The organism is Clostridium sp. NSJ-145 (assembly GCF_021044725.1).
Classification (GTDB): Bacteria; Bacillota; Clostridia; order Clostridiales; family Clostridiaceae; genus Clostridium; species Clostridium disporicum_B.
This window is the reverse complement of sequence record NZ_JAJNOS010000004.1, coordinates 57,672-173,014: the sequence shown is the minus strand read 5'-3', so window position 1 is coordinate 173,014 and position 115,343 is coordinate 57,672. Positions and strand designations below refer to the sequence as shown.

The following is a 115,343-nucleotide window of genomic DNA, read 5'->3' as shown; positions in this document are numbered from 1 at the left end:
ATTCTTTAACACAATCCGGATTAATATCAGGATTACCGTTAAAAAACCTATCTGGGAAAATCTGATATACTACAGATTCTTGTAGCCATTTCTCTTCTTCATACAAATCATCTTCTGATATATACGGAAATTGAAATGCTGCTACATTTATATTTGCATAATCTACATCAACTAAGCCTCTTTCAGTATATATAAGTACATTATTAGCTTTGTCCATTAATTCAAAATAGTATCTGTACCTATTTCTATATATAGATAATTCCACCTCATAGTAAGTAAATAATTCAGTTTCAGCTACTATTTTCATCTTCTTTCTCTTATATTCATTCTCCCAATCATACCTACATCTATATAAAACTGAACATTCCTTTATATCATCTCTAGCAACTCTTAATCTCAATACTAGAGTATCTCTATCTTTACCATATGCATATGGTACATCTAAAACATGATATACTGCATGTTTATTCATAAAAATCACCTCATAAATATTTCTTTTAATTCATCATATATTAATATATATTGCAAACGATTGTACATTTTAAATATAATATATATATAATTAATACAATTTATGGGAGGATATTATGTACGAAAGCTTCATATCTGATATAAGTATATTTAGTAATGATTTTGATTCATTTATAGATACTAGAAATAGACCTGCTATACTTTATAACATAAGTCAAAAGCATATCGGTGAACTTAGGGATGCTGTACCTTGTGACTTAAAAAGGGATGATTTACTTATTTGGAATGCTGTATTTGCAAGAGAAATAATAAGACGTGGTGTTGCAAAAAAATATCTTCATCCTGTTTATAATAAATATTATGAAAAGATTATAAAAACTTCTGAATTATCTAAACTTCAAGATATTGAGCTAGATATGGCCAACACATATTTAGAACTATTAATAAGTGATGTTGAAGTTAAAGATAACTTTATAGTAAATAAAATACTACAGTATCTTCATATGAATATTGAAAGCCACGTTTCACTAGAAGATATTGCTACTCATCTTAACATAACTCCTCAATATGCCGTATCATGTTTTAAAAAGCATATGGGAATTTCATTAATGAAATATTCAAAAAAAATAAGAGTAGATAGAGCTAAAGTATTGCTTATGACAACAACAAAAAGTATTCTAGATATATCATTAGTTTTAGGCTTCTATGACCAAAGTCACTTTACTAAAACTTTTAAATCCTTTGAAGGAGTTTCTCCTTCAGAATTTAGAAATACACACTATAAATAAAGTATGAATCACTTTGATGAAAAGTTTGACTTCGTCAAAATAGAAAAAGCCACTGACGTGACAGAGAAAATATTGCCTTTAGCACTAGTGAAAAGTATCTATATTAGTACCTTTCACGTTAACTTAATCTAAATTTTCTCCCCTACGCTAGTAGCATTTTCACTGCGACAAAGTCAACTTTTCATCTGTAAACTTTTTTCGTACTTTTTCTTTATTTTTAGGCAATACTAATTATTTTCTCGCTCTTTCAATCTTAAGCTTTTTGCCTTTTATTGTTCCATTTCTAAGGCCATCTATAACCTTATTACCTTTTCCATTTAATATATCTACATAAGATACTGTATCTTGAACATCTATTATTCCTATATCCTCTGCTGTTATACCTTCAATCCTTGAAATAGCTCCAACTATATCTCCTGGTCTTATCTTCTTCTTCTTACCACCATTAAGATATATCTTAGTAATATCTTTGCTTACAGCTTTGGCTTTTTGTTTCTTAACTGTTGGATTTGACTTTAATATTTTTACTCCTTCCATTTCCTTTGCTTTTACCTCATCTTCACTTGGTAAATCTTTTAAAGGAATTTCAAATCCTATATATTCTTGAATTAGATTTAATAGTCTATCTTCATATTGATTTACTAAACTCAATGCCTTTCCTTTTGCTCCGGCTCTTCCTGTTCTACCTATACGATGTACATATGCTTCCTTTTCCACTGGTAAGTCATAATTTATAACATGAGTTATTCCTTCAACATCAATTCCTCTAGCGGCAACATCTGTAGCAATAAGAATTCTAAAATTTCCTTTTTTAAATCTATCCATCTGATCCATTCTTTCTTTTTGTAGCATACCACCATGGATTTTACCTATAGAATATCTTTTTCTACCTAGAGCTTCGAAGACCTTATCAACATTTTCTTTTGTTTTACAGAATATAACTGCAGTTTTAGGTGCTTCACTTATTAAAAGCTTATTTAATTCTTCCATCTTATATTGTTCATTAACTCTATAAAGTTCATGATTAATATTATCTGTTATTAACTTTTGAGCTTTAATTTCTATACTTATAGGATTATTCATATATTCATTACATAAGTTTAGAATCTCTTCTGATATAGTTGCTGATAAAAGAATACTTTGTCTATTTTTATTTAATCCTCTAAGTATCTCTCTAACTTGATCAATAAATCCCATATTAAGCATTTCATCAGCTTCATCTATTATTAAATATTTAATATTTGATGTATTTAAAGAACCTCTATCTATGTGATCCATTACTCTACCTGGAGTTCCTACTACAATATGAGTCCTTTGTTTTAATTCTCTTGCTTGATCCGAAAAAGGTTGTTTACCAAATACAGCAACAGGTCGTATTCTCTTAAATCTACCTATGCTCATTATTTCTTCTTTAACTTGTATAGCAAGTTCTCTTGTTGGAGTTAAAACTAAGGCTTGAGGTTTTTGTTCATCCCAATTCAACTTTTCACATAAAGGTATACCAAAAGCTGCAGTCTTACCACTTCCTGTCTGTGATTTAACTATTACATCTTTACCTTGCAATATTTCTGGTATAACCCTCTGTTGAACATCTGATGGTTTATTATATCCTAAAGCATCTAAAGCTTTTAGTATTTCATTGCTTATTTTATAATCATTAAATTTATTCAATAGTTTCCCTCATTTCTTGTTTTAAGTTAAAAGTAAATAGTTAGATTAGAAGTAAAGTCTTATCCAAGATAACTTTAAACAACTATAATTTTAGAAACCTCACAGCAGTTTCATACTTAACTTTTCATTTTCAATTCTTAACTTTAAACTAAATTCTTTTGCACTTTATTAATATTATCTTCTATCTTCTATTGTGTAAACATATTTATTATTCTTTCCAAAAGAAAAGACTCTATTTCATCTCTCTGAAATAAAGTCTTAAAGCTAATAAAATCGTTTTGACTATTAAATTTTCTCTAAAAAATATTTAAAATACAAGTTTTTAATTAGGGTATTTAGGCAACTTCATTCCCTCTTCCCATATTAAAAGTTTATCATCATCATTTCTTCCGATATAATAAATTTTACTATCAGAATTAACTATATCAATATTGCCTTTTTCAGTTGTTTTATTTTCAGCATAATTAATTATTTCCTCTGCAGTTATATTATCATTTGCCCTTATGAAGCTGCCTACGTCAATTAGCTTTTTATTTTCTATATCTATTACAAAGCCTGCTCCTAAATTCAATTCTTTTTCTTCTTCTGATAGTTTAGATAATTTTTTCCCAATTACAGGCCTTAAAAAATGTATTTCCGTACCAACATAGCCCTTATCTATTTTTCCAGGCCCGAAGGTCATAGCACTGATTAGATATTCACTTTTACTTCTAAGATTAAAATAAACATAGTTATCATTCAATTGATAAAGCTCTGTAACTTCTACATTTTCACTTGGTTCATTATAATTACATATATTAACTAAATTATCGTATAATAAATAACTTCCACCTAAAACTAAAGATGCAAAAATTACTCCTAAAAATAAATTTCTTAATCTAACCTTTTTCATGTAATACTTTAATTCTTTTGCTTCATAAATATTTTTCTTTTGCAAACTTTCGTCTTCCGTGCCATTCACACTTAATAACTCATATGCTTCTTTACAACTTTCACATGTTTCAAAATGCCTCTTCATTGCTTCATTAGTATATTCACTAGTCAATCCTTCAATATAATTTGGCAATAAATCTTTTACAATTTCACAATTCAAATCTTCTCTCATTAACTCTATACCTCCAATAATTTTTGCTTTGCACGATAAAATGAAACTCTGGCCCAGTTTTCACTTTTATTAAATATGTCACCAATCTCCCTAAAACTTAACTCACCACTTATCCTTAGAAAAATAATTTCCTTACTTTGCGAATCAAGCAAATGAATCTTTTTAAACAATTCCATCTTATCCTCATTTTTAAGTAAATCTAACTCTAAATTTTGGTATCCTACAATTTCAAATGATATATCTTCGTAAGAATCACAATTATATTTTTTATTTTTTTCCAAATGCTTGTACCAAGAATACTTTGAAATTTGACATAACCACACCGATACTTTACATTCACCTTTAAAATTTTTAATAGTTTTCGAGGCTTGATAAAATGTTTCTTGTGTTAAGTCTTCTGCTATATTTACATCATTAGTCAAACATATTAAATATTTATGAACTGTCTTTGCATAGTTAAGGTACAGTTCCTCCATCTGTTTCATTTACTCACCTCCATTACATATGTACGTATTTTTTTACTTTCGTTACAAACTTTATATAAACTTTTTTAATTTCTTTTACCTTTAAATATAATTTTACTTACTGTTATTATAATATAACCTTTAACAAAACAAAAAATATCACTAGAAAAGTTCAAACTTTCAGTGATATTTTCATTTTCTTATTTAATTATTATTAGCTTATGCCTAACTTAGCTTTAAATTCATCTAATCCAACTCTATCTATATAATCTCCTAATCTCTCTTTTCCTAATGCATTATCTCCATATACATTTATTATTTTCTCCACAACTCCAAATATATCATCATTAGATACATTAATTAATATTCTATCTCCAAGTCGTGGTTTAACGCCACCTTTTCCTCCAACTAATACCATCCATCCTTTAGCTGTTCCAATTAGACCAATATCTCTAGTATGACTATCAGAACAACTATTAACACAGCCACTAACACCTATTTTAAGTTTATTAGGTAGATTTCTACCATGATAAGCTCCATCAAGCTTTGCCCCTATTGCTACTGAATCCTGCATTCCTTTTTTACAAAATGTAGTTCCTGGACATATTTTAACGCTTCTTACACACAACCCTATAGCAGCTCCTGGTTTCATACCCAAATCATTCCAAGCTTTATCTATATCTTCTTCCTTAATTCCTACTATTGCAATTCTTTGCGCTCCTGTTACTTTTAATGCTGCTGCATTATATTTTTCTGCAACATCAGCAATCTTTCTTAATTGTTCTGGTGTTACTAATCCTCCTGTTAAATGAGGCGCTATTGCATAGCTTTCCTTATCTCTCTGAATAACAGCACCTTTATCTAGTAAATCCTTCATAAGTGGTATAACCTCCATAAAAATTAAATTCATCATAAAACATAAAAATAGTTTTTGTATTTTACGCGGATTTAATACTTAGTTTACTTATTATGAAGTACCATATGCTATTAATGCATCAAATCTAAATCTTCACCTATTTTATTTAATCCTCTTTCTACTCTAAATTTATTTATAACTGGAAATGTTAAATATAAAAACTGACTAAATGACACTATAACATCCCCAACATTAGCATTCCTTAAAGCATATAAAATAGCCTCTTCCTCTTCTAATATTACTTTAATATTTTCGCTATTATATTTATTATTTAAAGCTCCTTCTTTTAATAGTTCAGCAGTTTCTCCTTTTTTTCTTCCTCTCAAATCCGGTTGTTCTTTAATTATTATTTTATCGCAAAACTCAGCTGCTATCTCTCCTAGCTCCTTAATATAAATATCTTCTCTATCACCAGCAGCGGTTATTACACCAATTATTCTATTATTTTTCATACTCCTAGCAATAGAAAAAACCTCTTTAAATGCTTCGCTATTATGTCCATAATCAATTATCATTTTAAAATCATTAAAATCTAAAATATTTTGTCTTCCTAAATTATTATAAATATCACACTCTATTTTTTTTACTATATCAATAATGCTATTCATATTTTTACATATATGTTCAGTAGCTATCATTGCTACCATAACATTTCTTATATTACTTTTAGAAATACCATTAAACGCAAATGGTATTTCCTTTATAGAAATTACTTTTTCCTCAATTCCTCCACTATTTTTAACTATATAATCTTCTTTGACATAGTAAGCTATATTTCCTCTTTTAGTATGGTCCTTTATTAATTTATCTTCAAAATAATTAAATAAAATCACATTATTCCTATCTTTAAATCGCTCTACTAATGTTGGTATAGCTTTAATAATTAATATTCCATCCTTATCTAATTCTTCTGTTATAACTGATTTTATATTTATTAAATCATCTACAGACTTTATATTCTCCATTCCTATATGGTCTTCACTTAATGAAGTTATTATAGCAACTTTAGAGTTCTTATATCCTAATCCTTTTTTTAAAATGCCACCTCTTGCAGTTTCAAGAACAGCAACATTAACATCCTTATTTTTCAACACTTCTCTAGCGCTATAAAATCCTGTTGTATCACCATACTTTATCAATTTACTTCCTATATATATTCCTCCAGTTGAAGCCAACCCACTCTTATATCCTAAATCGAGTAATATCTTGTGGATTAACCTCACTGTTGTAGTCTTACCATTAGTTCCCGTAACTGATATTATTGGTATTTCTCCAACATTTCCATCGATATAATTAAAGATTTTAGAATAATCTTCATCATATTTGCTTATATAATCATTTCTATCTATTTTAAAAGAATTTTCCCCATACCCTAAAATCACTTCATTTTCATTTATTCTAGTATAAGGAATATTCTTACTAACAGCTATCTCTTTTAACTTTTCACTCCACTCATTATCCCCATTACTTTTTAATTCATTTAATATCGTTTCTTCACTAGAGTTACTCATTAAAGATTTAATTATATTATTAGATAAATAAATATTATTACTACTTATTAAAACTTCTATAATATCATTTTTTTCAACTATATCAATATAACTATTTAGTTTTAGCTTTTCACCAATATTCATATAGTCATAAACAACTTTTAAAAGTTCACCTCTATAACACTCACCATCCCCCTTCAAATAGATAAGATTATCTTTACTATATAAATTTGTACCTTCTAAAAACCTTAACTTTATATTACTCATAATAATCACTCTATCCCTCATTTGTATTTTTTCTCCATATAATTTTCCAAATTAACATAATATTTATACCAAATATTGTAGATTATTTATGGTTTTTTATTTATCCTTTAAGAATTTATTTTACTATATATACAAATACTAAATATTAGTATTACCGGAGGTTTTATTATGTCATATATAAAGTCATTAATTAAGTTGTTCTCGCTAATATTTATAGCCTTTATTTTTATAGGATACAAAAATAACACCTATGCTTTTAATACCGAAAAAGCTTTTAATGTTTTAATTTTAAATTCATATAATACTGATAACCAATGGGAATCACTAGTTTACAATGGATTAAAAAAGAAACTATCTACTACCCCTAATATAAATTTAACCCTAGAATTTCTAGATAGCAAAACACTATTTACTGATGAATATAAAAGTAGTTTCATGGAACTTTTAAATATGAAGTATAAAGATTACCCTATAGATGCAATTTTAACTATAGATGATGAAGCTTTATCTTTTCTTAGAGAAAATTTATTTATAGAAAGTTCTATTTTCTATAAAAAACCAACCATATTTATAGGTTCAAATAATCTAATTACACTTTCTACTGAAGAAAAACAATATATGTCTGGTGTTATAGATAGAGAGGATAACCTTCGCTTTTTAAATTTACTTATCACTTTAGAAAAAGATTTAACAGATGTAATTGTTTTATTAGATAATTCAACTTTTTCTAACGTAGTAAAGGAAAACATAATCAATATGCAACCTTTAGCTAGTAAGTCTCTAAATATTACATTTATTGTTGAGGAGTACTTAGATAATATTATTCCTGAACTTTCAAAAAGCGATCCTAAATCTTCTGCTTTAGTAATAGTTGGAGAATATAAAGATAAAGTTACTAATGCATATTTAGATTTAAATGATACTATACAAATAATAAAAAATAATACCAATACACCTATTTATACCAAAGTTCAACCTTATATTACTGCTGGTGCAATAGGTGGAATAGTTGATCCAAGTGATAATTATGGAGCTATAGCTGGTGACTTATTACTTAAAATACTTTCTGGAACTTCTATTAGCGAAATACCTTTACTTTATAACAGCTTAGACTTAACAATTTTCAACTATGACTCACTTAATTATTATCATATAAATCCACTACTATTGCCTAAAGAAAGTATAGTTTTAAATAAGGGTGTTTTTGATTTTTTATTGCCTCCATACTTAAAAATATTATTGTGGATTTTTATAATATCTCTCTTTATTTTTTTAATTTACATAATAATATTTTCTATAAATCAAAAAAAATCTATAGCAATAAAGGATGCTGTTTATAAAAAGGCTCTCGAAACAGAAAAACTAAAATCAATTTTTATCACTACAATATCTCATGAGTTTAGAACACCTATAAATATAATTCTATCTACCGCTCATCTACTTTCAATTAAAGCAAATGAGCCTTCATTAGATAAGGATTATTTCTTAAATAAGCTAAATTATATAACCCAAAACGGTAATAGTTTGTTAAAACTTGTAAATAACATTATCGATGTTACTAGATTAGAATCAGGCTTTATCACTGCTAACTTTTCCTATAAAAATATAGTTCAAGTAATAGAAGATACCGTTATGTCAACAGTTGATTTAGCTAAAACATTTAATATAGAAATTATATTCGATACAGAACAAGAGGAAATAAATACTTATATTGATACGAATAAGATAGAACGCTGTATACTAAATCTATTATCAAATAGTATAAAATTCACACCTGATGGAGGTAGAATATATGTAAGTATAAATGCAAATAATAATGAAGTAATTATTAAGGTAAAAGACACCGGTACGGGTATACCAGAAGATAAACTTAAAAATATTTTTAATAGATTTTATCAAGCCGATTCTTCTTTACATCGAAATACAGAAGGAAGTGGGCTAGGTTTATACATAGTAAAAGGGTTAATAGAACTTCATAAAGGCACTATATCTGTAGAAAGCCAATATGGTGAAGGTACTACATTTACAATAGCATTACCTATAATATTAACAGTTAAAGATGATGCTAAAGCTAATTATTCTGCTGATGACTTATCTAACCTTGTTAGGATTGAGTTGTCTGATATTATTGAAAAGTATTAACTGAATGGCAGGTGATAATATGAAAAATAGATTTATTACAATAGTTGTACTAATTGTTTTAATCTTAAATGTCTCTCAAATCTCTATGGCATCCACTTCAGCTTGTACAGATGGTAATAAATATATAATTTTAATAGATTTGTATGCTCGAACTTTAACTTTAGTAGACAAAAAAACACAAGAAGAAGTTAAAGTATATCCCATAGCAATTGGGAAAAAATCTACTCCATCGCCAATAGGTACATGGCAAATTAAAAGTAAAGCCTTAATGAAAGGCCCTTTTGGTGGATATTGGCTAGGATTAAATGCACCATGGGATACTTTTGGAATTCATGGAACAAGTAACCCTAGTAGTATAGGAAGTATGGCTTCTAATGGTTGTATTCGTATGTATAATCATAATATAAAAGAACTATTTAATTTAGTTGATTATGATACATCAGTTGTTATTTCTGGTGGCCCTAATTGGAGATTCTCTCCTTACGATCGTGTTATAACTCCAAATTGTAAGGGAGCTGACGTATATCATGTACAAAGGATTCTAAATGCACTAGGATATTATGATCATCCTGCTGACGGTATTTACGGTTATTCTTTAGAATTAGCTGTACAGAAATATAAATCTGATCATAACCTACAACCTATAGATAGTTATATAGATAATAATTTCTTAAAAAGTATAGGTTGTGAACGATTTGAATAAAATTTTAAGGAGCTAAAATTAGCTCCTTTTATGTTTCCATTATTATTGGAATTATAGTTGGTTTTCTCTTTGTTTTTTCATAAATATAATTTTCAACTGCTTTTTTAACTGAAGATTTTAACAAATACCATTCCACTATTCCTTTTTCTAAACATTTGTCTAATTCTGCTGAAGCAATATCCTTTACTTCTTTTATTAGCTCTTCTGATTCTTTAACATAAACAAATCCTCTAGTTATTATATCTGGCCCTGAAAGAATACTTAAGCTATTCCTTTCTATAACAACTACTATTGTAAGCATTCCATCTTGAGCTAAATGCCTTCTATCTCTAAGAACTATATTGCCAACGTCTCCAATACCTAATCCATCTACAAATATTGATCCAGCTTTTACTTTACCTTCCTTCTTACATTCATCTTTTGATATCTCTAGTATTTCCCCAGTATCTAAAGTAAATATATTTTCTTTTGGTGTTCCTAATTTTTCTGCTAAATCAGCATGATGTTTCAAATGTCTAAATTCCCCATGAACAGGTAGAAAATATTTAGGCTTAACTAAAGTATGAATTAACTTTAACTCTTCTTGGTACGCATGGCCTGATACATGTACATCTTCTAAATCTTCGTATATAACATTGGCACCTCTTTTAAATAATTGGTTAATCACCTTTGATATAAGCTTATCATTACCTGGAATAGGTGATGCTGAAATTATAAATGTATCATTTGCTTCTATAGATATTTTTCTATGATTTGAAAAAGCTATCCTCGCTAAAGATGCCATAGGCTCTCCTTGACTTCCTGTGGTTAAGATTGTTACTTTTTCATTTGGATAACTAGATATATCATCTACATCAATTATATCTGTATCAGGCACATGAAGATACCCAAGTTCTCTAGCTACCTTAGATACATTCTCCATACTTCTTCCATTAAAAACAATTTTTCTTCCATAAATCATAGATGCATCTACTACTTGTTGCATCCTATGAATATTAGATGCAAATGTAGCAACTATAACACGACCTTTGGCTGTAGAAAAAATTCTTTTTAACGTCTGTCCTATGGTACTCTCTGACAAAGAATGACCTGTTCTTTCTACATTTGTACTATCTGCCATAAGAAGTAAAACCCCTTCTCTTCCTATAGTTGATATACGTTGTAAATCCATAAGCTTTCCATCAATTGGAGTATAATCTATTTTAAAATCTCCTGTATGTAATATTGTTCCTAGCGGTGTATAAACAGCTAAACTACAAGAATCAGCTATACTATGTGTAGCTCTTATAAATTCTACTTTAAAACATCCAAGCTCTATTACATCTCCCATTTCTACACTCTCTGTTTTCGTCTCATTTAACAATTTATGTTCTTCAAGCTTAGTCTTTACTAATCCTATAGTTAATTTTGTTCCATAAATAGGCATTTGTAACTGTTTTAAAATATACGGTATTGCACCAATATGGTCTTCATGCCCATGGGTTAAAACAAGGCCTTTTACTTTATCTTTATTATTTATAAGATATGATATATCTGGGATAATTAGGTCTACACCATACATCTCTTCATCAGGAAATGCTAATCCACAATCTATAACAATAATATCATCATTATACTCTATAGTAGTTATATTCTTTCCTATCTCACCCATACCACCCAGTGGTATAATTCTTAATTTTTCTTTCATCAAACTACCTCCATATAAAAACTCATTATTTATATTTTGTACATAATACCATATTTAATTCTTCAAATATTTTTATAATAAAAAAGCCTTTAGTAAATATATTTAAATATCTACTAAAGGCTATATATCTTTGAATTAACTTTTCATAATTTAGTTAGTATAGTATAAACTTTCTGATGGATAAACAGCATCACAAGTTATATCTATTCCTAATTTTCTAAATGTTTGCTCATCACTAGTTGGTAATATTGTTGTTGAGTGTGCTTGGCAATTTTTAAGCATTGGTAGCTTTTCCATAGCTACTTGAGCTGTTGGATTAGTCGCAGCACAAATACTTAATGCAATAAGTACCTCTTCACAATTTAATGATACATTCTTATTTGCTAATGTTTGTGATTTTAACTTTATAATTGGTTCTAATATCACTGGTGATATTAAGTGAATATCATCAGATATATTTGCTAAATGTTTTATAGCATTTAATAAAACTGCTGCTGCATCATCTAAAACTTCTGTATTTCTTCCAGTTATTATAGTTCCATCTTGAAGTTCTAGCGCGATAACTGGACATATTTCATTTTTATTTGACTTTTCTTTTAATTCCTCAGCACGCTTTCTTGCAGGAGCTACAACATTTCTATCTTCTTCCTTCAAATTAACTTGCTCCATTATAAGTTTAGCAGCTTCAAATGTTTCTTTGTCCACATACCCTTTTTTATATTCGCATCCAGTTTTGAAATATCTTCTAATTATTTCTTGTTTTGATGCTTCTCTAACAACTTCATCATCAACTATTCCAAATCCAACTCTATTTACACCCATATCTGTTGGTGATTTATAAACTGATTCTTTTCCAGTAATCTTTTCTATTATTCTTCTTAATACTGGGAAACTTTCAAGGTCTCTATTATAATTTACTGCAGTTTCTCCATAAGCTTCTAAGTGGAAGTAATCTATCATATTTACATCCTTAAGATCTACAGTTGCAGCTTCATAAGCTATATTTAAAGGATGTTTTAGTGGTACATTCCAAACTGGGAATGTTTCAAATTTAGAATATCCAGCTGAATTTCCTCTTTTATATTCATGATATAGTTGGCTTAAGCAAGTAGCAAGCTTACCGCTTCCTGGTCCTGGTGCTGTAACAACAACTATCGGTTTACTTGTTTCTATATAAGGATTCTTTCCGTAACCTTCATCACTAACTATAGTATCAACATCTGTTGGATACCCTTTAGTAGCTCTATGTTTATAAACCTTTATTCCTCTTCTCTCAAGCTTGTTTATAAATACAGTTGCTGATGGTTGGTCGTTATATCTTGTAATTACCACTGAATTTACTTCTAAGTCATAAGATCTTAGATCATCGATAAGTCTCATTACATCCATATCATAAGTAATTCCAAAATCTCCTCTGATTTTGTTTCTTTCGATATCTCCAGCATAAACGCAAATAACTACTTCAACATTTTCTCTTAGCTTATGTAATAACTTTATTTTTGCATTCTCATCAAAACCTGGTAATACTCTTTTGGCATGAAGGTCAAATAACAATTTTCCTCCAAACTCTAAGTATAACTTATCATAGTTATTAACTCTTTCTAAGATAAATTTTGATTGCTCCTCTAAGTACTTTTCGTGATCAAATCCTATTTTCATATGTACACTCCTAATTTTATAGTTTTTTTTTAGTATAAATAATTTTTATACTAAAAATTACTTATACTTAAGTTCGATTAAACAAATTATATTCACTTTTAATCTCCCTTATGTAACTATTAATAGAAAATCTCAATTTAATCTATTAATTAGGCACAAAATCTATACTATTATTACATAAATTTTAAGCTATGTAAATTAAAAAAACGAAAATTTTTAATTTCTATTTAATATTAATTCGTAAAAATTTCGTGCTTCACTTGTATTTATATATTAATTTTTCTTATATAAATACTACCTATAAAAAATTAAGAGTTAATATATTACGATATTTAAATCTAAATTTGCAAATTAAATATCCTATAATTTTTAACTCTTAATTGTTAATTATTAATTATTTAGATACATTTCCTGCTACATTTAAAACATCCCATGTTCTTGCAAATGGTGGTGCATAACAAAGGTCTAGCATTCCTAATTGTTCAGTAGTCATCTTTCCGAAAATACATGCAGCTAAAACATTACATCTTTGAACCGCATCTTTATATCCAGCAACCTGACCACCTAGTATTACTTTACTATGTGCATCATAAATAAGTTTAACATATATTTTTTGTCTACCTGGATAGTAGCTTGTTTGATTCATATCGGAAATAAACTTAGTCTTATAATCAAATCCTAACTCTTTAACTTCTTTTTCTGAAAGTCCTGTTCTTGCAGCTTCCATATTCATAACCTTAATACAACTTGATGCTAAAGAACCTTGGAAGCAATTATTTTGCCCTGCTAAGTTCTCACCTACTATTCTTCCTAGCTTATTTGCCCCTGTGGCTAATGGAACATACGCTTCTTTTTCACTTACGTAATTATTTATTGTTGCGCAATCTCCAGCTGCGTAAACATCTTCTATTGATGTTCTTCCAAATTTATCTACAACTATAGCACCATTTCTTAACTTTTCTATTCTTTGGTCTGTTATAAACTCAGTATTTGGTCTTACTCCTGTTGCAAGTATAACTAAATCTGTCTCAAATTCACCTTTATTAGTTATTACTTTGTTAACTTTTGTATCTCCACCTAATTCTAAAACAGTTTCATTTAATAAAAGATTAACTTCATGACTTCTAATTTCTTCTTCTAATAAATCAGTTATCTCCTTATCAAAAACTTCTGCTAAAACTCTATCTTGAAGTTGAACAACAGTTACTTCCTTACCTTTTTGCTTAGCAGCTTCCACTGCTTCAAGTCCAATAAATCCAGCGCCTATAATAGTTACCTTCTTTAATTCTGGATTTGAAAGCAATGCTTTTATTCTATTACCATCTTCCATAGATTTTAATGTTAATACATTTTCTAAATTAACATTTTTTATTGGTGGAATTATAGCTCTTGCTCCTGTAGCTATCATTAGCTTATCATATGAATCAGTAAATTCTTCATTATCTCTTATGTTTTTAACTTTTAGGGTCTTAGAATCAAAATCTATACCTAATACTTCATGTTTAGTAAATATATCTACTCCTGATTCTCTGAACTTTTCTGGAGTTCTTGCTATCATTTCATTTGAATCTTCAAAGAATCCTCCAACATAGTAAGGAAGTCCACAAGCTCCGAAAGAAACTATATCTCCTTTTTCATAAACTATAACTTCATCATTAGGACAAAGTCTTTTAAATTTTGCAGCCGCACTCATACCTGCTGCTATTCCACCTATAATTACTACTTTCATAAACACCATCCTTTGCTTTTTATATTACATTATAAACATATTAACTTATCGTTTTTTATGTTCAGTATTTTTATATATTATATACTAAGTTAATAAAATAATGAAATAATTTCTTCATCACTTATTTTTAATATTGTGTTATCTAACTCGGCACCTTTTCCTACTATTTTATCTATAAGCGCTTTTTTCTCATCTTGAAGACTTATTATTTTTTCTTCAATTGTATCTTGAGCTACTATCTTAATTACTTCCACTATATTATTTTGCCCAATTCTATGCGCTCTATCAGTAGCTTGATCTTCTACCGCTGGATTCCACCATGGATTCAAATGAATAACTATATCTGCACTAGTTAAGTTTAATCCTGTACCTCCAGCCTTAAGAGAGATTAAAAATACAGATGTATCGTCATTATTAAATTCATCAACGAGCTTTGCTCTTTCTTTAGAAGGTGTTGATCCGTCTAAATATTTATAAGTAATATAATTGCTATCAAATATATTTTTCACATTTTTTAATACTGTAGTAAATTGAGAGAACACTAGTATTTTATGTCCTTGCTCTATACATCCTATAACTGTCTCTGTTAATGCATTTAACTTACTACTTCCTCCAATATAGTTTTCCATTATAACCGATGGGTCCAAGCATATTTGCCTTAACTTTGTTATATAAGAAAGTATTTCTATCTTACTCTTTGTAAATTCATCATTTTTAACTTTTTTATCTATAAGCTCTTGAACATAATTTGCATAAGTCCCATACACTTTCTTTTGCTCTTCTTCAAGTGGTACTATAAGTTTCTTTTCGATTTTTTCTGGTAATTCTTTTATGACATCGCTCTTAAATCTTCTTAAAATAAATGGTCTTATAAGCTTATTAACTTCATCAATAATAACTTTATCTTCTTCAAGTCTTCTATGATATCTAGTTAAAAATCTCTTTTCATCGTATAAATATCCAGGCATTATAAAATCAAATATAGACCAAATCTCCATAAGAGAATTTTCTATTGGTGTACCTGTTAAAGCAAATTTTCTCTTTGCATTTATACTCTTTGTTGCCATAGCATTTTGCGATGATGAATTTTTTATATTTTGTGCTTCATCTAAAATACAATAATCGAACTCTTTATCTTGATAAAATTCTAAATCTCTTCTTAACAAATTATAAGTTGTTATTAAAACATCATACTCTTTATATCTCTCTATTAATTCTTTTCTCTCTTTAACAACACCATTAACTATTCCAACCTTTATATCTGGTGAAAATTTCGAAAACTCACCTTTCCAATTATAAACAAGTGAAGTAGGCGCTACTATTAAACTCTTTTTACCTTCATTTGATGCTATGAAAGTTATAGTTTGCAAAGTTTTACCTAATCCCATCTCATCACCTAATATACCGCCAAACCCTAAATAATCTAATGTTTTAAGCCACTTATAGCCTTCAACTTGATATTCTCTTAAAGTTGCATTTATATTATTAGGAATAGTGTATTCTTTATCTCTATACGATACTAAAGAATCTTTTATCTCTTTTATAATTTTACGTCCTCTTATTCCTTTTATTCCTGAGTCATTTATGTAATCTTCTATTACCCCTGCTTTATTCTTATTAAAAATTGCCTTATTATCATTCTCAATAAGCTCCATTGAATCTAAAAGTGCTAAAATTTTATTTAACTCTAAGTCATTAAGGTCTAAAAATTCTCCACTCTCTAATCTATAATACTTTTTATTATCTCTAAAAGCTCTTAATATATTAACTATTTCTCTATCTTGAATATTTCCTAAGGTAAATTTAAGCTCAAAATAATCAAACTTTCCTTTTCTTATTTCTCCCTTAAAAGCTCCAGAACCTATTGATTTTATACCAGTAAAATTCTCTGAATAATATACTTCTCCTATATCTTGAAGTTCTACTATATCACGCTTAAAAAATCTAAATAAATCATCTTCACTTTTAAAGAATACAAACTTATCATCTATTTTTTCAAAACCTAACTCTTTTAGTTTTTGTACTACTTCATCTTCCTTAGCCTTATCTCTATAGATAATTTTCTCTTCAAAGTTATGTTCGATATTAAACTCATATTGTCCATAACATACTTTAAGGATTAAATATGTTTCATCTTCTTTATCAAAGTAGAATTTAAAGCTAACTGGTGAAATAATGATTTTATCTCTAAGACTTTTAGATAATCTTATATTTTTACTTACATCTTGCATTGAAGGTATTAATTCTCTTAAAATTCTTTCCTCTTCTTCTTTAGCAAAAAATATAGTTTTACCATGACTAAAAGACTCTACATAAGGATTCAAAACATCTATTTGTTCTTCTGGTGGTAAATAAATATTAGAATTATACAAATATACATCCTTAGTTGATGTTAAGCTTTCTGGAATACCATTTTCAGCTTCAAGCTTTATTACCTTCCCCCCATCTTCTAGCGACATCGGTAAATCAATTTTTTCTTCTAATACATCTACTTCTATTTGCCTTGAATAAAACCCGCTTCCTAAGTAGACCCTATTATTTTTTATTACATTTAAAAATTCTCTGACAAGATAATCTGGAATTATAACTTGCTTTCCTGAAATAAATTTTCTATCTATATCTCTTATAAGATTTATAAGTTTAATAAGTCTTTTATCACTATTAGATAACTTCTGTTCATTTATATCAAAAGTAAAATCTTTTCCATATGCTAAAGGAACTTTATTATATAAAGATATTAAAAAGCTTCCTATATCCTTTAAAATATATAACTTATTTGAACTCATCCCTTTTAGCCCAACTCTAAACTCTGCTGCAATTTTTCCATACCAATTTACCCTGTTTATTACAACCTCAAGCTTTATTTCTTTTTTAATTTTTTTCTCACCAAGTAATAAATCTAATACAGAATCTGTAGTTGACTTAATAAGCTCCTTTGAAGCTTCTCCAATACCTAATTCATCCTGAATTGAACTATCTTGCTCTATATCATCTAAAAATCTATAAAACGTAGCAATTAAATGCTTACAACAATATGTAATTCTCTTTTTACCATTTTTCTCATAATCACTACAACTACACTTAGTTAAAACTATTTCTTTAGTCTTTTTATCCATATCTAATCTGCAATTATACTGACTATATAAACTTTCAGATATAACTAAACTATTAATAAAAATTTCATTATCGTCAGCTTCATATTTTATATCTGCAATTAAATCATTATTTAATACTCGTCTTCCATCTCTCTCATTTTTACCATAAGTACTTTTCTCAAATGCTTTTAATAAAACCTGTTTTATCATAAATTCACCTACGTTACATATAATGGATACATTATACCATAAATTATTTAACTAGAATTAATTGAAATGTAAGTTTCCACATTAGCTTATAATAAACAAAAGCCTTATGAAATAAATTAACTATTTCATAAGGCTTTTTTAAATTTATACTATAATTTTACTATTCATTTTTGATATACTTCCACTTAACTTCTTCTCATAAAAAATTATAAACGTAATAATAGTTGCTAAAGTTGCCCCTATATCTGATATAGGCTCCACTACTAAAACTATTAGTATATAATATATCAATTTTAAAAAATTTTAAAGGTACCTAATATTTTTACACTATGTTGATAATTTAATTCTACTTATTGAAACGTTCTTCTAAAAATCTTGCAACACCATCTTCATCACAACTTCCTATAACAGCTGTTGCCAGTTCCTTTAATTCATCCACAGCATTAGCAGTTGCATAAGCTTCATTTGAAAGTTCAAACATTGGTATATCATTTAAATTATCACCAAAACAAACTAAATTATCATGTTCAATATATCTTTCTAAAAACTTAATTCCATTAGCTTTTGAAGCTTCACTGCTATATGCTTCTAAGAAATAGCAATCTTCTTCATAAATATCTTCATAATAATTAACTGTTAACCCTTCAATTTTAGTTAATTCATCATTTATTTTTTTAATATTTTCATATTTATCAAATACAATGAAGTTAATTACTTTAGAATCTTTAATTGCTTCTTTATAATCAGTTACTTCCACAAAAGTTTTTAACTTTTTATCAGCTCTTTCTTTATAGAAATTATATTCCCAAGCATATTGGAACTCTTTATAATAAACCCATAAATGATTATCTTTAATTCCATACACTAATACATTTTTATCTAACTCTTCAAATATCTCTAAGCACTTTTTAACAGTGTCTTTTTCTATTTCTTTTATATCTATATACTTTTGTTCTTTAATATCATAAATTAAAACCCCATTCATAAGTGCTACTGGAAGCTTTAAATTAATTTCTTCTAATAATTCTACTACTGTAGCTGGTGTTCTCGCTGTGGCTACTGTAAAGTTAACACCGTCATCTATTAATTTATTTAAAGTATCGCATGAATACTTAGATACTTCTTTTTTACTATTTAATAATGTTCCATCTAAATCTGTAACAAATAATTCCATAATTTATCCTCTTCTTCTCTAGTTAGTTTTAATTTTTACTCTCTTAACTTATAATTATCTAAAATTTATCTTTGTATGTATAACTAAATACTGTTTATTATATTACTCTATCTATTTTTCATAATTAAATTACACATCTTGTACAAACTTATTAATCTTTTTATATAACATCGGATGAATAGTATACCTTATCTTAATTAAAATTTCTATACCTTTTTTTAAATATATCTATTATATATATTTCTTAAAATATATTTTTACTTTCTTTAATATAATATATACAAAAATAAGGAGCCACATTTAGTAGCCCCTTCCTAACTATCCATCAATTTAAAGTGATGTTTCCTTCTTTATTTCATTTATCATATCTTCTTCTGAAAAGGTCTTATCATCATATGTATTATATATATCATTTAATGATACAGTGTAATAAACATTTTTACTTTTCTTTTTCTTCTTTTCCTTTTCAGGCTTATTTTCCCCTTTACTCTGCATGGTTCTTTTTACAAAAACTCCTGCTGCAACAGAAGCTGCAACCGCTGATAATGCGCCTAAAACTAATTTTTTACTACTCTTATTCACCATACTGTTCACCTCACTATTATTAAAGATTATAAACATTAAAAAATAGTAAGTCAACTTACAATTTTTATTTACTCTTTAATTATCTATAACACTATTAATCTTTTCAATTAAAACTTCTGTATTTTCATCTATGGTACAACCTTCATACCATTCGCTATTTTCTGCATTATTACACTCACCAAAATATTTTGCTTTTAATATTATTTCTGGCCTATACTCAAAATGTAATATATCAAAATGTGACCACTTTCCTCCCCAAACAAAGCCACATTCTTCAAAAGTCTTAACTATTTCCTCAGGATAAATTGAAATTCTATTTCCACCTTTTTCTCTATTACACCATTTCCAATAATCCGCAGGATCACTCTTTAAATCTATTGCAATAGCAAAAGCATGTGGACTAAGTTGTCCTGTATCTTGTATAACTCTATAATTAAATGTTCCGCTTGTTGGTGATACAAAATTATATATCTTAGGATTTTCCTTTGCAAGCTCACTTATAATATTTAGTGCCTTCTCAAGATTATCCGCTGCACCATTTACTTTATTAAACATCATTGAACCATAATAAGTACTTTTATTAGTTATATTTTTCTGTACAGCTTCTTTACTATTACCATACATATTACTTAAAAAAGAATAACATCTAATTCTTCCTGGGTCTTGCCCTTCTTCCATAACATTATTTATCATATCCAAAGGATAAATTTGTTCTAAAGTATCCTGTAAGTCAGAATTATAAAACTTCTGTTCATGACTTTTCTCTTTTTTATCATCATAAAGAACTTTATTATTATTTTGCATTACAAGATAAACAAATCCCTTTTCATCTTTTTCTATATCTTTAATACATTGAGGATACGTTAACATTAAAACTAATAAATCTCTTTTTGTATTCCATATATAATCCATCTCTTTGTTTTCTTCCGAAGCAAAGGTAGTACTCTCAACAGATATAATAAATAACATACACGTCAATAAAAATTTAATTACTTTATTCATGCTTAACCTCCACTATAAATATAGCCTTGCTTCTAATTTTCTATCATAATCAGTCCAACCACCATCTGGATACTTTTCTTTAATCTTTTCTATCTTATTCATTGTTGCATCTACATAATCGGCATAATGCACAATATAAGACTCTTCCATATTCATATCCTTAGGGGACCCAAACTCTGGTTTTCCATGATGTTGAACAATACATCCTTTTATTCTTGCTTTAAATTCATCCGAATAAAGATTAGGCTCTGACTCAAAAGCTTTATCAAGCATTTGAATTCCTATAACTATATGACCTTCCATCTCACCTTGAAGTGTATATTTAAAAGGTCCATCGTAGCTCATCTCATATATTTTACCTATATCATGAAGTTTTGCAGCTAATATGGCAATCTCCTTGTTTTTACAATTATATCTTTCAGAAAATACTATACTTAAATACATAACCCCTAATGTATGTTCTGCGAGACCACCTATATAATTATGATGCATAGATACTCCACCAATTGCCTTTTTAAACTTCTCTAAAAATTCTTCATTCTTAAAAAAATAATTATTTAAGGCCTTTCCTTCCCTTGAAAGTATATATTCATCAGTATATAGTTCTAACTCTTCCATAATATCTTCTACTGGTCTTTTTACTGTTGGAAGATAATCTTCAATTTCATATTCATCAATAAATTCATATTTCTTAACATCAAAATTGCTATCTTTTTTACCTTCAACAGATATAACCCTACCTTCTACTATATCTCCTTTTTTAGAAGGTATAGTAGCTTTTATATCTCCACTTTTATCTGCTAATATAGCAACAACTTTGCTAGTATCTTTAAACATTATTCTCATAACCATCAAAGAAATTTTTATATTTTCTCCGCTTTTTACATCATTTAAAAATATGTCTTTATTACTCATATGTTTGCCTCCACTTTTCTCACTCTCTAAAATAGTATGTGCAATGAAAATTAAAATATTTTATTTAAAAAATGAAAAAAGCCAGAATATTTATAATCCATGGCTTTTTAATCTATTTGCAAATTTTTTAATAAACATTATTTTTTTATATGTTCAAATTATCAATCAAACTATTTCATCCCTAATAAAACATCCATAAATTTAATTCTTCTACATATCTCATAGGCTATAAATGTAAGACCAAAAGATAAGCTAATTATTAACACTATAGAAACCCATGCAGGTAAAGTTAATGGTAATATATAAAATGCTAATACTAACAAGATTGTTTGATGTAATATATATACTGGAAAAGATGCTTTGTTTAAATAAGCTAATAATTTATTGCTTTTATTTAAGTATCTAATTCCATAAGATACTATAGTTATTCCCATAATTAATGATATCGTACTCTTTAGTGTACTATCTAATATATAAACTATAGATTCTGTTTGTGTATTCCTTATTAAGAAAAAGTACAGTGCACCTAACATAACAGTTCCAATTGTTAAGGCTAAAAATAACCTTCTTTTATTAGATAATCTTTCTATAACTTCATTATCACTATAGGCTACATATCCTAGAATGAATAATAGTAAATTCGTTAATACACCTTTCCCTCCTATTGTAGGAATCATCTCTAAAGTTATTAACGCTATTAATACCCACAATAAAGACCTTTTTCCCAAAACTATAGGCTTAATTGAATCACTTATAAATTTTCCTGGCTTAGTTTTCAGCCACTTTATTATAAGAACCCCTACAATTGATATTGCAAAAAGGAATATAATAAACCAAAGATGAGCGGGACTAAAATTACCATCAAAACCCATAAAGTCACTTACATTTGTAAAAAACATTTTTAAATGACTAAAATAATTTATATTTTTTTCTCCTCTCCATAATCTAGCTAAATATGTTTGAGGTGGTACGACAACTAAAATTCCAAATATAAATGGTATAAGTAATCTTTTGACTCTTTCTTTAATATACTGACCACCACTTCTTTTTTTCAATGCAAAATAAGTTGATGCTCCTGCTAAGAAAAATAAAAGTGGCATATACCAAGAAAATGTTAATAAAATAAATATGTTAGAAAATAAATTACTATTTTCAGCTTTAACATAAAAATCTCCAAAATCAGTAAATAATGCTGCTGTATGATAAACAAATAACATCAATATACAAATATTTCTTATCCAATCAATTTCATTTCTTCTCATAAAATCCCCCACACTTTTGTTAACAATTTATTTACATTTTTATTTTATCATAGCTTAACTTCAAATAAAATAAAAAAATATATGCCTATAATAATTTATATACTTAAATATATTATAGACATATATTATATTAAATCTAATTACTATTTTATATTTACTAATTAATAGCTTCTTTATTCACCAATTCCACTCTTTTTAAAGTTTTCAACAAAACCTTCTGAAAGCTTATTTATAGGCTTCTTTAAAAGTAAAGCTACTAATAATGCTACTACTATATAAATTAGAGAAACAATAATATCTTTAGTTAATACTGACTGTACAACTCCACCAATAGCTTCTCTTGCAAAAGATATTGAATATGTAAATGGTAAGAATGGATTTATTACTTGGAAGAATCTTGGAGTTAGTTGAATTGGGAATGTTCCTCCTGATCCTGCTACTTGTAAAACAAGTAATACTATTGCTAAAACCTTACCTACATTTCCAAATACAGAAACTAAAGAATACACTATGAATGTAAATGTTATAGATGTAAATACTATTCCTGCAACAAACAATGCCGGATTAACACAATATATCTTTAGAATATATAAATCTCCTAATGCCACTATTAATGCTTGAATAATAGCAATTGTTAAATATAATAATAACTTTCCAAAATAAACTTGTGTTGGAGTATATTCTCCATGTTTTTCTACTGATAACATTGAACTTAAAAGAGTTAATCCAACCCATAGTGATAAAACTGTATAGAATGGAGTCATTGCTGTTCCATAATTACCCATTGGATATAAGTTATTCTCTACTATATTTACTGGATTGGCTAAGAAATCACTTCTCTTTGCAACATCAGCCTTCAATAAATTAACTACATCTCTCAATTCCTGTTCATTACTAATACCAGCCATCTTATCTACTAAATCATTTATCATTGCTTCAGCTTGAGGTAGAGCCTCTTTAACAAAAGCTATTCCTTCTTCACCTTTTTGAGCTCCTGCATATGCTGTATTTAGTATATCTTGTACTTGAGGTAGCTTAGCCTCTGCTCCTTTAAGTATGTCTAATGCTCCTCCTGCAACATTATAAGCTTGATTTAAGGTATCATTTAAAGCAGGTATTATTGTTGAATCATAATTTGCATATATTCCATCAGTAATATTAGCTATATCATTAGCAGCTGTAACGATATTATCTAATAGAGATAAATCTATTACTACTCCACTATCTACTTTAGTTTTAATATCGTTTAGAGTTCCTAAAGCTGTAGAAAGAGTATTGCTGATATTAGTCAAACTATCTATTGCATTACTTAAAGATCCTCCTGAGAACTTATTCAATGTATTTAAAATATTAAGTACTGAATCAGCTGTTGCTTTTAATCCATTAACCTTACTTATTAAGTTATCTACCATTGCCGGTGCATTATCAGCTCCTGAGTTAATTGCATTTTTTACCCCTTCAGTATATGTTGCAATATCCTTTGAAACTTCATTAACTATCTTAATATCTTGCTTAATAGTTGGTGATAACTTTTCTACTGCACCTTGAGAAGATGTAATGAAATTTTGTACTTCACTACTTAAATTTTGAGCATTAGTTAAAGTATCTTGAATCTTAGGAATATCATTTTGAATCTCTGTAATTAAAGTTTGAATCTTTTCTGCTCCATCTGCAGCTTTATCTACAGTATTATTTATATCACCAAAACTTCCTTGAATCTTTACTAACGAATTATATATTGTTGTTATTTTAGGAATTTGCTCTTCTAGTTGTATTCCTACCTCATTGGCAACTCCAAATATAGCATTACTAACTGTTTCAACTATTGATTTAGTTACTTGTTCCTGAAGTGCTGTTGCACCTTTGACAGTAATCTTAGGTGCTATTGCATTAACTTTCTCATTAACAGTATAAATAATTTCTCCCTTTGTAACATTGTCACTTAATATGGATGTTAAATTCTTTGAAAAATTTTCTGGGATTGTTATGCTTGCATAATAATTTCCATTTTCAACATTTCTTTCAGCTTCTTCTTCTGATACAAATTGCCACCCAAGCTGCTTATTGTCTTTAAGTTGACCTATAACTTCATCACCTATATTAATATCCTTACCACTAAAATTAGCTCCCTTATCAAGATTAACAACCCCAACTTTTATTCCACTGGTTGCGTCCTGTGAATACGGATCCCATGATGCCTTAATATTAAACCAAGCATATAAAGATGGTATTATACATAAGGCAGCTAGAACAATAATAGCTGCATAATTCTTAAATATGCTTCTAATATCATCCTTATAAATTTCAAATATCTTTTTCATCTTTTGTATCTCCTTATTACTATTAAATTAGTTCTCTTAGTATTATTTGTATATATTGTGACAAATATTACTTTACTTTTTTCATTTGCATTTTAAATAAAACCACTCAAGCAACAATTGTAATCATATCCACATATAACTGTACTTCTATTAACTCCCCCATTCTCTCGAATTTATCTGTATATTATCATACTCATTATTATTTATAAGTCAAAATTCAAATTCTTTTATTTTCCCATCAATTTAGTTGTATTTTCATAATTAATTGTGATTAGCTTTTATTTTCTCAAAAATAGTTATACTTTAATAATCAATTTTTAGTTCTCTATATTTTTATTTTGTAAATATAATAAAAGGAGCTGTTTATAAAAACAACTCCTTAAATATAAAATATTTTTTTAACTAAAAGGTTTATAGACACTACTATCTAAATATACTTCTGATACACATTCTCCAGCTGAATTATATCCATATAAATAAGTATCAGCAGATAATGCTCCTGTTTGATAAGCTTTTGGCTCATAAGTTATTCCACCAGTAGCTTGGCTATTAGACCAAAACTCAGCAGTTATTGAACCACCACTAGAATATACATTAACAACAATTGGATAATCATAAGGATTTGTAAACACTAAATCTGGCCATTCATCACCTATAGTAGCATCTAAGCCTTGTGGAACATAACCAACAGTCATTTCATGATATGTTCTAAAATCAGGAATTATTCCTGCTCTAAGCTCAGCATTATATATAGTACTAGAAATCTGACATACTCCTCCACCATATCCTGGAACTACTTTCCCATTAAGATAAGTATTAGCAGCAACAAAACCATTTTCTGCTGTAGTAGGTCCTATAGCTTCTACAGTTGAAAAAGAATCTCCAGGCATAAGTAAAACATTACCTATCATACTAGCTCCTCTTTGAATGTTTGTCCCACTTGGTCCTGCTGAAAAATAAGTTGTATATGAAGATATTTTTGTATCTACTGTTTGTAACGCTGCAGTTGTTATTTCTGGATCTACCTCTTCAAGATTTCCTTCAATCGAAACAAGGTCATCACCATTAACATCTTCTAATGCTGTTTTTATATTTGTAAATAACTCTTCTTTATTTAATCCATAACCAACTTGTCCATCTGTTACACTTATAGTATCCCAACTTATACTTATACTTGCATTTACTGCATCAACCTTAACTTGTTCAGCTATTGTATCTATGAATTCAGCAATTTTATCTTCATTATAAAGTATTTCAAACTCATAACTTCTACTTTCCGGTTCTTTTATAAGAGAAAGTTTTTCTTTAAAATTCTTATCTTTTCCAAAGTTCAAAAGTTCATTTTCAAAAGTCTCATAATCTATAGTTGTATCTAGATTTAAGTAACTTTTATCAAAATTAGAATCGCCAACAGCAACATTTATTTTTCTTGAAGAAATTTCATTAACCATTTCCTCTAAAACATTATGCAATTGACTCTTAGTAAATCCTGATACATCAGTATCTAATACAAAAGTTCCTGGATATACCTTATCTTCATAACTATTAACAAGTTTCTTATTTTCTGAATTAGTATAAGCTGCAGTAAATCCAACTAACACAAGCACTGCTAATACTGCAAAAAATAATATTTTCTTTCGTTTACTGGTAGGCTTTACTACTACTTCATTCGTTTGTGGTGCAATATTATTATCCATACACTTCTCCCCTATAACATAAAAGTATTATTCCATTTAATAATTCAATAGTTATATTATATAACTTTTAGTATTTTTTTACAATTAACATTCCTTTATCTTTTTCCGATAAAGTTAGATATAAGTCTACATAAAAATTTATTTTATTGTATACTAATATAGATAATAATAAACTTAAGGAGAAAAAAATGATTAAAACATTTAATGAACTTGACTTAAATTTAAATATAATAGAAGGTCTTAAAAAGCAAAACATTACAGAACCTACATTAATTCAACAATTAAGTATTCCAAAAGCATTGGAAAACAAAGATATTATTGGTGAAGCTCATACTGGTAGTGGAAAAACTTTAGCTTATCTTATTCCTTTATTCCACAAAATAAACACAGAAAAAAGAGAAATGCAAGCTATTATACTTGCTCCAACTCACGAACTTGTTATGCAAATAGAATCTCAAATAAAATTACTTAATACAAACTCTGAAACAAACGTAACTTCATTAACTATAATGGGTGAGTCAAATATTGAAAAGCAAATAAAAAAATTAAAAGATATTAAACCTCATATAATAGTTGGTTCTCCAGGTAGAATATTAGATTTAATAAGAAAGAAAAAGATAACTGCTCATACTATAAAAACTATAGTAATAGATGAAGCTGACTCATTACTTCGTAACAATAGAACTAGCGTTATAAAAGATATTATAAAAACAACTATGAGAGATAGACAGCTAATGTTCTTCTCAGCTAGTATAAGTGCAGAAGCTTTAAAGGAAGCTAAGTCATTAGTTAAAGAAGATGTTGAAATAATTAAAACTGAAAGTAAAACATCTCTAAATCCTAACATAGAACATATATGTATTTTGGGTGATAATCGAGATAGATTCGAAAATTTAAGAAAGCTACTTGCTGCTGAAAGACCTAAAAGAGCTATAGTTTTCGTTAACAATAATACAGAAATGGATGTACTTACTAATAAGCTTGCACATCATAAAGTTAATGCAATCTATATAAGTGGTAAATCTTCTAAGGAAGATAGAAAAAAAGCTATAGATGCATTTAGAAGTGGAAAATGTAACGTTTTAGTTTCTTCAGATTTATCTGCAAGAGGTTTAGATATTCCTGATGTTACTCACATAATAAACCTTGACTTCCCTGGAAGCTCAAATGAATATCTTCATAGAGCCGGAAGAACTGCTCGTGGCTTAGGTTCAGGAAAAGCTATATCTCTAATAACAACAAAAGAAATCAAGTGGATAAATTCATACGAAAAAGAATTTAAAATTAAATTTATTCCTGCAAGACTATATATGGGTAAATTAGAAAGACTTGATTAATGCCTAAAAGTAAGTGAAAGGTTGCTTCGCAAGATCAAAGTTTTGACTTCGTCAAAGATTAAAATCTTCTTCGCAGAGTGGAAAGTTGACTTATAAGTAGAAAGAGCTTGATTTATTCAAAAATTTCTACTTTAGCTGCTTTTCCCTTTTTGCGTAAGCAAAACCTTTCCCTTCACCATAGGTGACTTTTTACTTTGCCGTTAGGAAACTACTTTGCGTAGCACTCTACTATTTCTCCATAGTAGATATAATGATAGTCATCTTTAGGATAATTCTTCTTTAATTCCTCCGGAAAGCTATCTTTGTGAATTCTATCCACATAAGTGATTTTACACTCATAGTACATATTGCAATTATCTACTACTGGCGTTTCTGTAAGCTTCGCTGGTACAAATTTTATATTTGCTTCCTTTTCTTTATCTATATCTCTTCCTGATTTTGTTCCACAAATAGTAAGAGCTTTTTTCATTTCATCACTATATGGAATACTTATAGTATAATCCTTAGCAGTTTGTATAAATTCATAAGTATATCTTTGAGGTCTTACCATAGCTACAAAAAAGGGTTTATTCCAGCTATATCCTACATACCCCCAGGAAATAGTCATAGTGTTTACCTTACCATTTTCTTTTACTGTTAAAAAAGCACCTCTTTTAGTTAGGTTCTCCATTGCCTCTGATAAATTTTCATAAAATTTCACTTTAACACCTCCAATATTTTCTATTATATCATATATGTCGTATATGCTAAAAATGAACCGATTCCAATTCCCTCTCAAAATAAAATATAAATAATACTACTTCTTAAAACCTAATATAAAGTAACTTCTTGCCAGCTCTAATATTTATCTAATATTTTAACATAGTTTTTATAACTACATATTGCACTGTTAATATTTATGTGTTATTATTTTTACAAAGCAAATATTAAGATAATCAAAGTATTTTTTTATAAAAGGAGGCCCTTATGAATAAAATTGCGTTAATCACAGATAGCACTTGTGGATTACCAAAGAAATATATAGATAAATATAATGTACACATTGTAAATTTAAAAATAATATATAAAAGTGGTGAATTTATAGATGGAATTAATATCACCGCTGATGAAGTCTACTCTAGAATTGAAGAAGAATTACCAACTACATCAATGCCTTCTGTACAAGATGCATGTGATTTATATGATAAACTTATCAGCGAGGGATATACCCATGCTATTATTCTTCCAATCTCTTCTGGTTTATCAGGAACTATAAACAGCTTTAGATTAGCTAGTGAACAATATGATGATAAAATAACTTCATTTATCTTTGACACAAAAATTCTCTCTATGGCCGTTGGATTAATAGTAATAGAAGTTGGAAAAATGATTAACAATGGAGAAAGTTTCGATACAATCTGTAAGACTATCCCTACCCTTAGAGAAAAAGTTAATATGTACTTTACTGTGGATACCCTAGAGTATTTAATTAAAGGTGGGCGAATAGGAAAAGTAACCGGTGGTATTGGAGAAATGCTTAACTTAAAGCCTATAATAACTATGGCCGATGACGGTAGCTATACTAATTTTGCAAAAGTTAGGGGATCAAAGCAAGCATTTAATAAACTAGTGAAACTTGCAACAGAAATCCTTGACCGTGGCAAGGGAAGAGTAATAATTATGACTGGTACAATGCATAAAGAGGCCGAAGAGTTAAAATCTATACTTGAAAAACATCCAAACACAACATTTATGCACTGTGGAACCATAACTCCTGCAGTAGGCATACACTCTGGTCCTAGACTTCTAGCCGTTGCTGTTATGGAAGAATAGAAATAAATTGTTCGCTAAGCTCACAGGTGAAAGGTCGACTGCATAGAGTCCAAAAGTGCCTACGGCAGTCCAAAGGATTTACTTCGTAAATGTCCAAAAGCTTTTTTAACTCTAAGTTATTACTCTTGGTTATTGTAAATCTTTTGGCCGTCACAAAGTGACCTTTTGGACTTTGACGAAGTCAAACTTTTGCCCAAAGTGCTTCGCACTTTATTTCTATTACTCCCATTCATTCCATACTTCTGGTTTATATCCTACTGTTGCTTGTTTTCCATTTCTAACTATAGGAGTGACATATACTGAAGGATTTTTAAATAATATTTCTTCTCTCATATCTGCAGTTCTTATTTTATCTAAATTTAACTTTTTATAATCTTTTGCTGATTTATTTATTAAATTTTCTAGTCCAACAGAATTTTTAACACTAGATAATTCACCTTTACTTAATGATTTTTCTTTTAAATCTATAAACTGAAAATTAATTCTTCGTTCTTTAAAATATCTTTCTGCTTTTTTAGTATCAAAGCATTTCTTAGTTCCAAATATCTGTATATTCATTTTTACACCTACCTATCTTTTTATAAGGAAACTCACTACTCATATACATTCGTAGGAGTAAGTTCATTTTAGTAAATCAAAGATTTAGAAATTCACTTACAGTATATCTTAAATTGATTTATTATCCAATTATTTTTTACTAATAATAATATTTATTATGGAAAAAATATATTATATATTTATATGATAGGTTGTGATAATTATGAAGATATTAAAATTTATGTTAATTTTCATACCAATTAGTATAGTTGGTAAGTTTATGAATTTTTCTCCATCTATTATGTTTATTTTAGCTGCATTATCAATAATTCCTTTAGCAGGACTTATGGGTGAAGGCACTGAAGAAATATCCTTTTACTCTGGCCCTAAAATTGGTGGATTCTTAAATGCTACCTTTGGTAACGCAACAGAGCTTATAATATCTTTTTTTGCCCTTAAAGAAGGTTTATTTGAAGTTGTTAAATCTTCAATATCTGGAGCTATAATAGGAAATATTCTTCTTGTTCTTGGTGCTAGTATGTTTGCTGGTGGCTTAAAGCATAAGGTTCAAAAATTTAATATAAATGTTGTAGAAACTACTTCTAGTATGCTACTTTTTGCTGTAATAGGTTTATGTATACCAGCTGTTTTTACTCATACTTTAAATCAATCATTATTAAATACTCGTTATGAAGGTCTAACTTTAGTAGTTGCAATAATTATGTTCATATTGTATCTATGCAGTTTATTCTTTTCTTTTTTTACTCATAAGGATTTATATTCCGTGACATACGAAGAAGAAGGAAAAGCTAAATGGTCATTAAAAAAAGCTATTATCGTGTTAGTAGTAGCTACTATATTAATTGCCATTGAAAGTGAATTTTTAGTAAGTGGAGTTGAAGATATTACATCCAAATTAGGTTTAAGTGAATTTTTTGTAGGTATAATATTAATCCCTATTATAGGTAATGCTGCTGAGCATACTACAGCTATTACAATGGCATTAAAAGATAAGATGGATGTGGCTCTTGAAATAGCTCTAGGTTCTAGTTTACAAGTTATACTATTCGTTGCTCCTATACTTATATTTTTAAGTCTATTATTCACACCAATGAGCATAATTTTTAACCAATTTGAACTTGTTGCTTTGATAGTATCAGTTCTTATTGCAAACAAAGTTGCAGGAGATGGTCAATCAAATTGGCTTGAAGGTGCACAATTAATGGCTGTATACCTTATAATTGCTGCAGGTTTCTTTATTATATAATTAAAAACTGCAATAAAATTGGCATATTAAATAGCTTTTTTAGCTTATTTAATATGCCATCATTTTTTAATAATTATTTTTTTCTTCTGAATTAAAAACTTTGGATAGGTCTATACCTAACTCTCTACAAGCTTCTTCTAGGCTACAACCCATTTCATCTACATATTTAGCTACATACGAATTCAAATCAATTTGTGCATATGTGCATTCCATCCCTATTCCTCCTAACCTTTAATTATTATTACTTATATAAAACTATTATTAAACTATTTTATGTATGTCTTACAAATTTTTACACCGGTATAACTTGTCCTATTATTATATATTATTTTTTCTTAAAATTCTATATTTTTTAATTTTTCTGTCAATTTATTTATATAAAAAAACAAGAAGCTAAAAATTAGCTTCTTGTTTTTAACTATGTAAATTTTACTCTTGAACTTGTTTCTTTTGCTGCAATTCCAACTAATATTCCTGTTGGAATAGCAGTTATAAATAATATTGGTAATATTGCAGCTAGTGCAACATTATTATATAAGAACGTAATAACTATTATTTGTCCTATATTATGAAATACAGCACTTATAATAGAAATTCCTATCATCGATTGCTTTGTGAACTTCTTCATAAAGATAATCGCTAAACTACTTAATAGTACTCCACCACTTGATATCCAAAAAGTACTTGTTAAGAATGTTCCTCTTAATAGAGATCCCAATAATACTCTCATAGAGTTAACTAAAATAAGTTCTTTTACATCAAAAAGTTCCATAGTTACTAAAGCAATAATATTTGCAAGTCCTAGCTTTGCTCCATATGGCAATGGTACTGCTATCATACTTTCAAATACCTGTAGCGCTATAGCCATAGATGTAAGCAATGCTAAGTAAATAAGTCGCTTAGTCTTACTCATCAAACTGGCCTTCCATTCCAACCATTACTTCATTAGGTAAGCATAGTATCGGTAAATATCCGTCACTGTCTACCCAGCCCATAGCTGAACAAACATGGTTTGGACACTCTTCATCGGTAATTCTAAACTTACCATCCTTAACCTCTACTACAAGCTCTCCATAACTACCTTGAATAGTATATCTTCCATCCACTTTAGGATCTAGTCTTTCAACAACTGTATTGCCGTGTATAACTTCTATAGAAGGTCCTTTAGGTCTCATAAGTGTATATCCTATCCAAATTATAAGACTTATTCCTATGATTATAGTAATTAACTTTATGTCTTTTTTACTTAGCATAAACTTCACCCTTTGTTTTTTATTATACTATTTAGATTCTAAAGCAGATTTTACAGCATCAATAATTGCAGTTGATGTTACTGTAGCACCTGAAACTACTTCAACATCAGCTGAGTTAGCTTCTACTATTTTACCTGGAAGCTCTTCTATAGCTTTTGATCCGATTCCTTGAGTTTCGCTATCTCCTGTTGCAGTAACAGCTGTGATTTTATCTCCATCAACTGTAACTTCTACAGTAACTTCTCCACCGAAACCTTCAGCTTTTCCAGTTAACTTTTCTCCTGATTCTTTGCTTCCGCATCCTACTAATAATGTTGCTGCTAATAATGTAGCTGCTATAACTCTTAATTTCATAATCGAGTCCATCCCTTCCACTTATATTTACATTAATATTATTAATGTAAAGTTAATTTATTGTCAATGCTTTTTAATTAAAGAAAATTATGAATTTATTTTTAAATAAAATTCATAATCAACGCAGACAAGCTATAGCCTTATTTCCATTGTAAATCTCCACAAACCATTTAGCTATTTCTTACATTTATAGAATTAAATTAATAAATTTCACAAAAATCAGTAATTCAAATCGACATTATACAATAATTTTTTTACACGTATTACTTTAACATATTTTAATTTAACTTTCAAATATGTGTATAATTTGTTAATATTAATTTAAAACTGATAAAAGAGCTAACGTTTTCGCTAGCTCTTTTCTAATTAAACTAATGCTTTTCTAATAAAACTATTCTTTTCTAACTCAAATGGAACTTTAACTTTACATATCATTCCTGGATGTGGACATCCATCTATTTCCTCTCCAGCTTCATTAAACAATACATCAACTGTAAAAGATTCACCAGTAATTTCTGGTGATAATATTTCTACAATGTCACCTTTTACAAATTTATTTCTTTGTCTACACGTAGCTAATCCAGTTTCTTTATCATAGTCTAATACAAGCGCTACTACATCATACTCTCTTACGTGATTGTTTGTATCAAATATAAGCCCTTCTTCCATAGGTTCATTAAAGAAAAATCCAGTATGGTATCTTCTATGAGCTACCTTATACATTTCATCTAATAAATACTTTGGTAATTTATAGTTTTCAGGATCTTCAAAATATAAATCTATAGCTTTTCTATACGCATTTACAACTATAGCTACATAATATTCACTCTTATTTCTTCCTTCTATCTTTAATGATGATATCCCTGCCTTCATAAGCTCTGGAATATGCTCTATCATGCATAAATCCTTAGAGTTCATTATATATGTTCCATATTGATCCTCTTCTATAGGGAAGTATTCATTTGGTCTTTTTTCTTCAACTAATGAATATTTCCATCTACAGCTTTGTGCACATGCTCCTCTATTTGAATCTCTTCCAGCCATATAGCTTGAAAGTAAGCATCTTCCTGAATAAGAAATGCACATTGCCCCATGAACAAATACTTCTAGTTCTAAATCTTCAGGAATATTTTCACGTACTTCAATTATATCTTTTAAAGAGCATTCTCTTCCTAAAACTACTCTCTCTGCTCCCATCTTATGCCACATATTACATGCTTCATAATTTACAGTATTAGCTTGTGTACTTATATGTATAGGTAATTTAGTATATTTTTGAACAAGAGAGAATACTCCTAGGTCTGATACTAAAACTGCATCTATCCCTACTTCCTCTAGCTTCTTTAAATGCTCTGCAAGTTTTTCTAAATCTGAATTTCTTGGCATTATGTTAACAGTACAGTACATCTTCTTTCCATACTCTCTAGCTATCTTCACACCTTCTGCCATTTCCTCATAAGAGAAGTTTTGTGCAGCAGCTCTTAGTGAAAAAGATTGCCCTCCAAAATAAACTGCATCAGCACCATATTGAAATGCTATCTTTAATTTTTCTAAACTCCCAGCAGGAGCTAATAATTCAGGTTTCTTATACTTAGTCATCTTCTATCTTCCTCTGTTTTTAATATTTATGAATTTATTATTACTCATTTATTAATATTAAACAATAGTTTTTTAACCCTAAGTAAATTCTTTTCACCTTTGCGAAATAAATATTTCACTTAACACAGTTACTTTTCCTTATTCACATAGTGAATCTTTTCACCTAACATCTGGTTACTCTTCCCATTAACTCCAGCTAACTATTAACTATCTCTCCTCCGTTTACGTGAATAGTTTGACCTGTAATATATGATGCATTATCAGAAGCTAAAAATACATACGCCCCTGCACACTCTACTGGCTGACCAGCTCTTCCCATTGCTACATTTTGACCAAAGGATGCTACTTCCGTCTTAGTAAATGATGCTGGTATAAGAGGAGTCCATATTGGTCCTGGTGCAACTTCATTTACTCTTATATTTTTCTTTGCTTTTGCTAGTTCTGTGGCAAGTGATCTTGTAAGTGCAGTAATAGCTCCTTTTGTCATGGAATAATCAACAAGCTTTTCATTTCCCTTAAATGCTACCACTGAAGCTGTATTAATTATGCAAGATCCTGAAGTCATATGTTTTAATGACTCTCTTGTCATATAAAAAGTTCCATATATATTAGTTTTCATAGTTTTATCAAACTGCTCATCTGTTATATCTTTAAAATCTTTATCTTCATATTGAACCGCTGCGTTATTAACTAATATATCAATTTTTCCATACTCTTTAATTGTTGTTTCTACAACATTTTTACAAAACTCTACATCACTAATATCTCCAGAAATTATTGTACATCTCCTACCATTTTCCTCAACTAATTTCTTAGTTTCTTCAGCATCTCTATGCTCATTGAAATATACAATAACTATATCTGCACCTTGTTTTGCATAAGCTATTGAAACAGCTCTCCCTATTCCACTATCTCCACCTGTAATTATTGCTACTTTACCATTTAAAGTATCACCTTTTTTATTATAGCTAGGATGGTCAAATATAGGTCTTGGGTTCATTTCACACTCAAATCCTGGTTGATGTTTTTGCTCTTGCATAGGAAAAGATTTTGGAAATTCCATATCTATGCCTCCTTAATTTATTAATTGTCATAGATTAGTATTCCCAAAATCTTTATTGTAATTTATATTCACTTTTTAAGATGATGAACTCGCTGCAGCTGCTGATGCTGCTGCAGCTGAAGAAATTAAAACTGCTGTTTGCATAGCTATAGCCACAGTTAATGCAATATTATTAGTATTAATTATAATATTTTCTTTTATGTTATTATCTAAAGTATCTAGATAATCAATTGAAACTAATGTTGCAGAAATCATATTTCTAAAATTACTTCCTAAAGCAAAGTTCCCAAATCCTTTTTCTTTCTTTAAATTCATACTTACATCTGCAATATTCATAGCAAAATCTTCTTTATTATCAGCTAAAAAAGTTATTATTCCAAGCATTGGTATAAAGTAATCTTTTAAAGGAACCTTCTTCTCTTTCATAATTGAGTTCATTGCTAATACTTCGTCACACTTTTGTATTGAAGGTAAATTTATTAAAGACAAAATATGTGATAAGGATTGAATATTATTACTATAAGAAATCCTATTGTCCTTTAAATACTGATAGATTTCTTCTATCTCATTAAAGGTTTCTTCTAAATTAGCTGAAGTTGTAGCTATTATTGCTGCATTTGCAATATCTTCTTGACCAGTTAAAAATCTATGATGCTTTTTCATATAGTCATATGCTACTCTAGTATTTCTTACTGCATCATCAACATTAACTCTATACCTTGCATTAAATATTACCTGTGCTGCCATAACTAAATATTCATTAGTAAAAAATTCATCCTTTAACTTATCATAAATAGATATAATTTCCTTTAAGCTATATTCCATATCATCTTCAAATGAAATTGTTATTGCAGTGGTTAACTTATTAATCCCTCTAAAATTTGAAAACATAGAAGTATTTTTCTTAATTATATCTAATGCCAAATTGATTCTATCTGTATCTACTCTTTGGTTTTTCATTGTACAAGTTAATGCACTACTCTTTATTTGAAATCCATACATTCCCCATGAACCTTTTACATCCTCTAAAGCTTTATTATTTTCTAAAAACAAATTAATTTTCTCATTCATAACTCTCACCCCATAATCTTCCTTAAATTTATTATAAGTTATTCTATAACTCTTTTCAAGATAATTTTTACCATTTGTTTAGATGTATATTTTTTTATATTTTCCTTAGCTTTTGTTATTCTTATATTCTTCTTATTCCACTTTTCAAAAATCCTTATATATATTTCTTTTTTTGTTTTTATATTGTTTTATTAGAGTAACAGAAGTGATACTACTACTCGTATCACTTCTGTTACTATTACTAGTATCACTACCGTTACTACTGGTATTTAATTTAGTTTCAATAGTATCACTTGAGTTACTACTACTCATATCACTTCTGTTACTATTACTAGTATCACTACCGTTACTACTGATATTTAATTTAATTTCAATAGTATCACTTGAGTTACTACTACTCATATCACTTCTGTTACTATTACTAGTATCACTACCGTTACTACTGATATTTAATTTAATTTCAATAGTATCACTTAAGTTACTACTGATATTTAAAATCATATTACTTACCCTTATAAAACCATAATTACATTTAATAATAATTACACTTACTTTCATATTTAATTTCTTAATATATAATTACTTTAACACCCTATTGTTTGCTGGATATTTGTCTGATATTTGTTTAAAATTTATTTTATTTGTTTTATTTGCTTTATTTTATTATCTTCTTCGCACCATTATAAGTAGCTATAAAATATCCACCATATATAAATACAACAGCTATCATAGTATATAAAATGTATTTAAGCATATTTGCATTTCCAAAGATAGAAACTATATCACCTGATACTTTTAAGCCAACTATAGAATGTACTATTGCAAGTGATAAAGGTACCATAAAGTAAATTCCTATTTGATAAAATAATGATCTTTTTATCATTTTATCATCTACCCCTATTTTCTTTAATAGTTCGTACCTATAACTATTATCTGCTGATTCACATAATTGCTGCAACGCAAGAACTGCTGCTGATGTAATTAAAAACACTATTCCTATATAAATAGCTAAGTATGATATCATTGCTCCTAAACCTATAGAGCTATCTATTAATTCATTTTTAGTCATTCCATAAACAGGAATTTTCCCTTCTCTATTAACTGATCTTAGATTATTATTTATAAAGTTTTCTGCCTCTTCTTCACTGCAATTAAATTTAATATTTAAATTTGTCATTGAAACTTCTAATCCATTAACTAAGCTATCATTTACTACAAATGTACATAAATTATTTTTCATTGTTGAATTATACGTAGTTACTTCCATAACTTCATAGTTAGCAGGCTTTAATTCATTTCCATTTACAATTACATTTGTTTCTCTATCCATAGCTTCTTGAATATACTTTATTAAATCTGGTATATCTCCAAAAGCATAATATTCATTTTCTTCTAAAGCTATCTCTTCTTTACCTAACATTCTCATAACTGAATTAAAATCACTTAACTTTATTGCTTTGATTTTATCATCTACAAAAATAGGATAATTATTTTTATTTTTTTCCATAGCCTCTTGAGAAATAAACTTACTATAAGTAGTTTCTGTATTATAGTTTGTATATTGAGACCTTTCCTCTATTATAGGGTCAAGGCCACCATATTGTTCATTTATAACTCCTATTATATTATCTGTATCATAACTCCAAAAACTAGCATCAAACTGAGTTAAGTCATCTAAATCTTTATTCATTGCTTTAGTAATTCCAAGTCCTCCTGAAAATGTACATATAGCTACAAATAACATTAAACATATAAAACTCATAGAAATAAAAGTTGTATTAATCTTGCTGTTTATTTGTCTTAAAACAAACATATTTAAATCCTTTAAATAATGCTTTTTGTTTGCTTGTAAAATTTTTAGTAAAAATCCTGATAATGAAAAGAAAAATAAAAATGTTCCTACAAATCCAAGTATTATTGGAACTATATTAAATACTACAGCTACCCCAGCTTTTAATACCATATAATAAGCAATTCCTATCATAGTGATACTAATTAAAAATACTACTACTGATATCCATATATTCTTTACTTTTAAATTTTCATTTTTTCTTGCTCCATTTAACAAATCTATTAATTGTACTTTTCTAACAGCATATGAGTTAAATATAAGTACAACTAAGTAAATAAGTCCAAAACATATAATAGTTCTAATAAATGCATCCTTTGAAAATATAAAAGTAAACTTTGTAATATCTGTTTTAAATAACTTAGCTGTAAAAACTGATATTCCTTGTGATAATAAAACTCCACATACCAAGCCTATACCTAAAGATATTACCCCTATTAACATAGTCTCAACAAATATTATTCTTGAAAGACTTTTATTTTCCATACCTAAAGTCATATATATTCCAAATTCTTTTTTTCTTCTTTTTATCAAATAATTATTTGCATAAACTATTAAAAATCCTAAGATAAAAGATATAAATACTGATGCTATACCTATTACAGAATTAGTAAGTTCAAAGGCATTAGCTTGTAGTGCAGTTAACTCCATCATTACACCTTGTGATTTAATAGAATTAAATGTATAAAATATGCAAACACCAAACACTAATGTTAGAAAATATATTGTATAATCCTTTAAGCTCTTCTTTATATTTTTAGCTGCTAATTTAAAATACATCTCTTTGGTCACCTCCAAGAAGAGTTACAACTTCAATTATCTTATTGAAAAACTCTTTTCTTGAATCATTTCCGCGAATTAGCTCATTAAAGATTTTTCCGTCTTTTATAAATAGAATTCTACTAGCATAGCTAGCTGTAAAGGCATCATGAGTTACCATCATAATAGTTGCCCCTAATTCTTTATTTAAATGTTCTAGACTTTCAAGTAACATCTTCGCTGACTTAGAATCTAAAGCCCCTGTTGGCTCATCAGCAAGTACTATCTCAGGCTTTGTGATTATAGCTCTAGCAGATGCTACTCTTTGCTTTTGCCCTCCTGATATTTCATAAGGATATTTATTTAATATGTCTGAAATATTAAGTTTATCTGCAACTTCTTTAACTCTCTCATCTATTTCTCTATGATTTAATCTTTGAATAGTCAATGCTAATGCTATATTTTCATAAGCAGTTAATGTATCTAAAAGATTAAAGTCTTGAAATATAAAACCTAACTTTTCTCTTCTAAACTTAGCAATATTTTTAGAATTCAATTTTGTAATATCTTTATCAGCTATCTTTATATGACCACTAGTTACTTTATCTATAGTCGATATACAATTTAAAAGAGTTGTCTTCCCACTTCCTGAAGGCCCCATTACTCCTATAAACTCCCCATTTTCTACTGTAAAGCTTATATTATCAATGGCTTTAGTTATATTACCTCTTTTACCATAATACTTTTCTATATTTTCTACTTTTAAAACTTCTCTGTTCATCTTTACCTCCAACATATGATTTAGTCCATATATAAATCATATATCCTTAAAAAGCTTCTAACCATAGAACAATATAACACTAACCTTACATTTTTGTTATATAAGCAGATATTTCAAATTTCCAATTTGGAATATCTGCTTACTCCTATGTAACATAGTGTAATAGTAGTTTCCTTATTATTAACATTGATTTAGATATTTAAAAGATGCTGTATATGATTTAATTATAAAGTCATATATAACATCTTTTATTTAATATCTCTTAAAATTTCATCAAATTATTTATAGGAAAAATAATTGAAACCTTAGTTCCAACCAGTTCTTCTGATTCTAATTTAATCCCTAATCCAAGTTTAATACAAAGCTTTTTACATAAATATAAACCTATTCCTGTAGATTTGCCAAATATTCTTCCATTCTCTCCCGTATATCCTTTTTCAAAAACCTTAACTCTATCTTTTTCATTAATTCCAATCCCATTGTCACATATATTTAATATTACATCCTCATTAAATTTCTCACAATAAACCTTAAGCTCACTCTCTTTTTTATTCATATATTTAATAGAATTGCTAATTATCTGATTTAATATAAACTCTATCCATTTGCTATCACAATAAACTTTTTTATCTACATCATAAATATTTATTTTTATTCGTTTAGCAATTAATGTATTAGCATTTTTTCTTATAACATTATTTATAGAATCACTTAAATTAATCTCTTTAATAATATAATCCTTTTCCAAAACATTACTTCTTGTATAATAAAGAGATTGTTCTATATAATCCTCAACCCTTCCTAGCTCTTCTCCGATACTTCGAGTTATTTTTGAATCATTGTTTTCAATAAGTAATTTACAGGTTGCTATAGGTGTTTTTATCTCATGAACCCACATTTCTATATACTCTCTATATTCATCAATACTTAGCTTATATTTAGATATTTCATCATTCATAGATTTATTAGCTTGATCTATTATATTATGAATAAGTTTACCTTCAAGAAAATCACTTTCAGCAACTACCTCAGAAAGTAAATATTTTTTATCTAAGGATTGTAAATCTTTTTCTATCTCATCATAATATCTTTTCTTCCTAAAAAATTCATAAAAATGGAATATAAATATACCAATTAAATTGATAATAAAAATAAATACTATAGCATACATATCTATCTTAAGAGTTATTAAAAGCACTGCCGTAAAAATAAGAATTACTATATTTAAAGCAATAAATAATATTCTCTCCTTAAAAAAATCTACTATATTCATATCAATATATACCCTTGCCCTCTCTTAGTTTGTAAATATCCTTCTGCTCCTATTTCTTCTAACTTCTTTCTTAATCTATTTATATTTACAGTAAGAGTATTATCATCTACAAACTCATTAGACTGCCAAAGGCTTTTCATTATATCATCTCTTGAAACTATTTTTTCTTTATTTTTAATAAGAGTATATAGTATCCTACTTTCGTTTTTAGTTAACTCAATTGTGCTACCTTCATATTCAGCTTCACTTGTAGATAAGTTATATTTTAAATTTTTAAATTGATAAACTTCACTTTCATTTTTGCTATAACTACGTCTTAAAAGTGATGATATCCTTGCTAAAAGTATTTGAGTGTTATAAGGTTTTGTTACAAAATCATCTGCCCCTAGATTCATACTCATAAGTTCATCTATCTCACTATCTCTACTTGTAACAACTATAATAGGAAGGTTAGATTTTTTTCTTATCTCCCTACAAATATAATATCCATCATAATAAGGAAGATTTATATCTAAAAGCACTAAACTAGGAATAGCTTTTAAAATATCTTCCACAATATTTTTAAAATCATTAGAAAACTCCGTTTCATATCCATATCTATTTAACAAAGTAATTAATTCTTCTCTTATTTTATCTTCGTCTTCAACTATAAAAATTTTATTACTCATTTATTCCTCCAAAAAATTATTTATTATTAATTATTCTCTCTAATCTACCTACGTAAACTTATGCTAAATCACAATCACTAAATTCTAGACAATAATAAAACTCCACTTCAGCTTATTACCATATTATTGTAAAGTATTATATTTGTCTATAACACTACTATATAGATATCTATATTTAATATATAATAATTCATATAATTAAATTAGGAGGTATAACTATGAACTTTAAAGATAAAGTATGTGTAATAACTGGCGGTGCTAATGGAATTGGTAGATGTATCGTAGAAGAATTCATAAAAGCTGGTACAAAAGTTGCTATTATTGATACTGATAAAATTTCTGGAAATAATCTTATAAAAAAATTCGGTGAAGAAAATCTCTTCTTCTATTATGGAGATATAACAGAAGAAAATACTCTTAATGATTTCGTTAATAAGACTATTGAAAAATTTAAAAATATAGATTACTTAATAAACAATGCTTGCATAAGTAGAAAAGGTATTTTATCAGACTGCTCCTTTAATGATTTTAACTATGTTTTAAAACTAGGAGTAACTGCACCTTACATGCTAAGTAAATTATTTTTAAACTACTTTAATCCTAAAGCTTCTATAGTTAATATTTCTTCTACAAGAGCTTACATGTCTCAAGCAGATACAGAAAGCTATACTGCAGCAAAAGGTGGGATAAGTGCATTAACTCATGGCCTTAGCATAAGTTTAGCTGGAAAAGTTAGAGTAAATTCTATAAGTCCAGGATGGATTGATACAGGTGCATATCAACATAGTGAAAATTATAAACCACAATATTCTATCGGTGATACTTCACAGCATCCATCAGGACATGTTGGTGAACCTCTAGATATAGCTAATATGGTTTTATTCCTTTGCAGTGATAAGGCCGGTTTTATTACAGGCGAAAATATAACTATCGACGGTGGTATGACTAAGCAAATGATATACCATGATGATTGTGGTTGGACATATATAAAATAATTCTTTAATAATTAAAACCTAGTGATTATACAAAATTTAAAATCTTATAATCACTAGGCTTTTATTTAATTTCCTTTTATTCTTCTAAACCTTCAATTATGGCTTTTATTTGTAAATTAATTAAAAGCATCTTTTCTTTATTTACCTTGCATACTTTTCTATCATAAGTATATAGACCATTAATTTCATCTTCGACATCACTTACCTGAGTATAAACACAACCACTTAAGCCGTCTTTTATAGCTGGTATAATCATCTTTTCATACATATTTATAATGCTATCACTTAATTCTTCACTATTCTCACAGCTTCCATATCCATAAGTATTGTATTTACTATAAACATGTCCAGGTACACAATAAGAATATCCTCCACATTCAGATACAAATAAAGGTCTCTTTGTTTTTGGTAATTTTATAGTTTTAAAGTAAATATGAAGACTATCTACATCACTCTTTTCCTGTGCGAACCATCCTGAAGTAGAATCTATAAACCTAGTAGTATCTTCTCCTTTAACTATATCATATAGCTTATCGCTATCAAATTGACCCCACCCCTCATTAAATATAGTATATCCAATTATACATGGGTGATTATATAGATGTTTTATAGTGTCTTTACTATGTTTTATAAATATCTCTCTTCCCTCTTTTGTACCTCTTCCATTATCATCTCTCTTTACAAATCCTAAACTTGGCAGCGCTGTATCTCTTATAAAAGAGTATCCTCCATTGTTAACCATATCTTGCACTACTAACATTCCATGCTTGTCACAATAATAGTAAAAGCACTCTGGCTCAATCTTAATATGTTTCCTTAACATATTAAAACCTAATTCCTTCATTTTTAATATATCATTTTCAAAGCCTTTTTCTGACGGTGGTAAAAAAATACCATCACAATAATATCCTTGGTCAAGCACACCATGTAAAAATACTGGTTTTTCATTTACACAAATTCGTTCACTTCCATTTACATTTCTAATCGATACTGTTCTTAATGCAAAATAGGATTCTACTAAATCATTCCCAGCCCTTATATTAAACCTGTACAAGTATGGATTGTCTACGGTCCATAAAATAGGATTATATTTATTATTACTTGGCAATACAATATTATCTAAATCTATCCTAACTTTTCTGTCTTTCGATTTTAATATATGTGTATATCCATCAAGAAAAACATTTATCTCATATTCATCTGCATTTGTATCTACTTCGAGATTTACTCCTGTCATATCAGGTATTATCTTTATATTTTTTATATAATTCTTAGGAACACTTTCAATCCATACGCTTTGCCATATTCCACTGACGGGGGTATACCACATACCTTCTCTTTTCTTGCATTGCTTTCCATATGGATATTTCCTTGATAATGTATCTATAGCCTTTACAACTAATTTATTTTCTCCATTTTCATTTAAAGCTTCAGTAATATCTATTGTAAATGGTAGGTATCCCCCTTCATGAGTGGCTAGCTTTTTACCATTCATCCATACTTCTACAACTTGATCTACAGCTCCAAAATTTAATAATACTTTATCCTTTTTAAAGCTGCTTGGCAGTTTAAAGTATTTTACATATGTTAACTCACCTTTATATATTCCTCTATATCCTGATAAATCTGATTCTGGTGGAAATGGTACTTCAATATCTTCACCATTTAATTTCCAAAGTCCATTTAATGAAAAATAAGAATCTCTCTTCATTTGTGGTCGTGGATATTCACTCCATCCAATTTTTTCTTCACTTTTAAGTTTCCAATGCCCTTCTCTCATCAATTTAAAAATTCTATATAATACTAAAAATAAAATTATAGCTACAATAAAAGCTGCTAAATAAATTCTGTTATCTGGTATAAAAGACTCCGTTCCATCATTATTTATTATTACATTTGCATTATGCAACACCATAGCCCCAATTGCAGGGCCTATTATTCCCGGAATAAGTACTTGTCCAAAAATACGTAAACCTTGAAATAAACCTGCCTTATCTTCTGGAATATTATCTTTTATCATTGCTCCAAAGCATGCCATTCCAGTTAAATATCCAGTCATCATTAATAAAGATCCAATAAAAACTAAAGTTGTGGCTTTAGTAAAAAATAATATTACATACCCTATCATTAAAATTGATATTGATGGCATTACTGACTTTTTAAACCCAATTTTATCGTAAACCTTTCCATAAAAAGCTGTAATTATAGCTGCTATTATAATTGCAGGAGCCATTATCATAACGTAATTATCCATACCAAGAGCTTTTTCATAATATAAAATTAGATATGGCATAAAAATATTTATAGAAATTCCAAAGATAGCAAATGCTCCAACTATTGAATATAACAGAACATTCTCCTTTATAACTGATAATCTAAAACTATAAATCACATTAGCCCAATAATTGTTAGTATCTTCTGACTTTATAGTAACATCCTTTATTAATATAAAACCTAATAAACCTATTATTGTAACACTAACACCTATTATTAAATATATTGTTGTCCAACTAGACGGTATATCTAAGTCAAATGCCATAAATCCACCAAAAACAACTAATATAGATATAAGTGGCATCATAGAATTAATTCCTTCTATTTTCCCTCTATTACTATCATCTCCAGAATCAATAAGCCATGCATTAAAACAAGCATCATTAGCTGATGATCCGAAGAAAGTCATAATACAATCTAATACTATAACTAATAAAATTCCTAAAGATGCCGCAGCAGTAGTACTTCCTACCATAGGTGTTAATATATCCATTCTAATAAATGCAAATGCAAGAATTGATATTCCCCACATAAGATACCCAGTACAAATAAATATCTTTCGTTTTCCAACCTTATCTGATAAAGCTCCAATAAATAGAGTTGTTATAGTTGCAGCCACTGCACTAGCTCCAACCATAAGCGAAATATCTGCTGCTGATGCATTAAACATCTTATAAATAAAAACATTTAAATACATATTTTCTACTACCCAAGCAATTTGTCCCATGAGACTAAAAATCACAAGAGTTATCCAAAATTTATTTCCTAATTTATTTTTCATAAAGTCCCCCTTTATCCTATTTATACCATTACTCAATTTTACCATATATTTCAAACTTTCTATATGCTTATTTTTTAATTATTCCACTACTTGACAATACATAGTAGTATGGTATTATTTTCATATAGCTATTACGTATTACAAAGTAGGTGAATAAATGGCAAATTCAACACAAATGTTAAAAGGTTTATTAGAAGGATGTATCTTAAAAATAGTTTCTACTGATGAAACCTATGGATATGCAGTTTGCGAAAAATTAATACAATACGGCTTTGAAGATATATCTGAAAGTAGCGTCTATCCTATTCTTATTAGGTTAGAAAAGAAAAAATTATTATATTCTAAAATGAAAAAGTCACCGCTTGGACCTATGAGAAAATATTATTACTTAACTGATGCTGGTATAAAAGAGTTAGATGAATTTATTGATACATGGAATTTTGTAAAAAGAAATGTTGAGAATGTATTGGATGGGTAATTAGTTAGAAGTCTTAAAACTTAGAAATCTAAGATTAAAAGAACAAAAGAATTTTAACGAAAATAATCTTTGTTTATATGAGCATATAACAAGCTATATAAAAGCAACTAATCTAACTTCATATGAAAAAGAAGAAATACTACATAAGATTATGGATATGCTACTACAAGCTCAATATGAAAATAGAGATGTAACACTTATATTTCAACTTATATTAGATAAAATGTTTTATATTGATCCTTATAAGTATTTTATTAATCTAAATGATGTTATACTTATAATTATTCCAATCATAATATTAGTTTTATTAGGAATAGCAGTTTATAAAAAGAATTATAATCTAAAATATTAATAGTTTTGCGGAGGAAAAAAGTATGAGGCTAATGGACAAATTAATGGGGCTTTATGATTGCATGAAAGCCGACTTTGGTGAAGAAAGAAAAAAGAAAAGATATATTAATAAAATAAGAACTCTATTTGATATATATGAAGAAGATGAGTATACAATAGATGATCAAACTTGGGATGATTTCAACATGGATGAGATTTTCACAAAGCTAGATAGAACTTATAGTAGTGTTGGAGAGGCTGCATTATATAAAATGCTTAGAAATCCACTTCATGACAAAAGTGAACTTAATAAAAGATATGAATTTACTGAAACTTTAAGAACTAACACTGATTTAAGAACTAAATTACAAATGGTTTATTACAATCTTGGATATGACAAAAAAAATGCTTTATTAGAAATGTTAACTGAAGAATTAGTAGAAAATAAAAGTAAGTATTATATCTATACATTCTTAGGTAAATTTCTAACTATATCTAGTGCATTATTAGCTATAATATTTCAAAATCCATATATGCTTTTAGTTACAGCATTCACAATATTTATCAATATGTTTATAAATGATAAAGAAAGAAAAAATGTAAAATCTCAAGGATTACTTTATTTAAGAAGTATAATAATTGCAGCCAAAGAAATAAAAAAAATAGATTATCCTGAAATAAAGGAATATACTGATAAAATAAATGAACTTCTTAAAGATATAAAATCTATAGATAATGCAACTAAATCTATTCAATTTGCAAATGCTGGTGGTGGTGCTTTTGAAGTTTTATCTATGCCATTTTTATTAGAAGAAAGTGCATACTATAAAATTGCATCTTTATTAAAAGATAAAGAGGATTATATTCTAGACTTATATGAATTATTAGGTGAGCTTGAAAGCTATATTGCAATAGCATCATATAAAGAAGAAATGAAAGGTAAATATACAAAACCTAAATTTACTGATGAAATCAACATAAACATAGTAGATGGTGTTCATCCACTTATTAAAGATGCAGTCCCTAACTCTATTACTTTTACTAAAAAAGGTATAGTTCTTACTGGTACTAATATGTCTGGTAAATCTACATTTTTAAGAATGATTGGCCTAAATATGATTTTAGCTCAAACATTCAATATTACACTAACTAAAAAATACGAAGCTTGCTTCTTTAACATAGTTTCTTCTATAAGTCCAAGTGATGACGTTACTTTAGGTAAAAGTTATTATATGGCTGAAGCAGAAGCTCTTCTTAGAATAATAAAAGCATTAGATAAAGAGTTGCCTGTATTCTGTCCTATAGATGAAATATTTAGAGGTACTAACCCTATTGAAAGAATATCCTCTTCTGCTGAAATATTAACTTATATTAATAAAAAGAAGAGTATATCAATAGTAGCTACTCACGATAGAGAATTAACAGATATACTTAAAGATAACTATGAATTCTTCTACTTTAGTGAGCGAGTTAACAAAGAAGGATTAAGCTTTGATTACAAGCTTAAGAAAGGTGTTTCTAAGACACGTAATGCTATTAAATTATTAGATCACATAGGCTATCCTAAGGAAATAATTAAGAAATCTTATGAAAGAGCTGAAACTCTAGATAAATATATGTAATATAATTAATACTCACTAATAGAGATAACTCATTGGATGGAGAAGAAAAAAAATTATATAAGCTAGATAATACTTTCTTATCTCCTGAAAAAGTAGCAAAAATTATAACTTATAAAATGAAAAAAGCCAGTATAGGTTTCTAATACAAATCTATGCTGGCTTCTATACATGTCTTATTAATTAAAGTAAATTAATTAAAATCATTTAATTTCTATCTTATTATATTTTTGATATGGTTCCATAATTATTAGTCTAAAACAACCTTAATTCTATTATAGTACACCCCTAAAACTGAAATACATTTTCCTTGATACCATCTTATAGCTTTTACTACATCTTCTGTTATTTCTTCCCCTGGTAAAACTAATGGAATTCCTGGTGGATATGGAACTATAAAATCTTTTGACACCATTCCAACAGCATGATTTATTTCTACTTCTTCAAATTTCGCATTATGTACTTCAAAAGGTTCTAACCTTTTAATCTTCTCTAAATTAACATAGCCTATATTTTTTTCTTCGTCTTTAAGTGTTTCTATATCTAAAAACATTATAGCATGATATATCTTTTCAAAATCATCTCTTGTATTAAATGGAGATAATATTAGTACTACACCTCTTGAGAAACTCATTTCACTTTGGATATTATTTTCTAATAAATAGTCTAAAAGCTTATTACCACTATATCCTATTGGAAGTGTCAAGATATATCTACTTTTATCTAATTTATAATCACCTTCAATATCTTCTTCGCTTAATATTTTAACTTTATCTAAAGAATTTATCTGATTTTTATAAACTTCTGCTAAATCTATTAATGAATCATAGTCTGAATCACCGTAATTCTCCAAATAATATCTTGCATAATCTAAAGATGACATAATTAAATATGATGGTGATGTCGTATTAAATGCACTTATAAAAAATTCTACATTGCTATTAATATCATTTACAAGTAAATATGCCCCTTGCGTTAAAGCTGGCAAAGTTTTATGAGCACTTAAAACAACGTAATGAGCTAATCTAGCCATACTTTCTGGAAGCCTTTGATTTACTCCATAATGAGCTCCATGAGCTGAATCTATTATTATCTTTAATCCATTTCCTCTTAACTTTCTTAATATTTTTTCTAAATTATAGGATATTCCGTAATAGTTAGGAGATGTTAATATTACACCTCTCGGATCTTTAGCTTTAATTAGAGCATCTTTTATATTTTTTTCATTACAAGGTAAAAGGATACCGTTATCTAAATCAATATTAGCTTCTATGTACACTGGTTTTAATTTTCTTAAAATAAGAGCATTATAAATAGATTTATGGCAATTTCTTTCTACAAGAACTTCATCACCTTCATTAAAAGCTGCAAATACGCTTGCTAAATTTCCAGAACTACTTCCATTAACTAAAAAATAAGCTCTATCAACTTTATACAAATTAGCTAAAAGCTCTTGTGCTTCTTTAATAACACCTTCTGGATGATGAAAATTATCTAGATTTCCGACCTCTGTTATATCTAAAAAACCCATACTATTTACAAACTCTTTCCCTATATCATCTCTTAAGAACCCTATACCACTTTTATTTCCTGGCATTGATAAAATTAAATTTTTTTCTTTATGGTATTTTAATACCTCTTCTAATAATGGTAGTCTATTCTTCATATCAACCTCGTAAATCTTCCTTTTTTATAATTTATATTTAAACATAAAAATTATAGCCATAGGACAAAGTTCCCATGACTATCTTATTATATTACATATCTTTATACTATTTAACATAATTAGTATAATTTTTAATATATTAATTTCTAATAACTTGTATACTCATATTTCTTAATACCTTAATAGCTGTATTTATTATATATTCTGGTGTAAGCTTTTCTAAATCTCTGCTTTCATCTAGATATATATTGTAATCTCCAAACATAGTATCATAAGTAGCTAATTCTTTTGCAAGCCTTACTGTCTGCTCTTCTCCAAATAACCTCTTAAGCTTGAAGCTTTTTATCATCTTAGCTATATTTTCAGTATTTAACTCTTTTTTCAAGTTATCCACATTTGAAATTAAATTTTCAACAATTTTAATAGACTTTTCAACATTCTCCACTGCTGTACCATATGTAATTTTATAAACCTTTATATATTCTTCATTCGCAACTCTTGTTAACACATCGTATACTAATCCATTAGTTGTTCTTAAGCTATCAAAAAGTACAGAGTTTACTCCTTCACCAAAATATTGATTAAATACTTTTAATGCTTTTATTTCCCATTGATTCAATTCATTAATAGGGAATATAATTTGAACCTTAGCACTATTTATATCATCTTTTTTATCTATAAATACCCCTGTATTTGGTGTGCTATATATTATCTCATCTTCTGGTAGACTTTCGCTTCTCCAATCTATAAAATATTCCTCAACCTTATCTACTACTTCATCAAATTCCAGACTTGATATCACTGTAATAGTTGCATTATTAGCACAATAATAGTCATTAAAGAAATCTATTGCATCATCAATAGTTAATCTTTCTAAAGATTCTTCCGTTCCTATGATTGGATACTGAAGCCTTCTGCCATCCATACAATTTAAATAAAGCTTATCCTCAGTATACTGTTCTAATTCTTCATCCCATTCTTTAAGTTCCTGCTTTATTACTTCCATTTCTTCCTTAAATCCCTCTTCAGTGAATACAGGGTTTAGAAGAATATCAGAAAGAATCTCCAATCCCTTACTTAAATCTTCATTTAATAAAGTTCCATAAAAAACTACATATGGATAATTTGTCATTGCATTTTGAAATCCAAAAGTATCGCTTAGCACTTTATTTATTTCTTTTTCACTTCTTGTTTCAGTCTGCTTATATACCATATGCTCAGTCACATGCGCAACACCTAAATTTTCTCCATCACGGGCTGCCCCTGCATCTAATGAAATAGCAATAGAGCTTAATTCACTATTACCCTTTTTATATACTAACTTCAAGCCATTATCTAAAATATAATCTTTCATTTATTACACCTCATTTAAATTTCATCTATTTTGTATATTTCAACTTCTGATTATTTCATCGATAATCTATATTTTTTAATTTAAGTATAATTATATACTATATAAATCAATTTAACTTAAAAAGATATAAAATATGAATAAAGTAAGCAGCTAACGTATTCTTCTAACATTAACTGCTTACTAGTTTTAATTATAACCAAAATCTTAACATTTTAGTTCTTAATTATTATTCTGCTTTTAGAGCGATTGCACATTCAATTCTCTTCTTTTGCATCTTACATCCGATTTCGTAAGGAATGTTCATATCTCCATTAAATGCAAAGTTATTTGATTGACATCCACCAGAGCAGTAGAATCTCGCCCAACAGTTTCTACATTTTGGCTTATTGTAGATATGTGCTTTCTTAAATGTCTTACCTAATTCAGTATCATATGTATCATCATATATAGAACCAAGTTTAAATTCTTCCTTACCAACAAATTGGTGACACGGATAAACTTCACCTTGTGGAGTTATTGCAACATATTCAAATCCTGCACCACAACCTGAAATTCTTTTATAAACACATGGTCCACCATTTAAATCTATATTGAAGTGATAGAAGTTGAATTCATCTCCTTCTTTCTTTCTTCTTACCATTTCTTCATATAACTTATCGTAGTTTTCAAATATTTCTGGCAAGTGTTCTTCTTTAAGTTCTAACATATGACCTGATTCTAAAACTACTGGCTCTATTGATATTTCTCTAAATCCTTCATTTACCATAGCCTTAACATCTTCAAAGAAATCTGTATTAGCTCCTGTAAATGTTCCTCTTACATAGTAGTGCTTAGATTTATCTCTCTTTTCAATCATCTTCTTTATGTTAGGAAGTATATCATCATAAGAACCTGAACCATCAACTTTTATTCTTACATTATCATTTACTTCTTTTCTACCATCTAATGATAAAATTATGTTACCCATTTCTTTATCCATGAAGTCCATCATTTCATCAGTTAAAAGAGTAGCATTAGTAGTCATAGTAAATCTAATATTCTTATTCCAAGCCTTTTCATTTTCTCTAGCATAAGCTATTATTTCTTTAACCTTGTCCATGATCATTGTTGGTTCTCCACCAAATAAATCAATTTCAATGTTTCTTCTTGGGCCACTTCTCTTAACTACATAATCTATAGCTTTCTTTGCTGTTTCCACAGACATTACACCTTTATGTCCATTGTATTCACCTTCATCAGCGAAACAGTATTTACATCTTAAATTACATCCATGTATTATATTTAAACATACAGCTTTTATGTAATCTCTATCATCCATTGAAGAATGAGCTATCTCTTCATATTGATCTTTTGAGTATAATATTTCTTCATCTACTAACTCTTTTATCTCGTCATAAGCTTCTGATACAACATCAGCACCGTATTTTTCTCCAAATTCAGCTATAAGCTCTTCCTTTGACCTTAATATATTATCATCTACTAAGTCATATACTAGCTCGTCTACTATATGAACTGCTCCTGTATTTACATCTAACACAAAGTAGTTTTCACCTTGTTTAAACTTGTGAATTAAACTCACGTTAATCTCCTCCTAAGCATTTATATTGGTATCTATATTAAAAGCCTTCATCGGTTAAAAGTTAATAGTTAATAACTAAGAGTTACTATTGAAACTTCTCCGACCTTCTCTTCAAGAAACTCTTACCTCTACACTCTCAACTTTTAATTTTAAAAAAGCTAGAACTTTCACTAATGATATAGTAAGAGCTGTTGAGAGATTTCAACAGCTCTTATTGACTAGTTTTCACATTCTAAGTTAGCTACTGTACAAGATGTTTTACAAGCAGATTGGCAAGAGTTTGCACATTCTTTACATCCTGGTTTGCATAAGCTGTTCTTAATGTTTGTTTTATTGATTGTCTTAATATGTTTCATACTAAATCCCCTCCGGTATATTAATACTTTGACATTTTATCATATATAATACTCCAAATAAAGAATTATTTTCGTCAAATGTTACTTATTTGGATAAATTAGCTTTTATATCCACTTAATATTTCACATATTAAATAAAAATAGCATCTTCTTATTTCAAAGAAAATGCTATTTTAAGCCGATAAATTTTATAAATCTTTATACATTTTTACATATTCTATCATATACATTATAAATGATAATGCCATAAAGAATGCCGATATTACCATTAAAATATTAACTACCATAGAATTCAACATTGGAAATGAAATTATTATAAATGTTGAAAAATAAAATACCGCTGTGGATACCTTACCAAACCACATTGCACCATCTAATTTTTTACCTTTTCTTAATAAGATAATCCCATTAATAAGCATTGATAGTTCTTTTATTACAAATAAAACTACTAAAAACAACATCCACTTAAACTTAAACATCAATGCAATTATAATCGCTGCTTGTGTTAACTTATCTGCAACAGGGTCTATCAATTTCCCAAGTTCAGTTACTTGATTAAACTTTCTAGCTATAAAGCCATCACAGAAATCAGTAAGTCCTGATAAAAGTATAATAATAGCTGCTAAATAATAATCTACAGTATCCTTTGCATTCACATAAATATAAATAAAAGCAGGTATTAATAGAATCCTTATATAACATAATATATTAGGTATCGAGTATGCTTCTTTAAAAGTAATTTTTTTGTATTCAGTATTTTTATTCATTTATTTGTCTCCCCATAATTCCTTCTCATCTTAATTCTTACTTTTTTTCGATATAAATCTCTTATATTTAGATTCCTATTTATTTTTAAATTGTATTATAGCATAAATCTATATTTCTTTTTCTTTTATTAATATAATTCATAGATAATTAATAGTTTATTTGAAAATTCAAGTATTCTTTAAAGTCTATTAAATTTTTGAAAACTTTATGCGAAAATTTCTTCATTTCATCATCATAATCTCTTAAATCAGGAATATTTACTACTAACATTCCTGCATTATAAGCAGCCTTAACCCCCGCTAAAGAATCTTCAACTACTATGCAGTTTTCACTATCAACCTCTAACTTATTTGCTGCTTTTAGAAATATATCCGGATTTGGCTTAGCTTTCTCTACCTCATCACCACAAACTGAAATATTAAAAACACCTTCAAGATTAGACTCTTTTAAATGCTTGTCCACTCGTTCCCTCTTAGCAGATGTGGCTAAAGCTATATTATAATTATTTTCTCTTAAAAACTTTAAAAGCTCATATACCCCTTCTTTGGTAGGTACTGTTCCATTCTCTATTCTATTAAAGAGAATATCATCCTTCTCCTTATACATCTTATCTATAGGTAAATCTTCACCATAAATACGCTTAAATGTATTTATTACATTCTTCCGCCCTACTCCCATAACTGAAGTATAGACTTCTTTTGTCATTTTATATCCATACTTATCAAAAACCTCTGTCCAAGCTTCTAAATAAATTCTTTCAGTATCAAAAATCACTCCATCCATATCAAATATTACTGTATTTATTTTATCCATAGCTTGCCTCCAAACTCTTATCTTTCGTAAATCTTAATTCTAGCATATTATAAAATAATTTTTAGATTATGGCTAACTACATTTTATTCCACATAAAAAAGGTAGCACATTGTGCTACCTAAAGTATTAACTATTTATAATCCATTGCCATGTTTCTTCATTAAATTTTGCATTATAATAAGCTGCTATAGAATCTCTTAAGAATATTGCTGCACCTTCTCCAGCTGCATTATCATAGTAATCAGAAAATCTTTCATCATCTACATACATTTGCCCTAGCGATAAATGTGCTTGAACTGGATAGTTTCCAAAGAATGATAGCCATTTCTTATGAAGCTCTACTACTTCTCTGGATTTTTCTCCCTTAGGATTTCCTTCACTCATAGCTTCTTTTAAAGTTTCATTTATAAGAGCACCTATCTTTTCTGCTTCACTCCATTGCTCCTTAGATAACTTACCAAACATAGCATAGCTTTCTTTTACTTTTTCTTCACCATACTTTTCTCTTATTTCTTTACCGTACTTTTCTTCATTTTCTTTTATTTTCTTCTTTTTAAAACCTTCAAACTTTTCTTCTGCTGACATTTCATTTCCTCCTTCTAAAGAACAAATAGTCTTTTCTACATTGATTAATAATCTTCTTAATTCTTCCTGTTTCCTTAAGATATTTTCCTTATGATCATATAGAGCTGTCTTAGGATCAAAATCCTTGCTAGTTATTATTTCTTTTATTTTTTCAAGAGGTAATTCTAATGCTTTATAAAATAATATCTGCTGAAGAATATCTACTTCTTTGTCTCCATATATCCTATAACCTGATGAGTTTATTCTAAGAGGTTTTAATAATCCAATTTCATCATAATATCTTAATGTTCTAGTGCTGATACCTGCAAGTTTAGCTAAACTTTTAATGGAATATTCCAAGAAAATCACCTCCTAATATCAATATAGACTTTTACGTAACGTCAATGTCAACATTATTTATAAATATTTTTTATATTATCTAATATTCGTAAGTAACAATATGCTCTATTCCATCTTTTATACTTTTTAATCTATCTTTAAAAAATGTAGGATATGCTCTATACTCACTTAATTTATCAATAGGCAAAAAGTACATGTCCATTTTCAATAATAATTGCTGCTGCTCTATAACGAAACCATTTATTCTCTCTTTCAAATCCACAATCGTGATCCAATTACCATACCTCCATAAATCTCAAAACTTTTTACCATTATTTATTTTATATATTATTTACTATAAATATAATTTACTTTAACGTAATTATTTTGACCTTACACCGTTGTGTAGTGAATCCATTTCCCTTTCCATACACGAGGTATAGTTATCAGTGCTTTAACACATTCATCACTTGATAAAATTAGGTAAACTAAAACTGGATGTAGTTTTAAAACAAAAGCGCATAGTAATCCTAAACCTATCTTGCATATCCATAACGTTGCTATATCTATCGCAGCACAGAATGCTGTATCTCCTCCAGCTCTTAATATTCCCACAAATATAGTTATAGTTATAGCTTGGAAGAATAATAAAAACGCTGATACGTATAACATACTCTTAATTAATTCAGCTGTCTGTTCAGATGCATTTATAAATGATGGTGCTATCGGTCTAATAATTAATACCATTGTTACTACTATTATTCCTAAAATAACACTTATTTTTACTAAAAATTTAGAAAAGCTTATTACTTCCTCTTCATGCTTTTTACCTTTACCTATAAGATTTCCTAATACTACTCCAGCTGCTCCACCAAGTCCCATCATTGCAACACCTGAAAGTTGTTGAAATACATTTATAAAACTATTCGCTGCAATTACATTTGAACCTAATCTTCCAATAATAGCTGCCTGCATAGAGATACCTAATCCCCAATTTATTTCACTTAATAATACTGGCAAGCTATAAGTTGCAATACTCTTCCAATACTTAGATGTTTTGCAAAAAACATCTCTAACTCTGTATCTAACTTTATCTTCAATCTTATACATATAAATTAAAACTAATATACTTTCAAAAATTCTACTTATTAAGGTTGCTATTGCCGCACCTCTACATTCTAATCTTGGCATACCAAACTTACCAAATATAAAAGTATAATTTAAAAATACATTTAGTATAAATGATAATCCATATATGTACATAGATATTTTTACATTCTGTATACTTCTAAGACCCATTAAATAAATTCCAGTAAAAGCTGAAAATACATATGAAAGTCCTACTATTCTTAAATATTGAGCTCCATAATTAATTACTTCAGCTTCATTAGTAAATATAGAAACAGCTTGTTCTGGAAATATGAGAACAACTGCTGAGGCTAGTAGTCCCCCTATAATTCCTATTCTCATCATCAATCCCATAATAGCCTTTATAGCTCCTGTATCTCTTTGACCCCAATACTGAGCATTTAAAACCATTGAACCAGATGCTAGTCCAAATATTAAAGTTGTAAATATAAAATATGGTTGATTTGCTTGTGAAATACCTGCTAATTGTATTTCACTTATATTTCCTATCATAAGTGTGTCTGTGACACTTACCCCTACATTTATTAAGTTTTGTATAGCTATTGGAATAGCAATAATAATTATTTTCTTCAGTAATTCTCTATGTCTTTCTGTCATCCTCTTTCCTCCCATAATACCCTTTATTGTGTTAATTATTTTAATAAAATATAAGGAGGTTCTTTAACCATCTTTCACCTCCTTAATCCTTTTATGTCTGAGCAATAATTTTCCCTATATCTCTTAAATCATATCCACTTAATCCATCAATTTCATCTCTAAAATCTTTTGATTGAATTATGTCAATAATAGCTTTATATATTGGTGATGATAAATCAGACTTTTTAATAACTAAATCATATCTCTCTTCTTGCATAGGAATAAAATCTATTCCTTTAACCTGAAGTGCTACTTTTTCTATTCCCATACCAACATCACCTTCTCCTCTTGCTATACTACTAGCTACTGAAAGATGTGAATTTCTTACTATGTCATATCCTCTAATACTATTTGAATCTATATTATTAGCCCTTAATTTTTCATCAAGTAATACTCTTGTTCCTGAACCTTTTTCTCTATTTACAATAGATATATTTTTATTAGCTAAATCATTCCATGTTTTAATATTATGAGGATTCCCTTTTGCTACATAAAAGCCCTGCATTCTATAAGCTAAATTTATAAGTATACAAGGTATCCCCGGCAGTAATCTTCTAACATACTCATAATTATAACCATTACTATCTCCATCCCATAAATGTGACGAGCATACTGATATCTTATCATTATATAAATCGTAAAGGTTAGTATAGCTTCCTACATTATTTCTTAGAACTCTTACATCTTTAATATTAGCCTTTATATACTCACTTAAAATATCTAAAATTTGATCCTGACCTGCAATTATTATATCGTTACTACTTATAGTATTCTTATCAATTTTCGGTACAACAACTTCTTTAGTTTTAGTTAAACTTTTCTTGTTATTACCTGACTTTTGATTCTCTATATATTCATTAACATCACATTTATCTATTCTTAACTTCTTACCTACTTTATAGCCTGGTAGCTCTCCCCTTTTTACCAATTCATATACTGTGTTTTTAGTAATATTCAGAAGTTCAGCAACTTCTATGGCATTTAGAGATTCATTCGAATTCATTTAAATCACTCCTTACTTCTATAATATTTTACCATTAAATCCTTAATAGATACAATTATGAAGATTTGGTTCTAATATACACCTTCTTTAAACAAAACATGACGAAACATAACAAAACGTATTAAAACTTATCATTTTAGTATTGTATTTATAAATTTTCAATGATAAAATACTACTTGTACACATTTACTGAAAATTACATTTTTCTAATTATTTTATAATAACCGTAAATTAATAAAATACTATAAAAAAATACAAATATAAAGGGGAGTTTATCATGAAAAAGTTTAGTAAAATTTTATCTCTATTACTAACATCATCTTTAATATTATCTTCAGTTGGATGTGGATCAACTAAAAAAGATGATACTACTTCAGTGGAACTTACAGTGTCAGCAGCTGCAAGCTTAAAAGAAGCAATGGCTGAACTTGAACCAATCTTTACTGAAAAGAACCCTAATATTTCTTTAACTTTTAACTTTGGAGCATCAGGTTCACTTCAACAACAAATTGAACAAGGAGCACCTTGTGATGTATTTATATCTGCTGGTAAAAAGCAAATGACAGCTCTAGCTGATGAAGATTTATTAGAAACTGATACAAATAAAGATTTAGTAAAAAATAGATTAGTATTAGTAAGTACAGACAATACAACTGTTACTAGCTTAGATGACTTAACTACTGATAAAGTTAAGCAAATTGCCGTTGGTGAGCCAAGTTCTGTTCCTGCAGGAAAATATGCTGATGAAGTTTTAGAAAACTTAGGAATTAAATCTGAAGTAGAATCAAAACTTGTTTTTGCAAAAGATGTTAAAGAAGTTCTTGCTTGGTCAACTTCTGAAAATGCAGATGTTGGATTTGTATATTTAAGTGATGCTTTAAGCAACAATTCTGCTAAAATAATAGAAACAATTTCTGAAGATTTACATTCACCAATTACTTATCCTGTTGCTGTAATAAAAGATAGTAAAAATGTTGATGCTGCAAAAACTTTTGAAGATTTCTTATTTACAGACGAAGCTCAACAAGTATTCGAGAAATACGGATATAATAAAGTTCAATAAGTTCATTAATAAATAACCTTGGAGGAATTAACATGAGTATGAATCTGTCACCTTTATGGATATCCCTTAAGACAGCCTTTTTAGCAACAATAATAACATTTATACTTGGTGTAGCTGCCGCTTACTGGATAGCTAATTCTAAAAATAAACTTAAAGGACTAATTGATGGTTTATTTACTCTTCCATTAATTCTTCCACCAACTGTTATAGGATTCTTTTTATTACTTATATGTGGTAAAAATGGTCCCGTAGGTAAGTTTTTATTAAACTTTGATATTACTTTAATATTTTCATGGACTGCTACTGTAATTGCAGCTACTGTAGTTTCTTTCCCTATGATGTATAGAACAAGCAGAGCTGCTTTTGAGCAAATTGATATTAACGTAATATCTGCTGCTAGAACTTTAGGCTTAAGTGAAATGAAGATATTCTTTAGAATTGCCCTTCCACTAGCTTGGCCTGGAATTATTGGTGGATTAGTTCTTTCTTTTGCAAGAGCTATGGGTGAATTCGGAGCTACCTTAATGCTTGCTGGAAATATTCCTGGAAGAACGCAAACTATGCCTCTTGCAATCTTCTTTGCAGTTGAAGGTGGAGATATGAAAACTGCAATGCTTTGGGTATTAATAATAGTAGCAATATCATTATTTATGATAGTAATTTTAAATTATTGGTCTGATATTCAATTAAAACTTATGGGAAGGAGAAAGAGATAGTATGTCATTATTAATAGATATTGAAAAGCACCTTCCTACATTTGATTTAAAAGTTAAGGTAAATCAAGATAAAGGGGTCCTTGGATTTCTAGGAGCATCTGGTTCCGGTAAAAGCCTTACCTTAAAAACTATAGCTGGTTTAGATAAGCCTACTAAAGGTAAAATTATCGTTGATGGAACTGAGTTTTATAATTCAGATAAGAAAATAAACTTATCACCACAAAAAAGACAAGTAGGATTTCTATTTCAGAACTATGCGCTCTTTCCTAATATGACTGTATCTGAAAATATTCAAATTGGTTTAGGAAATCTAAAAGGCAACGAAAAATCTAAATTGTGTAAAGAATATATAGAACGTCTTGACCTTGGAGGATTAGAAAAACATTATCCTTGGCAATTATCAGGTGGACAACAACAAAGAGTTGCTTTAGCTAGAGCCTTAGTAATCTCACCTAAAATCTTACTTTTAGATGAACCCTTTTCAGCTTTAGACCATCACTTAAGACACTCTATGGAAAAGGAACTTATGTCTATATTAAAGGATTATAACGGAAATGTTATATTTGTTACCCATGATATAGAGGAAGCCTTCAGAGTATGTGATAATATAATAGTTTTTGATAAAGGAACTGCTTTAAACAATAGAAATAAGCTAGAGTTATTTAACTCACCTAAATCATATGCTGAAGCTAAACTAACAGGCTGTAAAAATATATCACCTGCAAAAGCTACTTCACCTAATAAAGTTTATGCTGAAAGCTGGGGGTATGAGTATACTGTTGATTCTTCTTTAGATGCTGATATTAGCTATGTAGGAATAAGAGCTCATCATATAGAGTTATCAACTTCTGATTACGAAGTAAACTCTTATCCATTTATTGTAGAAAATATAATTGAAAATCCTTTTGATTATACTATTTACATAAAGAATCCTAATCTGAAGACTGGAGATTTAATAAGATTTTCTTTAGATAAAAAGAAACTTAACTTTAAAATATCAGATATAATAAATGTAAAGTTTCCAAAAGAAAGTTTATTTTATTTTTAATAATATTTAAGGACTGTATCAAAATTAATTTTGATACAGTCCTTTTTTCAATTAATTCTATCATATTTTATTTTTCATACACAAGTAGTCTATGCTTCATTTAAAGTATCAAATACTATAAATATAATACTGCTTAAAGAATGTTTGTTTATTTTTTTAGTACATATTAATCAAACTAGTTCCTCTTCTCCAGAGTGTATTTTTATAATTTCAAATATACCTTCAATAATTAATTCAACACCTAATATAACAATATGTTCTAAAGCTTTTCCTAAGGGATCAAAAATTAATAAAATAGATAAGGTAAATTCAATAACTGCTTTCAATAAAGCTACAATACCGCCTTCTTTTTTATGAATTTTATATAACGCCTCATTTAAATAATTTGCAGATTTATTTAGTCCTAATAATCCCCAAAATATAACTACTACAACAAATGCATCATTTTGCTTTATTAATATTGCTATTGAAAAAGCTATCATTACAAGAGCTACTTCAAATTTCTTTCCATTTAAATCTTTATGATGGTCCTCTTTAATTCCTTCTATAAGCTTAACTACACCTTTTACTAATAAAACTATAGCACATACACCTGTTAGCCATTTGTATATTTCTTCATGAAAAAATATACATATAACTCCATTTATAATTATTAAAATAGTTGATATATAGTCCCAAACTCTTGAGCTAATCTTTCCTTCCATTTTATCACTATCTTTCTATATAGTTATATTAATTGATATATAGTTTGCCCAAATATATTATTAATATAATAATTATATTGATTATACTTACAAAAAAAGCACTCTATCCCTTTAAGAATAGTTGTGCTTTTTCATTTTATTTTTCCTTTAAGTATGAATCACAAATCATCTCAAGATTATCTGTAATATAGAAGAAAACACGATAAAAGTTTTTTCGTTCATCTTCATCTAAACTTTTAGAAGCATTAGTAACTGCCTTAGCTATGGCTTCATTTATCTGATTATTTATTTCCTTACCTTCCTCTGTAAGTATAATTCTTGTACGATACTTACGACTAGGATATGTCTCAGAATATTTTACAAATTCCTTTTTAGTAAGCTCAACAATTGTTCTTGATACAGCTGCCTTATCCTCAATACATAATTTGCATAACTCTGTAGCTGTAAGTCCTTCTGGATTTTTACCAAGATAGTACATACACATCACATGACTTGGTTTCAATCCCATACGCTTAGTTTCAGCAAGCTTAATTTTTTGAATACACTTATATGCTTTTGCAACAGAAGTTGTAAATGATTCGAAACGCTCTATAACTTCAATCATAGTAATACCCTTCCTTTCATTTTAAGAAGCTTTTGACATACTATTATTTTTCTCTTGTTTTGATGAATTAGCACAAGCATATATAAATAGTGACATTGCAAGTAGAAATTGAGCTGGATAATATGTACTAAGACATAAATAAGAAGCAACTGAAATACCTCCAAATAAATCTAGCATCAACATAAAATCTGATATAAAGAATAATATACTTCCTATTGCAACTATGATATTAACCTGATTCTTCTCCTTTAATAAATTTGAAATTGCCTTACCAACCATAAATGAAATAATAATAGCATAAGTACAACACACACCTTGCATTAAAGAACCTCCAAAATCTAAAAATGGAGTAAATAATATAATAGCTACTGAAATCAATGAAATACAAATACCGCATATTAAATCTCTAATGTTAATGCTCTCTAGCATACAGTAAGATATTAGATAAAATATATGTCCAAGAGCAAATACTGCTGTACCAAGATAGAAATTAAGTACAAGTAATATATCTCCTAGCATAGCACATACTAAAGCCACTATCATCCATATCGGAAATTTCAAGTTATTTTTATTCTTAAAACAGTATACTAAATTTATAACTCCTGCTCCAACAAACATAATACTAGCAATAGATTTAGCAGGTAATCCACCACCAAACATATAACAAACATCAAAAACTAATATAAAAATTAGCACAATAATATTTGCCAATATAAATGATTTCCTCATAATTTTCACCTTTCAATACGTCTAAAATTTGTTGAATTATCAACAATTTAAAATATATCAACAATTTGTTGAGTTGTCAACAACTCCATATTTTATGATATATTTATTAAATGAAAATATTGTGTATCTAAACTAAATAAAAAAACGATAAGCTACGTTAAACAAACATATCTTATCGCCTCTTTTATACTATAATATTACTTTCTAACTCTTCTTAATAAATAGAATCCTACTATTATTAATAAAACTGTCATAGCTCCAGCCATTACGGAAGATGTTCCTCTTTTATCATTTGCTTTTCAAATAACCGTATAATGTTAGAATATCCTCCTACATTTAACTACTTCTGCTTATATATATATCTTATATAATTAATATCTATTTTTTCTTTACTGGAATCCAAATTTCACTATAATAATTTTTATCTAAGATCCCCTTTTCATACTTACTTGGGTCATTATACATTTCTATATTATAACCTGCTGCAATAGTGTATTCTCTTTCATTCGGTAGCCACTCTGAGAATATTTTCTTATTAGCTTCCTGAATTGCCTGTGGACTTGGTCCATAACAAGGGAAAATAGCCCATGTAAACTTAGGAATTGTTTTAACTATATATCCTTCCATTCCATCTTTCTCTTGAGAATAATCCTCTGCAATAAGATATTCAAATTCATCTCCACTCATTTTTTCATCAATGTTAATACCATACATTCCACAAATATCCTTTAATTTTCCTTGTGAAATATGCTCATTCCAGAATGAAGGAACCTCCATAAATGCAGATTCATACTTAAATTTCTTAGATGCTCCTATAACCTTAAACTCATCCTTCTCAACAATTTTATAATCCATAATATATCCACCTTCCAATGAAAATTTGATTCTAAGGGCAACGAAAGACTTTACCATTGCACCTTCTTTACGAACAGCAGATGGTGTAACTCCGTGAAATCTTGTAAAAGCTTTAGTAAAGCTATCTGGAGAATCATATCCATACTTTATTGCAATATCTATTATTTTTTCATTAGTAGATAAGACATCACTGCCGGCAAGCGAAAGTCTTCTTCTTTTAATATACTCACTTAATGAATAGCCACATAACATTCCAAATCCTTTTTGAAAATAAAAAGGAGAAATATTTACTCTATCTGCAATTTCTTCTATGGATAAATCCTTTGTAATATTATCTTCTATATAAGAAATAGCTTCTCTAATGCTTTCAATCCATTCCATAATTTTACCCCCTCTTCATTTCGTTAATCTAATATTATCATCGTAAAAGATTGGCTTCCCGATTTTTTAGGCTTTCTTTTGTCCTATAATTATTATAAAAAAATATATACAGTCTATTTACATCTCAACATCTTCAATTAATTTTCCACATATCATACTTTTAAACTCATTATCAAGTGTACTGCATGATATTAAAAATAAATTTAACGAAAATAAAATTATCACTAACTTAATTTTATTCACCCTTATCATCTATATATATTTCATAAATTTTACTATTCCTTTTTTAAATAAAATAATCTATTATATTGGTCATGCTCTTTGTAATAAATCTCCTTAAATTCTTTTATGGTAAATTCATTATTAAAGAACTCATACCATTCCTCAGTTGATCTATTCAATAAAAGTAATCCATCATCTAATAAACTATCTTTTACAACTTCTATATTAAACTCTTTTATTTTATCTTCTGTAATATACGGATTTAATTTAACTAGTACTTTCCCGTTAACCTTTAAAATTCTTTTTACTTCTTTAATCAATAATTCCGAATCTTCAGGATATAAATTATCAATTATGTTTGATAAGACTACTGAATCTATACATGATGACTCAATATTTTTTAACTCTTCAATTCCACCTTGAATAAATTTATACTCTCCTACTGCCATATCATATGATCTTTTTTTCGCCACTTCTATACCTTTTTCAGATAAGTCTATTCCAATATGAAATTTACTTCCATTCAAAGCGCATAAAAATAATACAGTTCCATTTCCACATCCAAAGTCAACTATTCTTTCTGCTCCATTACATGCCCACTTAATAGCTGAATCAAAAGTTTTATTACCTGTTAAAGGACTTTCTGGTATCTTAGGAATTTGTCTAGAAAATATCTCATCCCATTTTTTATTAACTTTCTCGTATTTACTATCCATATTCTCACCTCTCATAGTTCTCTTATAGTTAAATATCCTAAACCTCTACCTTAGCAAACTTAATATCCTCTTTTATATTATTTTTAATAGCATCTATTATAAAAGCCCTATGATCTATTCCTGTTATAAACAGAATCCTTTTGCCTATATTTTCTTTTATTATATTTATAATATTTTCATTAATATGAGCTTGTCTATCATTGAATATTTCGGCCATTCTTTCATAAGGTGTATCTTTAAATAAAACTTCAAATTGTTTGTAATATACTTTTGCAATAACATCATATTTCTCATCATTAACTTCCTTAGCATTATGATTCAACAGAAGTTCAAGTCTCATATCATCGATAACTTCAAGTACTTTTTTCTCTCTTTTATATTTATCATCATTTTCAAATTCTTTTTCTATCTTAACCTTATCAAAACTATTAAAATAATCATCCCATAAAAGTTTTCCTTCAACCGCCTCTTCAAACCAATCGAAACCATAAAGCTTACATTTATTTTTATATCTTATTTTTGTTTGTACCATTTCATAAGGATAAAACTTTTCTAGATACTGAACAGATTCACCTATATCTTCAGGCCTTATCTCTACTGCTATAACTTCTGGTGAAAATTTGTTAATCACCCCAAAAATATCATCATAACTATAAACGTTATTCTCTTTATGTAATCCATGCATAACGCCTAAAATACACACCTCTGTCATTGCTATTTTCCCTCCCCAAATTTACTTTTTTATATTTTTATAATTCAACATTATCAATTTATTTATAATTATACCATTTTTTTCTATAAATCTATATTGTTTATTATTTTCCATTTAAAATCAAAAGGCGATGAGTCATGTTACTTACACGACTTATCGCCTATTTTATAATAATATTATTTTCTGTCTTTTTTTCTAAATAAGAATACCCCTGCAATTATTAATAGAAGCGCTATTACACCTACTGCTACAGCAAATGTTCCACCTGTATTAGGTAAATTATTAGAATTATTTTCTGTTGTATTTCCACCTACATTATCAGTTGATCCATTTACAGAGTCATCAACAGATTCATCATCTGCAGCATTACCATTAGAATTTCCATTATTGTTATCTTCAACAACTTCATCTACTACTTCTACTGTTACCTTTATCTCTTTAGTTACAGATGCACCTTGACTATCAGAAACTTTGTATACTACTCTGTATTCTCCAGCTTTTGATGTATCCACTGTATTTTCTACTACTTCGATATTTGATGTTATATTTCCATCTTCTTTATCATTTGCAGTTACATCTTCCATTACATCAAAGTTATCTCCTACCTTAATAGTTATATCTTTTGCTACTATTTCTGGTACACTGTTCATTCCTACTAATATAGGTAGTACTGTTACCTTTATTTCCTTAGTTGCTGATGCTCCTTGGCTATCTGTAACTTTATATACTACTTTGTACTCTCCAGCTTTTGCTGTATCTACTGTATTTTCTACTACTTCGATATTTGATGTTATATCTCCATCTTCTTTATCATTTGCAGTTACAGCTTCCATTGCACCAAAATTGTCTCCAACCTTAATAGTTACATCATCTGCTGTTATTACAGGTACTTTGTTCATAACTGTTAATGAAGGTAATACAGTTACTGAATATTCCTCTGAAATATCTCCTGCTGATACTGTTATAGTTGTTGTTCCAACAGCTACTGCAGTAACTACTCCATTTTCATCAACAATTGCTACATTTTCATCATTTGTTTTAAATGTTATAGTCTTTTCTGAAGCATTTTCCGGTCCTACTAAAGCATTAATAGTAGATGTTTCTCCAACCTTTAACGTAGCTTCTTTTTCCTCTAATGCTATTGAAGTTACTGGAATAAAAATTCCATATAATGTTTCAATATTAACCTTTGCTTCAACAGAAGTTGGTATCCAATCAAAAGTAAATGCATCATTGCCATTAGTCGTTGCTGAATTTTTAGCAAATACATTATTCATTTCATAATTTTTAACTTCTTCAACAGTTAATTGATTTCTTGTTTCACTTAATTTTGCTCCTAGTCCAAAGTTTCCAAATTCAAAGAAACGTGAGTCTACAGCTAAAGAGTCTGCTCCCATGTCTTCCCATCCTTTAGCAGTTATATGACTTCCCATATAATTATTAACATAAGTTACTGCTGGAGTCATTTTTTGAGTTTGGCTACTTGGTCTCCACGGTCTACCTAAAGAAACTGTATTATCTGCAATTCCTTCTTCCCCTAATAATCTTGAATTTATTATTAAGTATCCGTAAGCATCTTTATCCCATGTATCTGCTGCTGTAACATATCCATTATTACTTGTTGAATTTCTATTTAAAGAAACTATTTCACAATCATTAAATACTGCTTGTGCACGACCAAAAATAAAATCAACATCACCTTCAATATAATTTTTGTAGTAATATTGTCTTGCTGGCACTGAACTACTTGCATCAGCTAATAATGTGTCTTGGTTACCAATAAGTCTAACATTTATAAAAATACTTTGATCTGCTTGGTTATTTAAAGCAACTGCTTGCTCATTATTATTACCTTGCTCTTTAAACTCATTTGCTATAGTAATATTTTCTGCAGTAAATCCAATAGCTTTTGATTTTACTGTTACACTTGCACTTCCACTTGTTCCATATGCTTTACCTGTTTCAGGATTGATAGTCCCATTAGCAGCATCATATGTCCATACAGTATTTTCACTATCTTCACCTATTATACTTATATATGGTGATTGAACTATTGTTTTTTCTTTATAAATACCATTCTTAACAAATATAACAACACGCTCTTCATTTTTAGTGCTTACAGCATTAACTGCAGCTGAAATTGTCTTATATGTTTTTATACCTTCAACAGTATCTCCATCATTTCCGCTGTAATTACTGTCTACTATCATATTAACATTTTCTTTACTTAATCTTACTATATTAAAGCTTTTTAATGTTTTCTTACCATCTTCTGTTGTTTGATATATATTAATAGTATTTCTTCCAAGCTTCAAGTTTAGTACTTGTTCAAAGCTCTCATTAGCAGCTTTAACTTCTGAATCTACTAATACTTTACCATTTTGCTCTATTGTTATAGTTCCATCTTTATCTGTATAACCAGCTATTTTTATAACAGAATCAAATACTGTATCATTTGGTTTTTCTGTAATAGTAAATTTAGCAGCATCTTTTCCATATTGAAGATTTAGTGGATTGCTATTATTAGGCATCGCACTTACTACTTTAGAATCATGACTTATACCTTCATCATTTGCAGCAACAAGCACATAATAATAAGTAATATTATTAGTTACAGTATTATCAACATATGTATTTCCTGAAACTGTTGCAATTTCTTCATACTGTCCATCTATAGCTGTAGCTCTTTTAACTATATAACTTGTAGCACTCTCTACATTATTCCATGATAAAGCAACATTAGAATCACCAGCTACAGCCTCTACACCCTCTACAGTATCTACTGGCATAACTTCTAAAGTTGAATCGTAGTATACCTTATCTGCAGTTTCTATTTTCACATTATCAAATATAGCTACTGCCGGTGTTGTACTTCCACCATTACTTACAACAAGTCCTACATTCCAAACTCCATCATCTTCCATAGATACATTTTGTGAATTTGTTATAGTATTATTAGCTGGGAAAGTTGGATCTTCTGAAATAAAATATCTAAATACATTTCCTTCTTTTACTATTTTGATATATTTATTTTTAGAATTCGTATCTAATCCATTTATAGCTGCAGCTCCAGCTTTTACATTATCTCTAAAAGCATATCTATATTGATTTGCTCCTGAATCCACATATGCACCAAAATACTGTGCATCATTGGCAGTATTATTATCACGAATAAATACTCCAGCTTGTCCTTTAGGTGCATTGCTCATATCAAAATCTACAAGTCTTGCAGTAATTGTTGCATCACCTTCAACTTCATAATTAACAAATTGGTAATTATCAGTTACTCCATTATCTTTACCTATTAAATTTCCTGAACCTTCTATTGTAAAATTCTTATTTATTTTATCAAAATTAGCATATGAAGTATTGTTTTCATTTCCAATGCTACTATTTATAAAACCTTCTGGTAAAATACCTCTGTCTACAGGTGGCGTAAATGTATTACTATCAAAAACTAATCCTGTAGCATCAGTTATTGAGATATTATCAAAATTAGCTATGGTATTTGAATCTGATTCTCCGTTGCTTACTGCAAATCCAACATACCATTCACCATTATCACTTATAATTTCCTGACCTTTCATCAAAGTCTTATCAGCTGGGAAAATTACATCATCTGAGATGAAATATTTAAAATTATTTCCCTTTTTAACTAACTTGATATATAAGTTCTTATCATTTGAAGTTATTCCTTCAATAGTTTCTGCTCCTGTACCACCCTTTTCTGAGTTGGCATCAGAGACATCTCTATAAGCATATCTATATCCGTCTAAACTTGGTTCTACGTACACACCAAAATAATCTGCATTATCAGTATTATTAGTGCTACGAATAAATACACCAGCTTGCCCACTAGTTGCACTACTCATATCAAAATCTGCAAGTCTTGCAACAATAGTTGCATCTCCTTCAACTTTATAACTTACAAATTGATAGCTATCAGTTGCACCTTTGTCTTTACCTACGTATCCCCCTGTTCCTTCTATATTAAATTGTTTTGTATTATTATCATAATAAGCATTTCCTTCTGCATTGCTACCTATAGCAATACTTGAAAATCCTTCTGGCAAATATGTAAGCATATTTGCATATACTGTTTTCATATCTGGAATAATAAATCCAAATGTAAACATAACCATCAAAATACTACTTAGTATTTGATTTTTTAATCTTTTGTTCATAGCTTTCTCCCTTTCTATTTATGGTAAAATAAAAAACCGGCTAAGATCTAAAACTTATTAGATCTTAGCCGGTTGCACTGCTGACTTTATATATTCTAAGTGCCCATATTACAAATTGTAATTCTCTGTTTCTAATATATTACCATAATTATTAAATACTAAACTATCTTACTATTATTACAGATATTTAGTCTACATCCTATAACTGGCAACTTACTGGGCTATATTGAAATATTTGTATTTTAATGAAGCTTAATCATAGATTTTCAAGGTGTTTTGGGATAATATTCATATATTTCCTTTAAAAATATCCTTATTAGATAGAATATATGTTGGATTTAATTTGTTTCTATTTGCTTACCACTTTCATTATCTCCACTCTATTACTGACTATTTCCAACTTCACCTTCAATATTCTGTTGCATATCATTAGTATTTATATTGGGCTGCTGTTCCATATTAACCCCATTCATATTTGGTGGCATCTGCTGAATATTTGCACCGTTCATATCCGTCGGCATCTGTGGTAGATTTTCTCCATTCATATCAGTTGGCATTTGTGGGATATTTTGTCCATCAATATTTCCTGAGATATTATTCATATCGAACATTCCACCTTTATTTCCACCCATACCCATTTGTTGTTGACCACCTAATACTGATAAATCAACAGTAGTTTCGATAGTACCATATTCTGTTGAAGGCTGTTCACCATTAAGTTGAGCAATTACACTTGATGATCTATCTTGCATAAATGTTCTTAACTCTGAAACTGCACTTTCATATTCATCGTAATTATAAAAAGCTGTCACATCTTCTTTAACATAATCTTTAATCATATTATCAATTTTAGTTACTAAATTATTAAAGCCATCATTGCTTATATAATTTTCTATAATTTGATTTAGATAGCTATGATATAATTCTTTATACTCATCAACTTCCAATAACTTCCCTATTAAAGGAGCATCTTCTAATGTACCTGTTACTGGTGAATCAATTGGGAAATTTACTGCACTACTAGCATTATTAACACCAAATCCTGCAAAGGACATATTTAAGTCCCAAGGCAGCATTTCAAATACTCCATCTCTTTCATAAAGATAATAATTATGATACATTCCACCGGAATAACTATCTAAATTAACTAAAAACGTATTTACTGCAAAGTATTTTAATATTTCTTCTACATTTAGATACTCTTCAAGATTTTCCCCCTTATTTAAGTTTTTTATCATATCTACAATCTTTTGATAATCAGCTTCTGTTGTAGTTTTAAATTCAGCGCTTTCAGTTATTGTTGAATAACTTGCTATATCATCATCTATATATTTAAAATCTGCACCCCCATTATTTCCTTTATTAAATCCGCCCATCATTCCTTGCTTATTACCCTGCATATCATTTGGAATTCCTTCTGGAAGATTTTCTTGCATTCCTTGCATCATATTACCTTCAGCATTTTCTGTTGTTCCATTAAACATAACTCCTTCCATATTAGCAGGCATATCAGTAGGAACGTTGCCTTCCACTCCTTCAGGTATATTTTCTGGAATATTTGGCATATTTCCTTCCATTCCTTCAGGTATGTTTCCAGGCATACTTTGCATATTGCCATCCATTCCTTGTGAATTACTATTTGATGCTGCTGACTCTCCACCTATATCTTCATTCATTTGGAAATCAGGCTTTATCATTTCTTCACCTTTTTGCCCCATATCATTATTATTCAAATCCATAGTTTCAGGTTTATAAAGATTTCCCTCTACTGAACCATAATATTTTTCTATATATCTTTCATCAATATCTTCTATAGCAAGATAAAATCCCCATGGCTCTCCATTTATACTTATACTTGCATAAGAATACTCTGGAGTTGGAACCCCTAAAGATTCATATATCTCATATGATAAATATTCCTTCATGTATGTAGGGTCTTGATAATTATTATTTAAAGCTAATTTTTCTATTCCATTGTATGTTTGACCATCAACATATTTATCAAATTTAATCTTTAAACTATATCTATCTGTAGTATCATCCTTAGCTATATTACTAAGACTTGAATTTCCTTTAGCTCTTACCCCTACACTATAAAAAGTCTCTCCATTTATTGTTACATTTGCCTCATAGTATTCTTCTGCTGTTGCATTTTCTTTTAAATCCTCCCAGTCACTATCAGCAATTTCAATATTAATATTTGTAATATTATCTTTATCTAAGACAGTATCAACATTTTGTATATTTCCATAACCATTTTCAGTATTTGGATTAAATTTAACTAAATATACTCCAATTAAAGCTAAGCATATAATAATTAATGTAATTAAAATATACTTTGTCTTTTTATCATTCATTATTAACCCACCTCCATATATTTCTATTTCATTCTAATAGATGAATCTTAACATTAACTTAACATAAATAAAAAACTCTACGCAGAATTTATCTGTACCGTATACAGCATCAATTCTCTTTTGCATAGAGTTTATATTTTTACTTAATCTAAGTTATCATTACTTTATCGATTTAGGAATTAATAAAGTAAATTCTGTTCCAACCAATTCTTTTGAAGTTAATTTAACCTTAATATCTAAAGTTTTAGAAATAGATTTTAAAAGACTTAATCCTATTCCACTACCACTTATATTCTTAACTCTCACATCAGCACTTCTAAAGAATCTATCAAAAATACGCTTTTGATCTTCTTCCTTTATACCAATCCCATTATCTTTAACAGTTACTTTTATATTCTTTCCTGCATCTTCAAAACTAAGTTGAATTTTACCATTATCACCAGTATATTTAAAAGCATTCTCGATTAAGATAATTATCATTCTCTTAATTTTATTGTAATCCCAGCTCACTTTCAAATCAGAATCTACTGTTTTTACTTCAAAGGTCTTCTCTTGAATTTCAGCTAAATCAATATAGAATTCACTTAAATCTGTAATAAAATCATTTAAAGAAAATTCTGTTATATTAATACTTCCATCAACATCTTCCTTTGATAGTAATAGTAAATCACTATTAAGCTTTTCTAAACCTCTTACCTCACTCATCATTTTTGATATATGTTCAAAATTATTATCAATAGTATCTCCCCACTTATTAGCAAGAAGTTCTAGCTTCCCTCTTATTACTGCAAGAGGTGTTCTCATCTCATGGGATGCATCTTGAACAAAAAATACCTGCTTATCATAAGCCTCCTTAACAGGCTTCATTATCTTTGAAGAAAGATAATAAGATAATACAAGTGCTATTATAATTAGTATAACAAAACTTAATATTATTGAACTCATAAGCTGATTTACAGACTGTATCTCTGAATCTACATTTATTAATAATGATACAACTAAATCATTAAATTTAAATTTTATTCCTCTAAATGTATATTCCCCAAAGGTTAAAGTCACTATTTCATCTTCAGAGTTATCAGGAAAAACTGGTAGATTATCAGAGTCAAAATAGTAATTTTGATTCATTAATGCAACTCCATTACCAGTCTGTATTATCATAATAATATTAGGTGGTAGCTTAGGTATACCTCTCCACTCTCTTACATCTCTCCCTGTATTCATTGCATTGCTATAAGTATTTCTCTCATTCATAAGCTGTTGATCTATATGACTAAATACTATAGAAGTATATAAAGTTTTAGTGATTATCGCAAATATTAACAAGCAAATAAATACTATAGATAAACTCAAAATTATTACTTTCCTCTTGGTCTTTAAAAATATATCCTTCTTCATCATAGTTAGTCCTCAATGCTTTCGTCCATTAAATACCCCATACCTCTCTTTGTAACAATATATTTATCATATCCGTATTTACTTAAATTTTTTCTAAGTCTACTCATATAAACTTCTATTATTTCAGTTGATGCATCACTATTGTATCCACAAATATTATCAAATATCTGTTCCTTAAATAATAGTACACCCTTGTTCATTATTAAATATTCTAATAAACTATACAGCTTCTCATTTAAATCAATTTCATTGCCTTTAATATAAACCCTCTTAGTCTTCATATTAACTTCCATGTCTTTAAACTGAAGCATATTTGAACTTTTTATTTTTCCTACACTCTTTAATATTGCAATTATCCTTGCTTTAAGCTCTTCCATATAAAATGGCTTTGTTAGATAATCATTTGCCCCTAAATTGAAAGCTTTAAGCTTATCTCCAAGCTCTTCCTTTGCTGTAAGAACTATAACTGCTGTGTCTATACCTTTTTTAGACATATGCTTTAACACTCCCATTCCATCTATTTCAGGAAGCATTAAATCTAAAATAATTATATCAAAATCATATAGCTCTAAATAATCAATAGCATCTCTTCCGTTATATACATTTTTAATATCCATTTCATCTTTAAAATACTCTAATATATTCTCACTAATCTTCTCATTATCTTCAACTAACAATACCTTTATCATCACTATTCCTCCATAATAAGCTACATTATTTCTTATTATTTTTATAATCCTAATTATAGCTTACATTTCTGTACATTACCTTAACTAATATGTACAGAAATTTTTCGTAAAATTTATATAGATTTTAACTGAATATTTTTCTATATTCATCCTCAAGTATAGACATTATGTATATACCTCTATACTGATTATCTATAAATATTCCATCTCTTTTTAATCCTTCAACCTTAAATCCTACTTTTTCATACATTTTCTTTGCTCTTAGATTATAGTCAAAAACTTCTAACTCTACTCTATGTAATTTCAACTTTTCAAATGCAATTCTTAATATTTCTACTGTTGCTTTATATCCAATTCCTTTTCCAAATGATTCTTTATTAAATATAGCTATTCTAAAATGACAGCTCTTATTATCATCATCTATTTCCATTAACACAGCTTCACCTAAAATATTATTATTTAAATCACAAATAACATAATCCTCCCTTGAATCATCTTTTACTACTCTGTCTATATAATTACATACTTGTTGTTCAGTTGGATTATTTGTTGTCCCAGTATAATACATCACTTCTTCATCTTGATTTTTAAATCCACTATTCCAATATTCCTTTTTATCTTCTAATGATAATTTTCTTAAGTTTATATCCATATTAACCCCCATCTTCTTTATAACTAAATATCTGTGCACATTATTTTCATCTTTATTTACTCAACTATATTGAATATCAATACTACATCTATCCCTATATACATTTAATTACGTAGTTAATCTTAATTATACATTTATTGTATCATTATCCCAATAAATGTATAATCAATATATAGTTTAACATATATTTTTTATATTACTAAAAATATTTGGAGGTATTACAAGAATAAAAAAACTATTAATACTATTTTCAAAGCAGTTGGTTTATCTATGGGAGTAGCAACTTTAGCTTTATCAATTATAACAACTATTGATATAAACACATCTATAACTCTATTATCAATTGGTCTTACATCATTAGGAATAGCTCAACTTAGTTCAGAAAATTAAACTAGTTCCTAGTGCAAACATATTAACATGAAAAATTTATTTCTATTACGCATATAAAGGATGTCCAAATTGGACATCCTTTAATCCTATTTAACAAGATATTTATGAACATTATAAGCTACATCTATTCCTTCTCTTATAGCCCATACCACTAAAGATTGACCTCTTCTAGCATCTCCACAAACAAATATATTATTTTTATTTGTTTTATAGCTTTTATCATCAGCTTTTATATTTCCTCTATTATTTAATTCTATTTCTAATACTTGAGCTAAATAATCTTCAGAGCCTAAAAATCCCATAGCAATCAAAACTAAATCTACATCTATTAATTTTTCACTATTTTCTACTAGTATAGGTACAACTCTATTATCTTCAGTTTTTTCCCATTTTACGTTTGTTATTACAGCTTTTTTAACATTGCCGTTTTCATCACCAATTAACTCTTTTACTGAAGTTAAATATTTTCTTGGATCTTTCCCAAACTTAGCTACATACTCTTCTTGACCATAATCTTCTTTAAAAATATTTGCCCATTGTGGCCAAGGATTATTATCACTCCTTGATTTTGGTGGCTTATCTGTTATTTCTAGTTGCATTATAGATTTAGCTCCTTGTCTTAAAGCTGTCGCAACACAATCTGTTCCTGTATCTCCTCCACCAATAATTAATACATTTTTATTCTTTGCATCTATATAATTATTATTATCTATTTTCGGTGATAATAAAGTTCTTGTATTTTCTTTTAGATAATCTACAGCAAACTCTATACCTCTTAACTCTCTACCTTTAACATTTAAATCTCTAGGTTTTGGTGCTCCTGTTGCTAATATAACTGAGTCATAATTATTGAGTATCATAGAAGTTACCTTGCTCTCTTTTCCAACATCTACCCCAGTTAAAAAGTTTACTCCTTCTTCTTTCATTAACATAACTCTACGATTTACAACGGATTTATCTAGCTTCATATTAGGTATACCATACATAAGTAGTCCCCCAACTCTATCTTCCCTTTCATAAACAGTAACTGTATGTCCTAACTTATTTAGAATATAAGCTGCTGAAAGTCCTGCTGGACCTGAACCTACTATAGCAATAGTTTTTCCCGTTCTACATATGGGGGGTTTTGCCTGCATTGTTCCATTGCTAAAAGCTTTATCTATTATAAATCTTTCATTTTCCTTTATGCTAACTGATACACCATTAAGTCCAACTGTACATCCATGTTCACAAGGCGCTGGACATACTCTTCCAGTAAACTCTGGAAATGGATTTGTCATTAATAATCTTTGTAATGCCAATTTATAATTACCTTTATATAATAAGTGATTAAATTCAGGGATTAAGTTGTTTAGAGGACAACCAGATACTCTATTATTTATTAAAATACCACTTTGACAATATGGAATTCCACAATCCATACATCTAGCCCCTTGTTCTTTTTGCTTATCTTCACTTAAGCTCTTATGAAATTCATCATAATTATTAATTCTATCTAGTGGAGCTATATTTTCTCCTGCTTCTCTTTCATATACTAAAAATCCATCAGGCCTTCCCATATTAAACTCCACTCCTTTCATAAAAAGCTTCTAAAGCTGCATCAGCTTTACTTAATCCACTCTTAACTTTTTCATTTATTAATTTTATAATCTTAGCATAATCCTTTGGCATTACTTTCTTAAAGTATCCTGATTCAAAGTCAAAATTATCCAAGATATTTTTAGCAATCTTAGAGTTTGTCTCTTTATAATGTTCTCTTATAAGATCTCTAACTTCCATTACTTCATCATAATTTAGACCTTCTATAGATACCATATCTTTATTTACTCTATTTTCTAAAATAAGTTTACTATCATAAACATAAGCAACTCCACCGCTCATACCTGCAGCAAAGTTAATTCCCATTTCACCTAAAATAACTACTGTCCCACCGGTCATATACTCTAAACCATGGTCTCCAACACCTTCAACTACTGATATTGCTCCTGAATTTCTAACTGCAAATCTCTCTCCTGCTACACCATTAATGAAAGCTTTACCACTAGTTGCTCCATAAAGTGCTACATTTCCAATTATTACATTATCTTCACCTTCTAATGTACATTCCTTAGGCTTAGACACTATAAGCTTTCCACCAGATAATCCTTTTCCAAAGTAGTCATTGGCATCACCTATAACTTCTAAAGTAATTCCTCTAGGTACAAACGCACCAAAGCTTTGCCCTGCAGAACCATTACATTTAATTCTTACAGTTTCATCTTGCATAGCATCTTTTCCGTATCTTCTAGTTAGTTCTGAACCTAGTATTGTCCCTAAAGTTCTGTGGATATTTCTAATATCTATATTTAAAACTAAATTTTCTTTTTTCTCTATAGCTTCACTTACCATAGGTAGTAATAAAGTTGTATCTATAACTTTATCTAGGTTATAACTCTTTCTATTCTTATCTCTCACTACTGATTTACCTTTAAATCTTTCATCAACATATAAAACTGAAGATAAATCAACCTTGCTACCTTTAAACCCTTTTAAATCATCTCTTTGCCTAAGCTTATCTACTCTACCAATCATATCTTCAACATTTCTGAAACCTAGTTTGGCCATATATTCTCTTAATTCTTGAGCTATGAAATACATAAAATTAACTACGTACTCTGGTTTTCCTTTAAACCTTTTTCTAAGCTCTTCATTTTGAGTAGCTATTCCTACTGGACAAGTATCTAAGTTACAAACTCTCATCATTACACAACCTAATGTTACTAACGGTGCTGTTGCAAATCCAAACTCCTCTGCCCCAAGAAGAGCTGCTATAGCAACATCCCTACCAGTCATGAGCTTTCCATCCACTTCAATAGTAACTCTATCTCTTAACCCATTTAATAATAACGTTTGATTTGCTTCTGCTACTCCTAACTCCCACGGTATCCCAGCATGTTGTATTGATGTTCTTGGTGCTGCCCCTGTACCACCATCATATCCTGAAATTAAAATTACATCAGCTCCACCTTTAGCTACCCCTGAAGCTATAGTTCCTACTCCTGATTCTGCTACAAGTTTTACTGATATTCTAGCTTTTCTATTAGCATTTTTTAAATCATATATAAGTTGAGCCAAATCTTCTATTGAGTAAATATCGTGATGTGGTGGCGGTGAGATTAATTCAACTGCTGGTGTAGATCCCCTAGTTTTAGCTATCCATGGATATACTTTCTTTGAAGGAAGATGTCCTCCCTCACCTGGCTTTGCACCTTGAGCCATTTTAATTTGAATCTCATCAGCATTTACTAAATATTCTGTGGTTACCCCAAACCTACCAGAAGCTATTTGCTTAATTGCTGATCTTCTAGAATCTCCATTTTTGTCTAATATATATCGAGAACTATCTTCTCCACCTTCGCCTGTATTTGATTTGCCCCCAATTCTATTCATTGCTATTGCTAAAGCTTCATGAGCCTCTTTTGATATAGACCCATATGACATTGCCCCTGTTTTAAATCTTTTTACTATAGACTCTATAGATTCAACTTCATCAATAGGTATAGGATTTTCTTCAAAGTTAAAATCTAATAAACTTCTTAAAGTTATTTCATTATTCTCTTTATTTAATAAAGCTGAATACTCTTTAAATAAATTATAATCATTCTTTTTAGTAGATTCTTGTAACTTATGAATAGTTAACGGATTATATAAATGCTCTTCTTTTCCGCTTCTTTCTTTATACATCCCATTACTTTCTAATGAAAAATCAAAATTATTATAGTACTTATCGAAAGCTTTCTTATGCTTCATTAAAGTTTCTTTATGGATTTCTTCTAACCCTATTCCACCTATTCTACTTACTGTCTTTGTAAAATACTTGTTTATAACATCTTCCTTTATACCTAAAGCTTCAAATATCTGTGCTCCTTGGTAAGATTGAATAGTTGATATCCCCATTTTAGAGCATATCTTGATTATTCCTTTAACTAATGCTTTGTTTATATTTTTAACAGCCTTTTTATACTCTATATTTGTTAAGCCTATCTCTTTACATTCTTGTACTGATTCATAAAGTAAATACGGATTTATTGCTGAAGCGCCAAATCCTAAAAGAGTAGCAAAATGATGTACCTCTCTTGGCTCCCCACTTTCAACAATTATATCTACAGCAGTTCGTATTCCTTTATTTATAAAAAATCTATGCAATCCTGAAACTGCTAATAAAGATGGTATTGGAATCTGAGTTTCATTTACCTTCTTATCACTTAAAATAAACAAATTATATCCTTCTTTATATGAACTATAAGCATTTTCAAACAGATTATCTAAAGCTTTTTCTAGATCTTTATCAGAACTTGTCTTTTCATATACTATCTCTAATACCTTAACCTTAAAATTATCATCATACATTGCCTTTATCTTTGCTAAATCTTCATCAGATAATATAGGATCATTTAACTTAATTAAATTACAATTATCCTTTTTATCTTCTAATATATTTCCACCTGTACCTAAATAAACATTAGTAGATGTCACAACTTCTTCTCTTATAGCATCAATAGGTGGATTTGTTACTTGAGCAAATAATTGCTTGAAGTAATTAAATAAAGGTTGCTCTCTCTTCGAAAGAACTGCCAGTGGAGTATCTATCCCCATTGAACCTAAAGGTTCTTCTCCACTTTCCATCATTGGTAAAATTGTACCTGTTAAATCCTCATAGCTATAACCAAAAGCTTTAAAGAGTTTCCCTCTTCTTTCTCTTTCAATCTCTTCAACTCTACTTTCATATAAAGAATCTAATGTAACTAATCCTTCACTTAACCATTCATCATATGGATGTTGCATATAATATCTTTCTTTTAACTCTTTATCTTCAATAAGTTTTCCCTTCTTAGTATCTACCAGTAACATCTTACCCGGAGTTAATCTACCTTTATATCTTATATCTTCATTTTTTATATCTAATGCCCCAACTTCTGAAGAAAGAATTAAGGTATCATTTTTAGTAATATAATATCTTGCTGGTCTTAAACCATTTCTATCTAAAACAGCCCCCATTTTATCTCCATCAGAAAAAACAATAGCAGCAGGTCCATCCCAAGGTTCCATTAAAGTTCCATTATATTCATAAAAAGCTTTTTTCTTTTCTGTAACTCTAGTATTCTTAACCCAAGGCTCTGGAATTAACATCATCACAGCTCTTGCCATATCTCTACCATTCATAGTTAAAAACTCTAAAGTATTATCTAAAATAGCTGAGTCAGAACTTTCTTTATTTATAATTGGTAATACTTTTTTAATTTCATCTCCTAAAACTCTTGAGGTTATAGTCTCTTCTCTTGAATATAATTTATTTACATTACCTCTTAGTGTGTTAATTTCACCATTATGAATTATATACCTATTAGGATGAGCTCTCTCCCAGTTTGGAACTGTATTTGTACTATATCTAGAGTGAACCATGGCTATAGCTGATTCAATTTTTTGATTTGTTAAATCCTTATAAAAGTTTTTAAGTTGTCCAGCTAACAACATCCCTTTATACACAATAGTTTTTGAAGATAGAGAAACTACATATGTCTTCTCATCCTTAACTCTTTTTTCAAAACTTCTTCTTAAAACATATAATCTTCTTTCAAAATCCATTCCTGAAAATATATTTTTAGGCTTCTCAATTATAACTTGCTTAAAATATGGCATAGTTTTTAAAGCCTCTACCCCTAAGCCATTTGTATCATATGGTACTTCTCTCCAAGCTAAAATCTTTAAACCTTCTTCAGTAGCAACATTTTCAAACAATCTTATAGTTTCATTTCTTTCAACTTCATCATTTGAAAAAAAGAACATACCAACAGCATATTCTCCCTCTTTAGGTAAGATGAATCCTAAATTTTGAGCTTCTTCTTTAAAAAATCTATGTGGTATCTGCAACAGTATTCCAGCACCATCACCAGAGTTTTCATCAGATCCACCTCTATGCTCTAAATTTATTAATATATTAAGAGCATCCTCTATGGTCTTATGAGTTTTTTCACCATTTATATTGGCTATAGCTCCTATTCCACACGCATCATGCTCAAATACCCCTTTGTATAAACCACAATCCTTATGCATACACCCCTCCATTTAGCTTGGACAAAATCCAATTATATCTCATCTAATATTTCATCAGCTATTTCTCTTATAGTTTTCCTTCTATCCATAGCTTGTTTTTGAATATATCTAAAAGCCTCTTCCTCACTAATAGCTTCTATTTTCATTAATTTACCTTTTGCTTTATCAATAAATTTTCTATCTTCAATCTTCTGCTCTAAAGAATGAATTTTCTTCTTATAAATTCCAAATCTTCTTTGACTTTGTATCACCATATCTATGGAATTTAGAAGTACTGCATTATTTATAGGACTTGTTATGCAAAAAATATCTACTTCTTCCTGTATATAAGCCTTATGTTGTTCATTAACTATTGCTAAAAAACTAGTTAATTCTCCAATATTATCATACACATCCATGATAGTCATATCACTTAGCTTATACCCAATTAAAACAATACTTATATCATTGCTTCTAACTATTCTAGTAAGTTCATTTCCTGACTTTGTAGTAGCAACTATGTAATATCCTGCGTTAGATAATACCATTCTTAATTTGTCTGCAACATCAAGATTATTTATAGCTATTACAATTCTTTCTTGCATATTTTCCCTCCAATCAAACAGATGCTTAAAATCGTATTAAGCAAAAATTCTTTCAGCTTAAGTATATGTTATATATTTAGCTGATAGAATTTCTACTTTAATACTATTAATCTAACAATATCTTAATATTGCTCTAAATAATTATCAATTTCCCATGGAGTTACCTTAGTTCTGTACTCATCCCATTCTATTTTTTTAGCTTTAATATAATTATAGAAAGTATGGTCACCTAAAGTTTTTCTTATTAATTCACTTTCTTCCATATACTTAATAGATTCTTCTAAGCTTCCTGGTAAACTTTCTATACCTTCTTTCTTTCTTTCTTCAACACTCATTCCGAATATATTCTTTTCAATTGACGCTGGTGGTGTTAAATTATTTTTAATTCCATCTAATCCCGCTGCTAAAAGACAAGCTAGAGCTAAATATGGGTTTGCACTTGGATCTGGGCATCTTAATTCTATTCTTGTACCTGCTCCTCTAGTTGCTGGAACTCTTATAAGTGGACTTCTATTTTTTGCTGACCATGCAATATAAACTGGTGCTTCGTAATCAGGCACTAATCTCTTATAAGAATTAACTAATGGATTTGTTATAGCAGTTAATTCTTTTACATGCTTCATAAGTCCTGCTATAAAGCTATATGCATCTTTGCTTAAAGCTAATTTATCACTTTCATCATAAAATGCATTCTTACCATCTTTCATAAGAGACATATTTACGTGCATTCCTGATCCATTTATTCCGAAGAAAGGCTTAGGCATAAATGTTGCATATACTCCATGTCTTTGAGCTACTGATTTAACTACTAACTTAAATGTCATAATACTATCTGCTGTAGTTAATGCATCAGCATATTTAAAATCTATTTCATTTTGACCATATGCTACTTCATGATGAGAAGCTTCTATTTCAAATCCCATATCTTCTAACATCATGCACATATCTCTTCTTGCATTTTCAGCACCTTCTAATGGGCTTAAATCAAAATATCCTGATTTATCTTGAGTTTCTAACTTTGGTCTTCCCTTCTCATCAGTTTCTAATAAGAAAAATTCACATTCTGGCCCTACATTAAAGCTATATCCCATATCCTCTGCTTCTTTTAATACTTTCTTTAATATATTTCTTGGATCTCCTTCAAAAGCATGTCCTTCAGGAGTATAAACATCACAAATTAATCTAGCAACTCTTCCATGTTGTGGTCTCCATGGTAATATAGAAAATGTATCTAAATCTGGTCTTAAATACATATCTGATTCTTCAATTCTTACAAATCCTGAAATAGATGAACCATCAAACATTATATTATTGTCCAAGGCCTTCTCTAATTGTCTATCAGTAATAGCTACATTTTTTAAGAATCCAAATATATCTGTGAATTGCAATCTTATAAACTTAATGTCATTCTCCTCTACTAATCTTAAAATATCTTCCCTTGTATACTTTGACATAATATATTCCCCCTTTATAATAAAAAAAAAGACGACAATAGAATAGGGATTATCCCTCTATTGAACGCCTTTGTTCACTCAAAATATTAATTTAATATATTCATATTATACAACCATTTTATTGAAAATGGAACAAATATTTATAAATTTTATAAATATTTTTTCAATTCTTTATGAAAACATTTAAATAATGTTAATATTGTAATTGATTTAATAAATTAATTATATTACTAAATATAAAAATAAATCACACAGAAATTTACTTAAATAAAATCTCTATGTGATTTTATTAATTTATTTTCCTCTTGCTATAAACTCTTCTATTTTTTTCTTAGGATTGAAACCTATCATCCTATGGATAAATTGTCCATCCTTCAATAAAACTAAAGTTGGTATTGATTGTATTTGATAATATGATGCTATATTTCTTGAATTATCAATATTAACCTTAACAACTTTAATATCCTTATTTTCTTTATTTATTTGTTCTAAAACTGGTGAAAGCATCTTACATGGGCCACACCATTCTGCATAAAAATCTACTAAAACTAATCCATCTTTAACTTCATTTACAAATTCTGATTCATTAATGACTTTCATCTTCTTACTCTCCTATAATTCATTTAAGTTGATAAATTAATTATCACTTAATAAATTATATTCCTCACACCAGCAATTGTTATCATTTTACCTTACCTTGTGTAACTTTATCACATATAATATTCATCACTTATCTATAAATTAAACTTTGGCATATCTAATCTTTATGTAATAAAAAAAACTCTAAAGAAAATATCTTTCTTTAGAAGTTTTTATACATTCTTACTGTAATCCTAGTATTATAAATATATATAATACTAACTATTTAAATATTCTTCTAAGGTTATGCCTTTACTCATTATCTCTTCTGCAACATCAACTCCAACATACCTCAAATGCCATGGTTCATAATCATATCCTGTTATATCTTCTTTTCCTTTAGGATATCTAAGTATAAATCCATAATTACTCATATTCTCCTTAAGCCACTGAAAAGCTCTTGTATTCTCAAAGCCCTCATCTAAACTTAAATATTCATCTGATAATAAATCCATTACTAATCCAGTTTGATGCTCGCTTGTTCCTGGTACAGCAACATAGTTATTTGTATACTCCTGACCTTCTATTGCAACGCTTCTATCATAAACTTCTTGTTGATACTCATATGATCTATATCCTGAAATTGCAATTAAGTTTATTCCTTCTTTCATTGCATCATTAAACATATTTTCTAAAGCTTTTGCAGCATCTACTCTCATTTCTCTGCACATATCATCAGCTACTCTAAATTTAACATTTGGAATTACTAAATCCGGAGGTATATAGTTTTGGTTTATACCACTTTCCTTATTAATCAACATTAAGTATTCATTAGACGCTGATCTACTATTTTTAATAGTTGCTTCTTCATTCTCTATATATTTATTTTCTTCAATAATTACACTTGCCACTTCCTTTTGTTTGCAATAATAATTAATTTTATATATTCCAAAAGTAGTTATAATAATAACTCCTGCTACTATATACTTTCTGCGTTTTCTTTTTCTATTTCTTGTAACTCTATTATTAACTTCCTCTCTCATACTTATAGGCATATAACTTTATCTCTCCTCCATCCATTTTCCATGATTCCTAAAATATAAATTATCATATTAATTTTATAATATAAACATTACAAATAGATGTCAAAGCTAAAAAATTCCTTATACCTTTTGCTAATCCTCTAACTTACTTGCAGCTTCAGGTATAATACTCCATAATTCTAAAATTGTGATACATAAGATAATCCAAAGAGTAGCAAATAAATAAGCTGCAATTACACCACTAGCATATTGAATTTTTAAATATATATCACTTATTCCTACAAAAGCACAAATAGATATAAGTATAATCATCGATATAGTTTTTATAATTTTACTATAACTTTGCCTTAATATATAATATGTAATAATCCCAAATAAAATAGAAACTATAAAAACATCTTTACTTGGAAAGCTATTATAAATACTTCCTATATCTATAGCTGAATTACTCTTCTTAAATATATAGTTAGAAATGTCAACAAATATCTCTCCACCTAGAATTGTAAAAATTATAAATAATATATTTTTTACTTTCTGACTTTGCTTTACTGTTATCCACCCAACCATTAAAATACTTACCAAGATTACAATATATACAGATGATAAATTTTTAAATCCACTTATAACCTCTATAAAACTCTTTGAAAAAACACCTCTAAAAATTCTATAGGTTATACTATCAAATAAGCTCATTTCATTTGATAAATGCTCATCTATTAATTTAAAAGTAACTATTATTAAAGCTATATACACTATCCCTGCAATAACTATGCCTAATTCAACTTTCTTAATTGAATTATAAACCGAAATTATATTTTTCATATATAAGTAAATATATTTCTTTATCTCTTTTTCATATCTCTTATAACCATATATAGCTACTATGATAATCCCTAATAATATTGCTCCTATAATTAAGTACTTTGTAGCATACTTATGTAAATAATTCCAATCTTCACCTAATGCTTTACCAATAGTAATAAATGTTATAGCCCAAATAAATGCACCTATATAGGCATGAATGGCAAATTTACTAAAAGATATATTGGTTATTCCTGATACATATCCAGTAATATGTCTTACTCCAGGTATAAAGTAAGCTATAGTCAATAATTTATTTCCAAATCTATCAAACCATCCTGATATTTTATCTAACTTTTCTGGAGTGAGATGAACATATTTACCATACTTATGAAAAAACGGAACTCCTAATAATTTACCAATAAAATATGATAATGTTATACCACATATAGCTCCTAGTGCTGCTGTTATAATACTTAACGTGTAATTCAAACTTCCATTATAAATAAGAAATCCACAGTATCCCATTAAGATTTCTCCTGGTAGTGGTAATGCTATCAATTCTAAAAATAATGATAAAAAAATAATAATATATCCATAATTATTTATTAATTCTGCTAATCTTTCCATTAATAATCTCCTAAGTATATATTTATTTCTTTATTATCTTTTCTTTATTTAATTAATTAATTCTTATATTTAATAAAAAATTAGCATATATATCTCCATAAATATACATGCTAATTTAATTTAATTATTAAGTTGTAAAGTTACCTTCTAGAATTAAACTAAAGGTAAAGTTATTGTAAATTTACTTCCCTGATTTTCTTCACTTTCTAATGAAACATTACCATTATGAAGCTCTACTATATATTTAACTAATGTTAAACCTATCCCACTACTACTTACTTTAGTTGAATCAGAACCTTTTCCTTGCTCAAATCTGTTAAAAATGAACTCTTGGTCATCTTTTGATATACCAAGTCCAGTATCTTCAACAGAAATGCTTACAAAATTCTCATTTTCTTTAATTACAATACTAATTCTTCCACCACTTTCAGTGAATTTAACCGCATTTCCAATAAGATTTATAATACATCTTTCTATTTCTTTTGGGTCGCAACATATTGTTTTTTCTTCTATCTCTGGGTCAATTATTAGTTCAAGTCCTTTTTCTTTTATATAATCGCTCATATTAAGAGCTGTTTCTTCTACTAAATAAACTATATCTACATTATCTTGTTTATTTATTTTATAAGCTCCAGACTCTATCTTTGAACTATCTATAATATCATTTATAATCTTTAATAAATTATTAGAGCTTTTCTTTATTACATCCATATAATGTTTTGCTTTTTCTTTAGTAACATTTCCACTATCCTCTAAAGAATTTAACAATTGTAAAACAGATAATATTATATTTATAGGAGTTCTTAACTCGTGAGAAAGATTTACAAAATAATCATTTTTAAATTTCTCATTTTTTAAACTTCTTTCATATAATTTTTTATTTTCATCCATCTGACGATTTATTTCTTTAGTCTGTTTTTCAACTATAGCTTTTAATAATTTAACTCTGTTCCATATAAAGTAGATTATAGCTAAAAAAATAAAAATATAAAAACAATATGCTGCTTTAGTTTTCCAAATAGGACTATTTATCGTAAAATTTAAACTTGTTTCTTCTGTAATGTCTCCAGTATTATTCATAGCCTTTACTTTAAAAGTGTAGTTACCTGGTGATAATAATGTATAGTTTAAAAATAACCCTCTATTAATATATTTCCACTCATCATCTACTCCTTCAAGCTTGTATAAATAATTTATCTCTCCTAATCTTCCATACTCAGGAAGGAAATATTGAAACATTATGTTGTTCTCATTGTACTTTAAATTTAGGTTCTTATCCCCCAAAGTAATTAACTCACCATTTATTCTTACTTTTCCTATTACAACATTTTCATTTCTATATGTATCTTCATTAATCTCCATTGGATTAAAAGATACTACTCCAGTAGATGTTCCAAATAGTACCTGACCACACTCCATATTTAAGCTTACCCCTCTATTGAAGTGGCTTCCTTGAATTCCATCTATTTCAGAAAAATTTATAAATTTATTTTCTTCAATATTAAATTTACTTAATCCATTATTTGTTCCTAGCCATAAGTTTCCACAACTATCTATTTCAATTGAATTTATATAATCACTAACTAGTCCATCTTTTTGAGAATATCTTATAAATGTTTCAGTTTCTATATCAAATTTATTTAATCCTGAATTTGTTCCTATCCACAAAACTCCATTTCCATCACCTTCTATACAATTTACAAAGTCATAGCTAATAGAAGTGATGTCTTTACTTGTTACATAGTTTTTTATAATACCATCAGTTTTATGAAATTTTATAAGTCCGCTATATCGTTCTCCCGCTAGCCATAATATATCTTTATCTCTTTCATCTTGAAAGATATCTACAACTCTATAATTATCTATTCCTTTCTCTTGAAAATTCTCATTATAGTTTACTAATTCATATGTTCCATTTTTACTTTTAAAAAAACCGTTATTAGTACCTATCCACAAATCATATCCGTCATCAAAAACAGTTAATATTTCATTAGTATACTCTTCTCTTAAGTCTCTAGTTACGTTACATTCTATCTTTCTTATATCTTTATATAAAACATCTACCCCTCTATCTGTAGATATTAAAAATCTATTTTTTTCAATCTCGAAAATATTATTTATTTTATTACTAGATAATGAGTTATTATTATTCTCATCATATATATATCTAACAGTCTCTTTAGTTTCTACAATAAAGTTTATTATTCCATTACTCTCTGTACCTATCCATAAATCGTTATTACTATCCTCGATTATAGATGTTATACTACTATATGGTATATCCATTTTCCTTAAAGCGTCATTTATGCTATTACTAAACTGTTGAGCTGTATTTAATATGCTCACTCCATTATCAGTTCCTATCCATAAAACTCCATTTCTATCTTGAAATAAACAGGTGATAGAATTACTAATTAGACTAGTATTAAATGCTATGTCTTTTTTGTAAGTTTCAATTGTATTATTTTGTTCATTATATTTTACTAGTCCATCTGAGGTTCCAAGCCATACATTGCCTTCAATATCACATAGTACTGTAACGATACTGTTTTCTATACTATCATCAAATCTAACTTTATAAATATTAGTTTTTTTATCAAATACATTATGTTTATATATCCCACTTTTACTAGCAACCCACATATATCCATCTATACTTCTACCAATTGCGTATATTTGCTTAGAATTTTCTTCCCCAAAATTCTTAGCATAATAATCTAATTCATTTATATTTATTCCACCTATACCACATTTAGTAGCTATCCATAAAAATCCATTTTCATCTTCACTTATATCAGTAATATAATTATTAGCAATTTCATTATCCCTATCATTCCAATAATATTTAACAAATTTATCACTTTCGGAATCATACCTATTTAACCCTGAAGCTGTTCCTACCCACATAGTATTATTACTATCTTTATAAATATCTGTTATATATGGGCTGCTCAAGTTATTTTTATCACCATAGCAAACTATATTTTCTGTTTCACCATCAATGATATTTAAACCGCCATAAGTTCCAACCCATATATACCCCTGCTCATCCTCCGCAATACTTGTTATATATGTAGAACTCAAACCATCTTCTGTGCTGTTTTCATAATTATAAACTTTTACCCCATTCCCATCATATTGATTTAACCCATCTTCAGTTCCTATCCATATATACCCCTTAGAATCTTGAAAAATACAAGTTATAGCATTACTAGATAAACCATCTTTCATAGATATATTTTGAAAGTTAACTTTGCCATTATCTAAATTTTTTTTATTGGAAAGATTAATTTCATCAGCTAGTACTACTGTATTATAAAAAATGCCTATAAAAAATACTATTAAGATTATTGCTGTATATATTACACGTTTAGTCATTTTTTGCCCCCATCGCTATAATATAGTATTATCCCCTCCATAATTTTAACATTATTTACTATTTTCATCAATATTTCCCGATAGTTTTTCGCTAATATCTTTAATTTCTAGTGTCTAAGTTTATCTAAATCCGAAAATAGGTTGTAAGTTATCCCTATCATATAATCCATTGGCAGCTTTTATATAGTATATTGCTGCTGTTACATTTAGAACATTTGCAGTAATTAAGTCTATATTAGGTTGAATCGAATAATCAGCTCCATTATTTATATCTTCATATGCTAGGTTATAATTAATCATTGCAAGCTGAGCTGATAATAATCCAGTTATTAAAAATATATAGACTGCCTGCTTTACCAAAGTATCTGCTTCTATTTGAAGTTCATTATTTGTAAAATGTGTCTCAACTAGTTCAACTCCTAATAATGTAGCTTTATATAGTAATACTTGTCCATATATATTTAGTATTATTACTAATTGTTGTACAGCAAGAAGTTGTAACTTTTCACTTTCTTTATCATTATAATAAGTAGATTTCTCTTGCTTATCTCTTTTTCTTTTTTTATATTTAAAAGATTTTTTTCCCATAATAACAACCCTTTGTCTGTACTCATACTCTATATTATTTAATATATTTTTTATTTGCTCCAACCTTGAAGTAATAATCGAAAAAGACCATATTAAAATCATTTCAATTTCTTAAAATGGATTTTAACATAGCCTTTATTTATCTATTTTGAATTTTTAATTATAATCTTATATCCTGTATATGTTGTATAAAAATATCCTCCATAAACGACAATAAGTATTCCTAAAGTCATTAATGCTGTTGGTACAATATTAGGTTTTCCATATAAAGCTATAAATTTATTAACTACCGATATTCCAACTATTGAGCTTACTATTGCAAGTGTTAATGGCATTGCAAAATAAATTACTGTTTGAGTAAATATAGTTTTATTTATCATCTTTTCTGTTGCACCAATTTTCTTTAATGCCTTGTATCTATCACTACTATCACTAGCTTCTGATAATTGTTGAAGAGCTAAAACCGCTGCACTAGAAATTAAAAATACAATTCCTAAATATAATCCCATATAAAGTATCATTGTAGTCAGCCCTTTACTTTGTTCATAAAGCTGCTTCTTTGTATATCTTAACATTGGTAGATTATGAATTTCATCTTTCTCTCCTCTAGTATAACTACTACTAAGTGCTCCTTCACTCTTATATCCACTTAAAGAATCAAATAAACTAATCATTTCCTCTTCTTCTGTAGGATTATTAGGATTCTTATAATTCATATTCATATATGCTGAATCTAAAGTCATATCTTTAAAATCATCTGGCACTATAATAGTTAACACATTATCTGCTATTTCAGAGTTATATACTGCTTCGCTTAAATATTCTTTATTAGCTACCTTATACTCTTTTCCAGCTATGCTAATCTGTGGATTACTTTCAATAAAGTTTTTTACTGAATCTTTCGCTGATGTAAAATTAGATGTAACTAATATTTCATTATCACTTATATTTAATGGCTCTTCACCATATAAACTTCTTATTTTATTATAATCTGAAATCTTAATAGCATCTATATATTCCCATCTGTGCTTTCCATCATCTAAGCTCCTTTTAAACTCTCCTACTGCATAATCCTTTAGTATAGTGTTAGCATCTATCCCATTAATTACATATCCATTAATAAATATAGGTTCACTATAAGAAAATTCATAATTAATTTCTTTTAATACATCCTCCATACTTTTATAAGTGCTATCTTCATCTGTAAATAACTTTATTGAAGCATCATATGGAGCAACTATACCTTTTTCTAAAGCACTTTTAAAGCTTAACCCTGTTGATAAAAGTACTATAGTTATAAATAACATAAGTGAAATTACTGTCATTGATACAAAATTAGTATTTACTTTACTACTTATTTGCCTTGTAACAAAAATATTTAACTTTTTAAGATATATATTCTTACTTCTTTGAATTATTGATAATAAAAATCCTGAAATTCCATAGAAAAATCCTGCTGTTCCTATTACACCTAATACTATTGAAAGCTTAAATCCTAGCTTTTCCATATTTAGTCCACTTTTACTTACTAAATAATATGCTGTAAATAAAATTATCATAGATATGATAAATATAATTGATGAAACTATCGGATTTTTTATTTTAATATCTTCACTTTTTCTTGCTGCAGTTAACATATCAATTAATTTATATTTTGATATAATTCTCGTATTAAATATCATTAAAACACCAAATATTAAAGCAAAATATAATACTGTTTTTAAAATAGCACTACCTGATACTACAAATTTAAATTCAGACATTCCAACTTCAAATAATTTAGCTGTAAATAATGATAGACCTTGTGATACACCTAATCCTAATAATAAACCTGATAAAAGAGATAATACTCCTACTATTAAAGTTTCACTTAATAATATCTTTGATATTTTTCTCTTACTCATTCCAAGTGTCATATAAATTCCAAGTTCTTTTTTTCTTTTCTTTATTAAGAAATTATTTGCATATAGAATTAATCCACCTAAAACAAATGATACAAATACTGAAACATATGATATTAAAGTCGTTATAAGTGCTATATATTCTGCTTGATTTTTATTAATATCTAATAATGCTTTTTGTGATTCTATAGAGTTAAAGCTATAAAATATACATACAGCAAAAGATATTGTTAAAAAGTATATTGCATAATCCTTAAAACTTCTTTTTACATTATTTATAGCTATCTTAGAATACATTCTCAACATCACCTCCAAGCAGAGTTACAACTTCAATTATTCTATTAAAGAATTCTTTTCTTGAATCGTTTCCTCTTACTAACTCATTAAAAACTTTTCCATCTTTTATAAATAGAATTCTATGAGCATAACTTGCTGTAAAAGCATCATGAGTAACCATAAGTATTGTAGCATCTAAATCTTTATTTAATTTTTCGAAAGAATCTAATAATAATCTTGATGACTTAGAATCTAGTGCTCCTGTTGGTTCATCTGCTAAGATTAATGATGGGTCAGTTACAATTGCTCTAGCAGATGCAACTCTTTGCTTTTGTCCTCCTGACATTTGATATGGATATTTATTTAATACTTCCTCTATTCCAAGATTTTTTGAAACATTTTTTATTTTTTCATCTATTAAACTCGGCTTAACTCCTTGTATAGTCAATGCTAAAGCTATATTTTCATATGCAGTTAATGTATCTAAAAGATTAAAGTCTTGAAATATAAACCCTAATTCATCTTTTCTAAAATTTTCTAATTGCTTTGATTTCATCTTAGTTATATCTTTATCATTTATTATTATATTACCTGTAGTTACTGTATCTATAGTTGAAATACAATTAAGCAGTGTTGTCTTTCCAGATCCTGATGGACCCATTATTCCAACAAATTCCCCTTTATCAACTCTAAAGCTAATATTATCTATAGCCTTTGTTATATTATCTTTATTTCCATAATACTTTTCTACTTTCTCTACTTTTAATATGTTCCTCACTCTTCCTACCTCCAAAATTTATAATAAATTTAACTTCTTGCATTTTTCTTTTTATATTTAAATTCTTTAATATTGCTTTCAACATAATTTATTCTATACTAAAATATCATAGCCACATATTGATTAAGCTTTCATATAAGTTACAAATTTGTAAGATAAAATCCTTAATCAATATTGCACATGCTTGTATATGAGATATATGAAAATGTATCTATGTGGTTATTTTCAAATATAAAAATAACCACAGCATATAGTATTAGTAATTATTTTTCTAATATCATATACTATGGTTATCATATTTTTAGTTTTTATAATCTTATTTACTACAATATATAAATACTCTTAACTAAGCTTAAAAGTCAGTAAATCTTCCTTTTGGAAATACTATATTAACCTTTGTTCCTTCATTTACTTTAGAAGTTATAGTTATTCCAAGTCCTAATTTGCTACAAAGCTTTTTACAAAGATAAAGACCTATACCTGTAGATTTACCAAATCGCCTTCCATTCTCTCCAGTAAATCCTTTTTCAAAAACTCTATCTATATCTTTATCACTTATACCCACACCATTATCTTTTATAGTTAGTACTATATTATTTTCATATTCTTCAGAATAGATTTCTACTACTCCTTTATTAGCTTCAGAAAATTTAATAGCATTTACTATTACCTGATTTATTATAAATTCAATCCATTTTGCATCACTAAATATCTTTCCACTTACTTCTTTTAGCTCTAATTTAATCTTTTTATTTATAAAATCTCTAGAATTTGATTTAATAGATTTCATTACTACTGCTCTTAAATCAAATTCTTTAATTATGTAATCTTTGCTTACATCACTACTTCGAGCATAATATAAAACTTGATCAATATAATTTTCTACTTTTCTAATTTCATAATTAACTCTTTCACTTAATTTACTATCATCATTCTCTAGAATTAACTTAGTTGATGCTATAGGTGTCTTTATTTCATGAACCCATGTTTCAATATACTCTCTATATTCTAACTGTTCATCTTTAAAATATTTTACTCGTTCATTCATATCCTTACTAAGAGTTTTTAAAATATTATTTAATATCTTTCCTTCGATAAAATTAGCTTCATCTATAACCTCTGGTAATAAATACTTTTTATCTAAATTCTCTAATACATTATTTATACTATCAAAATACCTTTTACTCTTAATTAATTCTATTACTATATAAGATACTAATGGTAAAAACCAAATTGAAAATACTATTATTATTATACTTTTAGGCACATTAGCTATATACATAAAAATTGCAACAATAAAAAATAAAACTAAATTTATTATTAGAAAAGGTATCCTTTCTTTTATATATTCTACAATATTCATACCATTATATAACCTAACCCTCTTCTTGTTTCAATTATGTTAGATAATCCAATCTCCTCTAGCTTTTTTCTAATTCGTGTAACATTTACTGATAAAGTATTATCATCAATAAACATCTCACAATTCCAAAGATAATTTATAAGAGATTCCCTTGATACAATTTTTCCTCTATTCTTTATTAAATATGATAGAATTTTCAATTCATTTTTAGTTAATTCAATAACCTTATCATTATAAATTATAGTTCCATTAGATAAGTTCAACTTCATATCCCCATACTCCAATACATCTTGAACCGTGGAATTTCTGTATACTCTCTTTAATATAGATTCAATTCTTGCCAATAATATCTGTGTATTATAAGGTTTAGTTATAAAATCATCAGCCCCTAAGTTCATACTCATAAGCTCATCAACATCACTATCTCTACTAGTGACTATAATTATAGGAACCTCTGAAAATTTTCGTATCTCCCTACATATATAATACCCATCAAATATAGGTAAGTTTATATCTAATAATATTAAGTTTGGATTTTTACTTTTTACGTAATCAATAATATTAGAAAAGTCATCTGGAACTAATACCTCATACCCATACCTAGTTAAAAATATTTCCAACTCTTCCCTAATAGTTACTTCATCTTCTATAATCATAATTTTAGACATTTCGTTACTCCTTTAATGAAACACTCTACTCACTGACGTTCGTAGGTGTATACTCTGTATAACTTCAAGTTACCAAATTAAAAATTTGGACTTTCAGTTGACTTCGACCATCAAAATCATAGATTTTGGGTCTTACTTATATTTTACAACAAAATCTTATAAAATATCTTAAGTTAATCTTAATATTAATTTAAAGTATTTTAATATTCTATATTTAATACAAATTAAAACACCTACTTATATAGCAGGTGTTTACTTATCTATCTATATTAAATTATATAATAGCATATATATCTGAAAATTCTATCATACATTTTTCAAAAATTGTTTGGTTGCAAATATTAAATTTAAGCTGCTCACTCTTAACTACTCTTTTTGCTGGTAGTGTAATTATAAAATTTGAACCTTTTCCTAGTTCACTTTGTACATTAATAGTTCCATTGTGCATTTCTACTACTGACTTTACTAATGCCAGACCTAATCCACTTCCCTCTTGTTTCCTTGATAAGCTTTTATCCTCTTGTCCAAATCTCTCAAAAATATTATTAATATTCTCTGGTGATATTCCAATTCCATTATCTTTTACAGAAATCTCAACACTATCTTCATAAGAGTTTATATTAACAAAGATTTCACCATTATCATTACCATATTTCACTGCATTAGATAGTAAATTAAGTATAACTTTTTCTATTTTTTCTTGATCACAGGCAACTATTCTTTCTTCTACGTTTGTATCAAAAATAATTTCACCACTGAAATTCCCCATGCAATCACAAGCTGTTAATACTACATCTTCAACTATAGATACAATATCTTTATTTTCTAAATTTATTTTATATTCTCCAGTATCTATTTTAGTCATATCAATAAGATTATCAGTTAATCTCAATAACCTATAAGAATTATTCTCAATCATTTCGATATAATTTTTAATCTTCTCTCCACTTATCTCTTTAATATCTCGCTCTTTTATATGGCTTCCTATTAATTGAGTAGTAGATAAAAGAACATTTAGTGGAGTTTTAAATTCATGAGAAATATTATTAAAAAATTCATTTCTAATCTTTTCTACTTCAATCTCTTTCTCAAGTTCTCTTCTTTTTTCTTCTATCTTCTTAATATCTGTAATATCATGTGCCACTCCAAAAACATATTTAACATCCCCATCTTTATCTACTGCCACATCCTTAGCTACAAAAAACAGGGCTAATTTATTTTTTATTCTAAGCTCCTCTTGCTCAATAATATTACACTTTTCTTTTATTAGTCTTCTATCTTCCTCTTCTATAACAGATGAGTCTTCTTTACAAAGAAAATCTCTATCTCTCTTTCCTATTATTTCATCTTTACTTAGTTCCATAAAATCACAATATGATCTATTCACATAAATATATTTACCTTCTAAATCTCTCATCCATACCAATAGTGGAATATTTTCTAATATCTTTTCTAAATCAGCCTTGGTATATAATTCTTTTTCTTTTAAAACTAAAATTTTTGCACTATTTCCTTTCCATAATGCGCTGTTTACTTTATATGTAAATTGAACTGGAGTATTTTCTTTGTTATAAATAATTACTTCTCCATCACTATCGAAATTATTAATCCCTTGTATAATATTAATCAAATTCTTTTTTTGTATATCATTCAAATTATAGCCCAATATATTTAACAAACTCTTATTACAGAATTTTATTATATTTTTTTCATCTAGAACCATTATGCATTCATCAATACAATTAAAAACAGATTCCATCTTTCATCCCCCGTATCCCATAAATACTACTCATTTATTTTATCATAAGCAAATTTTTTATACAAATATTATATTTAGAGTATTTTTTTCCCTTTTCGACATTCTATTCTTTTTTCATTTCGACATTAATTTACAAATATTAATTTAAACATAAACCCCCTCTGCATTTACAGAAGGGGCTTACATATTAAAATTTCCTATAAATAATCTTATTTACATTTTTTCTTTATTTGATAATTTTATTATAGTATCATTAATTCTTTTCTCAAATGTTTCTTTTTTCTTAGCAGAATTTATCCACGTAACATATTTTTTCTTTTGAGAATATGATAAATCATTATAAAAATCATATGCATCTTTATTATCATTAAATCTCAATTTTAACTCTTCTGGAATTTCTATAATACGCTCTTCAACATCTCTTTCTACTATTACTTTAACAGTATCTCCATAAGTTTTTCCTATTTTATTGCGTATATCCTTAGTAAGTCCTATCATATAACAAGGTAATCCCATCTTAACAATAGAACCTCTATACTCAATTCCATCAAATGAAGCTTTAACTTTTATTCTTTTTGCTCCAAACTCCTTTTCCACATCAAATGGTATCTCTATATATGATGCATCTTTTCCATCTACCTTCTTTATCTCTGCTTCAAACTTATACTCTTTCACAACTTTAACTCTTCTCCTGTACTCTGATTGATATTTACGTTAATTAACCTTTTAACATGTATTTTATCTAAATCTACCTTTGGTTGAACACTTGGATTGAGTGGATATCTACCTTCTTGATTTTTTAATGCTGTATAAAATCCATTCTTAACCCCACCACCGGTAACATACACAATTATATCATTAAATCCATTAGTTTTTGAATTACTTATTATTATTGGCATATTAACACTTGTAGTCTTAGATATAAAACTATAATTTCCATTCTCTTCAGTAAATACTAATAAAGTATCTCCACAGCTATTACTAAAGTCTGGTCCCCATATATAAACTAATACTTCATTATTAGTTCCTCCATTTATATCTTCATAAAATGTCATATATCTATTACCTTCAGTTGTTACCTTAACATTACTAATTATTGCTTTTTCAAGATTAATATTATTCTTGACATTTTCAGCACTTGTATATGAAGTAATTATAAAAGTTAAAATTAAAACAAAAATTGTACTAATAAGTATCTTTTTCATAAAAAAAACTCCTTATAACTATAATAATTATTCTTATTATTTGTTATAAAAAGATTTTTAATACATATTTTTTACCTTTTTTTAGAGTTTTTATAAAAACTATCCATAACTTTTATGTATGTTTTTATATCTTCTTTATCAATACCATCAGTAATAATATCAATAAATTCTCTTTGCATCTTTAATAATATATCAAGTAATGGTTCTGATTTTTCTGTAATAAGAAGATGTTGACATCTTCTATCTTCTTTATCTATCTCGATTGTTATTAATTCTTTATCTAATAAAGGTTCCACAGCCTTAGATACATATGCTTTTGAAAATCCTCTAAGTTTAACTATATCCTTTGCAGTATTAAATTCTGGGTTATTTTTTATAAAAAGTAAAATATCTGCTTCTGGTTTTGTTAAATTACATTCCTTTGCAGCTTTAGAAGAAAGGTCATAATATAAATCACCAATATGTTTCATATTATATAAAATATTAGAAATTTTAAAATTTGTATCCATTTTTCCTCCAAGATAGTTGAATTGTAAACTGTTTCCTTGTAAACTATATTATAATTAATATAAATCATTGTCAATTTTATTTTAAAATAAAGAAGGAGACTGATATTATGCAACATAATCAAACAGAAGAACTAGGAACCTGTAGTGTTGGAAAATTACTTTTTAAATTAGCAGTACCTGCAATTGCAGCACAAATTATTAACTTACTTTATAACTTAGTTGACCGTATGTATATTGGTCATATAGCTAATGTGGGCAAGCTAGCTTTAACAGGTGTTGGTGTTTGCTTACCTTTAATAATGATTATTTCTGCTTTTGCAGCACTTGTTAGTATGGGTGGCGCTCCAAGAGCATCTATATTTCTTGGAAAAGGTGAAAAAGACACTGCTGAGAAGACTTTAGGTAACTCTTTTACCTTACTTGTAATTATATCTATTACACTTACAATAATATTTTTATTCTTCGCTGAAGATTTACTTTTATTATTTGGCGCAAGTGAGAATACAATAACTTATGCAACAAGCTATATGAGAATATATAGTTTAGGTACTATATTTGTTCAATTAACGCTTGGTCTTAATGCCTTTATAAGTGCACAAGGCTTTGCAAAAACAAGTATGCTTACTGTTTTAATTGGTGCAATAACAAATATTATCCTAGATCCTATTTTTATTTTCGGATTTAATATGGGGGTAGCTGGTGCCGCTCTTGCAACTATAATTTCACAATCTTTATCAATGATTTGGATTTTATTCTTCTTAACAGGAAAGAAAACTACCTTAAAGATACGTAAAAAACATTTACGTCTATCAAAAGAAATTATTCTTCCATCAATAGCACTTGGACTTGCTCCATTTATTATGCAAGCTACTGAAAGTTTAATCGCAGTTTGTTTTAATTCTTCACTATTAAAATATGGTGGTGATATCGCTGTTGGTGCAATGACAATACTTACAAGTGTTATGCAATTTTCTATGCTTCCACTAACAGGATTAACTCAAGGTGGACAACCAATTATTAGTTATAATTTTGGTGCTAAGAATGCTGATCGTGTAAAGAAGGCCTTTAAGCTTTTACTTATTTCATGTTTAACTTACTCTACTGTGCTTTGGGCTTCTGCAATGATTTTCCCTCAAGCATTTATATTAATATTTAATAACGACCCTGAGCTTGTAGATTTTGCAAGTCGAGCACTTAGAATATATATGGCTGTATCTTGTATTTTCGGTATTCAGATTGCATGCCAACAAACATTTATTGCTCTAGGTAATGCAAAAGCATCTTTATTCTTAGCATTGCTTAGAAAAATAATTTTATTAATACCTTTAATTTATATTATGCCAATGTTTATGGAAGATAAAACAACAGCTGTATTTACTGCTGAACCTGTTGCAGATATCTTAGCAGTTACAACTACAGCAATATTATTTATAATTCAATTTAAGAAAGCAATGAAAGAAATTTCTACACCTTTAGATGATAAAAATTCTATAAATGCTTAAGAATTCGTAAAATTTATAATAAATATTTCTAAATCTAAGACATATATTTAATATTAATAATCTTAGTTTAGGAGTCTTAATTATGAATATTTCAAATAAAATAAGTAATTTAGAAAAACTTATAGGAAACACTCCATTAGTTGAAATTTCTTTTACTTATAAAGGAAAACCTCTTAAGGTATATTCTAAAATTGAACACTACAACTTAACTGGAAGCATTAAAGATAGAATCGCAATATATATGATAAAAAAAGCATATTCAGATAAGAGATTAAAAGAAAATGATATTATTGTAGAAGCTACTAGTGGGAATACTGGTATATCTTTTGCAGCTATAGGTGCTTATTTAGGACACGAAGTGCATATTTATATGCCTGACTGGCTTAGTACAGAAAGGATAAAGCTATTAGAAAGCTATAATGCAAAACTTCACTTAGTATCAAAAGAAGATGGTGGATTCCTAAAATGTGTATCCTTAGCAGAGGAATGTTCTAAAAATTGTTCTGATATATTTTTACCTGGACAATTTTCTAACGTAGATAATACTTATGCTCATTATTACTCTACAGGTCCTGAAATATATCATGCATTAAAAAAGCATGGTCTAAAAGCTGATTTATTTATTGCTGGTGTAGGAACTGGTGGAACAGTAATGGGTATAGGTAAATATTTAAAAGAAAGAAATCGGAATTTAAAAATTTATCCTCTTGAACCATCTAACTCTCCAACTTTATCAAAAGGAAAACATACATCTAGCAAGCATCGTATCCAAGGAATTTCAGATGAGTTTATACCTGCGATTTTAGATTTATCGAAATTAAATGATGTAATTAGCGTAGATGATGGTGATTCAATAATCATGTCTCAAATGATATGTAAAAAATTTGGTTTAGGTGTTGGAATATCTTCTGGTGCTAACTTTATAGGTGCAATAAAAGCCCTTGAATTAAATAATTTCAAAGGCAATATAGTTACTGTATTTGCAGATGATAATAAAAAATATTTATCGACAGACCTTATGAATGTTGAGCCTATAAAAGAAGGTTTTATATCTTCTGATGTAGAACTTCTAGACCTAAAAGTTCTATAACATAAACATATAAATTTCAACTTTTTTATACCCTTGATTAGCTATAAAAAAGTTGAAATTTATTTTCTCCATAAAAGCATGCTTTACGCTTTCAAATAATCATCTTTTTGCATATACTATCATGAAATTCTTTTATGGAGGCATCTTTTGAAAAAAAGTAAAGACAATAAAAATTCAAATAAAAGCACTTCCTCAACAGATGCTTTTGAATTATACCTAAAAGATTTAGAATTAGCCTTAGCTAACTTAGAAAAAATAGGAGCATTATTTGCATCTTTCGGATATCTAACATTTTTCTCTGCTGCCAATTTAGATACATTAGATATATTAAATATAAATAACACTGGTCGTACACCTGAAGAAACCTTTGTTTATGGTCAAATATTAATTTCTATTGGATATACCTTATTATGGATAGTATCAATGAATAGATATTCAGAAGCTTTACTTAAACTTAATAATACCGAAGAAAATCCTGATTTAGCAACATTACAACAACTTAAGGATTCTTATCTAATAAGTTTATTTGCGAACTTCTACAGACTAGATGCATTTATTAAACTATATAAAGATAGTCTAGAAGAAGACTCTAGTTCTAATAGTACTACTGAAAGTAATACTCAAGAAACAGAATCAGACAATTACTTTTATTAGTTAAATATAAAGACTTCTTTTCTTAGATTACTTCAACTTTGAAATCTCTATCTCGTAATATTATATATAATATAAAAATAAGCCGTATTACCAAATTAGTAATACGGCTTCTCTACAACTTGTAGGTATAAGTTTCATATCAAGGAATTTAAGACTTTAAGATGATAGATTCATAACACATATATTACCTATAACTCCTTGTATGTTTATTATTAAATCTAGTACTGAACATGAAAATAAATCTATCTAACGACCCCCGTCTTTTCCCCTACAATATATAATATAATAATTCATTATTTTTGTTACTTCTTTATGATATATTTAAACTTTATAGAGTAACTTTGTATTGTGAAAATTTCATCTAAATAGTTTTATGTCATATTATTAAATATTTTATAAAAATTAATTATTCCATATCCAAGATGCGAATTAGGATATTTATCTCCTCTTCTTCTTTCAGTCCCTCTCCTAAAAAATGTCTTCATACTCTGTGTATACATATATGGATAATTGCCATTTACTATCCCCCACTGAAATAATAATACACAAGCTCCTGCTCCAATAGCAGCTGCAAGACTTGTACCATTAATAATCCTTGTAGTATTATTAAGTCCTACCGTTAACGTATTTACTCCTCCTGCGGCAAAGTCTATCTTATCATCCTTATCATCTCTAAATGCTGTACCTGAGTAGCCCAAAAGATTATTATTATTTTGATTATATGCAGCTACAGTTATAACAAAAGATGAGTCTCCTGGAATAGTTATAGTTCCATATGGATCGCTAGGGCTAAATCTTGTACCTTTCTCCAAAAGCTCTCTCTGCATTGTCCACATATTATATCTTGCATTTGAACCAAGCTTTAATTTTAATACTATACTCCAAATTCCCGGAGTAATATTAGAAAAATTAATCATTATAAACTCATCACCACTATATTTTTCTGGAACAAAATAATTTATCATCACTTTTGTATTTTCTATAGTAAATTCATATTTTTCCTGAAGGTTAAATGATAGCTGAATAATTCCAGTGGCCTCTCCTGATGGAGATATAAGACCAACCTCCATTATATTAGGCAAATCTACCCACACTTCTACAAAACAGTCTTTCTGATTTTCATCCATTATCAGATCCACTACCTCTTCACCTGATACTTCCTGTATTATCCCTGAAACATGTTCATCTTCAATTCCTTCATTACCAGTTCCACTAACTACAGCTATTCCTATGTTTCTAGTTATACTTTCTATATAAGAATCCAAAAGATTTATTCCTTTATGACTTCCAGCATTACTTCCCAATGGAAGAAGGATTACGACAGGTTTTTGCTGTCTTAATAAATATTGATTTAAAAATTCTATTGCTGCGAAAATAACTGATGCATCAAATACTGTTACACTTTCATCATACCCATTTCTATATTTAAATCCTATGGATTCAACTAATTTTATTACTACAAATTCACATTCTGGTGCAATACCTTTTATATCTGGATTTTTCCCTGCTGCACCAACTATTCCCGCCATACTTGTTCCATGTCCATTCATATCTCTGCTTGGAACTATACTATATGGATTTTCTCCATTCCTTTTTGCCTGTATTGCTCTATTTATATCATCTTTTGTATACACTTCTCCAAAAGGAATCTCTCTATTCTCTTCCTTAATAGAATCAATAGTCTGATCCCATATAAGATTAATTCTGGTATTTCCTTCACTATCCATAAACTCTTCATTTAAATAGTCTATACCTGTATCTATTATCCCAACAACTACCCCTTTACCTGTTAAATTCAATTGCATCTGGTCCTGTAAAAGATTTACTCCTGCTGCTTCAATAGCTGATATTTGTTGTAATGAAAACAGTGTTAACGGTTCAAGATATACTATATAAAATTTATTACTTACTTCACTTTCATTAATTTTATTTACAATTTCCGTTGCATCAAAGGTATATTCTATATCATTCTGTTCAACAGAAAGTATCGCAAAACTATCATTTATTACAGTTATGTGTATCCCTGGAATCTCTTTTATATTACTTATTTCTCCTTCATATTGAATTACGTAATGTAAATAATTCCTATTGATAAAAATATTCTCTTTATATTTAGGATTATAATTATTAATTTTTAAATATTCCACTTAATGTCCTCCAATTCAATACTATTGTTTTGGAATTCTTACAAATAAATTATTAATATGATACTCGTCGTATTCATTATCACTAATTCTATAATTTCCAGCTATTATATTAAATACCTCATCTAAATCCATATCACCATATCCATTTTCCTCATTTGGGTAAATAAAATTACCTTTTCTTTTTGCTGCATATATTAATAAACTCCTAATTTTAGTAGAATTAATAGCTAAATCATTTTTATCAGTTACTGCCCATTGAAGTAAAAGTGCACATACTCCAGCTACGATTGCTGTTGCAGCAGAACTTCCAGTTGTTGAAATGACATTGTTCCCATCTAAATCTATTGTTAATATATTTGTCCCAACCGTTGCTATATCTGGATTGATAAGATAATTTGCATTAAATCCTTTTCCTGATTCTGCCTGAATTCCACCGGTTATATTGCTGTAATACGCTACTGTTACCACTCTCATAGCAGTAGATGGTATTGTTAATGTATTATATGGACTAGGTTCTAAAAATTTAGTTCCCTCCGGCATCAACATTTTATCATTTAACCATATATCATATCTTCCATTGATTATATACTCTCCTTTTAATTTCAGCTTCCATATACCAGCTTTTATACTTTTAAATTTTAGATGATAAACCTGATGTCCTGTATAATTTTCCGGATCATATTCTTCAACCTGAATGTTTGTATCTGTTAAATAAAACTTTCTATCATACTTTGCTTGTACTTTTTGTATAAAAAAGCCTATCTCCTCCCCTGCTGGAGAAATTATGCTTAAAGACATTCTATTTGGCTTCTGAACCCATATATAGAAATTGAAGACTTCGATAGTTCTAGGTATATTTATTTCAACGGTATCAATATCTCCTACATTTTTAATATACCTTGTAACATGGCCTTCACTATTCCCCAAATTTCCAGTACCTGCAACAAATATAATTCCACTTTTATCAGCTATTGAAGTAATAAATCTTGCTGTAATATTATATCCATCATGACTTCCCTGTGTACTACCAACTCCTAAGTATATAACTATCGGCCTCTCTAGTTCTTGTGCTCGTTTTTCTAGATAGGCAATAGCTGCTAATACTTCTGAATTATTATAAACAGGAACTATAGGAAGATTGTTCCTCTTTAAAATTGTCTTATAATTAGGTGATTCAAAAAGTTTTACAACTAAAAAATCACAATCATTGGCTATTCCAACCATTTTTCCGTTATATCCTCTAGCACCAATTATCCCTGCCATTTTTGTGCCATGCCCTACTTCATCTTTACTATTTACAAGTGCATATGGATCTTGTCTATTTTTTTGTGCTTTAATTGCATTATTAATTTCTGCATTGGTAAATTCTCTTCCTATATATACATTCTCTTTTCTATCTGATTGTATACTTTGGTCCCATAAACTAATTATCCTCGAAGTATCATCTTCTCTAATAAACTCCTTATTCAAGTAGTTAATCCCTGTATCTATTATTCCAACCAAAACTCCTCTTCCATTTAAACCTATATAAGGATTACTTTTAACTTGATATATATTATCAACATCACTTGGTGATATATCTTGAAGTGTATATACGCTTCTAGCCTCAATAAATATTATTGCCGGTACATCTTTTCTTAATCTATCAAGATTTTCTTCACTTACAGCTACTACTGCTAATGTATCTGTAATAGTATCACCACATGCATAATCTACCTTATCAATTTGTTCCTTAAAATTCCCTCTATATTCCACTACATATCCTGGAGCATTTTCATCTAAATAATAGTTACATGTACTATTACTCATCATTTCTCTCCCTACTATTACTTACACTATAAGTTTATGATTTAATAAAAAATAATACCCCAACAATTATAAAATCACCTCTATAACTTATAGCTTACTAATAATATGCATATTTTTAGATGCTCCGCTTAAAGAGCATAATATAATATTAATAAAAAATTATGGAGTTTCATTTACATAAAAAAATAAAAAGTGGATTCTAATTGAATCCACTTTTTTTTACTTCTTATTTACTTAACTTATCTAATTTATTAACTTACTACTTTTGAGTCAGGAATTTGTTTTTCTGATTCAATTTCTCCAGCCATCTTAAATGCTTGCTTTGCTAAAAATACTGCAATAATTTCATTTATTACTGCCGCTGCTGCAATTGTTCCTTGAATCATAGTTGCATACTCAGGTGCTATTGGTAATAAAGTTGTTACTGCTATTCCTGTAAATAAAAGTGATACTCCTGAATGAGGAAGTAATGAAAGCCCTAAATACTTACATACATTCTTGTCAGCCTTTGATATTTTACCACCAAGGTATGCACCTAATATTTTACCTATAGCACGAGCTATTATATATACAGCAGTAAGTGCTCCAGCTCCTAATATTAGATGATAATCTAGTGGTGCTCCTAATGCTACTATCATAAGCATTAATGCCACTCCAATAATAGGATTCATAGCTCCCATTATTTCTTTTAATCTCTCTTCTGAAACCATATTTGCAATAACAGCTGAAAATGCTATACCTACTAATAATAAATTAATTTCTAATATATTTTGACTTACAAATCTACCAATCATAGCTGTAACAATTATAAGCAGCATATTCTTTATAATAGTTTCTTTTTTATCACAGCTCTTACGTAGAATTTTACCACTTACATATCCAGTTATTCCACCTACTACCATCGGTAAAATTACCATCATTAATATAGGAAGTATTTGGATTCTTCCACCAGTATACATACTTGAAACTCCACCAATGACTAAAAAGAATACTATTACTGCTAATATGTCATCTAACGCTGCAAGTGGTATTAAAGTTTTTGCAACTGGCCCATTTGCCTTGTACTCTCTAACTATTGATAAAGATGGTGCCGGAGCTGTTGCTAATGCAATTCCTCCAAATATTAATGCAATTGACATTGGAATATCTTCAACAAAGAAAAATGCAATTGCTACTATTATAAATGTAATCAACCCTTCAAATATAGTAATAGTTACTATCTGTTTTCCTGACTTTTTAATTTCTCTCAATATTAATTCCGTACCAATTAACATACCTGCAGTTACTTCTCCAACGTTACTTAAAATATGAAACCAATTTGAGTCTAGCAATCCTTGTGTCATCCAATTTAATGCGTGAGGTCCTATAATCATACCTGTTAATAACCATCCAAGAATAGATGGTAGTTTAACTTTAGTAACTAGCTTCCCTACAAAAAATGCTATTACAACAAATACTGTTAATAAAATAATTCCTTTTATCATTTTTACTCCTCCATTTATTTATCTATACCTTCAAAGACCATTTCTATCATTATTTTATGGTCTTTTCTAAACTCTTCTATTACTGTATCTTTATCTTTATCCCCAATATTTCTCATATGCTTTTCTTCTAACTTTTCACCTATAATCATTATTAACTCAAAGGCTTTTTCTCTATCAAATTTAGGATTTATATCTATATTTTTAATGATTTTGTATATAAGATTATTATTATACTCTTGAAATTCTTCACTTAATTTAATAGCTTCCTCAATGTTATAATAAAGTACAGAATTTACTATAAGCATTGAATAAAGGGGGTTCTCCCTAAAGAATTTGAATTTAATATCAAAATATCTGCTTATATAATCTATCCCACACTTATCTTTATCATCTATTTCAATATTTACATTTTCTTTAAATCTATCTATAGCAAACTTAAGTGCATGTAAGTAAATTTCTTCTTTTGATTTAAAATAATAATAAATTAACCCTTTTGATACTTTAGCCTTTTTACAAATACTATTTGTAGATGCTGCCTTATATCCATTTTCAGCAAATTCTTCTATAGCTGCTTTTATTATTTTATCTTTAATCTCTGCATTTTGAAGTTCTTTATCACTCATATCTAAACCCCTTTATATTATTACTTTCATCATTTTAAATAGTACCACCAACTGACCACTTGGTCAATAATCATCTTGTACCATATTACACTTTATAATTTCAATATGTCCCACATTTAATAGAATTTTCTTAAAAAAATAAAAGATGTATCAAAATAATACATCTTCAAAATATTACTACTATAATATTTAACAGTTTTTTTAATATTATAATCCAATTATTTAATTTTATATGGCTTCTTGTTAAAACTTGTTATATATACCTTGTTTTTAAATCCTGAACTTATCCATCCAAAGTTTCCTGCTTGCATATAAAGTACCTTATTCATATTCGCTTCTGCGTACAAATCCTTACCCATAGATTCTCCACTATTTATAACATCAATAAGCTTGTCTAAAGCTTCCTTTATCGATGATTTAATCTTAGCCTGCCATGGAATACTAGAACTATTTCCAATAAACGGACCCGTTCCAATGCCTATTCCCCCACCATATCTTAATTTTTCTATGTGATTTGTAAAGTTTCTAAGTATCTTAAGTGCTTGCCTATTCTGTTTACCTTCATAAAAGCCGCAATTAACAATACCGTATATCCTAGAATCACATTTTATATTATTTTCTTTTGTGTATTTTTCAAATCCCTCTAAAAATTTAATTACTGTAGATGGAAGACAATCTACATAAAGAGGAAAAGCAATTACTATATTATCGCAATTAGTTAATACATGAAATTTATCTACATCTTTTATTCTTTTATCCGCTATAGAAATTTCATAAACATTATTTTCTTTATCAAAGTAACTTTTAACTACTTCCAGTAAGTATTTACTACAAGATTTTTCTCCTTTAGGACTTCCATTAATCAATACGATATTCATCTTAATTCACCCCACACAAATTATCTAATCTAGTAGTAATTTTATTTTGTATGTTATTACTATCCTCAAGAATTAAAAATTCATTTTCTTTACAATGAAAATTAATCATATTTCTATTAAACAATTCTTTAAAAGTACTAGCTTCTCCAGTATATAATTTAGTGGAATATCCTATTACAAACATCTTAAAATCCTTTTTATATCTTTTTTTATGATGCATCTCTCCATTAACTAGTTGAAAAAACGGTGAAATATTAGGTATCATTCTATCAAGAATAACTTTAAATGATGGAGAATACATTCCATACAATATTCTTGAAACTAAAACTATGTAATCACATTCTATAAACAATCTATTCTTAAGCTCATTATCATCATTTATAATACATTTACCAGGAGTTTTTACCCAACAATTAAAACATCCTACACATGGATTTAAATTCATATCGTCTAAATATAAAAAATACTTTTCAACCTTACCCTCTACATGATTATCAATATTTTTTATTATTTCATCTCTCAATTCTTTATCTCTATCATCAGTATCTACTATTATTAAAATACTTCTCATAAACATCCTCCAAAACCTATTCTATGTTATTTTTTAACATAACTATAAGTAATTTAGGCTTTACCCCTCCTTTTAACCAAATTATTTAATACCCCATCATTTAAATAAGTATAAATTTTGCGCCTTATAATAATTATATTTAATATCTACCCTATATAATTCCTATTTTAATAATATTTTTAAATACTTATTATGATTAAATTAATATTAGATTAACACTTATATAATAAAAAAGCCAGCAAAGCTGACTTTTTATTATAATAAATTTTTAATTCTTAATTATTCTAAATCTTCACCATTTGATGCTATAACCTTCTTATACCAATCAAAGCTCTTCTTTTTACTACGTTTTAATGTTCCGTTACCTTCATTATCTCTATCTACATATATAAATCCGTAACGTTTTTTCATTTCACCTGTTCCAGCACTTACTAAGTCAATTGGTCCCCATGTTGTATATCCTAGTAAATCAACACCATCTTCTACAACTGCATCTCTCATTGCTTTTATGTGTGCTCTTAAGTAATCTATTCTATAATCATCTTCTACATATCCATTTTCATCTGGAGTATCTACTGCACCTAATCCATTTTCAACTATGAATAATGGCTTTTGGTAACGATCATATAATGTATTCATTGTTATTCTTAATCCTAGTGGATCTATTTGCCATCCCCATTCACTTGCATCTAAGTATGGGTTCTTTAATGAAGCGAAAATATTTCCTTCAGTTGTTTTATTAACTTCTGGGTCTGCACTTGCACATCTGCTTGAATAGTATGAGAATGAAATAAAGTCTACAGTATGGTTCTTAAGTAACTCTAAATCTCCTTCTTCCATTACTGGCATTGTACCCTTTCTTTCCATTTCCTTTAATGCATATGCAGGATATTGTCCTCTTGATTGAACATCTATAAAGAAATAATTTTCTCTATCTGCATTCATTCCCTTCCAAACATCATTTGGATTACAAGAATATGGATAAGTTTGTCCAGCTGCAAGCATACAACCAACCTTATTGTTAGGGTCTACTTCATGAGCAATCTTAGTTGCAATAGCACTTGCTACTAACTCATGGTGAGCTGCTTGATATTTAATCTTTTCTTCGTCTTCTCCTTCTTCAAAGTAAAGACCAGCACCCATAAATGGAGCATGTAAAATCATATTAATTTCATTAAATGTTAACCAGTATTTTACTAGTCCTTTATATCTTCTAAAGATTACATTACATAAGTTTTCGTAGAAGCCTACTAACTTTCTGTTTCTCCATGCACCGTATTCTGTAATTAAGTGCATTGGACAATCAAAGTGAGTTATAGTAACTAATGGTTCTATTCCATACTTATGACACTCTTTAAATAATTCTTCATAGAATTTTAAACCTTCTTCATTTGGCTCAGTTTCATCTCCATTTGGGAATATTCTTGACCAAGCTATTGAACAACGATATGTTTTAAATCCCATTTCTCCAAATAATTTTATATCTTCTCTAAAACGGTGATACATGTCTATTGCTTCTTTTGCAGGATAGAAATGTTCATCATCAAAATCAAACATCTTCATTTTACCTGCTATTACCGCAAATCTATCTTTTCCTACTGGAGAAACGTCTACATTTGCAAGTCCTCTTCCACCTTCATTATATCCACCTTCACATTGGTTTGCAGCTGTTGCTCCACCCCATAAAAAATCTTTTCTAAAACCCATTTTTTCTCCTCCTAAAAGCTCCACATTCTAATATAATAAACATTTCATACCTTTACTTACTTTTTATTATATTTCTATAACAGAAAAAATAATTTCAAATTTTGAAAATATTTAAACTATTTTGCTATTATTTGTTCACTTTACGAAAACTATAGTTCATAAAAAGAAAATAAAAAATTCACCACCTAACAAGTATAGACTTACTAGGTAGTGTTCCATAAGCTTATTTATTTTACTGTAGCCTTTCTAATCATCTTAAACGAACCAAAAATACATACACCAAATACTAATATATAAATCAACAACACCCAAAATACCCTATTATCTGTAGATGGTCTAATCTTATCCAAAATAAGAAACCTATCATCTATATTAAACCATACTATCCACAATCCTACTGAAAGTACTGACCATATAAGCTGAGTCCTTTCACTAGTTTTTAAATTAATAACACCTATTATTAACCCTATAACAGAAGCTAAACTATAAATCATAAATGAAAATAACACTGATCCTATAATTGCATTCAAGCCACCATCCTGCATCCAAATAATTCTTCCTTCTACATCTGTAAACTTTTCAAAGGTTGTAAAGTAAAGATCATAAAATGTAGGTGCTTTGATAAATAAATTCATTGTTCTATTTATAGCAAAATCTATTACTGCCATAAGCGCTGATATAGGAAATATAGAAATTATAGTTCCTTTTATAAAAGTACTTCTTGATATATTATTAGCTTGTGCAAACTTAAATTTATTTTTTAATGTATCTGATGCACAAGAAAGTAAAAATATAAAAGTTAATACGTCCATTATTACCGGTAAAAGAATCTCTCCATATTGCCCTATATTTATAAAAAACATTATTACTATTGATATTATAAGATAAAAATATATAATTCTTTTTCTCATGTCTATTATATTAAACTTTGCTACCCTTAAACTTTTATCCATAGACTATTTCCCCTTAACTTCAGCTTTTTTAATTAATAAGAATGATATTCCTGTTAATACCATTACAATTAATATTAAACTTAAAAAAGCTAGATAAACATTATTTGTTGCTATTCCAAAAACTTTTCTTATACTTTCATATACCGAAGGGAAAAAATATCTATTGTTTAACTCTATAACTCCAGCTATATTTAACAACGCTATTGGAATTATTGATACTACAACCTTCATAATTGTATTACATCTAAAATATATCATATTTATCACTACACCTAATACATAAGCAAAGCAGTATAACGCTAGCAATAAAAGAAATGTATTTATTATTGTCAAAAAACTATTACTTTGAATCCATTCATTATATATCCCTACTCTATCAGCTCCAGTTGAAGTATATAATATATCATAAATAGTAGGCATTTGAACAAAGATATTGGTAATCCTATTTATCATCACATCAATTACAGCCATCACCACAGCTATTGGAAATATTGATTCTATAACACCAATAATAAATGATTTTCTTGATATATTATTACTTTGTGCAAAATAAAAATTTTCTTTAAAAGAATTTAATCCACATACAAAAAGAAATATTACAGTTGCTAGCTCCAATCCTGAATTTACTATATGAAAGTTATCATTAAAATTAGTAATATTTTGTACTGTTGTAAAAGTTACCACAGCTATTATAATTAAATAAAATATTATTATAGGCTTTACCATATCATTTATATTCATTTTAGCTATTTTAAAGCTCTTATTCACCATGACTCTCCCCCTTATTAGTCAAGTATATGAATAATTTTTGAAGCTCTACCTTTGAAAATTCTAAACCTAGATTTTCTGCTAACTCCTTATCTTTGCTATTAATCTCACCTAGAACTGTAGCAGATTTATAATTGCTTAATGATTCAATATTTACAATCTCTTTAGCTTCAATATATTTATCAACATTTTGACCTAAACCTGATACTGTATAAACCTTGTTTAATAATTCTTCTGATTCTTCTGTATTAACTATCTTTCTATCATTTAATATAACTACATTTTCTAAAAGGCTAGAAACCTCCTCAATAATGTGAGTTGATAATATTATAGTCTTCGGATTTTCAATATAATCCTTCATTAGCTCCTTATAAAATAATTCTCTATGATTTGCATCTAATCCAAGGACTGGCTCATCGTAAATTACAATCTCTGCATTTGAGGCCAT

Annotated in this window: 94 protein-coding genes and 1 pseudogene (2 of these 95 cut by a window edge); 15 read left to right on the top strand and 80 right to left on the bottom strand. The window is 28.2% G+C overall.

Features of this window, described 5'->3' with window-relative positions:
• Positions 1–472: the 5' end (the start) of a glycoside hydrolase family 13 protein gene (locus LQE93_RS05690; protein WP_186838015.1), read on the bottom strand. The gene continues 1,256 nt to the left of window position 1, outside the view; 472 of the gene's 1,728 nt are visible here — the first part of the coding sequence; its start codon is at positions 470–472; its stop codon lies off the left edge, out of view.
• Positions 473–587: 115 nt separating this feature from the next.
• Here LQE93_RS05690 and LQE93_RS05685 point away from each other — a divergent pair, with 115 nt between their 5' ends.
• Positions 588–1,259, top strand: a complete 672-nt coding sequence (locus LQE93_RS05685; protein WP_055263597.1) for a helix-turn-helix transcriptional regulator — start codon at positions 588–590, stop codon at positions 1,257–1,259.
• Between the two features lie 231 nt (positions 1,260–1,490).
• On the opposite strand, the gene LQE93_RS05680 is transcribed toward LQE93_RS05685, so the two are convergent.
• The 5 genes from LQE93_RS05680 to LQE93_RS05660 all read right to left on the bottom strand — a co-directional run bounded on the left by LQE93_RS05680 (position 1,491) and on the right by LQE93_RS05660 (position 7,172).
• Complete coding sequence (locus LQE93_RS05680; RefSeq protein WP_055263599.1) at positions 1,491–2,930, bottom strand: DEAD/DEAH box helicase; 1,440 nt, start codon at positions 2,928–2,930, stop codon at positions 1,491–1,493.
• A 322-nt stretch (positions 2,931–3,252) separates the two neighbouring features.
• Positions 3,253–4,035 (bottom strand): zf-HC2 domain-containing protein, encoded by a 783-nt coding sequence (locus tag LQE93_RS05675; protein WP_231072570.1) that lies wholly within the window; start codon positions 4,033–4,035, stop codon positions 3,253–3,255.
• Positions 4,036–4,040: 5 nt separating this feature from the next.
• Positions 4,041–4,520 carry an RNA polymerase sigma factor gene (locus LQE93_RS05670; protein WP_231072569.1) on the bottom strand — a complete coding sequence of 160 codons (480 nt, stop codon included), beginning with the start codon at positions 4,518–4,520 and terminating at the stop codon, positions 4,041–4,043.
• A 193-nt stretch (positions 4,521–4,713) separates the two neighbouring features.
• Positions 4,714–5,376: an NAD(P)/FAD-dependent oxidoreductase gene (locus tag LQE93_RS05665; protein WP_186838014.1), complete on the bottom strand. Its 663-nt coding sequence runs from the start codon at positions 5,374–5,376 to the stop codon at positions 4,714–4,716.
• 110 nt (positions 5,377–5,486) lie between these two features.
• Positions 5,487–7,172, bottom strand: a complete 1,686-nt coding sequence (locus LQE93_RS05660; protein WP_231072567.1) for a Mur ligase family protein — start codon at positions 7,170–7,172, stop codon at positions 5,487–5,489.
• 168 nt (positions 7,173–7,340) lie between these two features.
• Here LQE93_RS05660 and LQE93_RS05655 point away from each other — a divergent pair, with 168 nt between their 5' ends.
• Together LQE93_RS05655 and LQE93_RS05650 are read left to right on the top strand one after the other, a co-directional pair.
• Positions 7,341–9,314: a sensor histidine kinase gene (locus LQE93_RS05655; protein WP_231072565.1), complete on the top strand. Its 1,974-nt coding sequence runs from the start codon at positions 7,341–7,343 to the stop codon at positions 9,312–9,314.
• 19 nt (positions 9,315–9,333) lie between these two features.
• A complete protein-coding gene (locus tag LQE93_RS05650) occupies positions 9,334–10,017 on the top strand; it encodes a L,D-transpeptidase family protein (RefSeq protein ID WP_231072563.1) in 684 nt (227 codons plus the stop codon).
• Between the two features lie 28 nt (positions 10,018–10,045).
• Here the strand turns inward: LQE93_RS05650 and LQE93_RS05645 are convergent, their stop codons facing one another.
• The 11 genes from LQE93_RS05645 to LQE93_RS05595 all read right to left on the bottom strand — a co-directional run bounded on the left by LQE93_RS05645 (position 10,046) and on the right by LQE93_RS05595 (position 27,353).
• On the bottom strand, positions 10,046–11,704 hold the full coding sequence (locus LQE93_RS05645; protein WP_231072561.1) for a ribonuclease J: 1,659 nt from the start codon (positions 11,702–11,704) through the stop codon (positions 10,046–10,048).
• A gap of 150 nt (positions 11,705–11,854) precedes the next feature.
• Complete coding sequence (locus LQE93_RS05640; RefSeq protein WP_055263615.1) at positions 11,855–13,363, bottom strand: DUF1846 domain-containing protein; 1,509 nt, start codon at positions 13,361–13,363, stop codon at positions 11,855–11,857.
• Positions 13,364–13,757: 394 nt separating this feature from the next.
• On the bottom strand, positions 13,758–15,092 hold the full coding sequence (locus LQE93_RS05635) for a CoA-disulfide reductase (RefSeq protein WP_186838010.1): 1,335 nt from the start codon (positions 15,090–15,092) through the stop codon (positions 13,758–13,760).
• A gap of 89 nt (positions 15,093–15,181) precedes the next feature.
• Positions 15,182–18,397, bottom strand: a complete 3,216-nt coding sequence (locus LQE93_RS05630; RefSeq protein WP_231072559.1) for a DEAD/DEAH box helicase — start codon at positions 18,395–18,397, stop codon at positions 15,182–15,184.
• A gap of 346 nt (positions 18,398–18,743) precedes the next feature.
• On the bottom strand, positions 18,744–19,571 hold the full coding sequence (locus tag LQE93_RS05625; RefSeq protein ID WP_231072557.1) for an HAD family hydrolase: 828 nt from the start codon (positions 19,569–19,571) through the stop codon (positions 18,744–18,746).
• 330 nt (positions 19,572–19,901) lie between these two features.
• Entirely contained in the window at positions 19,902–20,156 is a 255-nt protein-coding gene (locus tag LQE93_RS05620; RefSeq protein ID WP_231072555.1) for a hypothetical protein, read from the bottom strand.
• 75 nt (positions 20,157–20,231) lie between these two features.
• A complete protein-coding gene (locus LQE93_RS05615) occupies positions 20,232–21,158 on the bottom strand; it encodes a M15 family metallopeptidase (RefSeq protein WP_231072553.1) in 927 nt (308 codons plus the stop codon).
• Between the two features lie 12 nt (positions 21,159–21,170).
• Positions 21,171–22,073, bottom strand: coding sequence for a 3'-5' exoribonuclease YhaM family protein (locus LQE93_RS05610; protein ID WP_231072551.1), 903 nt, complete (start codon positions 22,071–22,073; stop codon positions 21,171–21,173).
• Between the two features lie 170 nt (positions 22,074–22,243).
• Entirely contained in the window at positions 22,244–23,335 is a 1,092-nt protein-coding gene (locus LQE93_RS05605; RefSeq protein ID WP_231072550.1) for an acyltransferase family protein, read from the bottom strand.
• A 173-nt stretch (positions 23,336–23,508) separates the two neighbouring features.
• Positions 23,509–25,656 (bottom strand): YhgE/Pip domain-containing protein, encoded by a 2,148-nt coding sequence (locus tag LQE93_RS05600; RefSeq protein ID WP_231072548.1) that lies wholly within the window; start codon positions 25,654–25,656, stop codon positions 23,509–23,511.
• 398 nt (positions 25,657–26,054) lie between these two features.
• Positions 26,055–27,353: a VanW family protein gene (locus LQE93_RS05595; protein ID WP_055263630.1), complete on the bottom strand. Its 1,299-nt coding sequence runs from the start codon at positions 27,351–27,353 to the stop codon at positions 26,055–26,057.
• A 188-nt stretch (positions 27,354–27,541) separates the two neighbouring features.
• Here LQE93_RS05595 and LQE93_RS05590 point away from each other — a divergent pair, with 188 nt between their 5' ends.
• Entirely contained in the window at positions 27,542–28,690 is a 1,149-nt protein-coding gene (locus tag LQE93_RS05590; RefSeq protein ID WP_231072546.1) for a DEAD/DEAH box helicase, read from the top strand.
• A gap of 208 nt (positions 28,691–28,898) precedes the next feature.
• On the opposite strand, the gene LQE93_RS05585 is transcribed toward LQE93_RS05590, so the two are convergent.
• Complete coding sequence (locus LQE93_RS05585; RefSeq protein WP_231072544.1) at positions 28,899–29,390, bottom strand: flavin reductase family protein; 492 nt, start codon at positions 29,388–29,390, stop codon at positions 28,899–28,901.
• A 266-nt stretch (positions 29,391–29,656) separates the two neighbouring features.
• On the opposite strand from LQE93_RS05585, the gene LQE93_RS05580 reads away from it, so the two are divergent.
• On the top strand, positions 29,657–30,502 hold the full coding sequence (locus LQE93_RS05580; protein WP_231072541.1) for a DegV family protein: 846 nt from the start codon (positions 29,657–29,659) through the stop codon (positions 30,500–30,502).
• A 219-nt stretch (positions 30,503–30,721) separates the two neighbouring features.
• Here the strand turns inward: LQE93_RS05580 and LQE93_RS05575 are convergent, their stop codons facing one another.
• A complete protein-coding gene (locus LQE93_RS05575) occupies positions 30,722–31,060 on the bottom strand; it encodes an arsenate reductase family protein (RefSeq protein ID WP_055263636.1) in 339 nt (112 codons plus the stop codon).
• Between the two features lie 202 nt (positions 31,061–31,262).
• Here LQE93_RS05575 and cax point away from each other — a divergent pair, with 202 nt between their 5' ends.
• Positions 31,263–32,306, top strand: a complete 1,044-nt coding sequence (gene cax, locus LQE93_RS05570) for a calcium/proton exchanger (RefSeq protein WP_055263638.1) — start codon at positions 31,263–31,265, stop codon at positions 32,304–32,306.
• 66 nt (positions 32,307–32,372) lie between these two features.
• Here cax and LQE93_RS05565 read toward each other — a convergent pair whose 3' ends face one another.
• The 12 genes from LQE93_RS05565 to LQE93_RS05510 all read right to left on the bottom strand — a co-directional run bounded on the left by LQE93_RS05565 (position 32,373) and on the right by LQE93_RS05510 (position 42,976).
• On the bottom strand, positions 32,373–32,519 hold the full coding sequence (locus LQE93_RS05565) for a hypothetical protein (RefSeq protein ID WP_172675732.1): 147 nt from the start codon (positions 32,517–32,519) through the stop codon (positions 32,373–32,375).
• Positions 32,520–32,724: 205 nt separating this feature from the next.
• Entirely contained in the window at positions 32,725–33,219 is a 495-nt protein-coding gene (locus LQE93_RS05560) for a Gx transporter family protein (protein ID WP_055263641.1), read from the bottom strand.
• A complete protein-coding gene (locus LQE93_RS05555) occupies positions 33,212–33,559 on the bottom strand; it encodes a NusG domain II-containing protein (protein WP_055263643.1) in 348 nt (115 codons plus the stop codon). The genes LQE93_RS05560 and LQE93_RS05555 overlap by 8 nt, the downstream gene beginning before the upstream one ends.
• Before the next feature lie 27 nt (positions 33,560–33,586).
• A complete protein-coding gene (locus LQE93_RS05550) occupies positions 33,587–33,913 on the bottom strand; it encodes an FMN-binding protein (protein WP_055263645.1) in 327 nt (108 codons plus the stop codon).
• 366 nt (positions 33,914–34,279) lie between these two features.
• Complete coding sequence (locus LQE93_RS05545; protein ID WP_231072539.1) at positions 34,280–35,512, bottom strand: peptidase U32 family protein; 1,233 nt, start codon at positions 35,510–35,512, stop codon at positions 34,280–34,282.
• A gap of 196 nt (positions 35,513–35,708) precedes the next feature.
• A complete protein-coding gene (locus LQE93_RS05540; RefSeq protein ID WP_231072537.1) occupies positions 35,709–36,575 on the bottom strand; it encodes an SDR family oxidoreductase in 867 nt (288 codons plus the stop codon).
• Positions 36,576–36,650: 75 nt separating this feature from the next.
• Positions 36,651–37,646 carry a DUF4003 family protein gene (locus tag LQE93_RS05535; protein WP_231072535.1) on the bottom strand — a complete coding sequence of 332 codons (996 nt, stop codon included), beginning with the start codon at positions 37,644–37,646 and terminating at the stop codon, positions 36,651–36,653.
• 144 nt (positions 37,647–37,790) lie between these two features.
• Positions 37,791–38,147, bottom strand: a complete 357-nt coding sequence (locus LQE93_RS05530; protein ID WP_231072534.1) for a hypothetical protein — start codon at positions 38,145–38,147, stop codon at positions 37,791–37,793.
• Between the two features lie 154 nt (positions 38,148–38,301).
• Complete coding sequence (locus tag LQE93_RS05525) at positions 38,302–40,275, bottom strand: ABC transporter permease (RefSeq protein WP_231072532.1); 1,974 nt, start codon at positions 40,273–40,275, stop codon at positions 38,302–38,304.
• The gene (locus tag LQE93_RS05520; protein ID WP_231072530.1) at positions 40,265–41,035 is read right to left on the bottom strand and encodes an ABC transporter ATP-binding protein; all 771 of its coding nucleotides are present in this window, start codon (positions 41,033–41,035) and stop codon (positions 40,265–40,267) included. Before LQE93_RS05520 ends, LQE93_RS05525 begins: the two co-directional genes overlap by 11 nt.
• Positions 41,036–41,297: 262 nt before the next feature.
• The gene (locus LQE93_RS05515; protein WP_231072528.1) at positions 41,298–42,308 is read right to left on the bottom strand and encodes a sensor histidine kinase; all 1,011 of its coding nucleotides are present in this window, start codon (positions 42,306–42,308) and stop codon (positions 41,298–41,300) included.
• Positions 42,305–42,976, bottom strand: a complete 672-nt coding sequence (locus LQE93_RS05510) for a response regulator transcription factor (protein ID WP_055263657.1) — start codon at positions 42,974–42,976, stop codon at positions 42,305–42,307. Before LQE93_RS05510 ends, LQE93_RS05515 begins: the two co-directional genes overlap by 4 nt.
• Before the next feature lie 218 nt (positions 42,977–43,194).
• On the opposite strand from LQE93_RS05510, the gene LQE93_RS05505 reads away from it, so the two are divergent.
• Positions 43,195–43,971, top strand: coding sequence for an SDR family oxidoreductase (locus tag LQE93_RS05505; RefSeq protein ID WP_231072526.1), 777 nt, complete (start codon positions 43,195–43,197; stop codon positions 43,969–43,971).
• Positions 43,972–44,047: 76 nt separating this feature from the next.
• Here LQE93_RS05505 and LQE93_RS05500 read toward each other — a convergent pair whose 3' ends face one another.
• Positions 44,048–47,026 (bottom strand): MFS transporter, encoded by a 2,979-nt coding sequence (locus LQE93_RS05500; RefSeq protein ID WP_231072524.1) that lies wholly within the window; start codon positions 47,024–47,026, stop codon positions 44,048–44,050.
• Between the two features lie 157 nt (positions 47,027–47,183).
• Here LQE93_RS05500 and LQE93_RS05495 point away from each other — a divergent pair, with 157 nt between their 5' ends.
• Positions 47,184–47,504, top strand: a complete 321-nt coding sequence (locus LQE93_RS05495; RefSeq protein WP_231072522.1) for a PadR family transcriptional regulator — start codon at positions 47,184–47,186, stop codon at positions 47,502–47,504.
• A gap of 383 nt (positions 47,505–47,887) precedes the next feature.
• Entirely contained in the window at positions 47,888–49,456 is a 1,569-nt protein-coding gene (locus LQE93_RS05490; protein WP_231072577.1) for a MutS-related protein, read from the top strand.
• Positions 49,457–49,703: 247 nt separating this feature from the next.
• Here the strand turns inward: LQE93_RS05490 and LQE93_RS05485 are convergent, their stop codons facing one another.
• The 10 genes and pseudogenes from LQE93_RS05485 to LQE93_RS05440 form a co-directional block, all read right to left on the bottom strand.
• Entirely contained in the window at positions 49,704–51,119 is a 1,416-nt protein-coding gene (locus tag LQE93_RS05485; RefSeq protein ID WP_231072520.1) for an aminotransferase class I/II-fold pyridoxal phosphate-dependent enzyme, read from the bottom strand.
• A 139-nt stretch (positions 51,120–51,258) separates the two neighbouring features.
• Positions 51,259–52,473: a M16 family metallopeptidase gene (locus tag LQE93_RS05480; protein WP_231072518.1), complete on the bottom strand. Its 1,215-nt coding sequence runs from the start codon at positions 52,471–52,473 to the stop codon at positions 51,259–51,261.
• A gap of 226 nt (positions 52,474–52,699) precedes the next feature.
• The gene (scfB, locus tag LQE93_RS05475) at positions 52,700–54,052 is read right to left on the bottom strand and encodes a thioether cross-link-forming SCIFF peptide maturase (RefSeq protein WP_055263669.1); all 1,353 of its coding nucleotides are present in this window, start codon (positions 54,050–54,052) and stop codon (positions 52,700–52,702) included.
• A 218-nt stretch (positions 54,053–54,270) separates the two neighbouring features.
• A complete protein-coding gene (gene scfA / locus LQE93_RS05470; protein WP_003371542.1) occupies positions 54,271–54,408 on the bottom strand; it encodes a six-cysteine ranthipeptide SCIFF in 138 nt (45 codons plus the stop codon).
• Positions 54,409–54,596: 188 nt separating this feature from the next.
• Positions 54,597–55,175: a CDP-alcohol phosphatidyltransferase family protein gene (locus LQE93_RS05465; RefSeq protein WP_231072516.1), complete on the bottom strand. Its 579-nt coding sequence runs from the start codon at positions 55,173–55,175 to the stop codon at positions 54,597–54,599.
• A 148-nt stretch (positions 55,176–55,323) separates the two neighbouring features.
• Complete coding sequence (locus tag LQE93_RS05460; RefSeq protein WP_231072514.1) at positions 55,324–55,989, bottom strand: HAD family hydrolase; 666 nt, start codon at positions 55,987–55,989, stop codon at positions 55,324–55,326.
• A 126-nt stretch (positions 55,990–56,115) separates the two neighbouring features.
• Positions 56,116–56,913, bottom strand: a complete 798-nt coding sequence (locus LQE93_RS05455) for a MerR family transcriptional regulator (protein ID WP_231072512.1) — start codon at positions 56,911–56,913, stop codon at positions 56,116–56,118.
• A gap of 182 nt (positions 56,914–57,095) precedes the next feature.
• Positions 57,096–57,188 (bottom strand): annotated as a pseudogene (locus LQE93_RS16940) (NUDIX hydrolase); the annotation flags it as partial.
• A 97-nt stretch (positions 57,189–57,285) separates the two neighbouring features.
• The gene (locus LQE93_RS05445) at positions 57,286–58,638 is read right to left on the bottom strand and encodes an MATE family efflux transporter (RefSeq protein WP_231072510.1); all 1,353 of its coding nucleotides are present in this window, start codon (positions 58,636–58,638) and stop codon (positions 57,286–57,288) included.
• 91 nt (positions 58,639–58,729) lie between these two features.
• A complete protein-coding gene (locus LQE93_RS05440) occupies positions 58,730–59,680 on the bottom strand; it encodes a substrate-binding domain-containing protein (RefSeq protein ID WP_231072509.1) in 951 nt (316 codons plus the stop codon).
• Positions 59,681–59,957: 277 nt separating this feature from the next.
• Here LQE93_RS05440 and modA point away from each other — a divergent pair, with 277 nt between their 5' ends.
• Genes modA through LQE93_RS05425 form a run of 3 tightly spaced genes read left to right on the top strand, consistent with a single transcriptional unit; the run spans position 59,958 to position 62,507 of the window.
• A complete protein-coding gene (gene modA / locus LQE93_RS05435; RefSeq protein WP_231072507.1) occupies positions 59,958–60,743 on the top strand; it encodes a molybdate ABC transporter substrate-binding protein in 786 nt (261 codons plus the stop codon).
• A 32-nt stretch (positions 60,744–60,775) separates the two neighbouring features.
• Positions 60,776–61,459 (top strand): molybdate ABC transporter permease subunit, encoded by a 684-nt coding sequence (gene modB / locus LQE93_RS05430; RefSeq protein ID WP_186838515.1) that lies wholly within the window; start codon positions 60,776–60,778, stop codon positions 61,457–61,459.
• A 1-nt stretch (position 61,460) separates the two neighbouring features.
• Entirely contained in the window at positions 61,461–62,507 is a 1,047-nt protein-coding gene (locus tag LQE93_RS05425; protein ID WP_231072505.1) for a sulfate/molybdate ABC transporter ATP-binding protein, read from the top strand.
• Between the two features lie 170 nt (positions 62,508–62,677).
• Here the strand turns inward: LQE93_RS05425 and LQE93_RS05420 are convergent, their stop codons facing one another.
• From LQE93_RS05420 to LQE93_RS05285, 28 genes are all read right to left on the bottom strand, one after another.
• Positions 62,678–63,211: a DUF308 domain-containing protein gene (locus tag LQE93_RS05420; protein WP_231072503.1), complete on the bottom strand. Its 534-nt coding sequence runs from the start codon at positions 63,209–63,211 to the stop codon at positions 62,678–62,680.
• A gap of 136 nt (positions 63,212–63,347) precedes the next feature.
• Positions 63,348–63,815, bottom strand: a complete 468-nt coding sequence (locus tag LQE93_RS05415) for a MarR family winged helix-turn-helix transcriptional regulator (RefSeq protein WP_231072500.1) — start codon at positions 63,813–63,815, stop codon at positions 63,348–63,350.
• A 21-nt stretch (positions 63,816–63,836) separates the two neighbouring features.
• A complete protein-coding gene (locus LQE93_RS05410; protein WP_231072493.1) occupies positions 63,837–64,544 on the bottom strand; it encodes a lysoplasmalogenase in 708 nt (235 codons plus the stop codon).
• Between the two features lie 378 nt (positions 64,545–64,922).
• Complete coding sequence (locus LQE93_RS05405; RefSeq protein ID WP_055263693.1) at positions 64,923–65,780, bottom strand: AraC family transcriptional regulator; 858 nt, start codon at positions 65,778–65,780, stop codon at positions 64,923–64,925.
• A 275-nt stretch (positions 65,781–66,055) separates the two neighbouring features.
• Positions 66,056–66,718 carry a class I SAM-dependent methyltransferase gene (locus LQE93_RS05400; protein WP_231072491.1) on the bottom strand — a complete coding sequence of 221 codons (663 nt, stop codon included), beginning with the start codon at positions 66,716–66,718 and terminating at the stop codon, positions 66,056–66,058.
• Between the two features lie 37 nt (positions 66,719–66,755).
• Positions 66,756–67,430 (bottom strand): hypothetical protein, encoded by a 675-nt coding sequence (locus LQE93_RS05395; protein ID WP_231072489.1) that lies wholly within the window; start codon positions 67,428–67,430, stop codon positions 66,756–66,758.
• Positions 67,431–67,606: 176 nt separating this feature from the next.
• The gene (locus tag LQE93_RS05390) at positions 67,607–71,614 is read right to left on the bottom strand and encodes a pectinesterase family protein (protein WP_231072481.1); all 4,008 of its coding nucleotides are present in this window, start codon (positions 71,612–71,614) and stop codon (positions 67,607–67,609) included.
• Between the two features lie 383 nt (positions 71,615–71,997).
• Positions 71,998–73,971: a CotH kinase family protein gene (locus tag LQE93_RS05385; protein WP_231072480.1), complete on the bottom strand. Its 1,974-nt coding sequence runs from the start codon at positions 73,969–73,971 to the stop codon at positions 71,998–72,000.
• Between the two features lie 159 nt (positions 73,972–74,130).
• The gene (locus LQE93_RS05380; RefSeq protein ID WP_055263699.1) at positions 74,131–75,372 is read right to left on the bottom strand and encodes a sensor histidine kinase; all 1,242 of its coding nucleotides are present in this window, start codon (positions 75,370–75,372) and stop codon (positions 74,131–74,133) included.
• A 2-nt stretch (positions 75,373–75,374) separates the two neighbouring features.
• Positions 75,375–76,058, bottom strand: a complete 684-nt coding sequence (locus LQE93_RS05375) for a response regulator transcription factor (RefSeq protein ID WP_231072478.1) — start codon at positions 76,056–76,058, stop codon at positions 75,375–75,377.
• A 124-nt stretch (positions 76,059–76,182) separates the two neighbouring features.
• Positions 76,183–76,710, bottom strand: coding sequence for a GNAT family N-acetyltransferase (locus LQE93_RS05370; RefSeq protein WP_231072476.1), 528 nt, complete (start codon positions 76,708–76,710; stop codon positions 76,183–76,185).
• Between the two features lie 476 nt (positions 76,711–77,186).
• The gene (locus LQE93_RS05365) at positions 77,187–78,659 is read right to left on the bottom strand and encodes a glutamate synthase subunit beta (protein ID WP_231072474.1); all 1,473 of its coding nucleotides are present in this window, start codon (positions 78,657–78,659) and stop codon (positions 77,187–77,189) included.
• A gap of 1 nt (position 78,660) precedes the next feature.
• Positions 78,661–83,205 (bottom strand): glutamate synthase large subunit, encoded by a 4,545-nt coding sequence (gene gltB / locus LQE93_RS05360; protein WP_442870535.1) that lies wholly within the window; start codon positions 83,203–83,205, stop codon positions 78,661–78,663.
• Between the two features lie 20 nt (positions 83,206–83,225).
• Complete coding sequence (locus LQE93_RS05355) at positions 83,226–83,777, bottom strand: ANTAR domain-containing response regulator (protein ID WP_055263709.1); 552 nt, start codon at positions 83,775–83,777, stop codon at positions 83,226–83,228.
• A 122-nt stretch (positions 83,778–83,899) separates the two neighbouring features.
• Positions 83,900–85,231, bottom strand: a complete 1,332-nt coding sequence (glnA, locus tag LQE93_RS05350; RefSeq protein ID WP_055263711.1) for a type I glutamate--ammonia ligase — start codon at positions 85,229–85,231, stop codon at positions 83,900–83,902.
• A 294-nt stretch (positions 85,232–85,525) separates the two neighbouring features.
• On the bottom strand, positions 85,526–85,831 hold the full coding sequence (gene trxA, locus LQE93_RS05345) for a thioredoxin (protein ID WP_055263713.1): 306 nt from the start codon (positions 85,829–85,831) through the stop codon (positions 85,526–85,528).
• 257 nt (positions 85,832–86,088) lie between these two features.
• Positions 86,089–86,865, bottom strand: coding sequence for a M15 family metallopeptidase (locus LQE93_RS05340; protein WP_231072464.1), 777 nt, complete (start codon positions 86,863–86,865; stop codon positions 86,089–86,091).
• A 120-nt stretch (positions 86,866–86,985) separates the two neighbouring features.
• A complete protein-coding gene (locus LQE93_RS05335; protein ID WP_231072462.1) occupies positions 86,986–88,284 on the bottom strand; it encodes a VTT domain-containing protein in 1,299 nt (432 codons plus the stop codon).
• Between the two features lie 153 nt (positions 88,285–88,437).
• Positions 88,438–91,662 (bottom strand): ligand-binding sensor domain-containing protein, encoded by a 3,225-nt coding sequence (locus tag LQE93_RS05330; protein ID WP_231072455.1) that lies wholly within the window; start codon positions 91,660–91,662, stop codon positions 88,438–88,440.
• A gap of 120 nt (positions 91,663–91,782) precedes the next feature.
• Entirely contained in the window at positions 91,783–92,250 is a 468-nt protein-coding gene (locus LQE93_RS05325; RefSeq protein WP_231072453.1) for a hypothetical protein, read from the bottom strand.
• 143 nt (positions 92,251–92,393) lie between these two features.
• The gene (locus LQE93_RS05320) at positions 92,394–94,448 is read right to left on the bottom strand and encodes an FtsX-like permease family protein (protein ID WP_055263723.1); all 2,055 of its coding nucleotides are present in this window, start codon (positions 94,446–94,448) and stop codon (positions 92,394–92,396) included.
• Entirely contained in the window at positions 94,438–95,205 is a 768-nt protein-coding gene (locus LQE93_RS05315; RefSeq protein WP_055263725.1) for an ABC transporter ATP-binding protein, read from the bottom strand. The genes LQE93_RS05320 and LQE93_RS05315 overlap by 11 nt, the downstream gene beginning before the upstream one ends.
• Positions 95,206–95,557: 352 nt before the next feature.
• Positions 95,558–96,568 (bottom strand): sensor histidine kinase, encoded by a 1,011-nt coding sequence (locus LQE93_RS05310; RefSeq protein ID WP_231072451.1) that lies wholly within the window; start codon positions 96,566–96,568, stop codon positions 95,558–95,560.
• Positions 96,565–97,236, bottom strand: coding sequence for a response regulator transcription factor (locus LQE93_RS05305; RefSeq protein ID WP_231072449.1), 672 nt, complete (start codon positions 97,234–97,236; stop codon positions 96,565–96,567). Before LQE93_RS05305 ends, LQE93_RS05310 begins: the two co-directional genes overlap by 4 nt.
• Positions 97,237–97,510: 274 nt before the next feature.
• On the bottom strand, positions 97,511–98,995 hold the full coding sequence (locus tag LQE93_RS05300; RefSeq protein WP_231072448.1) for a sensor histidine kinase: 1,485 nt from the start codon (positions 98,993–98,995) through the stop codon (positions 97,511–97,513).
• A 213-nt stretch (positions 98,996–99,208) separates the two neighbouring features.
• A complete protein-coding gene (locus LQE93_RS05295; protein WP_231072446.1) occupies positions 99,209–99,670 on the bottom strand; it encodes a YdeI/OmpD-associated family protein in 462 nt (153 codons plus the stop codon).
• Positions 99,667–100,200 carry a hypothetical protein gene (locus LQE93_RS05290; protein ID WP_231072444.1) on the bottom strand — a complete coding sequence of 178 codons (534 nt, stop codon included), beginning with the start codon at positions 100,198–100,200 and terminating at the stop codon, positions 99,667–99,669. The genes LQE93_RS05295 and LQE93_RS05290 overlap by 4 nt, the downstream gene beginning before the upstream one ends.
• A gap of 71 nt (positions 100,201–100,271) precedes the next feature.
• Positions 100,272–100,709: a MarR family winged helix-turn-helix transcriptional regulator gene (locus tag LQE93_RS05285; protein ID WP_231072439.1), complete on the bottom strand. Its 438-nt coding sequence runs from the start codon at positions 100,707–100,709 to the stop codon at positions 100,272–100,274.
• A gap of 107 nt (positions 100,710–100,816) precedes the next feature.
• On the opposite strand from LQE93_RS05285, the gene LQE93_RS05280 reads away from it, so the two are divergent.
• The 3 genes from LQE93_RS05280 to LQE93_RS05270 all read left to right on the top strand — a co-directional run bounded on the left by LQE93_RS05280 (position 100,817) and on the right by LQE93_RS05270 (position 103,955).
• Positions 100,817–102,211 (top strand): MATE family efflux transporter, encoded by a 1,395-nt coding sequence (locus LQE93_RS05280; RefSeq protein ID WP_055263739.1) that lies wholly within the window; start codon positions 100,817–100,819, stop codon positions 102,209–102,211.
• A 79-nt stretch (positions 102,212–102,290) separates the two neighbouring features.
• On the top strand, positions 102,291–103,301 hold the full coding sequence (locus LQE93_RS05275) for a PLP-dependent cysteine synthase family protein (RefSeq protein ID WP_231072576.1): 1,011 nt from the start codon (positions 102,291–102,293) through the stop codon (positions 103,299–103,301).
• A 147-nt stretch (positions 103,302–103,448) separates the two neighbouring features.
• Positions 103,449–103,955, top strand: a complete 507-nt coding sequence (locus tag LQE93_RS05270) for a hypothetical protein (protein ID WP_231072437.1) — start codon at positions 103,449–103,451, stop codon at positions 103,953–103,955.
• A gap of 371 nt (positions 103,956–104,326) precedes the next feature.
• Here LQE93_RS05270 and LQE93_RS05265 read toward each other — a convergent pair whose 3' ends face one another.
• From LQE93_RS05265 to LQE93_RS05220, 10 genes are all read right to left on the bottom strand, one after another.
• Positions 104,327–106,102 (bottom strand): S8 family peptidase, encoded by a 1,776-nt coding sequence (locus LQE93_RS05265; RefSeq protein ID WP_231072436.1) that lies wholly within the window; start codon positions 106,100–106,102, stop codon positions 104,327–104,329.
• Positions 106,103–106,123: 21 nt separating this feature from the next.
• A complete protein-coding gene (locus LQE93_RS05260; protein WP_231072434.1) occupies positions 106,124–107,911 on the bottom strand; it encodes a S8 family peptidase in 1,788 nt (595 codons plus the stop codon).
• A 251-nt stretch (positions 107,912–108,162) separates the two neighbouring features.
• The gene (locus tag LQE93_RS05255; protein ID WP_231072433.1) at positions 108,163–109,395 is read right to left on the bottom strand and encodes a cation:proton antiporter; all 1,233 of its coding nucleotides are present in this window, start codon (positions 109,393–109,395) and stop codon (positions 108,163–108,165) included.
• Positions 109,396–109,409: 14 nt separating this feature from the next.
• Positions 109,410–110,018: a TetR/AcrR family transcriptional regulator gene (locus LQE93_RS05250; RefSeq protein ID WP_231072431.1), complete on the bottom strand. Its 609-nt coding sequence runs from the start codon at positions 110,016–110,018 to the stop codon at positions 109,410–109,412.
• Between the two features lie 218 nt (positions 110,019–110,236).
• Positions 110,237–110,896: a hypothetical protein gene (locus tag LQE93_RS05245; protein ID WP_231072424.1), complete on the bottom strand. Its 660-nt coding sequence runs from the start codon at positions 110,894–110,896 to the stop codon at positions 110,237–110,239.
• Between the two features lies 1 nt (position 110,897).
• Positions 110,898–111,467 (bottom strand): flavodoxin family protein, encoded by a 570-nt coding sequence (locus tag LQE93_RS05240; RefSeq protein ID WP_231072422.1) that lies wholly within the window; start codon positions 111,465–111,467, stop codon positions 110,898–110,900.
• A 279-nt stretch (positions 111,468–111,746) separates the two neighbouring features.
• Entirely contained in the window at positions 111,747–113,174 is a 1,428-nt protein-coding gene (locus LQE93_RS05235; protein WP_055263757.1) for a 6-phospho-beta-glucosidase, read from the bottom strand.
• A 227-nt stretch (positions 113,175–113,401) separates the two neighbouring features.
• Positions 113,402–114,127, bottom strand: coding sequence for a hypothetical protein (locus LQE93_RS05230; RefSeq protein ID WP_231072420.1), 726 nt, complete (start codon positions 114,125–114,127; stop codon positions 113,402–113,404).
• Between the two features lie 3 nt (positions 114,128–114,130).
• Positions 114,131–114,898 (bottom strand): hypothetical protein, encoded by a 768-nt coding sequence (locus LQE93_RS05225; RefSeq protein ID WP_231072418.1) that lies wholly within the window; start codon positions 114,896–114,898, stop codon positions 114,131–114,133.
• On the bottom strand, positions 114,888–115,343 hold the 3' portion of the coding sequence (locus tag LQE93_RS05220; RefSeq protein WP_231072417.1) for an ATP-binding cassette domain-containing protein. The gene runs 426 nt beyond the window's last position; the window shows 456 of its 882 coding nt (coding positions 427–882); the start codon falls outside the window, past its right edge; the stop codon is at positions 114,888–114,890. The genes LQE93_RS05225 and LQE93_RS05220 overlap by 11 nt, the downstream gene beginning before the upstream one ends.

Bases quoted from the DNA above. Each gene is read 5' to 3' on its own strand.
- LQE93_RS05395 (WP_231072489.1), bottom strand. From the start codon at position 67,430: ATGACAGAGGTGTGTATTTTAGGCGTTATGCATGGATTACATAAAGAG.
- LQE93_RS05535 (WP_231072535.1), bottom strand. From the start codon at position 37,646: ATGAATGAGAAAATTAATTTGTTTTTAGAAAATAATAAAGCTTTAGAG.
- LQE93_RS05255 (WP_231072433.1), bottom strand. From the start codon at position 109,395: ATGATAAAAGGAATTATTTTATTAACAGTATTTGTTGTAATAGCATTT.
- LQE93_RS05465 (WP_231072516.1), bottom strand. From the start codon at position 55,175: ATGAATAAAAATACTGAATACAAAAAAATTACTTTTAAAGAAGCATAC.
- LQE93_RS05260 (WP_231072434.1), bottom strand. From the start codon at position 107,911: ATGAGTAATAGTACATGTAACTATTATTTAGATGAAAATGCTCCAGGA.
- LQE93_RS05625 (WP_231072557.1), bottom strand. From the start codon at position 19,571: ATGGAATTATTTGTTACAGATTTAGATGGAACATTATTAAATAGTAAA.
- LQE93_RS05565 (WP_172675732.1), bottom strand. From the start codon at position 32,519: ATGGAATGCACATATGCACAAATTGATTTGAATTCGTATGTAGCTAAA.
- LQE93_RS05415 (WP_231072500.1), bottom strand. From the start codon at position 63,815: ATGATTGAAGTTATAGAGCGTTTCGAATCATTTACAACTTCTGTTGCA.
- LQE93_RS05550 (WP_055263645.1), bottom strand. From the start codon at position 33,913: ATGAAATTAAGAGTTATAGCAGCTACATTATTAGCAGCAACATTATTA.
- LQE93_RS05525 (WP_231072532.1), bottom strand. From the start codon at position 40,275: ATGTATTTTAAATTAGCAGCTAAAAATATAAAGAAGAGCTTAAAGGAT.
- LQE93_RS05490 (WP_231072577.1), top strand. From the start codon at position 47,888: ATGGACAAATTAATGGGGCTTTATGATTGCATGAAAGCCGACTTTGGT.
- LQE93_RS05400 (WP_231072491.1), bottom strand. From the start codon at position 66,718: ATGGATAGTAAATACGAGAAAGTTAATAAAAAATGGGATGAGATATTT.
- gltB (WP_442870535.1), bottom strand. From the start codon at position 83,205: ATGGAGGGGTGTATGCATAAGGATTGTGGTTTATACAAAGGGGTATTT.
- LQE93_RS05640 (WP_055263615.1), bottom strand. From the start codon at position 13,363: ATGAAAATAGGATTTGATCACGAAAAGTACTTAGAGGAGCAATCAAAA.
- LQE93_RS05605 (WP_231072550.1), bottom strand. From the start codon at position 23,335: ATGAGAAGAAATGAAATTGATTGGATAAGAAATATTTGTATATTGATG.
- LQE93_RS05580 (WP_231072541.1), top strand. From the start codon at position 29,657: ATGAATAAAATTGCGTTAATCACAGATAGCACTTGTGGATTACCAAAG.
- LQE93_RS05515 (WP_231072528.1), bottom strand. From the start codon at position 42,308: ATGAATATAGTAGATTTTTTTAAGGAGAGAATATTATTTATTGCTTTA.
- LQE93_RS05225 (WP_231072418.1), bottom strand. From the start codon at position 114,898: ATGGTGAATAAGAGCTTTAAAATAGCTAAAATGAATATAAATGATATG.
- LQE93_RS05595 (WP_055263630.1), bottom strand. From the start codon at position 27,353: ATGGATAATAATATTGCACCACAAACGAATGAAGTAGTAGTAAAGCCT.
- LQE93_RS05305 (WP_231072449.1), bottom strand. From the start codon at position 97,236: ATGTCTAAAATTATGATTATAGAAGATGAAGTAACTATTAGGGAAGAG.
- LQE93_RS05355 (WP_055263709.1), bottom strand. From the start codon at position 83,777: ATGCAAGAAAGAATTGTAATAGCTATAAATAATCTTGATGTTGCAGAC.
- LQE93_RS05240 (WP_231072422.1), bottom strand. From the start codon at position 111,467: ATGAGAAGTATTTTAATAATAGTAGATACTGATGATAGAGATAAAGAA.
- LQE93_RS05310 (WP_231072451.1), bottom strand. From the start codon at position 96,568: ATGAATATTGTAGAATATATAAAAGAAAGGATACCTTTTCTAATAATA.
- LQE93_RS05245 (WP_231072424.1), bottom strand. From the start codon at position 110,896: ATGAATATCGTATTGATTAATGGAAGTCCTAAAGGAGAAAAATCTTGT.
- LQE93_RS05540 (WP_231072537.1), bottom strand. From the start codon at position 36,575: ATGGAATTTCCAAAATCTTTTCCTATGCAAGAGCAAAAACATCAACCA.
- LQE93_RS05440 (WP_231072509.1), bottom strand. From the start codon at position 59,680: ATGAATTCGAATGAATCTCTAAATGCCATAGAAGTTGCTGAACTTCTG.
- LQE93_RS05555 (WP_055263643.1), bottom strand. From the start codon at position 33,559: ATGCTAAGTAAAAAAGACATAAAGTTAATTACTATAATCATAGGAATA.
- LQE93_RS05645 (WP_231072561.1), bottom strand. From the start codon at position 11,704: ATGAAAGAAAAATTAAGAATTATACCACTGGGTGGTATGGGTGAGATA.
- LQE93_RS05375 (WP_231072478.1), bottom strand. From the start codon at position 76,058: ATGATAAAGGTATTGTTAGTTGAAGATAATGAGAAGATTAGTGAGAAT.
- LQE93_RS05600 (WP_231072548.1), bottom strand. From the start codon at position 25,656: ATGAAAAAGATATTTGAAATTTATAAGGATGATATTAGAAGCATATTT.
- LQE93_RS05620 (WP_231072555.1), bottom strand. From the start codon at position 20,156: ATGGTGAATAAGAGTAGTAAAAAATTAGTTTTAGGCGCATTATCAGCG.
- modB (WP_186838515.1), top strand. From the start codon at position 60,776: ATGAGTATGAATCTGTCACCTTTATGGATATCCCTTAAGACAGCCTTT.
- modA (WP_231072507.1), top strand. From the start codon at position 59,958: ATGAAAAAGTTTAGTAAAATTTTATCTCTATTACTAACATCATCTTTA.
- LQE93_RS05300 (WP_231072448.1), bottom strand. From the start codon at position 98,995: ATGGAATCTGTTTTTAATTGTATTGATGAATGCATAATGGTTCTAGAT.
- LQE93_RS05340 (WP_231072464.1), bottom strand. From the start codon at position 86,865: ATGCCTATAAGTATGAGAGAGGAAGTTAATAATAGAGTTACAAGAAAT.
- LQE93_RS05485 (WP_231072520.1), bottom strand. From the start codon at position 51,119: ATGAAGAATAGACTACCATTATTAGAAGAGGTATTAAAATACCATAAA.
- LQE93_RS05320 (WP_055263723.1), bottom strand. From the start codon at position 94,448: ATGTATTCTAAGATAGCTATAAATAATGTAAAAAGAAGTTTTAAGGAT.
- LQE93_RS05520 (WP_231072530.1), bottom strand. From the start codon at position 41,035: ATGAACAGAGAAGTTTTAAAAGTAGAAAATATAGAAAAGTATTATGGT.
- LQE93_RS05590 (WP_231072546.1), top strand. From the start codon at position 27,542: ATGATTAAAACATTTAATGAACTTGACTTAAATTTAAATATAATAGAA.
- LQE93_RS05510 (WP_055263657.1), bottom strand. From the start codon at position 42,976: ATGAGTAATAAAATTTTTATAGTTGAAGACGAAGATAAAATAAGAGAA.
- glnA (WP_055263711.1), bottom strand. From the start codon at position 85,231: ATGTCAAAGTATACAAGGGAAGATATTTTAAGATTAGTAGAGGAGAAT.
- LQE93_RS05675 (WP_231072570.1), bottom strand. From the start codon at position 4,035: ATGAGAGAAGATTTGAATTGTGAAATTGTAAAAGATTTATTGCCAAAT.
- LQE93_RS05405 (WP_055263693.1), bottom strand. From the start codon at position 65,780: ATGGAATGGATTGAAAGCATTAGAGAAGCTATTTCTTATATAGAAGAT.
- LQE93_RS05480 (WP_231072518.1), bottom strand. From the start codon at position 52,473: ATGAAAGATTATATTTTAGATAATGGCTTGAAGTTAGTATATAAAAAG.
- LQE93_RS05545 (WP_231072539.1), bottom strand. From the start codon at position 35,512: ATGACTAAGTATAAGAAACCTGAATTATTAGCTCCTGCTGGGAGTTTA.
- LQE93_RS05280 (WP_055263739.1), top strand. From the start codon at position 100,817: ATGCAACATAATCAAACAGAAGAACTAGGAACCTGTAGTGTTGGAAAA.
- LQE93_RS05230 (WP_231072420.1), bottom strand. From the start codon at position 114,127: ATGGATAAAAGTTTAAGGGTAGCAAAGTTTAATATAATAGACATGAGA.
- LQE93_RS05285 (WP_231072439.1), bottom strand. From the start codon at position 100,709: ATGGATACAAATTTTAAAATTTCTAATATTTTATATAATATGAAACAT.
- LQE93_RS05250 (WP_231072431.1), bottom strand. From the start codon at position 110,018: ATGAGTGATAAAGAACTTCAAAATGCAGAGATTAAAGATAAAATAATA.
- LQE93_RS05655 (WP_231072565.1), top strand. From the start codon at position 7,341: ATGTCATATATAAAGTCATTAATTAAGTTGTTCTCGCTAATATTTATA.
- LQE93_RS05425 (WP_231072505.1), top strand. From the start codon at position 61,461: ATGTCATTATTAATAGATATTGAAAAGCACCTTCCTACATTTGATTTA.
- scfA (WP_003371542.1), bottom strand. From the start codon at position 54,408: ATGAAACATATTAAGACAATCAATAAAACAAACATTAAGAACAGCTTA.
- LQE93_RS05505 (WP_231072526.1), top strand. From the start codon at position 43,195: ATGAACTTTAAAGATAAAGTATGTGTAATAACTGGCGGTGCTAATGGA.
- LQE93_RS05685 (WP_055263597.1), top strand. From the start codon at position 588: ATGTACGAAAGCTTCATATCTGATATAAGTATATTTAGTAATGATTTT.
- LQE93_RS05615 (WP_231072553.1), bottom strand. From the start codon at position 21,158: ATGAATAAAGTAATTAAATTTTTATTGACGTGTATGTTATTTATTATA.
- LQE93_RS05325 (WP_231072453.1), bottom strand. From the start codon at position 92,250: ATGGGAAAAAAATCTTTTAAATATAAAAAAAGAAAAAGAGATAAGCAA.
- LQE93_RS05635 (WP_186838010.1), bottom strand. From the start codon at position 15,092: ATGAAAGTAGTAATTATAGGTGGAATAGCAGCAGGTATGAGTGCGGCT.
- LQE93_RS05460 (WP_231072514.1), bottom strand. From the start codon at position 55,989: ATGGATAAAATAAATACAGTAATATTTGATATGGATGGAGTGATTTTT.
- trxA (WP_055263713.1), bottom strand. From the start codon at position 85,831: ATGAAAGTCATTAATGAATCAGAATTTGTAAATGAAGTTAAAGATGGA.
- LQE93_RS05445 (WP_231072510.1), bottom strand. From the start codon at position 58,638: ATGACAGAAAGACATAGAGAATTACTGAAGAAAATAATTATTATTGCT.
- LQE93_RS05330 (WP_231072455.1), bottom strand. From the start codon at position 91,662: ATGACTAAACGTGTAATATATACAGCAATAATCTTAATAGTATTTTTT.
- LQE93_RS05495 (WP_231072522.1), top strand. From the start codon at position 47,184: ATGGCAAATTCAACACAAATGTTAAAAGGTTTATTAGAAGGATGTATC.
- LQE93_RS05630 (WP_231072559.1), bottom strand. From the start codon at position 18,397: ATGATAAAACAGGTTTTATTAAAAGCATTTGAGAAAAGTACTTATGGT.
- LQE93_RS05660 (WP_231072567.1), bottom strand. From the start codon at position 7,172: ATGAGTAATATAAAGTTAAGGTTTTTAGAAGGTACAAATTTATATAGT.
- LQE93_RS05650 (WP_231072563.1), top strand. From the start codon at position 9,334: ATGAAAAATAGATTTATTACAATAGTTGTACTAATTGTTTTAATCTTA.
- LQE93_RS05290 (WP_231072444.1), bottom strand. From the start codon at position 100,200: ATGAAAAAGATACTTATTAGTACAATTTTTGTTTTAATTTTAACTTTT.
- LQE93_RS05410 (WP_231072493.1), bottom strand. From the start codon at position 64,544: ATGAGGAAATCATTTATATTGGCAAATATTATTGTGCTAATTTTTATA.
- LQE93_RS05385 (WP_231072480.1), bottom strand. From the start codon at position 73,971: ATGAATGATAAAAAGACAAAGTATATTTTAATTACATTAATTATTATA.
- LQE93_RS05365 (WP_231072474.1), bottom strand. From the start codon at position 78,659: ATGGGAAGGCCTGATGGATTTTTAGTATATGAAAGAGAAGCAGGAGAA.
- LQE93_RS05370 (WP_231072476.1), bottom strand. From the start codon at position 76,710: ATGGATATAAACTTAAGAAAATTATCATTAGAAGATAAAAAGGAATAT.
- LQE93_RS05560 (WP_055263641.1), bottom strand. From the start codon at position 33,219: ATGAGTAAGACTAAGCGACTTATTTACTTAGCATTGCTTACATCTATG.
- LQE93_RS05235 (WP_055263757.1), bottom strand. From the start codon at position 113,174: ATGGGTTTTAGAAAAGATTTTTTATGGGGTGGAGCAACAGCTGCAAAC.
- cax (WP_055263638.1), top strand. From the start codon at position 31,263: ATGAAGATATTAAAATTTATGTTAATTTTCATACCAATTAGTATAGTT.
- LQE93_RS05665 (WP_186838014.1), bottom strand. From the start codon at position 5,376: ATGAAGGATTTACTAGATAAAGGTGCTGTTATTCAGAGAGATAAGGAA.
- LQE93_RS05390 (WP_231072481.1), bottom strand. From the start codon at position 71,614: ATGAACAAAAGATTAAAAAATCAAATACTAAGTAGTATTTTGATGGTT.
- LQE93_RS05610 (WP_231072551.1), bottom strand. From the start codon at position 22,073: ATGAGTAATAAAGACATATTTTTAAATGATGTAAAAAGCGGAGAAAAT.
- LQE93_RS05420 (WP_231072503.1), bottom strand. From the start codon at position 63,211: ATGGAAGGAAAGATTAGCTCAAGAGTTTGGGACTATATATCAACTATT.
- LQE93_RS05335 (WP_231072462.1), bottom strand. From the start codon at position 88,284: ATGGAAAGATTAGCAGAATTAATAAATAATTATGGATATATTATTATT.
- LQE93_RS05575 (WP_055263636.1), bottom strand. From the start codon at position 31,060: ATGAATATACAGATATTTGGAACTAAGAAATGCTTTGATACTAAAAAA.
- LQE93_RS05500 (WP_231072524.1), bottom strand. From the start codon at position 47,026: ATGAAAAATAAATTAGGAAATAAATTTTGGATAACTCTTGTGATTTTT.
- LQE93_RS05530 (WP_231072534.1), bottom strand. From the start codon at position 38,147: ATGATTTTAAATATCAGTAGTAACTTAAGTGATACTATTGAAATTAAA.
- LQE93_RS05380 (WP_055263699.1), bottom strand. From the start codon at position 75,372: ATGATGAAGAAGGATATATTTTTAAAGACCAAGAGGAAAGTAATAATT.
- LQE93_RS05670 (WP_231072569.1), bottom strand. From the start codon at position 4,520: ATGAAACAGATGGAGGAACTGTACCTTAACTATGCAAAGACAGTTCAT.